The organism is Kitasatospora sp. NBC_00070 (assembly GCF_045041205.1).
Taxonomy (GTDB): domain Bacteria; phylum Actinomycetota; class Actinomycetes; order Streptomycetales; family Streptomycetaceae; genus Kitasatospora.
In genome coordinates, this window is record NZ_CP108247.1 from 7,231,806 (window position 1) to 7,341,641 (window position 109,836).

Here is a 109,836-nt window from a genome sequence, read left to right on the forward strand (position 1 = left end):
CCGTCCGTGGAGTTCGTCGGTGTGGGTGTGCTGGGCGATGATCGCGCAGTTGGCGGCGTTGAGGGTCCGTTCGCGCCGCCCGCCTTGCGTTCCTCGCCGGTGACCGGCCTGGCCTCGACCCAGAGGGTGTCCGGTAACTGCTGGGGAGCGGGCGGACTGACCTGCCGTCACCGCTCGGCCGGCGGGGACGGGGTGGGGCTCCCGATTCTGGACAGCCCGGGGCTGGGGCGTCGACAATCGGGCCATGAGCGCTCCAGAGTTCCGCACCGCCCAGCTGACGGCCAGGCCGTCGCAGGCCGACCGCGACCAGGTGCTGGAGGTGCTCCGGGAGGGGGTCGGCAACGGGCAGCTCTCCCATGACACGTTCGTGCGGCGGATGGAGTTGGTCCTCACCGCCAAGAGCCGGGCGGAAATGGCCACGGTGGTGGCCGACCTGCATTCGTACGGACGGTTCGCCCGGGGCCTGCTGCGCGGGGTGGCCTGGATGTCGGCGTTCAAGGTCCGGTTGGCGCGGACCTGGGAGACCGAGCAGTTGCCCGGTCTGCGGCTGCCGGGCCCGGGTGCGGGGCGGCTGGTGATCGGACGGCAGGTCGGTTCGGGCCTTCGGCTGAGTGATGCGTCGGTGTCGCGCTTCCACGCGGAGCTGCGGCGCGAGCCGGAGGGCTGGGTGCTCCAGGACCTCGGGTCCAGCAACGGGACGTACGTCAACGGGCTGCGGGTGGCAGGGGCGGTGTTGGTGCGGGCCGGCGACCAGGTGCGGTTCGGGCTGTTGGCCTTTCAGCTGGTCACGGACTGACGGGCTGCCCGCTGCATGCCCTGGGCCGACTCGGTCCGGCTCAGCTCGCGGACTTCAACGCCGACGGTTCGCCACGAGAAGGTGCCCTGTCGGACGAAAGCGTCGGCGAGGGTGTGCGACGGATGCTGGATTGTTGCACCGGTGGCCGAAGTCTGCGCGTGGATAGCCGAGTTGACGGACCAACTGGACGGTGGTGGCTGTCCGGGTGCGGGCCCATCGGAGGCCGCCCGGGCCCGGCCGCGAGGTTCACGACACGCTCGGGGACGGGCGCAGTGGTACCCGCAGCTTCGGCAGCACAGCCTTCACCGTCGCGGCCATGGCGGCGAACGCGAGGTCCTTGCCCAGCGCGTCCATCGGCTTCCCGGTCTGGGTCTTGAGCTCGCAGTCGAGGTTGCCGTCCCGGACCACCAGGTGCAGATCCGACTTCCACGGGCCCTCCTCCGACGAGACCAGGCGGAACGCCTGACTCCCCAGTCCCGGGACCTCGGTCAGCGTCCCGCCCGCGACGTCGACCGCGGTGGTCCGGGAGTGGTCATGCATCCGGATCGCGGTGGCGGTGTCCTTCCAGGCACTGCACTGGACCACCACCCGACCGTGCACGTCGCCCCCGCTCAGCGACTGTTTGCACTCCGATCCACTGGCCTCGGCCGGGTTCGCCCCCGTCTCCCCGCCCTCCGGCGGCCCGGCGAGCGTCGCCACGGCCGTGGCGAGCTCGGTGAAGTCGAGCTGCCCGCAGAGCCCTCGGGGCGGCTGGTACGGCCCGGGTCCATCCGTCCGCTCCACTGTCGGCACCGGCGGCGGAGCGGCGGTACTCCCGCCGCCACCACAGCCGACCATCCCCACCGCCATCACCACTCCGAGCCAGCCACCCCTGACCAGCGCCGAACGCAGCACAATGTCCCCCTCCGTCGACCCCGAACCTCCCGGCAGGCTACCGGACTTGACGACCGATCCACGGCAGATCCGAACGCGACCTCGCAGGACGCCCCACACCGGCAACCGGCAACAACGGTTCCAGCACATCCCACTGACCGTCCGACAGATCCCCGCGTCCCATCCGATGAGCCTGGCATCAAGCCGGACAACCTTCCAAAACACGGCCTAGGCTCGGTGGACCGAGACGGGCGATGCCAGGGGGACGGATGAGTGGCAGGGCAGTGGTCGGCGCCGTGAACGCGTTGGCGGGGCGGTGGGCCTCGGTGGCTGCGGTGGCGGGGCGGAGCACGGTGTTCTCCCCGGTGGGGGTGTGGCCGTTGCTGGGGCTGCTGGCGGCCGGGGCGGGCGGGGCCGCTCGCGCGGAGCTGGCGGCGGCGGTGGGCCTGCCGGCCGAGGCCGCTGCGGAAGGTGCCCGTCAGTTGCTGGCGGATGTCGGCCGGATCCCGGGGGTGTCCACGGCGGTGGGCGTCTGGACGGACCGTCGGATCGTGCTGGACCCGGACTGGGTGGCTGCTCTGCCGGAGCACGGCCTCGGAGAGCTGACCGGGGTCGCGGCCGTCGACCGCGCCCGCCTCGACGCCTGGGCCGCGAAGGTGACGGGTGGCCTGATCCCGGCCATGCCGGTGGAGTTGGACGAGGAAACCCGGCTGGTGCTGGCCAGCGGACTGAGCATTCGGACGCGCTGGATCCGCCCGTTCACCGACGCCACCATCGTGCCGGAGCACGGCCCGTGGGCCGGGCGGCTGCTGGCCGCGCTGACCCGGCGCACCGCATTGCTGGACCGCGCGGCCGTCCTGCGCGGCGAGGCGGGGGCCGTCACCGAGTTGTCCGTGCTCGGGCACGACGGGATCGAGGTCCGGCTGCTGCTCGGCGAGGAAGGGCGGACGCCAAGTGCGGTGCTCCGGACGGGGATCGAGGCGGTCTCCGGCGAGGGGGCGGTGGAGCGGGTCACGGCCGACGTACTGCCCGCCGCCGAGGCCGGCCCGGGGATGACCGTGGGCTGGGAGCGGAGCCGGCAGCCCGAGCCGAACCTATGGATCACGACCGTGCCCTTCACCGTCGACTCCGAACACGACCTGCTCCGACCCTCCGCCACCTTCGGCCTCACCACCGCCGCCGACCTCGACCAGAGCCACTTCCCCGGGATCAGCCGCAACCCCCTGGCGGTCGGCTCCGCCAGGCAACGCGCCACGGCGGCCTTCGGAGCAGAGGGCTTCGAGGCCGCAGCCGTGACGGCGATCGTGCTCGCCGGCGGCGGCACGGCCTCGCGCCAACCGCCCTACCGGGTCCGCGACGTCGCCATCTCCTTCGACCGCCCCTTCGGTTTCCTGGCGGTCCACCGTTCCTCCCGCCTGGTCCTCGCGGCGGGCTGGGTGAACGAGACTCTCGACTACCAGCAGCCGGACCTCGACGAGGACTTCGAAAACGAGTTCCACCTCCATGGCTGACTGGGGCCGGACCCCTGAGCTGACGCCGTGTGGGGGTTCAGGAGAGCGAGGTGGTGTCACGAGAGCCAGGCGGCCCTACGCCCTGACAGCACGACCTCCAGTCGCCACAGTCGGTGAACCTGCTTCGAGCCCTGCGGGCGGAAGGCGCCTCAGCCAGCAGGTGACGGCCCGCCGTGCACGTCACCAGGGCACGACGCCCGTGTCGTCGAAGAACTGGCCGGTGGGGCCGTCGTCGGGCAGGGTCGCGAGTCGGACGGCGATCGCCGCGCCCTGTTCGGGGGTGCGCACGCCACGGAAGCCGTTGAGGTCGGTGGCGACGTAGCCGGGGCAGCCGGCGTTGATCAGGATGTTCGTGCCGCTCAACTCCCGGACGTACTGGAGGGTGACGGCGTTCAGGAACGTCTTCGAAGGGGAGTACGCCGCGGCCACCGGACCCGCCGTCAGCTCGGCAGTGGCACCCGACTGTCGGGTGAGGGAGCCGACGCTGCTGGACATGTTCACGATCCGCGGTGAGGCAGAGCGGCGGAGCAGCGGCAGCATCGCGTTGGTGACGCGGATGACGCCGATCACGTTGGTCTCCACGACCGTGCGGATGGTGGCGGGTTCGACGCGGGTGGGTTCCTGGGGCATGCCGCCGGTGATGGCGGCGTTGTTGACGAGCACGTCGAGGCGCCCGGCCTGTTCCTCGATCAGCCGTGCGGCGGCTGTCGCGCTCGCGTCGTCGGTCACGTCCAGCGGTACGCCGAAGGCGTCCACGCCGGCCGCGCGCAGTTTCTCCACTGCGGCCGTGCGACGCTGCTCGTCACGGGCGCCGACGCCGATGCGCCAGCCGAGGGCGCCCAGGCCCGCGGCGATCTCGTAGCCGATTCCCTTGTTCGCGCCGGTGATCAGCGCAGTCGTTCGTTCGCTCATGGGGACCATGCTGCGCTCGGACCCCGGCGGGGGTCCAAGACCGATTGGGTGGGCGACGATACCTTCCAGGTATCGATCCGGAGTACCGTGGCCGGATGGAGACCAGGGAACTGCGCTACTTCGTCGCTGTCGCCGAAGAGTTGCACTTCGGGCGGGCCGCGCAGCGGCTCGGGATCGCCCAGCCGCCGCTGTCACGGGCGATCCAGCAGCTCGAACGCCGACTCGGGGCGGCGCTGCTGGACCGGACCAGCCGCACGGTCACGCTGACCGAAGCCGGCTCGGTGCTGCTGGTCGAGGGTCGGGCGGCCCTCGACGCGGTCGAAGCCGCCGAGCGCCGGACCCGCCGCGCCGCCCTTCCCCCGACCGGCCGTCCCGGCCTGGTCCTGGTCACGAAGGCCAGTGCGTCCCGCGATCTGTTGGCGAAACTGCTGGACGCGTACGCCGCCGAACCCGGCGCGGTCCTCGTCGAGGTCATCTTGTGCGGCCCGGCCGAGCAGGCAGGGCTTCTGCGCGAGGGCCGGGCCGACGTGGCGCTGCTGCACCGGCCGTTCGACTCGACGGCCGGGTTCCACACCGAGGAACTCGGTACGGAGGGCCAGGTGGTGGTCCTGCCGGCCGGGCATCCGCTCACCGTCCGGACCCAGGTGCACATGGCCGACATCACCGGGCTGCCCGGCCTGCCCCTGCCACGCTGGCCCGACCCCGACGGCAGCTACCCGCCCGGCCCCGGTCCGCAGGTCCGCGACCACGCGCAGCTGCTGCAGCTCGTCGCGCTCGGCCGGGCCTGCGCGGTCTCACCGGAGTCGTGCCGATCCCAACTTCCCGCCGACCTCGCCGCCGTGCCCGTGCTGGACGCGCCAAGGGTCACCACCGTGATCGCCTGGCCGCCGCACAGCCGGTCCAGAGCCGTCGCCGACCTTGTCCGGACTGCGACCCGTCTCCGGTAGTTCCACTGCGCCTGGCCAGGTTCCACATCGACACCCGTCGGGTCCGGTCACGCCGGGGCTGTGCACCGGATCGGAGGTGACGGGCAGCAGAACAAGCATGCGTGCTTGATTTGTTCCTGACGTCCTGTCACGCTGCTGCCCGTGGGCGGGGCGGGGCGGAGCCGGCTGGGAGGCCAGGGTGCTGCGGATCGGGAATGCGTCGGGGTTCTACGGGGACCGCTTCGGGGCGATGCGGGAGATGTTGACGGGTGGGCCGCTGGATGTGCTCACCGGTGACTACCTGGCCGAGTTGACCATGCTGATCCTGGCGCGGGACCGGCTGAAGGATCCCGGACTGGGGTATGCGCGGACGTTTCTGCGGCAGTTGGAGGAGTGCCTCGGGCTGGCGGTGGACCGGGGGGTGCGGATCGTGGTCAACGCGGGCGGGCTGAACCCGGGTCGACTGGGCGAGGCGATCGGGGAGTTGGCGGCCAAGCAGGGGGTGCCGGTCCGGTTGGGCGTGGTGGACGGGGACGATCTGCTCGGGCGGCCGGAGTTGCCCGGTGGGTTGTTGGCGGCCAACGCGTATCTCGGGGGACAGGGGATCGCCGAGTGCCTGCGGGCCGGTGCCGATCTGGTGGTGACCGGGCGGGTCACGGACGCGGCGCTGGTCTCGGGGGCGGCGGCGGCCCACTTCGGTTGGGACGCAGGGGACTTCGACGCCCTGGCGGGGGCGGTGGTGGCGGGTCACGTGCTGGAGTGCGGGGCGCAGGCCACCGGCGGGAACTACGCGTTCTTCCACGAGCACGACGTGACCCACCCCGGCTTCCCGATCGCGGAGCTGCACGCGGACGGCTCCAGCGTGATCACCAAGCATCCGGGCACCGGCGGCGCCGTCACGGTCGGGACGGTCACCGCCCAGTTGCTGTACGAGACTTCGGGTGCCCGCTACCCAGGCCCCGACGTGACGGCCCGGCTGGACAGTGTCCGGCTGACCGAGGACGGGCCCGACCGGGTGCGGATCAGCGGGGTGCGCGGGGAGGCCCCGCCGCCGACCCTCAAGGTCGGGCTGAACCGGCTGGGCGGGTGGCGCAACGAGGTGGTGTTCGTGCTCACGGGGCTGGACATCGAGCGCAAGGCGGAGCTGGTCCGGCGTCAACTGGCGGGATCTGTCCGGGCGTCCGAGGTACGTTGGACGCTGGCCCGCACCGACCACCCGGACGCCGGCACCGAGGAGACCGCCTCCGCGCTGCTCCGGCTCGCCGTCAAGGACCGCGACCAGGAGGCGGTGGGGAGGGCGTTCACCACCGCCGTCGTGGAACTCGGCCTGGCGGGCTACCCCGGCTTCCACCTCACCGCCCCACCCGGGCCGGCCGCCCCGTACGGCGTCTTCGAGACCGCGTACGTCGAAGCGGCGAGCGTCCCGCACCGGGCCCAACTCCCGGACGGCACACACCGGGTGGTCGCCCCGGCCCCGATCACCCGCCCGCCGGCGCGGGTCGAGGACCCGCCGCTGCCGCCCCCGCCGCCCGAGGGCCCGACCCGGTGGGTGCCGCTCGGACTCGCCTTCGGTGCCCGCAGCGGCGACAAGGGCGGCGACGCCAACCTCGGGGTCTGGGCCCGGAGCGAGGACGGCTGGCGCTGGCTGGCCCATCGACTGACCGTGCACCGCCTGCGCGAACTCCTGCCGGAGGCGGCGGAGTTGCCGATCGACCGCCAGCTGCTCCCGGAGCTGCGCGCGGTGAACTTCGTGATCACCGGACTGCTCGGCGAGGGCGTCGCCGCCCAGCACCGCTTCGACCCGCAGGCGAAGGCGCTCGGCGAGTGGCTCCGCGCCCGGCACGTCGACCTCCCGGAGGAACTGCTGTGACCACGCTGCCCACCCACCTCGACCCGGCCGGGCCCGAGTACCGGGACAACCGGGACGCGATGCTGGCCAAACTGACCGCGCTGGACGCCGAGCACGCCAAGGCGCTGGCCGGTGGCGGCCCCAAGTACCTGGAGCGCCACCGGAGTCGGGGCAAGCTTCCGGCCCGGGAGCGGATCGAGCTGCTGGTCGACCCGGGGTCGCCGTTCCTGGAGCTCTCCCCACTGGCGGCCTGGGGCAGCGACTATCCGGTCGGCGCCGCGCTGGTCACCGGGATCGGGGTGATCGAGGGCACCGAGTGCGTGATCACCGCCAACGACCCGACGGTGCGCGGCGGGGCCAGCAACCCCTGGACGCTGCGCAAGGCCCTGCGGGCCAACGAGATCGCGCTGCACAACCGGCTCCCGCTGGTCAGCCTGGTGGAGTCCGGCGGAGCCGACCTGCCGAGCCAGAAGGAGATCTTCATCCCCGGCGGAGCGCTGTTCCGCGACCTCACCCGGCTGTCCGCCGCCGGGGTGCCGACGGTGGCGGTGGTGTTCGGCAACTCGACCGCCGGCGGCGCGTACGTACCGGGGATGTCCGACCACACCGTGCTGGTGCGCGAGCGGGCCAAGGTCTTCCTGGGCGGCCCGCCGCTGGTGAAGATGGCCACCGGGGAGGACGCCGACGACGAGTCGCTGGGCGGCGCCGAGATGCACGCCCGGGTCTCCGGGCTGGCCGACCACCTGGCCGAGGACGAGCACGACGCGCTGCGGATCACCCGCCGGATCGTGCACCGCCTGCACTGGCGCAAGGCCGGTCCGGGGCCCGACCCGACCGCCGTGCCGCCCAAGTACGCCGAGGAGGAGCTGCTCGGCCTGGTGCCGGGCGACCTCAAGGTGCCGTTCGACCCGCGCGAGGTGATCGCCCGGATCGTCGACGGCTCGGACTTCGACGAGTTCAAGCCGCGCTACGGGCCGAGCCTGGTGACCGGCTGGGCCGAGCTGCACGGCTACCCGGTCGGGATCCTGGCCAACGCGCAGGGCGTGCTGTTCAGCGAGGAGTCGCAGAAGGCCGCCCAGTTCATCCAGCTCGCCAACCAGCGCGACCGGCCGCTGCTCTTCCTGCACAACACCACCGGCTACATGGTCGGCCAGGCGTACGAGCAGGGCGGCATCATCAAGCACGGCGCGATGATGATCAACGCGGTCTCCAACAGCAAGGTCCCGCACCTCTCGGTGCTGGTCGGCGCCTCGTACGGGGCCGGGCACTACGGGATGTGCGGGCGGGCGTACGAGCCGCGGTTCCTGTTCGCCTGGCCGAGCGCCAAGTCGGCGGTGATGGGTCCTCAGCAGCTGGCCGGGGTGCTGTCGATCGTGGCCCGGCAGTCGGCGGCGGCCAAGGGGCAGCCGTACGACGAGGAGGCCGACGCCACCATCCGGGCCATGGTGGAGCAGCAGATCGAGGCCGAGTCGCTGCCGGTCTTCCTCTCCGGCCGGCTCTACGACGACGGGGTCATCGACCCCCGCGACACCCGCACGGTGCTCGGTATCTGCCTGTCCGCGATCCACAGCGCCCCGGTCGAGGGCGCGCGCAGCTACGGCGTCTTCCGGATGTAAGGGACCTGACCGATGATCACCTCCGTACTGGTCGCCAACCGGGGCGAGATCGCCCGCCGGGTCTTCCGGACCTGCCGGGACCTGGGCATCGCCACGGTGGCGGTGCACTCCGACCCGGACGCCGCTGCCCCGCACGTCCGGGAGGCCGACACCGCCGTCCGGCTGCCGGGGGCCGCCCCCGCCGACACCTACCTGCGAGCCGACCTGCTGGTCGCCGCCGCGCTCGCCGCCGGGGCGGACGCGGTCCACCCGGGCTACGGATTCCTGTCCGAGAACGCCGGGTTCGCCTCGGCGGTGGAGCGGGCCGGACTGACCTGGATCGGTCCGCCCGCCGCCGCGATCGCCGCGATGGGATCGAAGACCGAGGCGAAACGGCTGATGGCGGCGGCCGGCGTGCCGGTGCTCGCGGTGCCGGCCGAACCGACCGCCGCCGACCTGCCGCTGCTGGTCAAGGCGGCCGCCGGTGGTGGCGGCCGGGGGATGCGGATCGTCCGCGAACTCGCCGAGCTGCCCGGCGCGTTGGCCGCCGCCCGGGCGGAGGCGGCGAGCGCCTTCGGGAGCGACGAGGTGTTCTGCGAGCCCTATCTGCCGCACGGGCGGCACGTCGAGGTGCAGCTGCTGGCGGACGCGCACGGCACGGTCTGGGTGGTCGGCGACCGGGACTGCTCGCTGCAGCGCCGACACCAGAAGGTGATCGAGGAGGCCCCGGCGCCCGGTCTGGCCGAGCCGCTCCGGGCCGAGCTGCACCGGGCCGCGTCCGCCGCCGCCCGGGCGATCGGCTACCGGGGCGCCGGGACGGCCGAGTTCCTGGTCACCCCCGACGGGCGGTGCTGGTTCCTGGAGATGAACACCCGCCTCCAGGTCGAGCACCCGGTCACCGAGTGCGTCACCGGCCTCGACCTGGTCGCCCTCCAGCTCCGGATCGCCGAGGGCGAGGCGCTGCCCGCCGAGCCGCCGCCGACCAGCGGCCACGCGATCGAGGCCCGGCTGTACGCCGAGGACCCGGAGCAGGACTGGCAGCCCCGGACCGGGACCCTGCACCTGCTCGAAGTGCCCGGCGTGTCGGTCGAGTTCGACACCGGCTCGCGGGACACCGGCCTGCGGCTGGACTCCGGGGTGACCGACGGCACCGAGATCGGCCCGCACTACGACCCGATGCTCGCCAAACTGATCGCCTGGGCGCCCACCCGGGCCGCTGCCGCCCGGCTGCTGGCCACCGCACTGAGCCGGGCCCGGATCCACGGCCCTGGCAGCAACCGGGCGCTGCTGGTCGCGGCGCTGCGCCACCCCGCCTTCCTGGCCGGGGAGTTGCACACCGGATTCCTCGCCGAGCACGAGCACGAGCTCGGCGGCAAGGGCGAGAGCCTGGCCCGGTCGGCGCTGGCCGCCGCGCTCGCCGAGGCGGGTGGTTCGCCGTTCCCGCCGGGCTGGCGCAACCTGCCCTCGCAGCCGCAGACCAACCGCTACCGGGCGGCCGACGGCACCGAGTACGAGGTGAGCCACCGACTCACCCGGGACGGCCTCCAGGGGCATCCCGGGGTCGAACTGGTCGAAGCCCGACCGGACTTGGTCACCCTGCGGGCCGAGGGCCGGACCCACACCTACCGGATCGCCCGGTACGGCGGCACCCTGCACCTGGACGGGCCCACCGGCGCCGCCACCCTCACGGCACTGCCGCTGCTGCCCGAACCCGAGGTCGAACCGACCCCCGGCGCCCTGCTCGCACCGATGCCCGGCACCGTCACCCGGACGGCCGCCGCACCCGGCGACCAGGTCACCGCAGGCCAGCCGCTGCTCTGGCTGGAGGCGATGAAGATGGAGCACCGGGTCAGCGCGCCCACGGACGGCGTGCTCACCGAACTGCGGGTCGCCGCCGGCCAGCAGGTCGAACCGGGCGCCCTGCTGGCGGTCGTCCGACCGCACGACTGACACCCGACCCACCGAAACCCACCGCACGGAAGGGACCTTCGCCATGTCCGCACCGCTGCTCAACCCGGTCGAACCCGAGGAACACCAGGCCCTGCGCCGAGCCGTCGGGGACCTCGCCCGGCGCTACGGCCCCGAGTACTTCCGTCGCAAGGCCCGCGCGGGCGAGCCCGTCGACGAGCTCTGGGCGGAGGCGGGGAAGGCGGGCTACCTCGGGGTCAGCCTGCCCGTCGAGTACGGCGGCGGGGGCGCCGGCATCACCGAACTGGCCATCGTGCTGGAGGAGTTCGGCGCGGCCGGCTGCCCGCTGCTGATGATGATCGTCTCGCCCGCGATCTGCGGCACGGTGATCGCGCGCTACGGCACCGAGCAGCAGAAGCAGAGCTGGCTGCCCGGACTCGCCGACGGCAGCCGCCGGATGGCCTTCGGCATCACCGAGCCGGACGCGGGCTCCAACTCGCACCGGCTGACCACCACCGCCCGCCGGGACGGCGAGGACTGGCTGCTCACCGGGCGGAAGGTGTTCATCTCGGGCGTCGACCACGCCGACGCGGTGCTCTTCGTGGCCCGGACCGAGGACGCCCGCACCGGGCGGCTGAAGCCCGCGCTGTTTGTGGTGCCGCGCGAGACGCCGGGCTTCGAGTACCGGGCGATACCGATGGAACTGGTCACCGCCGAGCGGCAGTTCCAGGTCTTCCTGGACGAGGTCCGGCTGCCGGCCGACGCCCTGGTGGGGAGTGAGGACGCCGGCCTCGAGCAGCTGTTCGCCGGGCTCAACCCGGAGCGGGTGATGACCGCCGCCTTCGCCCTCGGCCTGGCCCGCCAGGCGCTCGGCACCGCCACCGACTACGCCAGGACCCGGACCGTCTGGGACGCCCCGATCGGCGCCCACCAGGCGATCGCGCACCCGCTGGCCCAGTGCGCGATCGAGATCGAGCTCGCCCGGCTGATGATGCTCAAGGCCGCCCAGCTCTACGACCAGGGGCACGACGTGGCCGCCGGCGAGGCCGCCAACATGGCCAAGTACGCGGCCGCCGAAGCCGCGTGCCACACGGTCGACCAGGCGGTGCACACCCTGGGCGGCAACGGGCTCACCCAGGAGTACGGGCTGGCCGCGCTGCTCACCGCCACCCGGGTCAGCCGGATCGCCCCGGTCAGCCGGGAGATGATCCTCAACTACGTGGCCCAGCACACCCTGGGGCTGCCCAGGTCGTACTGACGGTCCGTCAGGATCGCTGCCACCAACGGCGGCGCGGCTGCTGGGCATGGGCCTCCCGCACCTGCTCCGGGCTCGGCCACCCGTCGCGCTGCCGCTGGTCGTCCAGGGCCCGGCGGGCGGCCTCGGCCGCCGCCGGGTCGTCGAACTCGCGGGAGAGCAGCTCGATCCGCCCGGTGGAGTGGTCGATCCGGACGGTGTCGAGCGCCATCCGGTCCAGGTCGGCGATGGCGTCCGCATGGGTCACCCGGTGCAGCGCGAGCATGGTGACCGACGGGTCGGCGTCGCCGAGGGTGATCTCCTCCGACAGCAGGACCGCCATCAGCCGTTTCGCGGCGGCGGAAGGGAGTTGGTCACCGACGGCCATGTGCACCATCAGCTGCTCGTGGCCGGTGTCGAGCCAGCGGGCCCAGGAGACCCAGACGCAGTGGACGTCCGGGAACTCCCGCAGGCGCCGGAAGACCGAGTCCCGCAGGGCCACGGCCAGCGGGTGGGTGGACCAGGTCAGCCGGAGCAACTGCCCCGCGCCCGGTATGCCGTGCTCGGAGACCGTCCGGAACAGGTGCTCGGCCGGGAGGACGAACCGCCACCCGTCCGAGCCGGTGACGATCAGGCGCCTGGCCCCGACCTCGCGGACCACCTCCATCAGCCGCAGGGCGTCGGCGAAGAAGGTGTCCGAGGCCCCCTCCACGTGCTGCACCGCCTCCGCCGTGGCGCAGATCTGCAGCGCCGCGGTGCCGTCCCGGTGCTGCAGGTGGTACAGCGAGCCGTCCTGGTGGACCGGTACGAACACGCCCTCGGCCACCAGGGTGCGGAGCACCCGCTCCTGGGCGGCACCGGAGTCGCCGGCTGCGATGAGCTCGGCCAAGGCCGCGTCGAGTGTCATCCGGCGATCATAGGACAGCCGTAAATCCGTTGCCTCGCAAGGGCGCTGGACCCGCACCGTACGGCTGCCGCCCTGGCACCACCCACCCGCCGGACCCGACCTGGGGTCGGCCCGGTCGGCACTCTGTCCGCCCTGGCCGTCAGCCGCCACTCTAGGAGGGCCCGCTCCACCCAGCGCCCGCTCAGGAGGCACCTATGGCGTTCCGCAGCGACTACCCCGACATCGAGCCGCTCGACCTGCCGATCCACGACGCGGTGCTCGGCGACCACGCCGGGCACGCGGACACCCCGGCGCTGGTCGACGGTCTCACTGGACAGTCCGTCAGCTACGCCCAGCTGGACGGCGCCAGCCGTCGCTGTGCGGCGGGCCTGGCCGAGGCCGGGGTGCGGAAGGGGGACCGGATCGCGCTGTTCAGTCCGAACACCATCGCCTACCCGGTCGTCTTCTACGGAGCCACCCGGGCGGGCGCCACCGTCACCACGGTCAGCTCGCTCAGCACCGCCGCCGAACTGGCCGGCCAGCTCCGGGACAGCGGGGCCCGCTGGATCGTCACCATCGCGCTGTTCCTCCCGGTGGCCACCGAGGCCGCCGCCGCGCTGGCGGCGGAGGGCAGCCCGATCGAGGAGATCTTCGTCTGCGACCAGGCCGACGGCCACCGTTCGCTGGCCGACCTGCTGGCCTCCACCGCGCCCGAGCCCACCCCGGAGATCGACCCGGCCACCGACATCGCCGTGCTGCCGTACTCCAGCGGCACCACCGGCCTGCCCAAGGGCGTGATGCTCAGTCACCGCAACGTCAGCAGCAACCTGTTGCAGACCGACTCGGTGCACGCCACCGGGCAGGGCGAACGCATCCTGGCGGTGCTGCCGTTCTTCCACATATACGGACTGACCGCCCTGCTGAACCACCCGCTGCGGTCCGGCTCCACCGTGGTGGTGCTGCCCCGGTTCGACCTGGAGCAGTTCCTGCGCACCATCCAGGACCAGCGGATCGAGGGCGTGTTCGTCGCCCCGCCGATCGTGCTGGCGCTGGCCAAGCACCCGCTGGTGGAGCAGTACGACCTCTCCTCCGTCCGGTACGTGCTGAGCGCCGCCGCCCCGCTGGACGCCGACCTGGCCGCGGCCGCCGCCCGCCGACTCGGGCTGGAGCGGATCCACCAGGGCTACGGGATGACCGAACTCTCGCCCGTCACCCACGTGGTGCCGCTGGACGACCCGAACCCGCCGGCCGGGACGGTCGGCCGGCTGGTGGCCTCCACCGAGCTACGGGTCACCGCGCTGGACGGCTCGGGCGACGAGCTCGGCGTCGGCGAGCGGGGCGAACTCCTGATCCGGGGGCCGCAGGTGATGCAGGGGTACTTCGGCCGGAAGGGCGAGAGCGACGCGATGATCGACCCGGACGGCTGGCTGCACACCGGCGACGTCGGGGTGGTGGACGAGCGGGGGTACCTGTTCGTGGTGGACCGGGTGAAGGAGCTGATCAAGTACAAGGGCTACCAGGTCGCGCCCGCCGAACTGGAGGCGCTGCTGCTCACCCATCCCGAGGTGGCCGACGCCGCCGTCATCGGGGTGACCGGGGCGGACGGCGAGGAACGCCCGAAGGCGTTCGTGGTCCGCACCCCGGGCAGCGGCCTGACGGAGCAACAGGTCGGCGACTTCGTGGCCGGGCAGGTGGCACCGTACAAGAAGGTCAGGGCGGTCGAGTTCATCGACCAGGTGCCCAAGTCGGCGGCCGGGAAGATCCTCCGCCGTCAGTTGCGCGACCGCACCTGAGCCGCACCTGAACCGCACGCGGGCCCGCCGGTCTGGCAGGATCGGCGGGACCGCGGCCGGGCCGTACGGATCGTAGGGACCGCCGGCGCAGTACGACCGCAGGCAACGGAGGAACGCCGGGATGTCGACCCAAGCCGCTCGTACCCCGCAGCAGGACCGCAGCCGGGCCACCCGGCGCCGGCTGCTGGAGGCCGCCGTGGAGTGCCTGGCCGAGCTGGGCTGGAACGGCAGCACGGTCGCCGTGGTGGCCGAGCGGGCCGGGGTCACCCGGGGCGCCGCCCAGCACCACTTCCCGACCCGGGAGGACCTCTTCACCGCCGCCGTCGAGTACGTCACCGACGAGCGGCTGGCCGCCGTCCGGGCCGACACCGGGACGCTGCCGCCGCCGGGGGAGGCGCGCACCGAGGCGGTGGTCGAGCTGATCGTCCGGCTCTACACCGGGCCGCTGTTCCGGGCCGCGCTGCACCTGTGGGTGGCCGCCGCCACCGAGCAGGCGCTGCGGGAGCGGATCGTCGCGCTGGAGAACCACCTCGGCCGGGAGGCCCACCGGGCGGCGGTCGAGTTCCTCGGCGCCGACGAGTCGCACCCGGGTGCCCGGGAGACCGTTCAGGCCACCCTGGACCTCGCCAGAGGGCTGGGACTGGCCAATCTGCTCACCGACGACGGCCCGCGCCGGGCCGGAGTGGTACGTCAGTGGGCCAGAACTCTGGACGCCGTGCTGATCACCTGAAAAGCTCAGCCGTCCCGACGGTGTACCCCACCTGACGGACCAGCAGTAGCCGCACTCTCCACCGCCGTGCAGTCTGGTGGAAGCCGATTCGCCCCGGCCCCGCCGGGGAAGGTATCTGACAGGTGATCCCCTGATCATGCAAGGCAGCGAGCGCAACGTCCCGGACGGCACCGGCCCAGTGGCGGGTGCCGCTCCGCCGCGTCCGGAGGGGCACGGGTCGGAGGGCCACCGGCTGGTGCCGCTGGCGACCGCCCTGGTGGAGGGCGACGGCCGGATCCTGCACTGGAGCGAGGACGCCGAGGCGCTCACCGGGTACCCGGCGGGCGAGGCGGTCGGCAAGTACGCGGCCAGGCTGCTGGTGCCGGAGGAGTCCCGCGGCCGGGCCTTCGAGCTGTTCGAGCGGATCATGGCGGGCAAGGGCTGGTCCGGGGTGTTCCCGATCCGGCACCGGGACGGGCGGCTGGTGGAGCTGGAGTTCCACACCTACCCCGTGGTCGGCCCCGGCGGCGTCCGGCTGCTGCTGGCCACCGCCTCCGACGTCGGCTCGCTGCGCCAGGTCGAGGGCGACCTCGCGGTGCTGGACGGGATCTTCACCCAGTCGCCGATCGGGATGGCGGTCTACGACACCGAGCTGCGCTACGTCCGGCTGAACGACGCGCTGGCCCGGATCAACGGCCTGACGGTGGCCGAGCACCTCGGACGGCGGATCAGCGCCATCCTGCCGGGCATCAACAGCTCGGAGATCGAGGCGGTGATGCGCCAGGTGCTGGCCACCGGCCAGCCAGTGGTGGACGCCCGCTCGCACGGCCGGACCCCCGGTGACCCGCGCCGGGAGCGGGCATGGTCGGCCTCGTACTTCCGGCTGGAGGACTCCACCGGCCGGGTGCTCGGGGTGAGTTCCTCGATCATCGACGTGACCGAGCGCTTCCAGGCCGAGGCCCGGGCCTCCCGGGCCCAGGAGCGGCTGGCCCTGCTGGCCGAGGCCACCGCCAGGATCGGCACCACGCTGGACCTCCAGCGCACCGCCGAGGAACTGGTCGAGGCGGTGATCCCGAGATTCGCCGACTTCGCCACGGTGGACCTGCTGGAGCCGGTGCTGCGGGGTGAGGAGCCGTCATACCTGCAGCCGGACCGGGGTGTCATGCTGCGCGCGGTGGCGGTCGGCGAGGCGTACGAGTCGGGGATGACCATCGCGGCGGACGCGGTCGGGGCCACCTCGGAGTACGACTCCAAGCGGGTCTACACCGAGTGCCTGCGCAGCGGGCGCCCGCTGCTGCGGCCGCACGTGGACGAGCAGGTGCTGGCGGCCCTGGTGAACGAGCAGTCCCGGGTCGCGCCCGGGGTCCGGGCAGGGGTGCACTCGTACCTGATGGTGCCGATCCTGGCCCGGGGGATGGTGCTCGGCGGCTCGGAGTTCGTCCGGATGCGCAACCCGGAGCCGTTCACGGCGGCCGACGTGGCGCTGGCCGAGGAACTGGTGGCCAGGACGGCGATCGCGCTCGACAACGCCCGGCTCTACCGGCGGGAGCGGGAGACCGCGCTGACCCTGCAGCGCAGCCTGCTGCCGCAGGAGATCCACCGCACCATCGGTCTGGAGATCGCCTACCGCTACCTGCCGAGCAGTGTGGTGAGCGAGGTCGGCGGGGACTGGTTCGACGTGGTGCCGCTGTCCTGCGGACGGGTCGCGCTGGTGGTCGGCGACGTGATGGGCCACGGCATCCGGGCCGCCGCGACGATGGGTCAACTGCGCACCGTGGCGCGGACCCTGGCCACCCTGGACATGCCGCCGGACCAGGTGCTGACCCGGCTGGACGAGACCGCGACGGGCATCGGCGAGGGCCAGTTCGCCACCTGCATCTGCGCGGTCTACGACCCGATGGACGGCACCTGCACGATCGCCTCGGCCGGCCACCTGCCGCCGGTCCGGGTCGACCCCGACGGCACCTCGCGGGCGCTGGTGCTGCCGCCCGGCGTCCCGCTCGGGGTGGGCGGAGTGAGCTTCGAGAGCACCGAGTTCACCCTGCGCGAGGGCAGCCTGCTGGCGCTCTACACCGACGGCCTGGTGGAGCGCAGGGGCGAGGACATCGACCACGGCATCGGTGTGCTGGCGCAGACGCTCGCCGGGCACGGCCGGACGCTGGAGGAGAGCTGCGACGCGGTGCTCGCCGCCCTGGTCCGGGACGGCACCGAGGACGACATCGCCATGATCATGGCCCGGGCCCTGCCGATCCCCGCCGACCGGATCGCCACCCTGGAGCTGGACGGCGAGGGACCGGCCCCCAGCCGGGCCCGCCGCTTCACCCGCCGCACCCTGGAGGAGTGGGGCCTGACCGCCCTCTCCGACTTCGCCGAGCTGCTGGTCAGCGAACTGGTCACGAACGCCCTGCTGCACGCCGACGCCCCGCGCCGGCTGCGACTGTTCCGGGACCGCACCCTCACCGTCGAGGTGGCCGACTCCGGCACCCAGGCGCCCCGGCTGCGGGCCTCCGCCGAGGAGGACGAGGGCGGCCGGGGCATGCACCTGGTGAGCGAACTCGCCCACCGCTGGGGCACCCGGCAGACCAAGGACGGCAAGGTGGTCTGGGCCGAGATGGAGCTCGACTACCGGTACCGCTGAGCGCCCGTCCGGCCGGATATATCGGTTGTCCGGGGGCGACCGCTGTAGGTGGAATGGCCTGATGGTTACTCAGATCCGCCCGCCGCGGCGCGAAGAGATGGACGCCTACTACCGGGTGCTGCCGTACGCGAACGGGCTCCCGCAGTGGGAGCCGGCCGATGCCGCGTGGCACGGGGGGCCGGAGCCGTGGCCACCGCAGCGTTCCCCGGCGACCGCCGAGCAGATCGGGGAATGGGCGGCGGCCGCGGCCGGGGACGAGTCGTTCCACCCGATCGCGGCCTTCGCCGACGGGGTGTGCGTCGGGGCCTCGGCCGCCCTCTCGTTCGCGGTGACGGTCCCCGGCGGCGGGACGGTCCGGATCGCCGGTGTCACCTCCACGGGGGTGACCGCCACCCATCGTCGGCAAGGCCAGCTGCGCGGGATGATGCAGGCGATGTTCGACGCGGCGCTGGAGCGGGGCGAGCCGGTGGCGATGCTCAGCGCGAGCGAGGGCGGCATCTACGGCCGGTACGGGTTCTCGCCCGCGACCCACCGGGTCCGGTGGGAGCTGGACCGGCACGAGGCCGCGCTCCTCCCGGCCGCGCCCGACCCGGGATCGCTGGAGCTCGTCGACGCCGCGCGGGCCCGGCAGTTCTGGCCGGAGCTGCACGCGAAGGTGCGGGCCCACCGGGTCGGTGAGCTCACCCCGTCGCCGGGGCACTGGGACGGGCTGTCCGACGAGGCGGACGGTACGGACGGACCGCTGCGGTACCTGGTGCACCGGGACGAGCACGGCGAGCTGGACGGCCTGGCGCACTTCCGGCTGCCGTGGTCCCCGACCGCGGCCGGTGCCGGGACGCTGGTCGTCGAGGCGCTGGAGGCGACCCGCCCGGCGGCCTACCGCGCCCTGTGGGCGCTGCTGGTGGACTTCGACCTCACCCGGACGGTGGTGGCACCCGGCCGCCCGCGCGACGAACCACTGCGGTGGATGCTCGCCAACCCCCGGGCGATGCGCGTCACCCGCCAGTCGGAAAACCTGTGGGCCCGGCTGCTCGACGTCCCGCTCGCCCTGACGCAGCGTTCGTACGACACGGCGGGCACGCTCGCGTTCACCGTCGACGGCGACCGGATGTGCCCGGCGAACAACGGGACCTGGCTGCTCCGGGCGGACGGTGCCGAGGTGACCTGTGTCCGCACCGAGCGGGCGGCGGACCTCACCGTCACCGTGCAGGCGCTGGGTTCGCTCTACTTCGGCGGGGCGTCGGCGCACGACCTGGCGTACGCGGGCCACCTCGTGCCGCACACCGAGGGCGCGGTCGGGCGGCTGGCCCGGATGTTCCGGACCGACCCCGAACCGCACAACTCCTTCGGCTTCTAGGGCGGGTCGGGTGCGGCCCCGCCGTACGTGCGGCACGGTGGGGCCGACGAAGGGTCAGTGGACCAGTTCGGACGGCTGCTCCGTCGACTCGTCGTCACCCACGCGGCGGCGGAGCAGGTGCCAGGAGAAGGCGGCGGAGGCGAGGAGCAGGGCCGCCGCGATGAAGGCGGCGATGTTCATGCCGTGGACGAAGGCGGTGCGACTCGCGGTGAGCAGCTGGTCGCCGAGTTCGGCGGGGAGGGTGCCGGCGGCCTCGACCGCGTTGCCGAGGGATTCGTCGGCCCGGGCGGCCAGGGCCGGGTCGACGCCGGCCGGGGCGACCAGGGTGGCGGCGTAGATCGCGGTGACCACGGAGCCGACCAGGGCGATGCCGAGGGCGGTGCCGAGTTCGTAGGCGGTCTCCGAGACGGCCGAGGCGGCGCCGGCCTTGTCGGCGGGGGCGGCGGTCAGGACCAGGTCGGCGGAGAGGGTGTAGACGATGCCCTCGGCGGTGCCGACGGCCAGGAAGGAGCAGCCGAGCACCAGGTAGCTGGTGTCCTGCTGGACCCAGCCGAGCACCGCGATGCCCAGGCCCATCACCAGCAGGCCGCCGACCAGGGTGACCCGGGCACCGGTGCGGCGGGCCAGCTGGGCGGTGAGCAGCCCGCCGGCCACCGCGCCGACGAAGGCGGGGAGTTCGGCCAGACCGGCCGTCAACGGTGAGTACCCGCGCACCAGTTGGAGGTACTGCGACATGAAGAAGATCACGCCGGACAGACCGATCAGCGAGGTGAGCGAACCGAGCACGGCCGCCGTGAAGCGCCGGTCGGTGAACAGTCGGACGTCCAGCAGCGGGGTGGGCAGCCGGAGTTGGCGACGGACGAAGACGGCCAGCGCGGTGGCACCGAGCGCGAAGGTGACCGGCACCGGCCAGTGGCCGAGCCCGCCCGCGGCGGCCTCCTTGATCGCGTACACCACGCCGATCACGCCGGACATCGAGAGCAGCACGCTGAGCACGTCCCAGCGGCCCGGGTTCGGGTCCTTGGACTCGGGCAGCAGCCAGGCGCCGAGCACCAGCAGCAGTGCCAGGATCGGCAGGTTGAGCAGGAAGACCGAGCCCCACCAGAAGTGCTCCAGCAGGATGCCGCCGACCACCGGGCCGAGCGCGGCGCCGGCGGTGGCGCCGGCGCCCCAGATGCCGATCGCGGTGGCCCGCTCCCGGGCGTCCGGGAAGAGGCTGCGGATCAGCGAGAGGGTGGAGGGCATGATGGTGGCGCCCGCGACCCCGAGCAGTGCCCGGGCCAGGATCAGCCAGCCGGCGCTCGGCGCGTACGCGGCCAGCAGGGAGGCGGCGCCGAAGGCGCTGGAGCCGATCAGCAGCAGCTTTTTGCGGCCGATCCGGTCGCTGAGCGCGCCCATGCTGACCAGCAGGCCGGCCAGCACGAAGGAGTAGCTGTCGCCGATCCAGAGCAGCTGGGTGCCGCTGGGGTGGAGGGTCTCGCTGATCGAGGGCAGGGCGAGCGAGAGGACGGTCGCGTCGAGCGCGACCAGGGTCACCGCCAGCACCAGGACGGCGAGGCCGACCCAGCGCTGCCGGGAGGCGGGTCGGTCGAGGGTGGTGCTCATGACTGGTCAGGGCTCCTGAGGGCGCCGCCGAGGAAGAGCTCGGCGAGCGAGTAGGCACTGTCACGGGGGGCGAGGCGGCCGTCCTGGACGGCCCAGCCGACGCCGGCCACCAGGTCGAAGAACGCCTCGCTGAGCCAACCGGCGGAGAGTTCGATCCGGAACACTCCCTGCTGCTGGCCACGGAGGAAGAGGGCGCGGACCCGCTCGTCCTGGATCTCCCAGAGCTCGTTGATCTCCGGGTCGTCGAAGAGCTGGTTCTCACCGGCCAGGAAGGCGCAGAGCGCCGCGTCCGGCACCACGGCGTCGACCAGGCGTCGCAGCGCGGCCTGGGCGTCGCCGTCGTCTATCGCGGCGGTGTCCAGCGCGGTGGCGAACTTGCGCAGGCCGAGCGCGCCCACCTCGCGGATCAGCGCCTCCCGCCCGGGAAATATCCGGTGCAGGGTGGCCCGGCTGATCCCGGCGGCGCGGGCGATCTCGTCCAGATGGGCGGTGGGTCGGCGGGAGAGCACGCCGACGGCGGCTTCGAGAACGGAGTCACGGTCGGTGGCCATGAGCCGAGTGTAGATCAGATGAGACGTCGATGTCTCATCTGCATCGGAAATGCCTCAGTCGGAGTCGGGCCAGGGCGGGTCGGGCGGCGGTCCGCCGGGGGTTTGGCCGGGCGACGAGGGGTGAGACGGAGTGCGCGCGGCGCCGGGCCGTGCGGAGAGGGGAACCGTTCCGTGCTGCTGTGGAGCATCCTGCGCCTGCTGGTGCTGGCCGCCGCTTCGGCGCTGGCCGCCCTCGTGGTGGTCCGGGTGGCCGAGTGGACGGTCCGCCGGCTGACGGCGCGACGTGCCTGGAACGGGGCGTCGCCGCTGGTGCGCGGCTGCCGCAGACCGTTCCTGTGCGCGGCGACCGCCGGCCTGATGCTGGCCGGCGAGGCGTCGGCGGGGCTGCCCGCCATGCTCCGCGACGCCGTGCGGCACGGGCTCGTCCTGCTCTGCGTCGCCGCCTGCGCCTGGCTGGCCGCCCGGCTGGTCGCGCTGCTGATCGACACCGGCGTACGGCTGTCGGTCCGCCGCCAGGACGCCGGCCGGATCCGCCGGGCGCGCACCCAGGCGGGCATGCTGCGCCGGGTCTGCCAGGCGGTGATCGCGGTGGTGGCGTTCGCCGCGATGCTGATGACCTTCCCGGCCGTCCGGACCCTGGGCGCCAGCCTGCTGGCCTCCGCCGGGCTGATCGGCGTGGTGGCCGGGGTGGCCGCGCAGAGCACGCTGGGCAACCTGGTCGCCGGGATCCAGATGTCTTTCGGTGACATGGTGCGGATCGGCGACGAGGTGGTGGTGGCCGGCGAGTGGGGCACGGTCGAGGAGATCACCCTCACCTACGTGGTGGTGGCCACCTGGGACCAGCGACGGATCGTCATGCCGGTCTCGTACTTCGCCGGCCGGCCGTTCGAGAACTGGTCCCGCAACGACGCCCGGATCACCGGGACCGCCGTGCTGCACCTGGACCACCGCACCCCGATGGACGACCTCCGGGTGGAGTTCGACGCCGTGCTGGCCAAGTCCGAGCTCTGGGACGGCGAGGGCAGTGCGTTGCAGGTGGTCGACACCACGCCGTCCACCATCGTGGTGCGCGCCCTGATGACCGCCCGGAACGCCGGAGACGCTTTCGACCTGCGCTGCCACGTCCGCGAGCGGCTGGTGGGTTACCTGCGCGAGCACCATCCGCAGGCGCTGCCCCGGCTGACCCTGGCCGGCGCCGGGCGGCAGCCCGAGGGGCCGCCGCCCGGGGTGAACGACGGTCCCACCAGCGGCTCCGGACGCCCGGTCAGACGCCGACGGCGGGTGCGGCGTCGGTGACGCCGTGCTGCTCCTCCTCGGGGCGGCCCCGCCGGGGCAGCAGGAAGGTGACGGCGAGGAAGACCACCAACAGGCCCGCCTGGACCAGCAGGGCGTGCCGGAAGCCCGCGGTGAAGTCGCCGGTCTCCGCCGAGGCGAAGAAGACCGAGCCGAAGACGGCGACGCCGATCGAACCGCCGATCGACTGCACGGCCGACAGCACGCCGGAGGCCGATCCGATCTCCCGGTCGTCCACGGCGGCCAGCACGAAGCTGAACAGGGCGGCGATCACCAGGCCCGCCCCGACCCCGCAGACGGCGACGCCCGGGGTGACGTCCCAGACCGAGAACGAGGCCGGGTCGAGCCCGTCGAGTTCGAGCCAGAGCAGGGCCGCGCCGGCCAGTTGGACCAGCGGGCCGATCTGCAGCACCCGGCGCCCGATCCGGTCGGCCAGGAACGCACCGCTGACGGCACCGCCGATCGCGGTCCCGACGGCGAGCGGCAGGTTGCCGAGCCCGGCCTGACCGGCCGTGAACTGACGGCCGATCTGCAGGTAGAGGGTGAGCACGAGTTGGGTGCCGACCAGCCCGCTGAAGAACAGCGCGATGCCGCCGAGCCCGACGGTGAACGCGGGCTTGCGCAGCAGGGCGGGCGTCACCAGCGGCTCGCGCCCGGCGGCGGCCGTCCGGCGCTGCTGGCCGGCGAACAGCGCGAAGCCGAGCAGGGCGCCGGCCATCGACAGCCAGGTCCAGAGCGGCCAGCCGTCCTGCTGACCCTGGTTCAGCGGCAGCACCAGCAGGGCGCAGGAGGCCGCGACCAGTGCGGCGCCGGTCAGGTCGACCCGTACGGTGCGGTCGCCCGGCTTCCGGGGGACGACCTTCGCGGCGACGAGCAGGGCGGCGAGGCCGATCGGCAGGTTGACCAGGAAGACCGAGCGCCAGCCCAGGCCGAAGAGGTCGGCCTCGATCAGCCCGCCGCCGAGCACCGGCCCGACGATCCCGCCCAGCCCGAGGACGGGCCCGAAGATCCCGAACGCCTTGGTCAGCTCGGGGCCGGAGAAGTTCTCCCGCAGCAGGCCGAGGCCCTGCGGGAGCAGCATCGCCCCGGCGGTGCCCTGGAGCAGCCGGAAGGCGATCAGCGAGCCGATGTCCGGGGCCAGCGCGCAGAGCAGGGAGGTGGCGGTGAAGGCGGCCAGGCCGAGCAGGAACATCCGGCGGCGGCCGTAGCGGTCGCCGAGGCGCCCGCCGAGCACCAGTCCGGCGCCGAGGGTGAGGGCGTAGCCGCCGATCACCCACTGCAGGCCGACCGGGCCGACCGAGAGGGACTCCTCCAGGGCGGGGCCGGCCACGTTGACGATCGAGGCGTCGAGGAGGTCCATGACCTCGGCGACCAGCATCACGACCAGGATCAGCCAACGCCAGCGGTAGGGCTCGGGGGTGGGGGGTGGGCTGTGCATCCAGATGCCTCCATCGTGAAGTAATTCCACGATGAAGATAGAATTGGCGCCGGTAGGTTGTCAAAGACGAGTCGCGGACGCGGGTCGCCGGGCGGAGCGGAAGGGGCATGCTCGATGGCGGAAGAGGATCTCGCGGCGCAGCGCGAGCGGCTGATGCAGGGGCTGCGGGGCTACGGCGGCCACTACGCGGAGCTCAGTCGCCGGTTCGCCGCCCGGCTGGGCCTGCACTCCACCGACGCGGTCGCCGTGCTGGAGATCGCGGCGGCCGAGGAGCGCGGCACCCCGCTGTCACCGGCCCGCCTCAGCGAGCGCATCGCGCTCTCCTCGGGTGCCACCACCGCGCTGCTGAACCGCCTGGAGGCGGGCGGCCACGTGGTCCGCAGCCGCGAGGACTCCGACCGACGCATCGTCACACTGCGCGGTGGCGGGCGGATCCAGGAGCAGGCCGACGAGTTCTTCGGCCCGCTGGCCGGCCGGCTGGACGCGGCGATGGCCCACTACCCGCCGGAACTGCTGGCGCGGTTCGAGGACTTCGTGGCGGACCTGAACGCCACCCTGGACGGCTACCTGGCCGGCCCGGCCGAGTGACCGGGGCCGGACGGCGAGGAGCCCGGGGCCACCTCGACGGTGGGCCCGGGCTCCGGCCGCGCGGTCAGCTCTGGTGGTCGGTCAGCTCTGGTTGTAGAAGCCGGTCTCGTCGAGCGGGCGGTCGATCACCATCACCTCGACGTCGGCCGGGGTGAGCAGGAAGACCCGGCGGGCGATCCGCTCGATCCCGCCCTGGGTGCCGAAGACCAGGCCGGAGGCGAAGTCCACCATCCGCTTGGCCTCGGCGTCGGTCATCTCGGTCAGGTCCATCACCACCGGGATGGCCGCGCGGATGTGCTCGCCGACGGTGCGGGCCGCCTCGAAGCCGGTCGGCTTCAGGGAGACGATCTTCGCCGGGGCGGGGACGGCCACGGCCGACTCCTGGGTGGCCCACGAATCCTCGTAGACCGCGGCGGGGTAGTTACCGGAGGGCATCAGCCACCCGTTGTGGTGCTCGTCGCGAAGTGCTCCCATTGCCGCGCCTCCCTTTCTCGTCCCGTACGCGTCCCCCCGGTGACCACGTCAGCTGACGCGTCATCCATCCGTCGGAACTGTCCGAGTATCGCACTGATCACCGCTTCGGTGCCCGTTCGTGACCGCCGGGTGGGGCGTGGCTCGCGGGACAACCCGGATTTTCCGGGCATCTCCTGCGACGCCGCAGCTCGCCGTACGGTTCCGCGCGTAGACCATATCGGTGTGCGTCAGACCACAGTTGACTGTTCGTCAACAGTCCTGTAACGGATTGGCCGGATTCGCCCACCCGTCGTGTCGGGCGAGCGAGCCGGGCGCGCTGCTCATGGACAGCATCCTGGCGGATCGCACCGACAGTTCCCAGTGAATTCGACGGTGCGTCAGCGGCCGGACGGGGGAACGGTGGAGAGCTCCGGGGCGCGGTCGGCGGCCGGTTCGGGCGCCGGACGGCGGGAGCGGCGGTACGCGCGCCAGCCGGCCACCACGGTGTAGAGGCACATCAGCACGATCAGCGCGGCCGAGATCAGGAAGGCCGGTGACCCCGGGTGGCCGGCGCTGGCCCCGGCGATCACGTACGCGGCCGTGCCCGGCGCCACCCCCAGCGCGGTGGCGAGGGTGTACGGCAGCACCCGGACGGCGGAGAAGGCGGCGCCGTAGTTCGCCGCCTGGAACGGCACCCCCGGGATCACCCGGACCAGCAGCATGCTGCGGAAGCCGTGCTCGCTGAGCCGCCGGTCCAGCGCTGTGGCGATCCTCCCGCGCAGCAGCGGCCGGATCGCGTCCCGGCCGAGCGCCCGCCCGAGCCAGAAGCCGAGCAGCGCGCCGAGCGTGGTCGCCGCCACGGCCACCGGCACGCCCTGGGCGGTGCCGAGCACCACGCCCGCCGCGCCGTTCAGCGCGGGCTTGGGCACGAAGGCGAGCGTGGCCACGGCGTAGACCAGCAGGAAGACCGGGATCGGGACGCCGTCCCGGAGCAGTTCGGTCGGGCTCCAGAGCAGCAGTGATCCGGCCGCCGCCGCGAGCACCGCGAGCAGCGCCCCCAGGCGGAACCACGGGGACCGGAGCACGCGCGACACGACAGGCACCGGGTGAGTCTACGGTCCGGGCGGGCGGCGGCTCACACCGCGTCGAGGAAGGGGAGCAGGGCGGCGGTCAGTTCACCGGGAGCGTCGAGCGAGATCAGGTGGGCCGCGCCGGCGAACTCGACCAGGCGGGCGCCGGGGATCTCGGCGGCGTACCGGCGGGCGATGGTCCGGAAGTCCGCGACGTCCAGCAGGCCGATCCCGACCAGGGTGGGGACGGTGAGGGTGGTGAGGTCGACGCCGGGGACGCCCTGCGAGTGCTCGCCGACGGTGTCCTGGTGCACCAGTGAGGTCCGGAGCGGGCCGCGGACCTGCTCGGCCAGCTCCGGAGCGACCTCGGCCCAGCCGCGGTCCGGGCCGCGCAGCCACATGTCGAGGTTGACCGCGACGGCGGCGTCCAGGTCACCCGCGGTCAGGGCGGCGGTCTCGGCCTCGTCGTACGCGACCTTCTCCGCCGACCAGTCGAAGCCGCCGATCGCCGGGGCGAGCAGGGTCAGCGACCGGACCCGCTCCGGGTGGGCGTGCGCGAAGGCCACCGAGATCCGGCCGCCCCAGGAGGCGCCGACCAGGTCGACCCGCCGGTGGCCGAGGTGGTCGAGCAGCCGGCCCAGGTCCTCGGTCTCGCTGAACGGACCGGACGGGGGAGCGGACTCCCCGAAGCCGCGCAGGTCGTACCGGATGACGGTGTGCCGCTCGGCGAGCGCGGGCACGATCGGGTCCCAGAGCCGGTGGTCGGTGATGCCGGCGTGCACCAGGAGGACGGGGGTGCCCGCTCCGGTGACGGTGTACGAGAGGTGGCCGAGATCGTCGGCAAGAGTGATCATCCGCGGATGATCGCATCACTCCCGGTGCAGCGCCAGATATTTTCGCAGGTCAGGCGCCCACGGTGCCGTCGATGCCCTCGCGGAGCAAGTCCGCGTGCCCGTTGTGGCGGCCGTACTCCAGCAGCACGTGCACCAGCACCATCCGCAGCGAGACCTCCTCCTCCCACCTCGGCTGGTACCCGGCCAGGTCCAGCGACTCGGCGGCCTGCTCGATCCGGCGGGAGTTCGCCACCTCGGCCTCCCAGGCGCCGAAGGCCTCCTCCCGGGTGGAGTCGCTCGCGTCGTACGCGGCCTGGAAGTCGATCTTCTCGGACCAGACCATCGGGGCGTCGTGGTCCTCGAACACCCGGCGGAACCAGGCGCGTTCCACCTCGGCCAAGTGCCGGACCAGGCCGAGCAGCGACAGGGTCGAGGGCGGGCTCGACTGCTGCCGCAGCTCCTCGTCGCTGAGCCCCGCGCACTTCATCGCCAGGGTGGCCCGCTGGTACTCGAGGAAGGCCCGCAGCATCTCGCGCTCGCTGCCGAAGTTCGGGGGGCCGATCCGGGTGTCGTCGGTCACTGGTGCTCCTCGTCCGTACTGGTGGGTGGGGCGGGAGCCAGTATTGACGGTCAGCCGTCAGGCCGGGGACCCGGCCCCCGGTTGGCCGCGCGCAGCGCACCCCGGACGGGCCGGGCGCATTGGGGCCGGTGACGAGGCGTCAGGCCGGGTCCGAGCGACGGGACCTACGCCGCCGCCCACTACGAGCTGCACCAGCCGTGCGTGGCCCGCCGGATCAGCTCCCGGTCCGGGGCGTGCCCCGGAGCTGCTTGAGCAGGGCGATGTCCGCCGCGTGGCGGGCGCCCTCGACGCGGGCCGGGTCGTGCCGGCCGTCGGGGGTCTCGATGATCAGCGGGACGCCCTCGGTGGCCGGGTGGGCGAGCAGTTCGGCGAAGGCGGGGGCGCCGATGTGGCCGGTGCCGATGTTGGCGTGGCGGTCCTTGCGGGCGCCGGCCACGTCCATCGAGTCGTTGGCGTGGATCAGGCGGAGGCGGCCGGGGCCGACGGCGGCGAGCAGGGTGTCGAGGAGTTCGGTGACGCCGTCCGGGGCGGCCAGGTCGTGCCCGGCGGCGAAGGCGTGGCAGGTGTCCAGGCAGACGCCGACCCGGGGGTGGTGGTCGAGTGCCTCGACGTACGTGGCCAGGTCCTCCATCCGGGAGCAGAGCGAGCTGCCCTGCCCGGCGGTGGGCTCCAGCAGCAGCCAGGGCGCGTCCTCGCCGAGCGCGTCCAGCCGGTCCAGCAACGGCCGGACGTCCGCGCGGACCTGCGCCATCGCCTCGGCGTAGCGGGAGCCGCCGTCGGCGGACCGGCCGACGGCCGAGCCGGTGTGCACCACCACGCCGAGCGCGCCGATCTCGTGCCCGCGCGCCAGGGAGTGCCAGAGCGATTCGGCGGAGCGCTCGCGGGTGGCGGTGGAGTCGGAGCCGAAGTTGATCAGATAGGGCGCGTGCACGTACGCCGGGATGCCGGCGGTCGCGCACGCCGCCCGGAACTCCGCGTCCCGGGAGGGTGTCCCGGCGGGGGTGGCCCAGCCGCGCGGGTTGGCGACGAAGACCTGGACGGCCTCCGCGCCGACCCGCTCCGCATAGGCCAGGCCGGTGCCGACCAGCCCGCGACCGGCCACCGGCACATGGGCGCCGACGGGGTTGCGGGTGGCGGGAACGGGCGGCTGAGCTGCGGTGTTCATGGCCACGAGGGTAGCGGGGGCTCCGTCGTGGCCGTCCGGCGGAGGTCGGCCGGGGAGGCCGGACCCGCTGGGTCAGACCTGCTGGCCGGCGGCCCAGCTCGCGAACGCGGCCCAGGCGCCGACCGGGAACTCCAGGTGCGGGCCGGTCGGGTTCTTGGAGTCACGGACCGGCACGACGCCGTGCGCGGCGGCGAGGTTCAGGGCCGGCTGGACGCAGTTGCCTCCGGAGGCCCCGCTGTAGCTGGACGACTGCCAGTCAGCCCGGTTCAGCTCGGTGCTCGTCAGCATGGTGTTGGTGCTCCTTCGCTACCTTTTCAACGAGGTTCAGCGACGCTTCCGGTGACAGGGCGTCAGCCCGTGCCAGGTCATAGGAGAGCCTCAACTCTCTTACCGTGTCCGGGTGTTCGATCAGCACACCGGCGTGCGGCGCCTCGACGTACCCCGTGTCGGGGATCCCGTCCGCAAAGGACATTAGCGTCATGGACCCCTCCAGCAACGCGTGTGCACCCCGGGAGGTCTCCAGCACCTGGATCACAACCATCCGCGACCGGACGAGATCAACAAGGTGCCCCAACTGATCAGCCATCGTGCCGAATCCGCCCACCGGGCGACGAATGGCATTTTCCGCCAGAAGCCACCACAACAAGGGACGTGTTGGACCACGGAGCAGCTCCTGCCGGCCCAGCCGGGCGGCCACCTTCTCCTCGATGGTCTCCGGCGGGGCCAGCGGCAGCCCGGCCTCGAAGACCGCCCGCATGTACCCCTCGGTCTGCCCGAGGCCGGGGATCAGCTCGCCGCCGTACTCCAGCATCTGGCAGGCCCGGGGCTCCAGTTCGGCGTACGACTTGAAGAAGCCGGGGAACTGGCCGCGGGTGATGTGCGGCCAGAGCTTGGAGAAGATCCCGCCGGTCTCCAGCGCCCCGTCCAGCCGCTCGGCGAACTCCCGGGTGGGGGTGCGGCGGCCGGTCTCTATCTGGCCGACCAGTGATCCGGTGTAGCCGAGCACCTCGCCCAGGTTCTCCTGGCTGAGCCGGGCCCGCGAGCGGTGTTCGCGCAGCTCGGAGCCGAAGAGGGCGAGCATGGACTCGGACGGGTCGAGTTCGCGTGGGTTGGGCATCTGTCCGTGGTTCCCCCGGGTCGGCTGGCCCGGCCGGTGAGGGCGGCCGGGTCTGTCGGCTGGACTGTTGGACCGTCAACTCTGTTCGCGGTCGCTCTCCGTGTCGATCCTGTTACCAAGCTAGTCGATCGGGATCACGGTCGGCGGGGCAACGAGGCAAAGCGCGACAGCGGAGGACGGCGATGAGCGAGTTGGCGGAACGGATCGAGGAGCGGGCCCGGCCCGGCCGGACGGCGGGCGAGCGGCGGGGATTCGACCGGGCCGAGTACGTCTCCGGCTCGGCGCTCTCCTTCGGCGAGTGCGGCTGCCCGATGCCGGACTGCCCGATCCGGGCCGGTGACGGCGAACGCCTGCGGCTGGACCGGGGGATGCGGTAGCCGGGGACGGTGCCGGGCGGGGAGTCCGGTCCCGGAAACGCAGAGGGCGCGGGGCCGAGGCCCCGCGCCCTTGTACTGCGCCGTGTTCACGCCCCGCTGGTCGCGGGCTCCTCGCTCGGTGCGGCGGCGGAGGCGGCGGTGGTCTGCCGGAGGGCGCCCGCGCTGAGGACCAGGGCGGCGGTCAGGGCGGTGACCACGGTGAAGGAGGCGGTCAGTGAGGTGGTCTGGGCGATCAGGCCGATCACGGCGGGGGCGATCAGGCCCGAGGTGTAGGTGATGGTGGCGACGCCCGCGATCGAGCGGCTGGGGTTGCTGCCGGTGCGTCCGGCCGCCGCGAAGGCGAGCGGGACGACCACGGCGATGCCGATGCCGATCAGGGCGAAGCCGGGGATGGCCAGGTAGGGCGAGTCGGCGAGGACCACCAGCAGCCCGCCCAGGGTGGCGACACCGCCGCTGACCCGGACCGCGCGGACCGGGCCGAGCCGACGGACCACCAGGTCGCCCGCCAGCCGGGCCACCGTCATGGTGGCGGCGAAGGCGGTGAAGCTGGCCGCCGCGACGGTCGGCGAGGCGCCGGTGACGTCCCGCAGGTAGACGCCGCCCCAGTCCATGCTGGCCCCCTCGGCGAAGACCGCGCAGAAGCCGACCAGGCCGATCGCCAGCGCCGAGCGCGGCGGCAGGGCGAAGCGCGGCGGCGCGTCCTCGTCCTCGGCCGGCCGGATGTCGATCAGCCCGCCGCAGACCGACCAGCCGAGCACCGTGAGGACCGCCGCCGTGGCGGCCAACTGGGCTCGGGCGTCCAGCTGTTGGTGAGCCGCCAGCACGCCGAAGCCGGAGGCGATCAGCCCGCCCGCGCTCCACATGCCGTGCAGGCCCGACATGATCGAGCGGCCGAGCCGCTGCTCGACCTCCACGCCCTGGGCGTTCATCGCCACGTCGGCCATGCCGGCGGCGGCCCCGTACGCGAGCAGGCTGAGCCAGAGCACGGCGAGGTTGGGGGCGAGCGCGGGCAGGGCGAGCGCCAGGCACCAGAGCGCCAGCAGTCCCCGGACGGCCGCCCGCTCGCCGTAGCGGTGGACCACCCGCCCGGCCAGCGGCATCGCCAGCGAGGCGCCGATCGCCGGGGCGACCAGGGCCAGGCCGAGCTGACCCGCGCTCAGGTCCAGGTGGTCCTGGATCCACGGGATCCGGGTGACGAAGCTGCCGGTGACCGACCCGTGCACGGCGAAGACCAGGGCGATCCGCACCCTGGCCCGGCGGGCCTGCTGGTCACTGTCCATGACGTGGATTCCCCTTCCGGCGGACTGCCGGACAAACTATCAGGCAGGTACCCTGATAGATAGCTCTGGAAGGATGCTGCTCCATGACCATCGCGCGCACGGCCACACCGAGCACCGCCCGCGCCATCAACGATCGCCTGGCGCTGGAACTGCTGCTCGCCCACGGCCCGCTCACCGCACCCGAACTGCGGAACCTGACCGGCCTGTCCCGCCCCACCGTGGCGGACCTGCTGGAACGCCTCCAGCGCGGCGGCCTGGTGGCCGTGGTCGGCGAGAGCGGCGAGCAGCGCCGTGGTCCGAACGCCCGGCTGTACGCCCTGGTGGCCGACCGGGCGCACCTGGGCGCCATCGACGTCCGCTCCACCGGGGTCTCGCTGGTGATCGCCGACCTGACCGGCCGGACGCTGGCCACCGCCGAGATCCCGGCCGGCCCCGAGCACGGCGATGACCTCGCGGAGCGGACGGTGCGGACACTGCTGGGCACCGCCGAGCAGGTCGGGGTCCGGCACCTGCACACCGTCGCGGTCGGTGCCCCCGGGGTGGTCGACCCGGCCACCGGCGTCCTGAACAACTCCGGCCGGCTGCCGCGCTGGCACGCCGAGCTGCTGGCGGCGCTGCGGGCCCAGCCGGAGACCGAGGTGATCCTGGAGAACGAGGTCAACCTGGCGGGCATCGCGGAGCACCGGATCGGCGCCGCGCAGGGCCGGGAGGACTTCGTGCTGCTCTGGCTCGGCCACGGCGTCGGCGCCTCGGTGGTGCTGAACGGGCGGCTGCGCCGGGGGGCCTCCGGCGGGACCGGGGAGATCGGCTTCCTGCCGGTGCCCGGCACCGGCGCGCTGCCCAACGCGATCGGCTGCGACGGCGGCTTCCACTCGCTGGTGGCCGGCGCGGCGGTCTGCGAGCTGGCCCGGGCGCACGGGCTGGCCGTCCCCGACGGCGGCCCGGTCGAGCAGGCCGAGGGGGTGCTGCGGTCGGCGCTGGCGACCGGTGCGACCGCCTTCCTGGCGGAGCTGGCCGACCGGATCGCGATCGGGGTGGCCGCCGTCTGCGTGGTGATCGACCCGGGCTGCGTGGTGCTCGGCGGCGAGATCGGCCGGGCCGGCGGTGCCGCGCTGGCCGCGCTGGTGGAGCGCCGGCTGGCCGAGCTGTCACCGTTCCCGACCGAGGTGCGGGCCGGGTCGGCCGGCGGCGGTGCGGTGCTCGCGGGCGCGGTGCTGACGGCGGGCGACGCCGTCCGGCGGGACCTGTTCGGCGAGCCCTAGAACGGCGCCGGGGCTTGACGGCCGGTCAGCTGCTGGGCGGCCGGAGGGCGGGCATGCCGAGCGCCACGGCGGCCACCAGGCCGGCGATCAGGACCACGGTGACCAGCACCCCGCCGCAGACCGCCCTGACCGAGCGGCGCTCCCGCCGGGGCGGGGCGACGTTGCTCTGGTACCGCTCCGCCTCGGCGATGAACGAGAACGGGACGGGCTCGGGTGCCATGGGGCTGCTCCTCCTGGGGGCGGGGCGGGTCAGGACCGGTCGGTGCGGGTTGGGGCCCGACCGATCGCAGCATGCCCGATTCGTTCAGTTTAATGCCGAAAAATGGCTGACTGACCGTTAGCTGACCAGCCCCCCGATACGGCAGGATGGCGGTGACAGCAGCAGCGCACAGTCCCAGCACAGGAGCAGCTCATGGGCCAGGCGGACCGGCCGGTCAATCCGTACCGAATCGGCGAGGCCGCCGCGATGCTGGGCGTCAGCGCGGACACGGTGCGGCGCTGGGTGGACGCCGGCCGGCTGGTCGCCGAGCGGGACGAGCACGGGCACCGGATCGTCGCCGGGGCCGAGCTGGCCGCCTTCGCGCGCGAGCTGGCCAAGCCGGAGAACGCCGAGGCGGAGGGCCGTCCCTCGTCGGCCAGGAACCGGTTCCCCGGCATCGTCACCAACGTGGTGCTCGGCGACGTCGCCGCCCAGGTGGAGATCCAGGCCGGCCCGTTCCGGGTGGTCTCGCTGATCAGCCGGGAGTCGGCCGAGGAGCTGAACCTGGTGCCGGGCGCCCCGGCCACCGCCGTGATCAAGTCCACCAACGTCGTGGTCGAGCGGAGCTGACGGAGCGCCATGTCGAAGCACGTGCTCGCGGTCGCCCACCGGGGCGACCCGTACCGCCACCGGGAGAACACCCTGGCCTCGGTCGAGTCCGCGCTCGCCGCCGGGGCCGACGCCGTCGAGGTGGACGTCCAGCTCACCCGGGACGGCGTCCCGGTGCTGCTGCACGACCTGACGCTGCAGCGGCTCTGGGACGACCCGCGCCCGGTCGGCCGGGTCACCCTGGCCGAGCTGGAGCAGGTCGGCCGGCCGGGGCTGCGGGTGCCGACCCTGGCCGAGGCGGTCAAGGCGGTGGCCGAACGGCCGGGTGCCCGGCTGCTGGTGGACCTGGACGAGCCGGGGCCGGCGGCCGCCGCGCACGCCGTGGTGGCCGGGCTCGGCGCCGAGCGGCTGGTCGGCTACTGCGGCCCGGTCGGCGCGATGCTCGCGGTCCGGGCGCTCGACCCGGCGGCCGAGCTGTCGCTCACCTGGAAGCTGCCGAGGATGCCCGTCCCGGCCCTGCTGGCCGACCTCGGGCCGCGCTACCTCAACCCGCCGTTCGGCCTGGTGGACGCGGAGTACGTGGCCGAGGCCGGGGCGGCCGGACTGGCCGTCAGCGCCTGGACGGCGGACCGGCGGCGCACCATGACCCGGCTGCTGCGGGCCGGGGTGGCCTCGGTGACCAGCAACCGGGTCGCCCTGCTGCGCCGGGTGCTGGACGGCCGGGCCTAGGGCCTGTCGTCAAACCCCCGCCTGCGGGCCGCCGCCGGGGCACGCACCTCGCCGGCTTCTCGTCGGTCGCCGATGCTCCGCATGGACTCCCTCCTCGGCACCGCCGAGCCACGCACCCCAACGACGCCCCGCGGACGACGGGGGTTCGACGACAGGCCCTAGCTGCGTCGAAACGGACATTCCATCAGATCCTGTGCTGAGATGAGCTGATCATCAGCGGCGCCAGGACGGAGACGGCATGTCAGCGGAGCCCGGGCAGGCGGCGCAACCGACGGGGGTCCGTCCCGAGGACCGCCGCCCGGCGCAACTGATGCTCCCCCCGGTGGTCCGGGCCACCGCCGCCTGGTCGCTCGCGGTGATCCTGTTCATCGGGGTGGCGACCCTGGTGGTGTACGCCTTCGTCGCGCTGCGCGCCGCCACCATCCCGATGATCCTCTCGCTGCTGGCCACCGCGCTGCTCCATCCCGTGATGCCCTGGCTGGTCCGGCACGGCGTCAAACGGGGCCCGGCGGCCGGGCTGACCTGCGTGGTGCTGGTGCTGGTGGTCTGCGGGGTGCTCGGCATCCTGACCAACTCGCTGGTGCACAGCGCCCCGCAGATCGCGGCGGCGCTGCGCGACGCGGGCGACCAGCTGGCCGACTGGCTCGGCCCGGTCGGGGAGAAGCTCCAGTTCGCGCTCTCCCAGTCGGCGGGCAGCGGCAGTTCGCTGGTCGGCTCGGTGGCCAGCGGGGTGCTCTCCGGGCTCGGTTTCGCCACCCAGGCGATCACCGGCGCGGTGCTGTCGCTCGCCCTGGTGTTCTTCTTCCTCCGGGACGGCCACCGCAGCCCCGACCTGGTCCGCTCGATCGTGCCGGGCCCGAAGGCCGAGACGGTGATCGCCTGTGGGCAGCAGGCGTTCAAGGCGACGGCCGGCTTCATGCGCGGCACCACGCTGATCGCCCTGATCGACGCCACCTTCATCACCATCGGCCTGCTGATCCTCGGGGTGCCGGGGGCGCCCGGCCTGGGCGCGCTGGTCTTCATGGGTGCCTACATCCCGTTCATCGGCGCCTTCCTCTCCGGCACCGTCGCGGTGCTGGTCGCGCTGGCCGACGGCGGGCTGGCCACCGCGCTCTGGGCGCTGGGCGTGGTGCTGGCGGTGCAGATGATCGAGGGCAACATCCTGCAGCCGGTGATCCAGAGCCGGACGGTGGAGCTGCACCCGGCCACCATCATGTTCGCGGTGGTCGCGGGCTCCGGGGTGGCGGGCATCATCGGCGCCCTGCTGGCCGTGCCGGTCAGCGCGGCGGCGCTGGGCATCGTGTCGGTCCTCCGGGGCACCGACGGCCGCCCGCACCGGGTCGGGGCCGAGCCGTAGGGGTTCCCAGCAGGGCCTGGCCGTGCCCGAGTTGGGGTTGGTGACGAGTTATCAGGTCAGTTGTCCCGGACTGTTGACTCGGAGTCCAACAGCCGGGATTCTCGTCACACCGTGCACGCGGAACCCGACTGAGTGGTGATCATGACTAGACACGCGCACAGCAGGCACAGACTCCTGGCGGTTCTCTCGCTGCTCCTCGCCCTGGTCGCGATGGCGCTGGTCCCGGTCCCCGGGGCGGCGGCCCAGTCCGACTGGTGGACCCCGACCGCACGTCCGGCCCCCGACTCCGGGATCAACGTCACCGGCGCGCCCTTCCAGGGCACGGACGCCAACGGGCAGGTCCGGGGATTCGTCGACGCGCACGACCACCTGATGTCCAACGAGGCGTTCGGCGGCCGGCTGATCTGCGGCAAGCCGTTCTCCCAACTCGGCGTCGCCGACGCGCTGAAGGACTGTCCGGAGCACTACCCGGACGGCTCGCTGGCGGTCTTCGACATGATCACCAAGGGCGGTGACGGCCGGCACGACCCGGTCGGCTGGCCGACCTTCAAGGACTGGCCCGCGCACGACTCGATGACCCACCAGCAGAACTACTACGCCTGGGTCGAGCGGGCCTGGCGCGGCGGCGAGCGGGTGCTGGTCAACGACCTGGTCACCAACGGCGTGATCTGCTCGGTGTACTTCTTCAAGGACCGCAGCTGCGACGAGATGACCTCGATCCGGCTGCAGGCGCAGAAGACGTACGAGATGCAGGCGTACATCGACACCATGTACGGCGGCCCGGGCAAGGGCTGGTTCCGGATCGTCACCGACACCGCGCAGGCCCGACAGGTGGTCCAGCAGGGCAAGCTGGCGGTGGTGCTGGGGGTCGAGACCTCCGAGCCGTTCGGCTGCAAGCAGATCCTGGACGTCGCCCAGTGCAGCAAGGCGGACATCGACCGGGGCCTGGACGAGCTGTACGGGCTCGGGGTGCGCAGCATGTTCCTCTGCCACAAGCTGGACAACGCGCTGTGCGGGGTCCGGTTCGACGAGGGCGCGCTCGGCACCGCGATCAACGTCGGGCAGTTCCTGTCCACCGGCACCTTCTGGCAGACCGAGAAGTGCGCCGGGCCGCAGCACGACAACCCGATCGGCCTGGTCCCGGCGCCGGTCGCCCAGCAGGAGCTGCCGGCCGGGGTGGCCGTCCCCTCCTACGCGGCCGACGCGCAGTGCAACACCCGCGGCCTGACCGAGCTGGGTGAGTACGCGGTGCGCGGCATGATGAAACGCAAGATGATGCTGGAACTCGACCACATGAGCGTCAAGGCGGCCGGGCAGGCGTTCGACCTGATGGAGTCCCAGTCCTACCCGGGTGCGCTCTCCTCGCACAGCTGGATGGACCTGGACTGGATCGAGCGGGTCTACAAGCTCGGCGGCTTCGTCGCCCAGTACATGAACGGCGCCGAGGCGTTCAGCGCGGAGGCCAAGCGGACCGACGCGCTGCGGGACAAGTACAACGTCGGCTACGGCTACGGCACCGACATGAACGGGGTCGGCGGCTGGCCGGGCCCGCGCGGGGCCGACACGGCCAATCCGGTGCGGTACCCGTTCCGGAGCGTCGACGGCGGCTCGGTGATCGACCGTCAGACGGCGGGGCAGCGCACCTGGGACATCAACACCGACGGTGCCGCGCACTACGGCCTGGTGCCGGACTGGATCGAGGACATCCGGCTGGTCGGCGGCCAGGGCGTGGTGGACGACCTGTTCAAGGGCGCCGAGTCCTACCTGCGCACCTGGGGCGCCGCCGAGCAGCACCGGGCCGGGGTGAACCTGGCCGCGGGCTCGACCGCCTCGGCCAGCTCCGCCGAGTGGAACCCGTTCACCAGCTTCGCGCCCGGCCGGGCCGTGGACGGTGACGCGGGCAGCCGCTGGGCCAGCGACTGGAGCGACGACCAGTGGCTGCAGATCGACCTCGGCTCCGAACACCTGGTCAAGCGGGTCACGCTGGCCTGGGAGCGGGCGTACGGGAAGGCGTACCGGATCGAGGTCTCCACCGACGGCACCAACTGGCGGTCCGTCTGGTCCACCACGACCGGTGACGGCGGCCTGGACACCGCGCAGTTCGCCGGGGTTCCGGCCCGTCAGATCAGGGTGCACGGGGTGCAGCGCGGTACGCAGTGGGGCTACTCGCTGCACGAGGTGGGCGTGTACAGCACCTGACGGCCGGGGTAGCGTGCGGCCGGACCGGTTCACCCCGGTCCGGCCGTACGTCGTCCGGAACGGAACGGGGCCAGGGGTACGGACTGCGGGGCACGGGAACAGGGCACGGAGCACGGAGGGAGCACCACCGATGGCACGGATGCCGTCCGCCGACCGGCGTCGGCAGCTCACCGAGGCCGCGATCCGGGCGATGACCCGGGACGGCGTGGCCCGGACCACGACCCGCTCGATCGCCGCCGAGGCGGGTCTGTCGCTGAGCGTCTTCCACTACTGCTTCGACTCCAAGCAGGCGCTGCTGGAGTCCGTCATCACCACCATCACCGAGCACTCGGTCACCATGGTGCGGGACGCGATCCGGCCGCGGGCCACTCTGCGGGAGACCGTCCGGGCCGGCTTCCGGGCCTACTGGGAGCACGTGGTGGCCAACCCGGCCGAGCACATGCTGACCTACGAACTGACCCAGTACGCCCTGCGCCAGCCCGGGTTCGAGCACCTGGCCCGGCGGCAGTACGAGCTGTACACCGAGACCTACCGGGAGCTGATCGAGGAGCTGTGCCGCCGGACCGGTGCCGAACTCCTCGCTCCCGTAGGGGTGTTGGCGAGCTACCTGGCGGCGATGACGGACGGGCTGACGGTCAACCACCTGGTGCTCGGCGACGCGGGTGTAGCGGTGCAGGTGCTCGACCTGGTCACCGACCACGTCGCCGGGCTGGTCCGGGCGCCGGGTCAGCCGACGGTGGCGGGGGAGGGGAAGTAGGCGCCGATCCAGCGGTCGAGCTCGGCGAAGACCTGGGTGCGGGCGGTCTCCCCGGAGAGCACCAGGTCGTGCATCCCGCCGTCGATCCGGACGGTGGTGACGTGCCGGCCCAGGCGGGGCGCGAGCGCGGCGATGTCGTCCGCGCGCAGCACCGCGTCGGTGTGCAGCAGCGCCGGGTCCCACTTGCCGGTGACGGTGGAGGCGGTGGAGGCCATCATCAGCACCGGGCAGTCCACCGCCAGGCCCTGCCGGACCTGGCGGTGGCCGCGCTGGATCGCGGCCAGCCAGCCGGCGTACAGCGGGAAGCCCTCGGCGGGCTTGAGCGCGAGGTCGAAGTCCCAGCTGCCCCGGTGGTCGCGGTGCAGGCTGTGCACGTAGTGCGGGTTGAGCGGCGCGGGCAGCTTGCGCAGCGCGGCGAACCGGCCGAGCGCCTCGACGGCCGGTGCGCCGAGGGTGCGCAGCGCGGGGGCGGTGGGCATGGCCAGGAACGGGCTGTTCAGGAAGAGCCCGTCGACCAGCTGCCGGTCGGCCCGTCGGGAGGCCCACAGGGCGGCGATCAGCCCGCCGGTGGAGTGGCCGTTGACCAGCAGCCGGGTGTGGCCGTCCTGCTCCCGGATGATCCGGACCGCGGCGTCGAGCTCCTCGTCGTAGGCGGCCAGGTCGCGGACGAAGTTCGGCGACTGGTGGTGCCGCAGCGAGCGGCCGTACTTGCGCAGGTCCAGTGCGTAGAAGGAGAAGCCGGCCGCGACGAAGTGGTCGGCCAGGTTGGTCTGGAAGAAGTAGTCGGTGTAGCCGTGCAGGTACAGCACCGCCCGCTGGGACCCCGGGACCAGCCGCCGGACCAGGGTCGCACTGACCGGCCCCTCCTCGTCGGGCGTCAACGGCAGCTCGGCCGCCTCGTACGGCGTCCCCAGGATGTCTTCTCGGAACTCCACTGCCGCACCAACCTCTGCTCCGGCCTGCCGTGGCAGGACCACCGATCCGCGACCACCGACTCTACCGGCCGGTAGCCCGGGACGGCCCGAGCCGGCGTCCCGCTTATGCTGCGGTCATGCCCACAGACACCCCGACCGGAGGAACCGCGACGAGCCCCGAGGACCGGCTGCCGGTCGAGCGGACGGTCGGGCTCGGTACGGCGAAGCTGATGCCCGATCTGGACTGCGACGGCGGCTGGCTGCTGACCCTGGACGGCACCCCGCAGTCGTACGTCGACCTCGACGATCCGACCCACCTCGAGTTCGAGTACACCCGGCGGATCGCCCACCTGCTGGACGCGACGGCCCCCGCCGGGCAGCCGCTGGACGTGCTGCACCTGGGCGGCGGGGCGCTCACCGTGCCGCGCTACCTGGCCGCCACCCGGCCCGGTTCCGGGCAGCGGGTGGTCGAGGTGGACGGCCCGCTGGTCGAGCTGATCGCCGATCAACTCCCGTGGCCGGACGGCATCACCGTGCAGGTCGGCGACGCCCGCGAGGCGCTGGCCGCCGCCGCCCCCGGTTCGGTGGACGCGGTGGTCGCCGACGTCTTCCACGGCTCCCGGACCCCCGCCCGGCTGACCTCGGTGGAGTTCGTCGGCCTGGCGGCCGCCGCGCTGCGCCCCGGCGGCTGCTACGCCGCCAACCTGGCGGACGGCCCGCCGCTGGCCTTCGCCAAGGCCCAGGCCGCCACCGTCCGGGCGGTCTTCCCGTACGTCTGCCTGGCCGCCGAGCCCTCGGTGCTGCGCGGCCGCCGCTACGGCAACGTACTGCTGATCGGCTCCGACCGGCCGCTCCCGGAGGCGGAACTGACCCGCAGTCTGGCCGGTGACGTCTTCCCGGCCCGGCTCTGCGCCGAGGCCGAACTCACCCGCCTGATCGGCCGCACCGCCCCGGTCTCCGACGCGACCGCCACCGACTCGCCGCCACCGCCGGAGGGCGCGTTCAGCGTGGGGTAAGGGGCAGGGCGGTACTGTCGCTGCCGGGCGATCAGCTTCCACGAACCGACCCCCAGGAGCGCCGTTCATGAGGATCCACCTGTCCAGCGTCTTCGTCGACGACCAGGAGAAGGCGCTGCGGTTCTACACCGACGTGCTGGGCTTCGTGAAGAAGCACGACGTCCCGCTGGGCGGCGCGGACCGCTGGCTCACCGTCGTCTCACCGGAGGCACCGGACGGCACCGAACTTCTGCTGGAGCCCTCCGGCCACCGGGCCGTGGGCCCCTACAAGACGGCCCTGGTCGAGGACGGCATCCCGGCCACCTCCTTCGCCGTGGACGACGTACCGGCCGAGTTCGAGCGGCTGCGGGCGCTCGGCGTGCGCTTCACCCAGGAGCCCACGGAGATGGGCCCGGTCACCACGGCCGTCCTGGACGACACCTGCGGCAACCTGATCCAGCTCGTGCACAGCAAGTAGCGGCCCGGCGCGGGTGCCTTGCCGGAACGGAGCACGTCCATGGGTACTGCGGCTCAGGTCCCCGGGGAGTACAGCGTCAGCGATCCGGAGCGGGCGCTGAAGTACGCGATCGAGCACGTTGCGGGGGACCGCACCGAGCTCGTCGAAGGCGTCATCACTCCCGTGTCGGTGCCATGGGCGGACGAGAGAGCGTCGGGCCTGGTGCGTCGTCAGCTCTCGCCGAGGCTGCAGGAGCTGAACCTGGTGGCCGGGTCGGGGAACCTCGACCTGCCCGGCTCCGAGAACTGGTACATCCCGGATCTGGCGGTGGTGCCGGCGGAGCTCGCGAAGACGGAGGGGGCGCTGCTGCCGGACCAGACCCTGCTGGTGGTGGAAGTGACCTCGCCGTCGAACGGGGAGACGGACCGGACGGTCAAGCGGCGCAGGTACGGGCAGTACGGCGCTCCGGTGTACCTGCTGGTGGACCGTCAGCAGCGGGAGTGCACACTGTTCACCGAGCCCGGGCGGCTGGGGTACGAGAGCGTGGACGGGCCGCACCCGTTCGGGACGCCGGTGCGGCTGCCCGTGCCGTTCGAGGTGGAGATCGACACCACCGGGATGTGACTTCCGCGGCGTCAGCCGTCCTGGCGGCGGGCCAGCAGGTAGCCGCGGCGGGTGTCCGCCTCCTGGGGATAGTGGGTGCGCTCCAGGCGGGCCTCGACGCTGAAGCCGGTGGTGGTGAGCAGGTCCTCGACGGTGGTGAGGTCGAGGAAGTGGAAGTCGACCTCGACCTGGTGACCCCACCATTCGGTGAGGTGGCGTACCTCGGTGCCGAGGTGGAAGGCGAGCAGGAGCAGGCCGCCGGGGCGGAGGGTGCGGCGGATCTCGGTGAAGGCGGGGCGGAGTTCGGCCGGGGCCAGGTGGATCACCGAGTAGAGGGCCACCGCCGCGCCGAACTCGCCGTCCGCCGCCGGGAGACGGAGCAGGTCGCCCTCGCGGAAGTCCAGGTCCGGGTGGTCGCGGCGGGCCAGCGCCACCATCGCGGGGGAGAGGTCGACGCCGACCGGGCGGGCGCCCTGGGTGGCCAGCCAGCCGCTGACGTGGCCGGGCCCGCAGCCGAGGTCGGCGATCGGGGTGCCGGGTTCGGTCTGCTCCAGCAGGGCGGTGAGCAGGGCCCGGTCGAGCGGCTTGTGGGTGAGCTCGTCGCCGATCCGGCTCCGGTACTCCTCGGCCACCGTGTCGTAGCTGTGCCGGATCCGGCCGTGCTGCGGGAAGTCTGCCATCGGTCCAGGATGGCAAACGTCCGCTGCGCCTCGGCGCCCGGGGCCCGACGCGGTGTCAGAATGCGGTGGGGGTCGGCTCGGTGAAGGGACCTGCTGTGGAAGAGCTGTCCGCGATTCCCGAAACAGCGCTGTGGACGCTGTACCACCGGGCGGTGGAGGCCCGGCGGCCCGGGACGCCGTACCCCGATCCGAAGGCGGTCGAGCTGGTCGAGGCGCTGGACTACCCGTTCGCCGAACGGTTCGGCAGCGGGCAGGGCTTCGGCAGCCGGCTCCAGGGCGCCCGCTGCGGACTGTTCGACCAGGAGGTGGCGGACTTCCTGCTGCGCTGCCCGCGCGGCACGGTGGTCTGTCTCGGCGACGGCCTGGAGACCCAGTACTGGCGGGTGGACAACGGCCGGGCGCAGTGGCTGACCGTCGACCTGCCGGAGGCCGTCGCCCTGCGCGAACGGCTGCTGCCGCCCGGCCCCCGGCAGCGGTTGCTGGCCTGCTCGGCGACCGACCCGGCCTGGCCGGCCGAGGTGGACCCGGCGCTCGGCGTACTGATCGTCGCGCAGGGTCTGCTGATGTACCTTCAGCCCGCCGAGGTGCGCGAGCTGTTCACCCGTTGCGCCGACCGCTTCCCGGGCGGGACGCTGCTGTTCGACGTCGTCCCGCGCTGGTTCTCCGGCATGACCAAGTCCGGCCGGGCCGCCCGGCGCGGGTACACGGTGCCCCCGATGCCGTGGGGCGTCCGCTCGCACGAGCTGCTGCGGGACGCCCGGACGGTGCCGCTGACCGCCCGGCACGGCTGGCTGTTCCGGGTGCTGGCGCTCGACCTGCCCGACCAGCGGGCCCGGATCGTCGGGACGGTCGGCCTGGCGGAGGCGCTGCGCCGACGGTGATCACCACCGGTCCAGCATCAGCTGGGCCTCCTCGACGCCGTCCCAGAACGGGCGGCCGACGACATCGGCGAGCGCCTGCGCCAGGGCGGGGCTGTAGACGCCCTTGATCCGGGGGTTCTCCAGGAAGTCCCGGCGCATCACGACCGCGATGTAGCGGTTGAACCGGCCCCGGTGACGCCCCACCACGTACAGCCGCTCGCTCCAGTCCCAGTGCGGGGGCACCACCCAGACCTTGGCGCCCGGGGCGAAGTGCTTCGTCCCACGGCGGACCTCCAGGCCGCCGTGGCCCTGCACGGTCTGCTGGACGATGTTGGCGGTGATGCCGATGCCCAGCAGTGCCGGGTCGGGCTCCGCCGTCGGTTGGTCGGTCATCCGGACATGATGGCCGGGGCGCGGGGGTGGCGGCACCGGATTTTCCGGCAGTGGCTTTCGTCTGACCTCACGTGTGCGGGTCAGTGACCCCCGCGTGTACAGGGAGGGCCACGTCGCGGTGAACCACGCCGGCCGACCGCTGGGTGGAGTGGTGGTCAGGCGGGGTGGCGGATCAGGTCCCTGGTGATCAGGTCGAAGGTGAAGGGTTCCGGGATCGGTACGGTGTCGCCGAACTTCCCACTCCACTGGCGGTGGTAGACCCCGCCACCCGGCTCGGAACACAGGGTCACCGTCCCCTCGCGTGGGTCGATCAGCAGGTACACCGGGATGTCCATCAGGGGGTAGTCGCGGACCTTGCCCACCAGGTCGTTCTCGGGGTTGGACGGTGGGACGATCTCCACCGCGATCGCCGCCAGCTCCGTCAGTTCCGCCGGGACGTCGTTGCCACCCAGCTCGATCACGGAGACCGGAATGTACGTCAGGTCCGGATTGCGGAGCTTGCCGACGTTCGGTGAGGCCAGGTCGGTGTTCTCACTCGGCATCAGATGGGCAGGCTGGTGCACGTCGAACTGCTCCCGGACGACGAGCAGGTTGCGTTGGTGGATCACCGACGGTCCGGCCATCATGATGATCTCGTCGCCCGACACTTCGATCTTCCAACCCGAGGGCGGGGTCAGGCTCCGGGCATACGCCAGCAACTGGGCGTGACGCTCGGAAATCCGGAGATCGGCCATGGCCACATCCTCCCACCGCAGGCCGGCCCCACAGGGCCACGCTCCCTCCCGAAGTTCAAGTGCCGTACGAACGCACCCGCCACCTCTGCGGAGGGACTCCCTTGTAAACCAGGCCGACGACCTCGCCACCGGCTGACCCCCGCGTGTGCGGGGAATCCGCAGCCCCGGGACCACCGCCACGTATACCTGGACCGGCACCGCACTGCGCAGCGCCTTCCTGGCCCGGGAGCACTGCTCGGTGCACCGGTTTCAGCACGCCGCGATGGGCAGGCCGGCCCCGGAACCGGGAAGCCGGGTGGGCCGTCGTCCAGGTGGAAGCGCGACGTGACGGGGGCGGAATCATGTTGGACGTACTGCTGCAGACCCTGGTGTCGTTCGGGCTGACGCCGGACTTCGGGACGGCCGAGCGCAAGGTGCGGAAGCTGACCGAGGCGTTCGAGGCGGGGGAGGCGGTGACCTTCGAGGGGTGTGTCTTCGGCACGCGCCCGTACTGCCGCCCCGTGCTCGGTTTCCTGACCGCTTCCCCCACCACGCTGGCCACCTCGCCCACCGAGGCGCCGGGACTGAACAGTTGGCCGATCCCGCTGTCGCAGGTGGAACCCGTCCGTGTGCGCGATCGGGAAGGCACGGACCCGGGCGGCATGCCGAGGGGGTGGAAGGTGACCGAATGCCGCGACGGCGAGGACACCGTCCTGTTCGTCTGCGCGCCCGAGTACCTGCCGCTGCTCAGCGCGGCCCTGGAGTCCGGCCGACGAGTCCGAACGCCCTCCCAGGACAGCTGACCGGCGGGAACGGTCGTCGAACGGTCAGGCCAGGGAGCCGAGTTCGTGGGTGTAGAGCCAGGCGGTGGACCGGGGGTAGAAGTGCCGGAACACCAGCGGCAGGACCAGGTCGTTGACCCGGCGTCCGACCGGGCCGGCCTTTTTGGCGTCCCGGTTGGCGGCGGCCGCTTTGAGCATCCGGCCGACCCGGGCCCGGCGGAGCTGCTCGTAGTCGGCGAGGGAGCCGGCCCGGCTCAGGACCTGGGCGAGTACCACCGCGTCCTCCAGGGCCATCGAGGCGCCCTGGCCCGCGCCGACCGGGTGGGCGGCGTCGCCGACCAGGACGGTCCGGCGGCCGTGCCAGGCGGGGACGGCGGGCAGGGTGTGCATCAGGGTCGGGCGGTGCACCTCGGTGGTGGCCCGGAGCAGGGTGAGCGGCAGTGACTCGTGCCGGTACAGGTCGGCCAGCCGGGCGGGCCAGTCGGTGAGCGGGACGGTGGCCAGGTCCGGCGGTTCGGGGGTGGCGACCTGGGCCGACCACCAGGTGGAGCCGTCGGGGGCCGGGAGGTGGACGAAGACGCCGCCGCGGCCGAAGGTCATGTTGAAGCCGGCCGGATCGCCGGGGACGCCCTCGGACCGGCCGGACACGCTGTAGAGCCCCGCGTAGGCCGGGCTCGGCCCGGTCGGGTCGAGCAGGGTCCGGGTGGCCGACCACAGGCCGTCCGCCCCGACCAGCAGGTCGGCCTCGGCGGTGGAACCGTCGGCGAACTCGGCCCGGACACCGTCGGCGTGCTCGGTCAGGCCGGTCAGCCGCTGCCCGGTGTGGACGGTGGCCCCGGCCCGTTCGGCCTCGGTGCGCAGGGCGTCGACCAGCCGGCCCCGCATCAAGGTGACGCTCAGCAGGTCGTCCCCGGCGAGCCGGCCGCGCGGCATCACGCCGAGCAGGCGGCCGTCGGAGGACCACATCCGCTGCTCGGCGACCGCGAAGCCGCGCCGCTGCACCTCGGGCAGGCAGCCGAGCGCGTCCAGGGCGCGCAGCCCGTTGGAGGCCAGGCTGAGGAACGAACCCACCGGCCCGGCCGGGTCCGGGTACGCCTCGTGGACGGTGACCTCGGCCCCGGTGCGGCGGAGGGCGAGGGCGCTCGCGGCGCCGGCCACGCCGCCGCCGATGACGATGATCCGCATGTCGACTCCCTGAATTCTGATTCGGTGAATCTGTATTCGGTGAAACCGGGCTCAGTATGCTGAGGCCCGGAGCGCGGCGTCAAGAGGACGGCCCGAGGACAGGGAGTGACCCCGGTGGGAGTGCGCAAGGAGCGGGCGGCCGAGACCGAGGCGGCCCTCAAGGACGCGGCCCGGCGGCTGTTCGTCGAGCAGGGTTACCTGAACACCAAGATCACCGACATCACCCGGGCCGCCGGCCGGGCCACCGGCTCGTTCTACGACCACTTCGCGAGCAAGGACGAACTGCTCCAGGCGCTGCTGCGGGAGATGGGCGAGCAGGCCGACCTGGCGATCGCCGCCGACGGCCACGACCGGGCGCACGACCTCTCCGACCGGGAGCAACTGCGCGAGCACGTGGCGGTCTCCTGGCAGGTGTTCCGCGACCACCTCCCGGTGGTGATCGCGCTGACCCAGTCGACGATGGCCGAGCCCCCCGGCTCCGGGCGGGCCTGGGCCGCGCTGACCGCCGAGACCGCCGTGCTCCGGGACCACCTGGAGTACATGCACGAGCAGGGCCACCGGCTGCCGGGCGAGCCGGAGTTGGTGGCCGCCGCGATCGGCGGGATGCTCTCGATGTTCGGCTACGCGCTGCTGACGGCGGGTGAGCTGGGCCCGGGAGCCGGTGACGGGCAGATCGTCGACACCCTGACCACCCTGCTGCACCGGGGCCTGGCCGGCGGCGGGAACTGACCGGGGCTCCCGGGCGTGTTACCGGGCGGGCCGGCCGAGCGGGTTAGGCTGCCCTCGGCCGTCCCGGGTCGCGGAGGCGCTGCGGTGCGTTCGCGGTGTTGCCCGACTCTCCCGTCTTTCTCGACCGACCCCGACCGACCCTTGCCGACCCTCGCCGACCTCGCGGAGCGAGTGTCCTGCCCCGGAGGTATCCGACCTTGCACATCGACGTATGGCTGGAGCACGTGCAACCGAACGCGGTGTACGCGCTCGTCGGCGCGATCATCCTGCTGGAGAGCCTGGGCATCCCGCTGCCCGGCGAGATCGCGTTGGTGACGGCCTCGGTGCTGGCCGCCAGCGGCGTGGTCAACCCGTGGCTGGTGGCGGCGTGCGCGATCGCCGGTGCGATCATCGGCGACTCGATCGGCTACTCGATCGGGCGCAAGGGCGGCAAGCCGCTGTTCGAGAAACTCGGCCGGAAGTTCCCCAAGCACTTCGGCCCCGACCATCTGGCCACCGCCGAGCGGGCGTTCCAGAAGTGGGGCATGTGGGCGGTCTTCTTCGGCCGGTTCATCGCGCTGCTGCGGATCTTCGCCGGGCCGCTGGCGGGCTCGCTGCGGATGCCGTACTGGAAGTTCCTGATCGCCAACGTGCTCGGCGGCGTGATCTGGGCCGGCGGCACCACCTGGCTGATCTACACCGTGGGCAAGGCCGCCGAGCAGTGGCTGAAGAGCTTCTCCTGGGTCGGCCTGATCCTGGCCGCCGTGTTCGGGGCCGGGTCCGCCTGGGTGCTCAAGCGGCGGGCGGCCAAGCACCGGGCCGAGCACCCGGAGACCAGCGGTGGGCAGCCGGTCGAGGGCGCGGCCGGGGCCGAGTCCGAGGCCGCTGTCGAGTCGGCTGCGGTGGGCACCGTCAAGGTCGCGGGCCAGCCCGAGCCCGCGTCCGCCCCGGTGGCCGACTGAGCACCCGTCAGCTGCGTTGCGGCCGCCGGTGACCCTCTTACGGGTCACCGGCGGTTCGCATTCCGGTACTAAAGTGTGGTTGATCACCGATGTGACGGACCCGACGGACCCGGAGGATCGCAGTGGGCCAGGAACAGTGGACGACGGTCGACGAGTACTTCAGTGCGCAGCTGATCGGCGAGGACGAGGTGCTGTCGGCCGCGCTGGCGGCGGCCGACCGGGCGGGCCTGCCGCAGATCGCGGTGGCGCCGAACCAGGGCAAGCTGCTGCACCTGCTGGCCAGGACGGCCGGGGCGAAGCGGATCCTGGAGATCGGCACGCTCGGCGGGTACAGCACGATCTGGCTCGGGCGGGCGCTGCCGGCGGACGGGCGGCTGATCTCGCTGGAGATCGACCCCCGGCACGCCGAGGTGGCCCGGCAGAACCTCGAACTGGCCGGGCTCGGCAAGCAGGCCGAGGTCAGGCTCGGGCGGGCCGCCGACACGCTGGCGGCGCTCGACGCCGAGGGGGTCGAGCCGTTCGACTTCTACTTCATCGACGCCGACAAGGTGAGCAACCCGGACTACGTGGTCTGGGCGATCGGGCACGCGCACCCGGGCACCCTGATCGTGGTGGACAACGTGGTGCGCGGCGGCGCGGTGGCCGATGCGGACAGCACCGACCCGAGCGTGCTGGGCACCCGGCGGCTGCACGACGAACTGGCGGCCTCGGACCGGGTGACGGCGACCTCGGTCCAGACGGTCGGCACCAAGGGGTACGACGGCTTCACCCTGATCCGGGTGGAGCGGTAGAGCAGCGGCAGCTTTTCAGCGGTAGTTCTTTAAGGAGCAGGGAATGCGGATCGGACTGCTGGGCACCGGACCCTGGGCGCAGCGGGTGCACGCACCGGCGTTGGCCGCCCACCCCGAGGCGGAGTTCGCCGGGGTGTGGGGCCGCAGGCCCGAGGCGGCGGCGGAGCTGGCGGGCGAGTTCGGCGTGCCCGCGTTCGCCGACGTCGAGCGGCTGCTCGCCGAGGTGGACGCGGTCTCGATCGCGCTGCCCCCGGCGGTGCAGGCCGAGTACGCCGTCCGGGCCGCCGGGGCCGGCAAGCACCTGCTGCTGGACAAGCCGGTGGCGCTGACGGTGGAGCAGGCGCGCGGCGTGGTCGAGGCGACCGAGCGGGCGAAGGTCGCCTCGGTGGTGTTCTTCACCCTGCGGTTCGGCGCGGACCAGGCCGGCTGGCTGGCCGAACAGGCCGCCCGGGGCGGCTGGTTCACGGCGCGGGCGGAGTGGTTCGGCTCGGTCTTCGCGGCCGACAGCGGAAGCCCGTACGCGGACTCGCCCTGGCGGCGGGAGAAGGGTGCGCTGTGGGACGTCGGTCCGCACGCGCTCTCGATGCTGCTGCCGGTGCTCGGCGACGCCACGGAGATCACCGCGGTCGCCGGGCCGCTGGACACCGTGCACCTGGTACTGCGGCACGTCGGCGGTGCCTCCAGCACCCTGACCCTGAGCCTGACCACCCCGGTGGCGGCGGCCGTGGACGGGGTGGTGGTCGAACTACGCGGCGAGGCAGGCCGGTTGGTGATGCCGGACCGCAACGAGAGCCCGCAGGCCGCCTACGCCCGGGCGGTCTCGGCGCTGCTCTCCTCGGCGGCGGACGGGGCGGCGCACCCGTGCGACGCGGCCTTCGGGCTGCGGGTGGTCGAGCTGCTGGCGGAGGCGGAGCGCTCGCTGGGGCGGTGACTTGGTACGTCTGCGGCCCGGCCACCCTCCTCGGGGTGAGCCGGGCCGCAGACGTACCGGGCGGGTGTCGCGTCGTCAGCGCATGAACAGCAGCGGGACGACGAGGACGGCGAGCGGGATCAGGATCACCGCGCAGGCGCCGCCGAGGCTGACCCAGGTCCGTCGCCAGCCGGAGCCCGAGGCCAGGAGGAAGAAGGCCGTGAAGACCACGGCGAGCAGTGCCAGGAATACGGCTACGAGCAGGATCACGCCGAGGGCCATGGAGGGCTGTTCCTTGTCGCGCGGGGGTCAGGTGGAGTACAGGCCGTCGAAGGGGGCCCCGAAGCCGAGCCACTGGGGCAGCAGCTCGTAGTGCTCGCGCCCGTCGTGATCGACCGTGCGGTCGATCAGGCCCCACCGCACCCCGTACGCCTCGACCTCGAACGGGCGGATCCGGATCGGGCCGGGCGTCGCGGTGGTCAGGGTGTCGAGCAGCTTCGCCAGTTCGTCGTGGGCCACGTCGACGTCGGTGGTCGGGCTGAAGTCGGTGGCGAGGTGGTTCCCCTCCGGGTCGAAGCGGTGCAGCAGTGCCATGGTGCCGGGGAGGCCCGGTGCTCCGGTGACGTCGCCGAAGAACTGGCCCTCCGCGCAGGTGCCGATCCAGCGGGTGCGGGCGTGCGGCTCGTACGCGACGGGGACCTGCCGGGCGGGGAGGTCCAGCTGCCGCCACGTCACCAGGCCCCGACAGTCCGGCTCGGCCGCCGTCCAGCCCCAGAGGAGCCGCTCGGTCACGGCCCAGCTCTGGTGGCCGACGGCCTCGTAGTGCTCGCTCGACGTCCCGAACCGGTGCTCCACCTGCCAGGCGTCCGGGCCGTGGCAGTACGCCTGGATGTAGAGCTGTGCATCCGGCCCGTGGTCGCCGCGCAGGATGCACAGCCAGGGGTGCTGTTCGGATGTCCGCTCCTGGACGGCCCAGGTCAGCTCGTCGCGCTCCGGCCGGAGCAGCCGGGAGCCGTCGGCGAAGTCGATCACGATCTCGTCGGTCCTGTTCACGGCTGAAGGCTAGCGACCGGTGCGGACAGTGCATCCCGCAGCCGGTCCCAGGGCTCCCGGTGCCCGCCGGTGTGCCGGGGGTCAGCCCTTGGCGAGGGCCTGGAGGCGGTCGTAGGCGCCGTTGAAGTAGTTCTGGTCGCCGGGGAGGGGGCCGGAGTCGGCGTACTGCCAGATGGTCTGGTAGGTCCAGCCGGCCGGGAGGGTGCCGACGGCTGAGGCGTAGCGGGCGATCCAGAGGGGGTTGGTGGTGCCGAAGGCGGTGCTGTTGCCGGTGCAGGTGGTCCACCAGTCGGTGGTGGTGTAGAGGACGGGGTAGCGGCCGGTGCGGCTGTGCACGGTGTTGCTGAAGTCGCGGATCCAGCTGACCATCGCGGCCCGGCTGAGGCCGTAGCAGGTCGCGCCGTACGGGTTGTACTCGATGTCGAGGGCGGGCGGCAGGGTCTTGCCGTCGGCGGACCAGCCGCCGCCGTGGCTGACGAACCAGGTGGCCTGGGCGGCGCCGGTGGAGGCGTTGGGCAGGGCGAAGTGGTAGGCGCCCCGGATCAGTCCGGCGTTGTAGGAGCCGTTGTACTGCTGGGCGAAGTAGGGGTTGGTGTAGCTGGTCCCCTCGGTGGCCTTGACGTAGGCGAAGCGGGCGCCGTTGGCGGCGGCGTTGCTCCAGTTGACGTTCCCCTGCCAGCTGGAGACGTCGGCGCCCTTGGTCTGGGTGACGGCCAGGCTCTGGAGGGGAGTGCCTGCTCTCCCCTCGTGGGCCGCGACGGTGGAGCCCGCGAAGTCGAGCTCGGGGTGGAATTCGGCGGGCGGCCGCCCGGCGTCCGCGTGGGACGGGACGGCGGCGGCGCCCAGCAGCAGCGCGCCGGTGGCGGCGGCCAGGGCCGCCCGGTGGAGGAGACGGAAGGTGGGCACGGGCACTCCTTCGAGTCGGTGTGGAGGAGCAGGCTAGTCATGCACCGGACATGGTCGCCATGGCGCGTAGAACACATGACGAACGGTCAGTGGATGTGGCCCCACACCATGCCGAAGGCCGGGTGGTGGGCTGTGGCACGATGCGGGCGGGGCCGGTGGTCGGCCCGGGAAGTGAGAAGTGGGCGATGACGTCGGAGACCTCCGAGCTGATCTTCCGTCCGGCCGGGCCGGACGATGTGGCCGCGCTGGTGGAGCTGGTGGAGTCGGCGTACCGGGGTGACGCCAGCCGGGTGGGGTGGACCACCGAGGCGGATCTGCTGGACGGGCAGCGCACCGACGCCGAGGGGGTGGCGGCGGCGATCGCGGCGCCGGAGGGCGTGGTGCTGCTGGCCGAGCGGGACGGTGAGCTGCTGGCCTGCTGCCAGTTGGAGCACCGGGGTGAGACGGCGTACTTCGGGATGTTCTCGGTGCGGCCGAACCGGCAGGGCGGTGGGCTGGGGCGGGCGGTGCTGGCGCGGGCCGAGGCGGTGGCGCGGGAGCGCTGGGGTGTGACCGGGCTGGAGATGACGGTGATCGTGCAGCGCGAGGATCTGATCGCCTGGTACGAGCGCCGGGGCTACCGGCGGACCGGTGAGTTCTCGCCATTCCCGTACGGGGACGAGCGGTTCGGGGTCCCGCGCCGTCCGGATCTTCGGTTCGAAAAGCTGATCAAGGGGATCTGAGCGGACAATCCCCCCTGGCTGACGTGGCGTCAAGACCCGTATCCGCTGGCCTGATTCATGCACCGTTCACGATTGGTCCAGACCAATGTGGCAGGCTGGCGCGAGCACGGTTCGTTCACATCGAGCCCAGGGGGGCTTCCTTCCGCATGCCCGCACGCCAACTGAACCCGTCCGCGCCCGTCCTGCCCGAGCCACCCGACGACCGGGAGCTCTACTGGTACTTCGGCCCGCAGCGCCGATGGGTGCTGCTCTGCTCCGCGCTCTCCTACGCCGGGGCCACCGTGACCCTGGGTCTGTTCGCGCTCAGCCGCCCGCTGCTCTGGCCGTTCCTGCTGCTGGTGGTGCTGAACGGGGCCACCTGGCTGCTCGGCATCGGTGACGGCCAGCGTCAGCGCCGGTACTCGCAGGACAGCCATCTGCTGCTGCTCCGCGCCTGGCGGCCCGAACGGGTGCCCTCGGTGGACCTGTTGCTGCCGACCTGCGGCGAGCCGCTCGACGTGCTGGCCAACGCCTACCGGCACGTGGCCGAGCTGCGCTGGCGCGGTGAGCTCACCGTCCGGGTGCTCGACGACGCGGCCAGTCCCGAAGTGCGGGAGCTCGCCGAGTCGTACGGCTTCCGCTACCACACCCGCCCCGACCTGGGCCGGTTCAAGAAGGCCGGGAACCTCAACTTCGGTCTGGCGAACGGCGATTCCGACCTGGTCGCGGTGCTGGACGCGGACTTCTGCCCGCGCCCGGACTTCCTGGACCACCTGGTGCCGTACTTCGACGAGCCGGCCACCGGCATCGTGCAGAGCCCGCAGTGCTTCGACACCGACGCCTCGATGGGCTGGCTGGAGCGTGGCGCGGGCGCCACCCAGGAGATCTTCTACCGCTGGATCCAGCCCTCCAGGGACGCCCGGGACGGCACCGTCTGCTGCGGCACCAACGCGCTCTACCGGCGCAGCGCCCTGCAACTCGCGGGCGGTTTCTACGAAGCCGACCACAGCGAGGACCTGTACACCGGGCTGGCGCTCGGCCGGCACGGCTTCCGCACCCGCTACCTGCCCACCCTGCTGGCCAAGGGCCTGTCGCCGACCGGGCTCTCCGCCTTCATCAGCCAGCAGTACCGCTGGTGCCTGGGCTCGCTCGCGCTGCTGCGCGACCCCGAGTTCCACCGCAGCCCGCTGCCCAAGGGGGCCAGGCTGTGCTTCTGGAACGGCATCCTCGGCTACCTGAGCAGCGCGGTGAACGTCTTCGCGGTGCCGCTGCCCGCGCTGATCCTGCTGTTCTTCACCCCCGAGCGGATCGAGCCCTGGCAGGTGCTGCCCTTCCTGCCGCCGCTCTGGGTCTCGCTGGCGCTGCTCCCCGCCGCCTCCCGGACCCGCTGGCGGTTCGAGGTCACCCGGGTCCAACTGCTCGGCGGCCTCTGCCACGTGGTCGCCCTCTGGCACGCGCTGCGGCACCGCAGCGCCGACTGGGTGCCGACCGGCGCGATCGCCGGCCGCTCCGCGCTCGGCCGCACGGTGGCCCGGATCGGGGTCGGCTGGCTGACCCTGTGCCTGGCCGCGGGGGCCGTCGGCCTGGCCCGGGCCGTCGCCCGGTACGGCTGGCAGCCCTACTGGGCACTGGCGGCCCTGCTCGCCCTGACCGCCTACACCGCGCTGCCCGTCCTCACCGCGCTCTGGGGGCTGCTGCGCGGCCGCGACCAGGTCGAGGGCGGTGGCACCGACGGCGCCACCGAGGCGTTCGGCCGCACCGAGGCGCTCGCGGTGACCGCCGGGTTCGCCCTGGTCGGGCTGCTCGCCACCGGCTGGGCCGACCCGCTGTTCTGACGTTCCACCAGTACCAGCACGCGCGTCGCCCCACCGGCGCGGGACCGCCTGCCGGGTCACCCCAAGGACCCGGCGGCACACCCACCGCAGCCGTCGCAAGGAGCACCTCCGTGACCGACCTGATCACCCTGACCCGGGCCACCGCGGCACCGCCCCGGATCCGACCCGCCCCCGCCCCCGCCTTCCGGACCGACCTGGAGGGCCTGCGCGGCGTCGCCGTGCTCGCCGTCCTCGCCTTCCACGCCGGAGTACCCGCGCTGACCGGCGGCTACGTGGGCGTGGACGTCTTCTTCGTCCTCTCCGGCTTCCTGATCACCGGCCTGCTGACCGGCCGGCACCCGATCGGCTTCCGGGAGTTCTGCGCCCGCCGGGCCCGCCGCATCCTGCCCGCCGCCGCCGTGGTGCTGACCGCGACCGCCGTCGCGGGCCGCCTGCTGCTGGACCCGCTGCGCGGCACCGACCTGGCCCGCGACCTGCTCGCGGCGGCCGGGCAGTTCGCCAACTGGCGGTTCGTCGGCCAGCAGACCGACTACCTGGCGGCCACCCGGGACCCGAGCCCCGTGCTGCACTTCTGGTCGCTCGGTGTGGAGAACCAGTTCTACCTGCTCTGGGGCGCCGTCCTGCTGCTGGCGGTCAAGTGGCGCAGGCTCGCCGTGCTGCTGCTGACCGTCGGCGCCGGGGCCGGGTCCTTCCTGCTCTGCCTGCACTGGACGGCCGACGCTGCCCCGCTCGGCTACTTCTCCACCGCCACCCGGATCTGGGAGTTCGCGCTCGGCGCGGCCGCCGCCCTGCTGTACGGCCGCCGGCTGATCGGCGCCACCGTGCTGGGCTGGCTCGGCCTTGCCGCGGTGGTCACGGCGGTGCTGCTGTACGACCGCAGCACCCCCTTCCCCGGCAGCGCCGCGCTGCTGCCGACCCTGGGCACGGCCGCCCTGCTGCTGGCCGGCCCCGGCGGCCGCTGGTACCAGGCCGGTTCGCTGCTCTCGGTGCCACCGCTGCGCGCGGCCGGCCGGATCTCCTACTCCTGGTACCTCTGGCACTGGCCGCTGCTGGCGATCGCCGAGGCCAGGTACGGGACGCTGTCGCTGCCGATCGCGCTGGCCCTGGTGCTCGGCGCCGCGCTGCCCGCCTGGCTGACGATGCGGCTGGTCGAGATCCCGCTGCGGCGGGGCCAGGCCGGGGCGCCGCGCAAGGGGCTCGCGGTCGGCGCGGTCGCGCTGACCGTCCCGCTGATCGCCGGGCTCACCCTGGGCGGCGGCGCCGTCCGGGCGCTGGGCGACCCCGGGGCCGCGGCGGTGGTCCCGGCCGGGGCGCCGAGCGGGCCGAGCCTGCTGCTGCCGGGCAGTCAACTGCCGGGCCTCACGCCGTCGTTGGCCCGGGCCAGGACCGACTTCCCGCCGGGCGAGGGCTGCGAGATCCCGCTGGCCGCCGAGCAGAGCCCGACCTGCCGGTTCGGCAACCCGAACGCCCGGGAGAAGATCGTGCTGCTCGGCGACTCGCACGCCGGGCAGTGGCTCTCCGCGCTGCTGCCACTGGTCCGCGAACGCGACTGGGCGCTGGAGGTGCTGGTCAAGCCCGGCTGCCCGCTGCCGACCCTGACCGTGCAGAACCCGGTGCTCGGCCGCGCGTACACCGAGTGCGACCGCTGGCGCGAGCACACCATGACCCGGCTGGCCGGCGGCCCCGCCCCCAAGCTGGTCGTACTGGCCGGGCTGAACCGCTACGGCGACCCGGCCGAGCGGGCGGCCGGCTGGACCACCACCCTGGAGCGGCTGCGCGGGCTCGGCGCCCCGATCGCGTACCTGACCGACACCCCGATGCCCGGCAAGGACATCCCGGTCTGCCTGGCCGCCGAGGAGGACTGCACCTTCCCGCGCAGCACCGCCTTCGCGCCCGAACCGCTGCTCACCGACGGGCTGGCGGCCAAGTACGGCGTCGCGGTGCTCGACTACCGGCCGCTGCTCTGCCCGCCGCCCGGCGACTGCCCGCCGGTCCGCGAGGGCGTGCTGCTGTACCGGGACACCGGGCACATCACCGACACCCTGGCCGCCACCATGGCACCCAGGATCCGGCAGGACCTGGTGACGGCCGGGCTGCTGTACTGACCGCCCGTCAGGTGGCGGGTCAGCCCCCGTACAGGCTCCGGCAGACCCGGGCCTCCTCGGAGCCGGGCGCCCACTGGCCGCGCCGCTCCGCCTCCGCGCACACCTGGAGCGAGGCGAGCAGATCGGGCGTGGAGCCGGCCGGGGTGGGGGACGCGCTCGGCCGGGGCGCCCGGGACGGCTTCGCGGGTTTGGCGGAGCGGCTCTGCCGGGGCGTCGCGGAGGCGGTTGGCGCGGCGGAAGACGGCGGTGCGCTGCTCACCGCCACGGGCGGCGGTGGCGGGGGCAGCGGCAGCGGGGCCGGGGACGGCGGGCCGAGCGGGCTCGGGGACGGGGTGTCGAGCACCGCCGGGGCGGGCCGCGCAGGGTCCGCCGAGCAGGCGCTCGGCAGCCAGCAGAGCCCCGCCAGCACCGTCACCCCGCCCGCCGCCCAGGCCACCCGGCGCCGCACCCGCCGGCGCCTCGACGGCAACGGCGTCACCGGCGGCTCCCAGGGGGTGGGCGGCGGTGGCTGCTGCTCCCACCCGTACTGCCAGGGTGCCTGCCACTGCTCGCTCACGCTGCTCCTCCCACCCGGGGTCGCCGATGGCCGGCGCCCGAGTGCTCAACGAGCCACCGGCACGGGCGGAGCGGGTGAACGACGATCCGGCGGTCCCGGCGCCGGACCCGGACGGCCCCACCTGACGCTCCGCCAGGTGGGGGTCGCTCGGGTGCGGGCGGCGGTCGGGCGGTCGATGCTGTGCGGTATGGAGAACAACACCGACCGTGGTCCCGCTGCCTGGCTGGTCGAGGTGGCCGAGTTCCGGACCGACAGCCGTTACCGACTGGTGCGCTTCGAGGGGGTGGGCTGGGAGCCGCTGGCCCCCGAGGAGTTCGAGCCCCGGGTGCACGAGCACTTCCCCGACCTCGACCCGCACGACCCCGCGAAGGTGCACTGGGCCGACCGCCCGTGGGAGTGGCCGGCCTGGCGCCCCGGGGAGGCCTGACGCACCGTAGGCTGGCCCGATGGCAGCCGGGGGCGGATGGCAGGACGGGTGGACCGGCGGACGGCGGGCCGTCCAGCTCGGGGACGTGGCGGACTTCAACGCGCAGTTCGGGCCGCCCGCCCCGGGCGCGCTGCGGCAGGCGCACCACTACTCCTGCCTGGCCGCGTTCTACACCCCGGACCCGGCCGTGCTGGTGCTGCCGCTCCAGGTCGAGCCGGAGTGGACGGACTGGCTGGCCGGGGAACTGGGCTGGGGCCAGGTCGAGGTGCACAGCGGGATCGCCCCGGAGACCGGCCTCGCCGAGGCGCTGGCCGACCGGCCCGGACTCCGGGCGCGGATCGCCGACTCGGGACTGCCGGTGCGGGGTTGGGGCGGGACCGGGCCGGTGGTGCGGCGGTTCGAGTCCAAGGCGGAGTCGCACCTGCTGTTCCGCCGGCTGGCCGCCGACCACCCGGTGATCCGGGTGCCCGAGCAGTGGCGGCCCGCCTCGCGGTGGCGGTTGGCCCGGCTGCTCCGGGCCCGCGCCGCCGCCGGTCTGACCAGCGTGGTCAAGGCGCCGTACGGGGTCGGCGGCCACGGCACGGTGGTCCTGACGCCCCGCCAGGTCCGGGCGGCGGGCGGCGCGTCGGCGGCGTTGCGGCGGCTCCGGGCGGAGACCGGCCGGGCCCCGCTGCTGGAGGAGTTCGTGGCCGGGCACGGCCCGCTGCGCGACCTCAGCTTCGACGGGGTGATCGGGCCCGACGGCGCGGTGCACCCGGTGGGCACGGCCGTGATGCACATCGAGGGCACCGGCTACCAGGGCGCCACCGTCGGCCCGGACGCGGTGCCCGCCTCGCTGGCCGGGCCGGCCGCCGCGTTCGGGCTGGCGGTCGGCCGGGCGCTCGCCGAGGCGGGCCACCGGGGCTGGTACGACCTGGACTTCGTGGTGGACCCGCTCGGCCGGCTCGCCCCCACCGAGACCAACCTGCGGCTGACCGGCCCGTCGGTGGCCTTCGTGCTGGCCGACCGCCTCGCCGGTCGGCTCGGCGAGCGGGCCCGGTACGTCCGGACCCTGGACCGGCTGCCGCTCGGCGCCCGGCTGCCGCAGGCCGCGCTGCTGGCCCACCTCGCCCGGGTCGCCGAGCGGTGCGCGGCGCTGGGGGTCGGGCTGCTGCCGACCATCCCGACCGCCGGGTTCGACCCGCTGCCGTTCGCCGGGGTGGCGCTCTGGGCGGACGGCACCGAGCGGCTGGACGCGGCCGAGTACCTGCTGCGGGCCGCCAACCAGGCGCTCGGGGAGCCGTTCGCGGGTGTGGTCAGGGAGCGCTGAAGGTCGGTCGGCTGATCGGTTCGACGAAGAAGACCTGGCCGCCCCGGCCCACGCAGTGGGCCATCACCGCCTCGGTGCCCGGGCCGGTGCCGTCCCCGGCGATCCCGGCGCAGCCCTGGCCGTCCACCCGGAGCACGTACGTGCCGCTGCCGGCCGGGCCGGACGGTTCGACGTGGAAGTGGCTGCCCTGGGTGCAGTCGTCCATCGGCTCCAGCAGACCGAGGCCGGGGCCGTCGGGGAGGGCCTTGAGGCAGCCCTTGCCGTAGTCCGGGTGGTGCCACTGGATGTGGTACTCGTCGCCGCCCAGCGGCTCCAGCAGGGTGGCCTGCGGACCGGCCTCGGCGCACGGGCGCTGGACGGCCACCAGCGGGGTGTAGCGCTGGTCGCGCACCCGGCCGTCGGTCAGGCAGAGCTCGGGGGCGGTGACCGGGCGGATCCGGACCCATCCGGTGGGGAGCACGGCCGGTGCGGCGACGGCCTGTTGGGGCGGTGCGGCGCCGGGGTGCCCGGAGGGCTGGGGGGCGAGGGCCCAGGCCGCGAGGACGGCGACCACGGCGAGCCCGGCGAGCAGCGGCAGCCGGGGTATCCGGCGCCGACGGGCGGCCGGCGGCGGGGGCGTCGGCAGCGACCGGGGCGCCGGCGGGTCGGCGAGCGCCTCCCTGGCCCGGAGCCAGTACGCCTCCCGGTCCGCCGCGCCGCAGGCCCGGACGAAGGTGGAGAGCAGCTCGGGGCGGGGCAGCGAGCGGCCGTTCAGGACGTCGGCGAGGGTGCTGCGGGCCAGCACCGAGCCCTGCTCGGCGGCCCGCTCCTCCAGCTGGCGGTAGGTCAGACCGGTCTCGTCCTTGAGCTGCCGCATCAGCGCGAGGAACCCGGCCACGTCCTCGGCCTGTTCCGGCGCCACCCCGTGTTGACTGTTCATGCGTCACATCCTTGTCAGCCACCGCCGATTCGGCAATGCCCCCCCTGGGACGATATCCGGAATTCCCCCGGACAGGGCGCTGACCTGCCCGGACAGCCGGGTGCTGTCCGGGACGACGGAAAGTCTGGACCGGGGCGGGGCCGGGCTGCCAACGTACGGGCCGTACCCGTCCCGAACGAGGAGTGAGGCCATGCGGTTGTGCCTGCGGTCCGAGCACTACGACTTCAGTCTGCTGGCCGGGCGGCCCGCCAGGGGTCAGCGGCCCTTCGGCCGTTCCGGCTGCCAGGCCAGGAAGCCGACCAGCACCAGTGCCGCGAGCAGCAGCGAGACGTTGAACCCGTAGACCAGGGCGGCCTGTCGGGGCCAGTCGGTGGCCCGGCTGACCCGGTACCAGTTGTCCTGCGGCCACCAGGCGGCGAGCAGCCAGCCGACGGCGAGCCGGCTGAGCAGGGTCAGGCCGAGCGGACGGCCGTTGCGGGCCAGCAGCGGGCCGCCGAGCAGCAGGAAGGCCAGGCCGAGGCCGAAGCCCAGCCACTCGAACAGGTAGAGCAGTTGGAACAGCGCGGCCCAGGGTGACGGTACGCGGGACAGGTCGGTCGAGCCCGGCCAGAGGCCGTCGGTCAGCACGGCGGCGGCGAGTGCCCCGGCGGCCGTGACGGCCGCCCACCGGGTGGCCGGGGTCAGTCGCCCGAACTCGGTGGCCAGGAAGCCGCCGCCCTTGCCGCTTCGGACGGCCTTGGCGGATCCCCCACTGCCCGGCCCGGGCGCGGCGTGGTCGCGCGGTGCGGGCAGTGGCAGCGAGCGGGTGTCCAGCTTGCCGGCCCGGGTCCGGGGCAGGGCCGGGAGCGGGACCACGGCCTCCGGCAGCAGCCGCTCCGGCAGCCGCTCGGCCAGGTAGGCCCGGAGCGCCCAGGGCTCGGCCGGGGCGCCGTCGGCGGCCACCACGTAGGCGACCACCCCGGTCCGGCGGGGGCCGGTCTCCACCTCGGCCACCGCGCTCTCGCGCACCTCTGGGTGGCCGCGCAGCAGCACCTCGACGGCGGCCAGGGAGGCGGCGGCCGCCGGGTCCCGGCCGGCCGCCCGGCCGAGGAACTCCAGCAGTCCGTCCGGCCGCAGCACCCCGATGTCGCCGGTCCGGTAGGCCCGGCCGCCCTCGCCGTCGAGGAAGTGCTCGGCGGTGAGTTCGGGGCGCTTGAGGTAGCCGCGGCCGACGCCGGGGCCGGCGATGCAGATCTCGCCCGGGGTGCCCGGCGGCACCGGCCGCCCGGCCCGGTCCAGCAGCCGGATGTCGGTGCCGGGGAACGGGCGGCCGATCAGCGAGAGTCGCTCCGGGTGGTCGGGCTCCCCGGTCAGCGCGGTGGTGTCGAACCAGGCGCTGTCCACCGCCGCCTCGGCCACCCCGTACACGTTGACGTGCCGGACCGCCGGGCCGAGGTAGCTCTGCAGCCGGAGCTGCTCGTCCAGGTACCACTTCTCGGCGCCGACCGAGAGCAGCCGGACGCTGCCCAACTCCAGGCCGAGCGGCTGGAGGTGGGCGAACAGCCGGCGCAGGGTGTGCGCGTTGGTCTCCATCACGGTGATCCGCTCGCGGAGCAGCAGCTCGTGCAGCTCGGCGGGGGAGGCGGTGCGGTCGAGGGTGAAGTTGCGCTGGGCCAGCACCAGGACGCCACCGCTGCACAGCGCCCGGATCCAGTCGGCGGTGAAGACGTCGAACTCCAGCGTCGCGGTCTGCAGGAACCGGTCCTCGGCGGTCAGGCCGTACACCTGGCGCCAACCCCGGTAGGAGTGCAGCAGGTTGCGGTGCTCGATCAGGGCGCCCTTGGGCAGGCCGGTGGAGCCGGAGGTGTAGAAGACGCAGGCGAGGTCGGCCGGCCCGGCGCGGTCCGGCAGCGGGCCGGTCAGGTCGGGGAGCGGGACGTCGTCCAGACAGAGCACGGTCCGCTCGGCGGCGTCGGTCAGCCGGACCCGGTACGCCTCCTGGGTGATCACCACCAACGGGTCGGCCTCGGCCAGGACGTGCCGGATGATCCGGTCCGGCCCGGTCGGCTCCAGTGGCACGTAGGCCGCACCGGTCTTCAGCACCGCCAGCACGGCGGTCAGCAGGTCCGGCGTGCGGCCGACCGCGACGGCCGCCAACTCGCCGCCGCGCAGCCCCAGTTCCCGCAGGTGGTGGGCCAGCCGGTCGGCCCGCTCGTCCAGCTCGCGATAGCTCAGCCGCTGCTCGCCGCAGACCAGTGCGGTTGCGTCGGGTGCGCGCCGGGCCTGCTCCTCGAACAGCTGGTGAACCGTCCGGTCCTCGATGTCGTGCACTGCTCCGCCCTCCCCTGGGGGACGGTACGGCGCCGTCCCCCTGACAGTGTGCAGGCAACGGGGTCGGTGAACCGACAGTGAACGTACGGTAGTTGCAGACCTGTCACCTGAGCGGGGCCGGAGTGCTACTGTCCAGTAACAATTGACACGGGGGCGAACCGGACCAGGGAGTCATCATGGCCAAGTCGACACGTTCCGCCGCACTGCTGGCGGGCCTGCTGCTCGGTGCGGGCGCGGCCCACTTCGCCCGGCCGGGCCAGTTCGACGCCATCGTGCCCCGCGCGCTGCCGGGCGAGCCCCGGGCCTGGACGTACGCCAGCGGGGTCGCGGAGCTGGCCCTCGGTGCGGCGGTGGCGGTGCCCCGGACCAGGCGGCTGGGCGCGCTGGCGGCCGCCGGGTTCTTCGTCGCGGTCTTCCCCGCCAACGCCAAGATGGCCTACGACTGGCGGCACCGGCCGACGCCGCAGCGGGTCACCGCGCTGGCCCGGCTGCCGCTCCAGGTGCCGCTGGTGCTCTGGGCCCTGCGGGTCCGCCGGGCGGCCTGACCCGGCGTCCGCCGTTTCGGACGGACGCCGGGCCGACGGAGCGTCAGGCGGGGAGGTTGGCCTCGATCAGGGCGACCAGCTCCGGGGCCTCGGGCTCGGTGCGCGGACGGATCCGGGCGGCCACCGAGCCGTCGGCGGTGATCAGGAACTTCTCGAAGTTCCAGGCCACGTCGCCGGCGGTGCCCTCGGCGTCGGCCACCTTGGTCAGCTCGGCGTAGAGCGGGTGCCGGTCGTCACCGTTCACGTCGAGCTTCTCGAACAGCGGGAAGGAGACGCCGTAGGTGGTGGAGCAGAAGGTCTGGATCTCCTCGGCGGTGCCGGGCTCCTGACCCATGAACTGGTTGCAGGGGACGCCGAGCACGGTGAAGCCGCGGTCGGCATAGCGCTGCTGCAGCCGCTCCAGCCCGGCGTACTGCGGGGTCAGGCCGCACTTGGAGGCGACGTTGACCACGAGCAGCGCCTTGCCCTTGTGGTCGGCCAGCGAGGTCGCCTGGCCGTCGAGGGTGCGCAGCGGGATGTCGTACAGGCTCACGGCGGAGTCCTTTCGGGGTTCATGGATGGCCGAGCCGGACAACGGTCGACAGCCGTACGGTATTCCGTCAGCTCGGCGCGCCGAAGTTCTGGGTCCACCACGGCCCGCCGGTGCCGAAGTGGGTGCCGAGGCCCATCTCGGTGAACGCGCAGTTGAGGATGTTGGCCCGGTGGCCCGGGCTCTTCATCCAGGCGTCCATCACGGCGGCGGAGTCCTGCTGGCCCCGGGCGATGTTCTCGCCCCAGGTGCTCCAGCGGTAGCCGGCCGCCTCGATCCGGGGCTGCGGGCCCTTGCCGTCGGGGTTGGTGTGGTCGAAGAAGTTCCGGGCCGCCATGTCGTCCGAGTGGCCCTGGGCGGCCGCCTGGAGCTTGCTGTTGGCCTTCACCGGGCCGCAGCCGTTCTTCGAGCGCTCGCTGTTGACCAGGTCGATCACCTGCTGCTGGGCGGTGGCCGCCCGGTTCGCCGCGCTGGTGGCCGGGGCGGGGGCGGAGGGCGCGGCGGAAGTGCGGGAGGGCGACGGGGCGGCCGCGCTGGGGGTGGGGGAGGGCGAGGCGGTCGGGGTGGCCGACGGCGAGGGCGAGGCCGTGACGGTGGCCGCCGGGGAGGTGGCCGCAGCCGGTGCGGGTGCGGCCTGGACCTCCAGGGGCGCGGCGGAGACGGCGGCGGTGGCCGCGCCGTCGATCCGGGGGGCCGCCTGCGGGGAAGGGTTCTGGTCGGCGCCCACCACGCCGATCACCGCGACGGTGGCGACGGTGGTGCCGATCACCGCCACCAGTACCCGCCGACGGCTGCGCGGCTTGGCCCGCCGCCGTCCGCTGCCGCCCTTGCCGGGCCGCTGGGCGGCCGCCCGCCGTGCGGCGGCCCGGCCCCCGGCCGGCGGGGTGGCCGGCTGCCCGGGAGTAGTGGGCGGTGCGGGGGTGGCCGGGGCGGGGCCGGCCGAGGTGGGGTCGACGGGGAGGCCGAGCGGATGCTGCGGCAGCGGGACCAGGGCCAGCCCGGCCAGCAGGCCCTCGGCCGGGAACAGTCCCTCCCACTGCTGGGCGCAGTAGCCGCACTCGCGGGCGTGCCGGGCTATCCGCTTGCGCCAGAGTGCGCCGGGGGCGCCGTCCCACTGCGCGGTGAGCTCGGCCAGCTGCGGGCAGGAGGGCTGGACGGCCAGCGCCCGGACCACCACCCGTGCGGTCTCCAGCTGACCCTTCATCCGCTGGACCCGGACCGCCGCGTGCGGCGGGGACAGCTCCAGCGCCTCGGCCAGCTCGGCCCGGCTGAGCTCGCCCGCCGCCTCCAGCCACCAGAGCGAGAGCAGCTCCCGGTCGTCCTGGTCCAGCCAGCGGGTGGCCTCGGCGACCTCGCGGCGCTGCCCGGCCAGGCCGAGCCGGACGATGGTGAGGTCCACGAAGTCGGCGCCGGGGTCGGCGGAGTCGTAGGTCAGGCCGATCGGGATCTGGGCCTGGTGGGCGACCTGGTGACGGCGGCGGACCTGGTTCATCGCGATGGCGACCAGCCAGGAGCGGAACCCGGCCGGGTCACGGAGCGAGGACAGGTGGTCGACCGCGCGCAGCATGGTCTCCTGCACCACGTCGTCGGTGTCGGGGTGACCGTTCAGGGCACGGCCGACGATGTTGTAGACCAGCGGCAGGTGAGCGCCGATCAGTTCGTCGGTGGCCTGCTGGTCGCCGGCCCGGGCCCGGGTCACCATCCGCTCCGCTTCGTGCCTGTCCATCCGTCTGGTCCACCTTGTCCGTCGGCCGGTCCGTACTGCCCTGTCGTGATGGGAGATCAGCGGGCCGTCCGCCGATAACGGAAAAACTCCGGAGACCTGAGTGGCCCCCGGTGCTCAGCGGAGCGTAGTGGATGCCGCTCCGGGCCCATCCGCCCCCCACGGCCAACGCCCAGCTCACAGCGGTGGCCGGGGCCCGCGGGGGCGTGAAGGGAGTGTGAGGGGTCGGCGCGCGAGGTGGGCGGAGCGTGGCCGTCCGGGGCCGTTCCGGAGTGACGGTGTGTCGGGGCTCACAGCGGCACGCCGTCAGTCCGGTACGGCGGTACGGCCTGCGGTGTTCAGGCTGTCAGCTCGGCGAGCAGCGCCCGGCCCTGCGGCCAGTCGCCGAGTGCGGAGGCGGTGTTGAGGTGCCCGCCCCGGCCGATGTCGGCGAAGGTGGCGCCCCAGGCGTCGGCGAAGGCCCGGGCCCGGTCGGCGGTGCACCAGGGGTCGTCGGTCGAGGCGACCACGGTGGCCCGGAACGGCAGCGCGGCGAGCGGCACCGGGCGGAAGTTGACCAGCTCGGGTACCTCCGCCGTGTCGATGTCGGCGGGGGCCACCAGCAGCGCGCCGAGCACCTTGGCCGCCAGCTCCGGCCGGGCTCCGGCGGCCCAGTGCGCGACGGTTGTGCAGCCCAGGCTGTGTGCCACCAGCACCACCGGCCCGTCGGCGTCCGCCACCGCCCGGTCGAGGGCGCCCACCCAATCCGGCAGCAGGGGCTGGTCCCAGTCGGCCTGCTCGACCCGCCGGAACCGGGCCGGGTCGGACCGCTCCCAGAAGCTCTGCCAGTGCTCGGCCTCGGAGTTCTGGTACCCGGGCAGGATCAGGTGGGTGCTCATCAGCGGCCCTCTCTACGGCAGCGGGTGTGGACGGGCGCCGTCGGCCGTCCTGCGGTGTCCGCCGACCTTAGCCCCCGGCGCTGAGCAGGTACTCGATCAGGGTGCGGACGCCGACGCCGGTGCCGCCGGGGACCCACTCGCCCTCGTCGGTGTCGGAGAGTGCGGTGCCCTGGATGTCCAGGTGCGCCCACGGGATGTCCGGTGGGACGAACTCGCGGAGGAAGAGGCCCGCCAGCAGGGCGGTGCCGTGTCGGACGCCGAGCGTGTAGTTGGCCAGGTCGGCGACTCGGGAGGCGAGTTGGGGGCGGTAGGAGTCGGGGAGCGGGAGCGGCCAGAGCTCCTCGCCGGCCCGGCGGCCGGCCGTGCGGAGGTCCTCGGTGAGGGTGTCGTCGGTGGCCAGCAGGGCGGTGATCCGGCGGCCCAGGGCGACCGCGGCGGCGTCGGTGAGGGTGGCCAGGTCGATGACGGCGTCCGGGGCGGTCTCGCCGGCCAGGGTGAGGGCGTCGGCCAGGATCAGCCGGCCCTCCGCGTCGGCGTGCCGGACCTCGACGGTGGTGCCGCTGCGCATCCGCAGCACGTCACCGACCCGGATCGGGTTCCCGTTCGGCATGTTCTCGGTCAGCGGCAGCCAACCGTCCACCGCCACCGGACAGTTCAGTGCGCTGAGGGTGGACATGGCGGCCAGCACGGCGGCCGCGCCCGCCATGTCGGCCTTCATCGCGGCCAGTTCGGCGTTCGGCTTGAGCGAGAGGCCGCCCGCGTCGTACGTGACGCCCTTGCCGACCAGGGCGATCCGCCGGGTCGCAGGGGTGGTGGCGGCCGGGCTGGCCGGCCGGTAGCTGAGCCGGACCAGCCGGGGCGGCAGCAGGGAGCCACGGCTGACGCCGAGCAGGCCGCCGAGCCGCTCGTGGGCGATCCGGTCGGCGTCCCAGACCTCGCACTCCAGGCCGGAGTCGGCGGCGATCCGCCGGGCCCGCTCGGCGAATTCCGGTGGGGTGAGCGCCTCGCCGGGCTCGTTGACCAGATCCCGGGCGAGCAGCACGGCCGCACCGACCCGCAGCCCGGCGGCGAGCGCCGCGCGGGAGGACGAGGTGTCAGGGGTGACCAGGTCGATCCGCTGGTCGGCGGCGGGTGCGGTGGTGGCGTACCCCGTGAAGCGGTATCCGCCGAGCAGGTAGCCCTCGACCAGCGCCCGCAGTTCGGTGTCGGGGGCCGATAGGGCCAGCCGCCGGTAGCCGGTGACCGCCCGGGCCAGCCGGGCGCCGGTGGCCCGGGCGGTGTCGGGGCCGTACCCGGCCCGGGGGCCGCTGCCGAGCAGGACGGTGGCCGGGGTGCCCGGCAGGTGCAGGGTCTGGCCCGGCGCGCCGGCGAAGCCGCTGCCCGCCAGGAAGGCGGGGGACAGCTGCGAAGGCAGTTCATCGGACCAGACGGGGGTCACCACGGCTTCGATGTCAGCGGATTGACGTGACGTCAGCCGCCACTCGACGCTCACGCGGTCCGTGCGGCGCGGCGGGCCGCACCCCACGCCTCGAGGTCGGTCAGGTACTGCGCGGCCAGCTCGGCCATCCCGTTGGCCGGGCCGACGGCGGCCCAGCCCCGGGCGGCGGAGACGGCGTACGGGTCGATCCGGAGCGCCTGGAGGTAGCAGTCCTCGGCGAGCAGCGGGAGTCCGGCCCGGGCGAAGCAGTCGCCTGCCGCCGCGTAGCCGAAGGCGGTGGAGACCGGCCCGAGCCGGGCCGTCCGCAGGTAGCTGTGCGCCGCCTGCTCGGGCCGGTCGTCCTTGAGCAGGCCCTCCGCGACCTCGATGTGGGTCTTGGGCTCGTACGGGTCCAGGGCCAGCGCCTCGGCGACCAGCCGGTGCGCCCGCTCGTCCTCGCCGAAGGCGTAGAACTCCTTGGACCGGCTCTCCACGCAGGCCCGCAGGTTCTCCCGGCGGAGGAACTCCTGGTACTCGCCGACGGCCGGCACCGACCGGGCCAGCTCCTCGGCCCGGTCCATGTCGGCGGCCAGCCGGACGGTGTCCTGCTGCAGGAAGGGCACGTAGCTGACGCTGCGGTAGAACCGGCTCTCCATCATCATCAGCTCGAACGGGGAGTACTGCGGATCAGTCAGCAGCTCGGCCAGTGCCTGCTCGCCGGTCTCCCGCCAGGCGAGCGCGGTCTCCAGCGAACGGGTCTCGCGCGCCTCGTGGATGACCGAGAAGACCGCGATCACGAACCGCAGGTGGGTCGGACAGGCCGGATGCCCGACGATCGCACGGGAGTTGGCCGGGGCGACCTTGGCGGCCCGGCCGACCGAGCCCACCCAGCGGACCACGTCGAGCCAGTGGTGCAGCCGCAGCTCGGCCGCCGTCCGCAGCTCGGCGGCCGGCGTGAAGGGGATCAACTCCTGCACCAGCTTGATGAATCCGAGCCGGTAGAGGACCACCGCGACCTGGTGCTGCCGCTCCGCGTCGTACGTGGCGAACTTTTCCAGCCAGCCGCAGAGGGTGTCCCAGGCGGGCGTGCGCAGGTGGGCCGGGAGGTCGGCCGGGTGCGCGACGTCGAACTCGGTCAGGCCGGACTCGCGGATCAGGTTGGTCCGGAAGGCGGGCGGCAGCAGGCGCTGCCAGTTCACCCGGGGCGGGGTGCCCTGCTCGGCGAACCCGAAGGCGAGGGTGGGCAGTCGGGCGTACAGGCCGGGCGACTGCGACTCGCCGAGGTTGAAGTACGCCGCGTGCATCCGGTAGTGCCAGTTGTTGGCGTACGGCCGCTCGGGGTCGCGGGCGGCGGCCAGCCGGACCACCTCGGCCAGCGGCTCGTCGCCGGCCGACAGGCAGCTCGCCACCAGCCGGTCACGGGTCGCGGAGGCGCGCGGGGCGGCCCGGAAGGCGCGCTCGGTGAGCACCCGGGCGAACTCGCCCTGTCCGGCCAGCTCGGCGCACTCGGCCGCGTGCAGCAGCGCGAAGCCGGTCCCGTACGGGCCGAGCCGGGCGGCGTGCAGGTAGGCCGCCAGGGCCTGTTCGGTGCGGCCCGCGCGCCGGTGCGCCTGCGCGGCCTGCATCCGGAGCTTGACGCAGCTCGGGTCGATCGCCAACCCCTCGGCGAGGGCGTGCTGTTCGGTCTCGGTGTCGCCCGTCCGGACGGCCATCTCCAGGCGGCGGTCGATCAGCCGGCGCTTGGTCTCCAGCAGGACCAGCGCGTCGTCCCGGTCCGGTGCGGTCAGTTCGTCGACGGCCTGCCGGGCCGCCGCCAGCCGGGCCGCGGCTCCGGCGAAGTCCCGCTGCCGCTCGGCGTACATCGCCTCGCGCAGGGTCAGCCGGGCCTCGGTGACGGTGCGTTGGAAGCCGGTCAACTCCCCGGCCAGCCCGGCGAACAGGCGGCGGGCCAGGGCGAGGTGGTGCGGCACGGCCGAGTCGTCGCCGCCGTGCCGGGCCAGCAGGTAGCCCCAGCCGGCCACCGACTGCACGTGGGTGAGGGTGGGCACCGGGTGGTCGACCAGCGGCCGGTAGGCGGCCGTGGTCCGGTCGGTGAGGCCCTCCAGGCCGAACAGGGCGACCGCGCGGGCGGATTGCAGCCCTGCCGTCACCGGGTCCTGGCAGGCGTCGCCGTCGAGGTCCGCCGGGAGGACGTCGAGCACGGCGGGCAGCAGGCAGGCGGCGATCAGCCAGTGCGCCAGGTTGGCGCGGTCCACCGGGTCCAGGTCGGTGTGCTGCCGGTAGGCGTCGGCCATCCGCCGCCAGGCGGGGGAGGCCAGCTCGGTGGGCAGCTCGGTGGGATCGGCCGCCCGGTAGCGATGCAGCCGGGACTCCTCGACCAGCAGCCGCCGGTAGCTCGCGGGCATCGTCATGCCGAACCGCAGCGCACCGGGTGCGCGCTGCTCGAACCGACGGGCCGCCAGCACCGCCGCCCTGGCCTGGATGACCGTCAGCGGGCTCTCGGCGCCGTCGAAGTAGGGCCGGTGCACCTCGAAGGTCAGCCAGCTCGGGGCGTTCACCCCGACTGTGCCGTGACTGAACTGCCAGCGGTCCACGGTGCCCGTTCCCATCGTGTCGAGGCCGTCGAGGTGACCGCGCGGCGCGCGGAGAACAGGGAATGCGCCCTGCGACCCGAGGTCACAGGGCGCCGCACCAGGGGCGGATCAGGTGGCGTCGTCCATCAGACAGGTCCAGCAGTCCGCCTCACCCGTGGTGATCTCGACCTCGTCCGCAAGGGACTCCCAGGACTCGTACGACATTTCGTACTCCCTTCACCGAATGACCGGGCACGTATATTCGCGCCGGTGCTGGTGAGGGGAAGCTATGGCAGCCCGCCGGGCGTCGTCAAGAGCAGAAAAGAGTATTTCGGCCGTAATTCAAAGGACCGTGTCAGGTAATGCGTATGCGGGGCCCGATATGCGTTCCGGCCCGGTGGCCAAAGGGCCGCAGGTTCGACGGTGCCGGGCCCGACCGGGTGGCGTGGGCCACCGGTCAGGAGGTTGCCGGTCGGCGAAGTGCGCTTCGCCGACCGGCTGTTGTCAAGGTTTCAGTTCGGAGATCCTGACCAGGAAGAGATCGACTTCGTCGTCCGTCGTCCAATAGTGCGGGGAAACCCGCACCAGTCCGGCGGGTACCGACACCTGTACGCCGGAGCCGGTCAGGGCGTCCACGAGTTCCGCACCGGCCAGCCCGGGAGCGGAGAAACTCACGATCCCGGAGTTCGCCGCCGGGTCGGGCGGGGTGGCCAGGGTAAAACCGATATCGGAAATTCCCGTCCTGATCCGGTCGGCGAGGGCGAGCACCCGGTCGGCCACGACGCCGAGGCCGACGGCCTCCAACTCGGCCAGCGCGGCGGCCAGGCCGGCCATGCCGACCAGGTCGTACATGCCGCCCTCGACCCGGGAGGCGGCGGCCCGGGCGGGGAGTCGGTAGCTCAGCGGGCCGGGCCCCTTCATCAGCTCGGCCGCGCCGTCGAAGCCGAACCAGCCGGTCGGGACGGTGCCGAGCAGCTCCAGCCGGTCGGCCCGGCAGAAGAACACGCCCGTCCCGGGCGGGCCGCCGAGCCACTTCTGCGCGCCCGCCGCCAGGAAGTCGACCGGGGTGTCGGCGAGCGAGAGCGGCAGCGCACCGAGACTCTGCACCGCGTCCACGCTGACCAGCGCGCCGACCCGGGCCGCGAGGGCGCAGACGGTGTCCAGGTCGATCCGGAAACCGGTGGCGAAGTTGACGTGGCTGACGGCGACCAGCCTGGTGCGCGGACCGATCGCGGCGGCGAGGTCGGCCGAACGGTAGCCGCCGTCCCGCATCGGCACCCAGACCGGCTCGACGCCGTACCGCGAAAGCGCGGTCCAGGGGCGGACGTTGGCGGGGAAGTCGCGGTCGAACAGCACCACCTGGTCGCCCGGCCGCCAGTCCAGACCGTCCGCGACCAGGTGCAGGCCGGTCGAGGTGTTGGGGACGAAGGCCACCTCCGTCGGGGCACAGTCCAGCAGCCGGGCCATCGACCGGCGGGCGGCCGCCCGGGTGTTGAAGATCCCGCCGAGCCGGGCGCTCCCGTACGGCAGCACGCCGGTCAGCACCTCCTGCATCGCGGTCACCGCGGCGGGTCGCAGGCGGCCGAAGCCGGCGTGGTCCAGGTACGCGCTCCCGGGCACCGAGGGCCCGCTCATCCGGCCGGCAGGGGAGCGCGCCGGACGCCGGCGGTGACCGCCACCCAGGCCGCGACCAGCAGCGGGACGCCGTGCAGCAGCAGGACCCACTGCGGCACCCAACCGGGGTGCAGCGCCACGCTGGTGACGAGCAGTCCGGCCATGAACCCGCTGTTGACGACGATCTGGCCGAGGCCGAAGGCCCGGCCGCGCCGGTCGTCGGGGAGCTGCTGCATGGCCTGTTTGAAGGTGATCTCGCTCAGCGCGTCACCGAGCCCGGCGACCACCGCGCAGAGCAGCCGGGGCCACCAGCCGTCCAGCCAGAAGATGCCGATGAACCCCGCCGACATGACCATCGTGGCCAGGCAGAAGACCAGCATCGGGCTGCGCTCGACCACCCGCCGGGCGAGCGGCCGCAGCACGAAGCCGGCCAGCAGCAGACCGGCGGCCCAGCAGGCCCAGACCGCACCGGACACGAAGGTCGGCGCGTCGGGCCGCAACTCGCTGCCCAGGATGGGCAGTCCGACGTGCTGGGAGGCGCTGCCGAAGGCGTCCAGGCCGCGCAGCACCACCAGCATCGCCAGCCCGGCGCCGACCAGCAGCGGCCAGGCCCCGGTGCGGTCCCGCCGGGCGGCGCCCGCCGCGCCGGGCTCGCGCATCCGCAGCCGGAGCGCGGTGAGCACCAGGGCCGAGAGCGCGTAGGTGCCGGCGTCCAGGGCGAACACGCCCCGGTAGCCGATCAGCGGCACCAGCACGGTGGCCAGGCCCATGCCGAGCAGGAAGGCGACGCCCTTGAGCCCGGCCAGCAGGCTGTTCACCGCCTGGGTGCGCTCCCCGGCGAGCACCGGCGTCGCGGCGGACAGGGTGCCCTCGAAGACCGAACGGCCGGTGCCGATCAGGGCGACGGCCGCGTAGAGCCACCAGTTCTGGGCCGCGTCCGGCAGCAGGGCGAGCAGGGCGAGCATCAGCATCCGGACCAGGTCCGCGCCGATCATCACCCGGCGGCGGTCCCAGCGGTCGCCGTACCGGTGGCCGAGCCGGCCGCCCGCGATCGCGCCCGCGTAGAGCGCGGCGCTCAGCAGGCCGGTGGCGAAGGCGGAGTGGCTGCGCTCCCAGACGAAGACCGAGAGGCAGATGAAGTCGAGCGCGTACCCGATGTCCGACATGGTCTTGGCGGTGAGGAACACCGCGAGGTCCCGACGGTTCGCCGAGGCCACCGGGCCGGTGCCGACGGTCGGTTGCCCGGTTCGGGTCACCGCTGCACCAGGCGCATCCGCCGCCACCTTCCGCCCGCTCCGCCGTGCGCACCCCCGACGGGCACCCGGACCGGGTCCAGCGTCCCAGTGGTTGATCGAAATGGGTAGAGGGCGGCGGCCTGGAAGGCGCCCGGCGGCGAATGCCGCCGCACCGCTGTCCGGGCGGCCGGTTACCCTCTTGATCACCGAATTCGGGGGAGGGGTCCGTGCACACGGGGGAGCAGGTCGGCACGATAACGCTGGACGAGCCCGAGGGCGGCGGTCCGGTGACCGAGCAGGTGGCGGCGGTGCCGGGTGGGCCGTCCCGCCGCCGGCTGCTGCTGGGGGCGGCCGCGCTGGTCGGGGGCGGGTTGGCCTGGCGGCTCGGCCGGTCCGCCGAGCCGGACGGCGACCGGGTCGCGGTCTCCGGGCCGGAGCCGCTCTGGACGTACCGGGGCGAGGCGCCGCAGGCCGCGGACCGGTTGGCCGGGGCCGGGACGGTGCCGCTGCTGGCGACCGCCGAGATGCTGTACCTGCTGTCGCCGGACAGTGGCGCGGTGGCCAAGCGGATCGAACTGCCGTCCGGCGCCACGGGCGGTGGCGCCGACCTGCTGGCGGCCGGGAGTCTGGTGCACGAGGCCCGGATCGGCCGGTTCGCCGCCTACGGGTACGGTCCCGACCGGTCGACGGCGGCCCCGCCGGGAGCCGACCGGTCCTGCCGACTGCTGGCCGCGGACGACGAGTTGCTGTTCGGCGCGGGTGACGGCTGGCCGGGCGGGCTGTTCGCGCTGGAGCTGGCGACCGGCCGGCCGCGGTGGACCCGGCCGGACCAGGAGGCCGAGGGCCTCCTGACGGAGCTGCAACCCGCGCCCGGCGGGCGGCTGGTGGGGCGCAGCACCCGGGACGAGGTGGTCACGCTGAACGCGGCGGACGGCTCGGTGCTCTGGCGCGCCGCGGCCGACCAGGCGCTGAGCTGGCGCGAGTGCGACGCCGAACGGGTCTACACGGCCCGGCGCGCCAACGGTGTCCGGGCGTTCGGGCTGGCCGACGGCAGGCCGGGCTGGGTGGTGGAGGACCAGAGCTGGCGCCCGATCCGGCCGCTGGCCGCCGACGGTGCGCTGTACCTGCTGCGCGACAGCGGCGAGGTGACCCGGAACGTGCCCGCCGACGGCAGCGAGATGTGGTCCTGCCGGCTGCCGTTCCGGCTGGACTCCCGGTGCCGGCCGGTGGCGGTGGGCGGGACGCTGTTCGTGCCTGGCCCGACCGGTCAGGGCGTCTGGGCGCTGGACGTGGCGACCGGCGCCGTGCGGTGGACCTTCCGGGACGCCGAACCGGGCGTCCAGGTCTGGCGGTTGAACACCGACGGCAAGCGGCTGTACGCCGGTCACGACCGGGTGCTGTACGCCCTGCCGACCAGCTGACCGGCTCTCAGTCCAGGGCCTCGGCTGCCTGCTTGAGGGCCTCCCGGATCCGGAAGTAGGTGCCGCAGCGGCAGACGTTCTCGATCCGGTCGATGTCCGCGTCGGTCGGGTGCGGGGTGCGGCGCAGCAAGGCCACCGCGGTCATGATCTGGCCCGGCTGGCAGAAGCCGCACTGGGCCACGTCGCAGTCCAGCCAGGCCTGTTGGACCGGGTGCAGCCGGTTGCCGTCGGCCAGGCCCTCGATGGTGGTGACCTGCCGGCCGGCGCAGTCGCCGACGGCCACCACGCAGGGCTGGACCTCCTCGCCGTCCAGGTGACTGGTGCAGGCCCGGCAGACGCCGACCCCGCAGCCGTACTTGGGGCCGGTGACGCCGAGCTTGTCGCGCAGCACCCAGAGCAGCGGCATGTCGGCCGGTGCCTCGACGGTGACCGGCTTGCCGTTCAGGACGAACTGGTGAGTGGGCACGTGAGGGTCCTTCGGAAGGTCGGCCGGTGCTTGAACGGTCGGTGCTTGACGGTCAGTGGTTGATCGGGAACCGGCGCGGGCTGGTGCCGGTGGCACGGGCGTACGCGTTGGCGACCGCGGCGGCGGCCGCCGGGACGCCGAGTTCGCCCGCGCCACCGGGCGGACCGCTGGGCGGCATCAGGTGCGCCTCGAAGGCGAGCGGGCTGTGCCGCTGCCGGGCGTAGTGGAAGTCGGCGAAGCTGCCCTCGCGGATCGCGCCGCGGTCCAGGTGCAGCCCGGCCTGCAGGGTGACCGAGATGCCGTCTGTGACGGCGCCGAGCAGCTGGGCCTCCAGACCGCGCGGGTTGATCACCCGGCCGACGTCGGCGGCCACCACCGCCTTGGTGACCCGGGGTTGGGCCGGGTCGGTGGCGTCGATCTCCACCAGGCAGGCGACGCTGGAGCGGTGCTCGGCGTGGAAGGCGATGCCCTGGGCGTGCCCGGCGGGCATCGGGCGGCCCCAACTCCCGGCCTGGGCGGCCTTGTCCAGCACCGCGCGGGCGCCCGCGTCGCGCAGCCGGGACCGCCGGAAGGCGACCGGGTCGCGGCCGAGGGCGCGGGCCAGCTCGTCCACCATCACCTCGTCGGCGACCCGGACCAGGCCCGAGTAGACCGAGCGCCAGCTCCCGGTGGGGATGTCCAGCGGTACCTCGGTGAGGAGTTGGGTGGTGACCCCGAGCTCGTACGGGAGCTCCTGGGTGAGGTCGAAGAAGACCTGGGAGAACGCGTCCGCACCGACCGGGAGGGACGCCCCGGCGGCGGTCAGCATCTCGCCGAGCCCGTGCCCGAAGTCAGTCCGCACGGTGCAGACCCGGTGCTCGTAGGTGAGCACCTGGCCGAGGGCGTGGGTGGCCCGGATCCGGTGGTGGCTGGCGGGGCGGACCCGGCCGTGCCGGATGTCGTCGTTGCGGGTCCACATCAGTTTGACGGGCCGTCGGGCCGCCCGGGAGATCCGGGCCGCCTCGAGCGCGGCGTCGGCGAACAGGCGCCGGCCGAACGAGCCGCCGGCCCGGACCACGTTCACCTTCACCGCGTCGACCGGCAGGCCGAGGACGGCCGCGACGGCCTGCTGGGACACGATCGGGGACTGGGCGGCGAACCAGAGTTCGGCCCGGTCGGGGCGGACGTCGGCGACAGCGGTGAGCACCTCCATCGGCGCGTGGCTGACGAAGGCGAAGTCGAACTCGGCGTCCAGGCTCAGGCTCAGCAGCGGCGGCACCACGAACGGCGCGGTGCCGGACCGGAGTCGGGCCCGGACGTCGGCGTCGGAGAGGGCGTCCAGCGGCCCCGGGTTCCAGCTGACCTGGACGGCGGCCTTGGCCTTGAGCGCCTGGTCGAAGGTCTCGGCCAGGATCGCGATGCCGGTGGGTATCGCCAGGACGTCCAGCACCCCGGGCAGGGCGCGGGCCGCGGTGCCGTCCCAACTGCGCACGGTGCCCTTGACGGTGGGCGGCCGGAGCACCACGGTGGGCACCGCGCCGGGGACGTCCAGGTCACCTGCGTACTTGGCCTTGCCGGTGACGATGTCCCGGGCGTCGATCCGGCCGGTGGGCCGACCCACCAGGCGCTGCTGCCCGGCGGGCCGGGGCAGCGTGGAGACCGCCGGGACCAGCACCGAGGCCGCCGCGACGGCGAGTTCGCCGTACGGGGCCGAGCGGCCGTCGGGGGCGTACACCCGGCTGTCCTGGGTGCGCAGGCCACTGGCGGGCAGGTCCCAGCGACGGGCGGCGGCGGTCACCAACCGGGCCCGGGCGGCGGCCGCCGCGGCCCGGACCGGGTCGTAGAGCGAGCGCACCGAGTTGGAGGCGCCGGTGAGTTGACCGAACAGTAGCTCGGGGCGGGCCGGCGAGAGCGGGACGTCCACGTCGGTGAGGACGGCGTCCAGCTCGTCGGCGACCAGCATCGCCATCGCGGTGGTCAGGCCCTGGCCGACCTCGACCCGGGGGAGCTGGAGCACCACCCGGCCGGCCTCGGTGACCTCCAGCACCAGCAGGTGCGCGGTGGGCAGCCCGGCCAGGATCAGCGCGTCGCCCAGGTCGGCGAGGCTCGGCAACCCGGGCAGGGCCTGGGCCGGTTCGGCGTCCAGGGCGAGCTGTGCGCCGACCGCGAGGGCGGGGGCGGCCACCAGGTAGGTGAGGAATCGGCGGCGGCCGAGGGCCTGCGGCGAGCTGGAGATTTCGAGAGCCTTTCCGGGCCACGGGGTGCGGAGCGGACTGATCCTAGGAGGCGGCACCCAGCAGGTCAACATGGGCATGACCAGGCGGGGCGGGGTGGCTGACCGCCGGTCAGCGCGGATGTCGGGTGGTCCGGCACCGCCCGCGCCCGGGGCGCGATACCGTCTGGATGCAGGAGGTGACGGTATGAAGGACACGCAGGTCTGCCCCGGATGCGGTGGCGCTCGGCTGACCGAGAAGACCGAACACACCGTCGAGACCGACGGCCGGGGGGACCAGGTGGCGCGGGTGCACCGCTACCTCTCGCCGTGCGGGCGGTGCGGCGGCGCCGGAGAGGTGACCGGCTGATCCGGCCGGCCCTCCGGTGCCGGCTTCGCCACCTCCCGCCCTCGCAGCCGCAGTACGGCGGCGGCGCCCGGAGGAGGCTGGGCTGACCGGCGGTCAGCCGAGGTAGTCGTCGAGGCGGGCGAGGGCGAAGCCCTGCTCGGTGACGGTCCGCAGGACCTGGCGGGCCAGGTCGGTCATCGAACCCGACCAGTCGTCGGTGCCCCGGAAGTGGGTCAGGATGATGTCGCCCGAGTGCAGCCGCTGGTCGGCCAGGCGGTACTCCATCCGGTCCGGGAAGGCCTCCTCGTTCCACATCGGCACCGCCGTGATCCCGCAGGAGCGGGCGGCCCGCAGGGTGTCGGTGGTGTACTCGCCGTACGGCGGCCGGAACAGTACGGGGCGGACCCCGATCTCGCGTTCCAGCTCGTCCTGCTGGCCGCAGATCTCGGTGCGCTGCTGCGCGTAGCCGAGCTTGCGCAGGTCCTTGTGGTTGAGGGTGTGGTTGTTCACCCGCACGCCCTGGTCGTGCAGGTCGCGGAAGTACCCGTAGTCGCTGCGGGCCAGGTAGCCGGAGACGAAGGCGCTGAAGGGCAGCCCGAGTTCGCGCATCATCCGGTTGAACCTGGGGTCCTTCTCCTTCCCGTCGTCCACGGTCAGGAACACCACCCGGTCCTCGGTCGGCACCCGTCGCACCAGCGCGGGCAGGTCGGCCCCGGCCACCGTGACGTGCGGTCCGGCCGCCAGCACCGCCTTCCGGACCGGGGCGGGCGGGGCCGCCAGTGGCACCGTGGCCAGGCCCCAGGACTGCGCCAGCTCGGCCTGCTGACGTGCGATCAGCATCCGCTCGGTGCCGGCCCGCTGCGCGCTCCCCTCCTGCTCGGCCGCCCGGCCGGGCAGCACGGCCGGTTGCAGGGCCACCGGCGGCTGCGGGGCCCGGGAGGCGGTGGTCTCCGCGCTGTCCGCCGCGCTGCCGCAGCCGACCGCGGTGAGGGCCAGGCAGAGTCCGGTGGCCAGCTGAGCCCAGGAGGCAGGTGATCGGAATTGCATACCTGCTGATCATCCGGACACGAGTGCGAAGTCGGGGCAGGCGCGCCGGACGGTCCACCGGATGACGTACCGGCCGGGCAGTGGCGGGGGACCGCGACTTTGGTCGCGACGGCTCGCGACCAAAGGCGACTGCCGGTCGGGCCGGAACGTCGCCTACGCTCGCACGAGTGGCGAGCGAGCGAATCCTGAGCGGGGCGAGAACGGCGGTGGCCAGAGCGCTGCCCGGACCGTGGAACCGGGGTGCGCTGCTCCGGGAGGGCCTGGCGGCGCTCCTGATGGGCGTGCTGAGCGGCGGACTGGGCGCGGTCGGCTCGACCGGCGCGGTGCCGTTCACCGCGATCGGCCTCGGCGCGGTGGTGCTGTTCCTGCTCCGGCGCGGTCTGCCCGGCGTGGCCCTGCTCGGCGCGGCGATCGGCAGCGGCACGCTGGGGAGCTGGCTCCCGCTGCTGATGGTCACCAGCTGGTCGGCCGGCCGCCGGATCACCCACGCCCGGGTGGCGGTGACGGTCTTCCTGGTCTCCTTCGTCCTGATGACGGCCGTCTCGCTGCTCACCGACCTGGACGACATGCCGCTGCCCGCCCTGCTCGGGGTCGGGGTCGGCGGCTTCCTGCTGCTGGCCGTGCTGCCCGCCGTGTTCGCCCGGTACCGGGCCCAGCGCCGGACCCTGCTGATCGCCCTGCACGAGCGCAACGACCAGTTGCTCCGGGAACGCGTCATGATCGCCCGGCAGGCCCGGCTGCGGGAACGCCACCGGATCGCCCAGGACATGCACGACAGCCTGGGCCACCAGCTCGCGCTGATCTCCGTGCACACCGGCGCGCTGGAGGTGGACCGCACCCTGACCGAGGGTCAGCGCGAGGCGGTCACGGTGCTCCGGCAGGCGGCGGTCGGCGCGATGCGCGAACTGCGCGGGGTGGTCGGCCTGCTCCGCGACGAGTCCACCGGGGAACCCCAGGAGGCGGGCGGCGTCGGCGAGATCGAACGGCTGACCGACGCCTCCCGGGCGGCGGGCACCGAGGTCGGCCTGACCCGGACCGGCGAGGCCAGGGACCTCACCCCGGCCACCGGCCACGCCGCGTACCGGATCGTCCAGGAGGCGCTGACCAACGCGCACAAGCACGCCCCCGGCGCCCCGATCGGCGTCGCGCTGCGGTACGAGCCCGACGCGCTGCTGGTCGAGGTGGTGAACGGCCCGGGCACCCCCGCGCCCGCCGGCGCCGTCAGCGGCGGCCAGGGCCTGACCGGCCTGCGCGAGCGGACCAGGCTGCTGGGCGGCATGCTGCACGCCGGGCCCACCCCCGACGGCGGCTACCGGCTGGCCGGCGTGCTCCCGTACGAGGGCTCCGGCTGCCCGGTCACCGACGACGACCCCGACCTGCCCGCCGCCCCCGTCGAGCGGCTGCCCCGGCGGCGGCCCGCGCTCGGCTGCGCGGTGGTGGTGGCGGGCGTGCTGCTCAGCGTGCTCGGCCTGCTGCTCTGGGGCGGCGTCAAGTTCTTCGAGTCGCTGGACCGGGCCACCCTGCCGGACGGCCGGTACGACTCCTTCCAGGTCGGCCAGTCCGAGAGCGAGATCCGCGCCCAACTGCCGCCCGGGAGCGGCTTCGTGACCAACGCCTACGAGGGCAAGGGCCCGGAGGTCCCGCCCGGCAGCTCCTGCTCGTGGTTCGTCTCCGACCACCAGCCGGACCAGTTGGCCAGCACCCGGGTCTCCCGGCTGTGCTTCCGCGACGGCGTGCTGGTGGCGAAGGTGCAGTACCGTGCGGACGACTGAGAGGACGGGCGGCAGCGCCCGACCGGACGGAGGCAGGTGCACGTGATCCGAGTCCTCGTCGCCGACGACGAGCCGCTGATCAGGGCGGGCATCAGGATGATCCTGACCAGCGCCGAGGACATCGACGTGGTCGCCGAGGCGGCCGACGGACAGCAGGCGCTGGAGCTGGCCAGGGAGCACACGGTGGACGTGGTGCTGCTGGACATCCAGATGCCGGTGCTGGACGGCCTGACCGCGCTGGCCGAACTGCCCCGCTACGCACCCGGCGCCAGGGCCCTGGTGCTGACCACCTTCGGAGAGCGGGAGAACGTCCTACGGGCCGTCACCTCCGGCGGAGCGGGCTTCCTGCTCAAGGACACCGCCCCCGCCGAACTGATCCTGGCCGTCCGGGCCGCCGCCCGCGGCCACGCCTTCCTCTCCCCGGCGGCCACCCGGCACATCGTGGACAGCCTGGCCGCCACCCCGGCGGCCGGCGCCCGGGGCGAGGCCGCCCGGCGCCGGCTGGCCACCCTCTCCGCACGCGAGCGCGAGGTGCTGGACCTGCTCGGCGAGGGCCTCTCGAACGCCGACGCCGGCACCAGACTGCACATGAGCGAGGCCACCGTGAAGACGTACGTGAGCCGCATCCTGGCCAAGCTCCGGTGCGACAACCGGGTGCAGGCCGCGCTGCTGGCGCGGGACGCGCTCTCCTGACCCCTGCGCAGCGGGGTCTGACCGGAGGTCAGCCGACCTCCACCGGGGAGGAGGCGCCCGGGACGGTCAGGCTGGGCGCGCCGGTGCCGTCGGCGGGGACGGACCAGACGTCGGTGCCGTGGCCGTCCGGGGCGGGGAGGGCGTAGGCGATGGTGCCGTCGTCCAGCCAGGCGGCCTGGTCGTCGACGCTGTGCGGTTCGGCGAGGGGGTGCTCGGTCATGGTGCGGAGGTCGAGGACGTAGAGCCGCCAGGGCGAGTCCGCGCCCTCGGTGACCCGCTTCTTGAAGGCGATCCGGGTGTTGTCGGGGGAGAGCGAGGGGCACTCGACGTTCTCCCGCAGGGCGGTGGCGGACCAGGTCGCCAGGTCGCCCTGGACCAGGTAGGTGCGGCCCTTGGTGGCGACGGTCGCGTAGAAGCGGTTGTCGTCCTTCGCGAAGGTCACGCCCCAGAAGTTGACGTCGGGGGCGTGGTAGCGGGCGCCGTCCATGGTCAGCGGGATCTGCTCCATGGACTTGATCAGGTAACCCGTGTTCAGGTCGAGGATCGAGGTCCGGGTGGAGAACGCGGAGGTGGCGTAGGAGTCACCGGTGGCGAACATGGTCCAGCTGAGCATCCGTCCGGAGGCCGACACCCGGGCCCGGTTGGGGATGCCGGGGAGGGTGATCCGCTGGGTCTCCCGCAACCGGCGGTCGAGCACGACGGCGTCGGCCCGGGCCGGCAGGCCGGGGAGCTGCTGGAGGCAGAGGGCGGTGTCCCCGGCGGCGTGGAAGCGCTCGCAGGTGGGGCCGCCGACGACCGGGGCGGCCGCCGGGGCCGGTTCCCGGTACGCGACCCGGCCGGTGCCGGCGTCCCGGTAGTAGAGCCGGGGGCCGGCCAGGGTGAACGAGGCGTCGGCGGCGGCCTGTCGGGGCTCGGCGTGGTCCCGGGCCCGGAGCACGTAGCCGAGCGAGCCGCCGCCGAGCAGCAGGACGGCCAGCAGGACGACCGCGAGGCGGAGGCGGGGGGAGAGGGCGTTCACGAGGTGGTGGTCCTTTCCGGCTGTGCGGGATTCCTGAGCAGCACCCAGCCGCCGGTCAGGGCCACCGCGAGCAGGGCCGCCGCCGCGTAGAGGGCGGGGCGTTGGCCCCAGAGGGTCCAGGCGGCGCCGAACCCGGCGGTGCCGAGCAGGCGGGTCAGGGCCTGGCCGGTCTGCAGCAGCGCCAGACCGGCGGCCCGGCCGGTCGCGGGCAGGACCGGTCCGGCGAGGGCCATCAGCACGCCGTCGGTGGCCGCGTAGAAGACCCCGAGCAGCGCCAGGACCAGGACGATCGCCATCGGCCGCAGCGGGGTGAGCAGCACGGCGTACACCCCGAGCAGGGCCAGGTGGCCGAACAGGAAGGGCAGTCGGCGTCCGAACCGGTCGGCGATCCGGCCTGCCGGGATCGCCAGCAGCAGGTAGCTCGCGGCCACGCCGAGCGGCAGCAGCGGGAACCAGCCCGGGGAGAGGTCGAGTTGGCGTTGCAGCAGGAGATAGACGAAGGAGTCGCCGATGGTGGCGGCGCCGAGCAGGGCGGCGGCGGCCAGGATGCGTCGGAAGGCGGGGTCGCGGAGCGGGGCGGTCGCCTTGGCCCGGACCGGATCGTCGAGTCGGACCGGATCCTTGAGCCGGACCGGAGCCGGCCGGGCGCGCGGGGGTTCGCCCGGCCCGCCGGGGACGTACAGCAGCAGGACCAGCACGCCGAGCAGCCCGATGCAGAAGCTGACCACGAAGACGGCGTCGTACGCGTCGGCGGTGGCCCAGAGCACCGCGAACGCCACCAGCGGGCCGAGCAGGGCGCCGGTGGTGTCCATGGCGCGGTGCACCCCGAACGAGCGGCCGAGGGTCTCGGGCGGGCCGCTGAGCGAGATCAGCGCGTCCCGGGGGGCGGTCCTGATGCCCTTGCCGACCCGGTCGGCGGCCAGTGCGGTGGCCAGACCGGCCGTCGCGCCGCCGGCCAGCAGCAGCCCGAGCCGGGAGCAGGCGGAGAGCAGGTACCCGATCCCGGCGATCCGCTTGTGCCGACCGCTGCGGTCGGCGGCGTGCCCGCCGACCAGCCGGACGACGGCCGAGGCGGCGTTGAACAGGCCGTCCAGGAAGCCGAACTGGAGCGGCGAGAGCCCCAGACCGAGCACCAGGTAGAGCGGCAGGACGGCGGTCACCATCTCCGAGGAGACGTCGGTGACCAGGCTGACCGTGCCGAGCGCGAGGACGGTCGCGGGGATCCGGCGCCCCGCCCCGCCGCCGGTGGGCGGCGGGGCGGGTACGTCGTCCCGGCGGCCGGTGGTCGCCAGGTAGGTCATCAGTGGCAGCTGTACTTCGGGCTGGTGTCCTTGACCTTGCCGTCGGTGCCGACGTACGTCCAGCCGTAGCCGGTGTCGGTGAAGTCCAGCTTCAGCACGCCGTACTCGCCGCTGATCCGCTTCTGGCTGTTCGGCTGGACGGTCTCGATCGCGTACGGCTCCGCGCCGCCCATCCCGCCGACGATCTCGACGATGCCGGCCGAGGTGGCCTTGCCGTCCGGGTCCTGCGGGGCGAACCGCTCGTAGTGGTGGTCGTGCCCGTTCAGGATCAGGTCGGCCTTGGCGGCGTAGAGGATCTTCCACACCGGCTTGGAGACCGGGTCGTTGCCGTGCCCGCCGGAGGAGTACAGCGGGTGGTGCCAGTAGGCCGCGATGCAGGACTTGGCGTTCTTCGCCAGGTCCGCCTTGAGCCAGTCGATCTGGGCGGTCTGGTCGAAGGAGTTGGAGTCGAGGGCGATGAAGTGCCAGTTGCCCTCGTCGAAGCTGTAGTAGCTCTTGCCCTGCGGGTAGGCGATCGCGCCGAAGTACGCCTTGTACCCCGCCAGCGAGCCCGCCGGGTCGTAGGTCTCGTGGTTGCCCGGGATGGGGTGGGTCTTGGACTTGAAGGCGCCCCAGCTCTTGTCGTAGTAGGCCCGGTAGTCCTCGATCCGGGCGTCGTCGTACTGGTTGTCACCCATCGTCAGGTAGAACTTCGGGTTGATCTGCTGGGCGAGCGCGGCCGTCTTCGGGTGGGCGCAGGCGCTGTCCGAGGCGGTGCACTGGGCCGCGATGTCACCGGCCGCGACGACGGTGAAGGCACCGGTCGGCGTGGTCGGGGAGGAACTCGGGCTCGGGGACGGGGTGGGCGTGGGCGTCGGGGTGGTGGTGCCGCCGAAGTTGCCGTACACGTCGACGCCGAACAGCGAGTAGCCGTACGCGGTGCCCCGGGCGGTGCCGTAGACGCGCAGGTAGCGGCCCTTGCCGCTGAGGCCGGTCCAGTCGTCGGTGCCGCCGTTGCCTGCGGTCTCGTTGGCGAGTCTGGTCCAGGTGCTGTTGTCCTCGGAGATCTCGACCCGGTAGGTCTTGGCGTAGGCCGCCTCCCAGGTGAGGTTGACCCGGCTGACGGTGGCGCTGCTCCCGAGGTCGACCTTGACCCACTGCGGGTCCTTGGCCTCGACGCTGGCCCAGCGGGTGGCCGGGTTGCCGTCGAAGGCGTTCTGGGCGGCGTAGGAGGAGCCCTCGGTGGAGGAGGCGGTGGCGGGCTTGCCGGTCGAGATGACGGTGTCGACGGCGGCCCCGGCCCGTTCGGGGGCGACCAGCAACAGGCCGCTCACCAGCAGCAGTACGGCGGCGAGGACGGTACCGACCGTGCCGGGGCGGGTGGTTCCGGGCATTCGGCGGGAAGGTTGGAGCTGAGGGTGCAGGCGCATGACTGAACTCCCTGGCCTGGGAAGGGGGCGAGAGCTGGGCACCGGAGCGGACCGCCGCGCCCCGGACGAGGGCGGGCGTTCCGGCGGCCGGGTCAGAGCTCTCGCTGAGCACGTCATGACCTGATGTCAGGGCACCGCGCCGGGCCGCCGCCGTGAATGCTAGCGGTTAGGAAAGTTTCCTACCAGTGCTCGATCCGCTTTGGTTCCAGGCCCGTTCGCCTCCGGGGGTCAGTGCCACTGGGAGGATGCGCCGCTGCCGCCGAGGGCCCAGACCAGGAGCAGGATCAGCCCCACGACCAGCAGTACCATCAGCGCGCAGCCGGATATCCCGGTCAGCCGGGATGCTCTCTTCTCGCTCACCCGCCCATCTCAGCCGGGTGGTCAACGAACAGTCAAGTGTGCCTTCCGGTACGAACGTTCAGCGTTCGGCGGCCACCCGGGCGAGCGCCGACTCGGCCCGGTCCAGCTCGGCGGTGAGCGCGGCCCGCAGGGTCGGCAGCAGATCCAGTGCGGCCCTGGCGGCCTCCGGCGGGGCGTCCGGGTCGGCCCGGACGGCCGCCACCGCCGCCTTCAGCGGCATCGGGGTGAGCGCGGTCTCCCAGGCGGCCCGGTGCTCGGCGGTGGCGTAACGGGAGGTCAGGAACTCGAGCGGGGTGAGCGCCAGGCCGTCCGTCCGGTCCGGCTCGGCGAGCCGGTGCTCCGGGAGCAGCCAGGCGATGCCGTCCCGGGCGATCAGCTCGAAGGCCCGGTTCTCGTCCGGGGCGGTCGACTTCCCGAGGGTGGCGGCTGCCAGCAGCCGGGTGAGCATCCGCTCCTCCCGCTGGTCGGCGGTGCGCTCGGGGAACGGCCGGTCGCCGATCATCTGCTCCAGGTGGTACCGCTGCCCCCAGTTGCCCACCCAGCGGTGCAGCGCGCCCGCCCGGGTCTCCCGGATCGCCGCCAGCGCCAGCGCCCGGGTGGTCAGGTCGCGCCGGGCCAGCACCGTCGCGTTCTCCGGCCCGTCCTGGGTCAGTGCGGACCGGACCGCGGACACCGCCGGACCGTCGTACCACCGGAGCGTCCAGCTCTGCCGGGCCGGGTCGTACAACGGCTCGACGCTGGTGCGGTGCTGGGTGCCGAGCCGCTCGGCGAGCCGGCGCAGACGCGCCTCACGTGAGGTCTGGGGCATGAGCGCACCCTAGCCAGCCGACCCCGGCGCGCCGTGCGACCCGCCCGGCGGCTCACCCGTCCTGCCGCACCCGCCGTGGCTCAGGCGCAGCGCCGCTCGCCGAAGCCGATCCGCTGGAGTTCCAGGGCACCGGGCCGGGAGAGCAGGACGGTGCTGGCGCAGCCGTCCACCGGGCCGGCCGTGGCGGCCAGCCGGGCGTGCAGGCGGGCGGTGGCCTGCCGGTGCCGGGCGAAGGCGTAGGCGGAGACCCGGCGGCCCCGGGCCCGTTGGCCCTGCTTGGCCTGGAGCGGGCTGCTGTCCAGCACTATCAGGTGCAGCCGGCGGCCCTGCCGGGCGGCGGTGCGGGACAGCCAGCCGCGCACCCAGGGCAGGGTGCCGCAGTCGTGCACCACCAGCGGACCACCCGTCAGCAGGGCGCGGCGCAGCCGCAGGTAGTGCCGCAGCCGCACCAGCGGCCGGTAGAGCGCGTACGGCAGCCAGCCGGGCAGGCGGGCCGCCCAGTGCTCGCGGCTCTGCTGGGAGTCGATCACCGGTGCGCCGGCGCAGCGTCGCATCAGGGTGCTCTTGCCGCTGCCGGGCAGACCGGAGACCACCACCAGGTCGTCGGCCGGGTAGTGCAGCACCGCCGGGGTGGGCCCCCGGCGGAGGTCGTGCAACCCGTGCGGTCGCAGCGGCTCGGGCCCACCCGGCCCGCGCGGCCCCCGGGGCCGGCCGGGCACCCGCGGGCCGGCCACGGTCGTCCGGACGGGGCCCGGACTGGCGGTCTCGTGCACTGCCCCTCCTCCACGATCCCGAAGACCTGCCCTGATCGGGCCCGCCTTCACCAAGAAAGAGTAATGGGCCGGGCCGACGGCGGACCGGCCCGTGTCCCACCGGCACCCGCCCGCAGCGGCTTCGGGACCGGGTCGTGACGTTGCGGAGGACACCGTGGCCGGACTGTTGCCGTTTCCTTGCGGTGCGAATGATCTTGGCTGGCGGGTTCGTGGCATTCTGGTCGGTCTCGGACGGGCAGACAGTGGGCGGGGTAGGGGGCGGTACGGATGAGGTTCTGCTTTCTGGTGGAGGAGCAGTACCGGAACGACGGCATACCGGTGGACGTGGTCCGGCAGCTGGCGGACTGGGGCCACCGGGTGGACGTGCTGCGCCCGGGCGGCTCGCTGCTCGACCTCGGCCGCCTGGTGCGGGCGGGCAGCCATGACGCGTGGGTGCTGAAGACCGTCTCCGGCGGCCCGGGGCTCGGCCTGCTGGAGGCCGCCGCGGCGGCCGGGCTGACCACGGTGAACGACGCCCGGTCGATCCGGTGCGTCCGGGACAAGGCCAGCGCGGCGGTCCGGGCGGCCGGTCTTGGCCTGCCGGTCCCCGAGACCTGGGCGGCGGCCCGGCTGTCGGATCTGGCGCAGATCCCCGCCGACCGCTACCCGCTGGTGGTGAAGCCGGCCGAGGGCAGCCAGGGGAGGTCCGTGCACCGGGTCGACGATCCGGGGCAACTGGTGCTGGCCGCCGGTGAGTTCGCGGGCGAGGGGATGCTGATAGCGCAGCCCTGGGTGCAGAACTCCGGCATCGACCTCAAGGTCTACTGCGTGGACGGCGAACTGTTCGGCACCGAACGGACCTCGCCGCTGGTGCCGGGCAAGCGGAAGGAGCGGCCGGTGCCGCTGAGCGCCGAGGTGGCCGCGATCGCCGCCGAGGTCGGCGCGGTCTACGGGCTCGACCTGTACGGCGTGGACGTGGTGATCGGCCCGGACGGGCCGATCGTGGTGGACGTGAACGACTTCCCGAGCTTCCGTCAGGTGCCGGACGCGGTCCCCCGGGTGGCCCGGGCGATCATCAACCTGGCCCGGCGGGGCGCCGCGTCACCGGCCACGGTGCTGCCAGTGCCCCGGGTGGAGCTGGACCCGGTGGGCGGGGGCGTGCGGTGAGGGTCGGTGTGATCGCCCGCGACCCCCGGCACCCGCTGCTGACCGCGACGGCGGCGCTGCTCACGGCGGTCGGGCACTGGGTGGAGTTCGCCGCCCCGGACCCGGCCGACCCGGCCGACGTCTACCTGCTCAAGGCCCGCACCCCCGCCGCGCTGGCGTTGGCCCGGCGGCTGGAGGCGGCGGGCGCGGTGGTGCTCAACTCGGCCGCCGCCACCGAGCGTTGCCAGGACCGGGCGCTGATGGCCGAGCTGGCGGGGACGGCGGGGCTGCCGTTCGCGCCGTCCCTGTCGCCGAACGCGCTGCGCTACCCGCTGGTGGTGAAGAGCCGGCACAGCCGCAAGGACGACCTGGTGGCCAAGGTGCTGGACCGGGCCGAACTGGACGAGCTGCGCCGGCAGTGGCCGGACGAGCCGCTGATCCACCAGGAGTTCGCGCCGGGCGACGGCTGGGACCGCAAGCTCTGGGTGGTCGGCCGGCAGGTGTTCGGCGAGCTCCGCCGCTCCGAGCTGGCGGCCGGTTCCGGCAGCGAGAGCTGGACCGTCCCGCTGGAGCTGGCCGAACTGGCGCTCTGGGCGGGGGAGGTGTTCGGTCTGGAGATCTACGGCGTGGACGTGCTGGAGGTGGACGGCGAACCGCTGGTGGTGGACGTGAACGCCTTCCCGGGCATCCGGGGCCAGTTGGGGGCCCCGGAGGCGCTGGTCCGGCTGGTGCAACGGCAGGTCCCGGGCCCGGCCCGGGAGGGCGCCCGCTGGCTACGCGGGGCGGGCGGTGGCTGGGGGCAGTGACCCGTCGAGCCAGGCCGGGGTGCGGAAACTGCCGCCGTACATCGGGAGTTCGATCTGTCCGCCGTGGCGGGCGAGCTGGTCCCAGGGACGGTTCAGCCCGGTGGAGCCGTACCGGCGGACCCGGGTGACCGCGTCCAGGTCGAGCACGTCCACCAGGATCTCCTCGCCCGGGCCCGCCTGCTGGCGCACCATGCCCTCCGGGTCGACGATCGCGCTGCCGCCGACGGCGGCGGGGTCGGCGGCGTTCACGTTCACCACGTAGACCTGGTTGGTCCAGGCGTTGGCCCGGGCGCAGACCAGCTCCAACTCCCGGTCCCTGGTGGGGGTCAGGGTCGGCTGGACGATCACCTCGGCACCGAGCCAGGCGAGCTGGCGGACGGTCTCCGGGAAGGAGCCGTCGTAGCAGATCGCCAGGCCGATCCGGGTCAGGCCGGGGATCTCGAAGACCACGAACTCGCTCCCCGGGGTGGCCTGTTCGTACGGCTGCCAGGGGAAGATCTTGCGGTAGCGGGCGACGATCTCGCCCTGCGGGGAGACCGCGACGGCGGTGTTGTGGACGGTCCCGTCCGGGGTCCGCTCGAACAGGCTGCCCGGGATCAGCCAGAGGCCGGTCTCCACCGCCAGCGCGCAGATCCGGTCGGTGAGCGGCCCGGGGATCGGGACGGCGACCCGCTCCATCCAGTCGGCCGGGGCGTCCGCCAGCAGTGGCCCCTCGGCGGCCAGCAACAGCTCGGGCACCACGACCAGTTGGACGTGCGGGAAGAGCGCCCGGGTGGACCGGACCTGGGTGGCGAAGCGCTGCCAGCTCGCCTCGGGGTCGTACGGGACGGGGCTGGTCTGGACGGCGGCGACGGCGAGTGTGCGCATGGTGCTGATCAGTCCTCGGTGACGGTGAGTCGGGTGACGGCGGTCCGGCCGTCACGGAAGAAGCGGCCGAACCGGGTGCGGGCGGCCAGCATGGCCAGCGCGCCGGTGGCGATCGAGCCGACGCCGAGCAGGAAGACCCCGCCGACGCCGTGGAAGGAGGTGCTGCCGTAGCCGGGGTCGTACATGTCGACCGCGCTGCGGACGAACGCGGCCAGCATCGCCAGCCCGCCCAGCAGCGGCAGCACCCCGCGCAGCAGCAGGTCGCGCGGGGAGTCGCGGAGCCGGGAGCGGAAGTACCAGACGCAGGTGAGCGCGGTGGTGCCGTAGTAGCAGGCGATCAGCAGGCCGACGCAGAGGATGGCGTCGCCCAGGAAGGCGCCGGGGAGCAGCGTGAGCAGGACCAGCAGGGCGGCGGTGGCGGTGCCGAAGAAGACCGTCCCGAAGCCGGGGGTGCGGTGGCGCGGGTGGATCCGGGCGAACGCGGCCGGCAGGGCGCCGTGCGCGCTCATCGACAGGGCGCCGCGCGAGCTGCTGACCAGGCTGGTGAGCAGGGCCGAGACCGCCGAGACGCAGACCGCCAGCTGCATCACCTTGGCGAGCGCGGTGCCGAGCACCGGCGGGGCGAGGGTGGCCAGGACGTCGCCCGCGCTGTCCGGGTTGCCCAGGCCGATGCCGGTGTCGCCCGTCCCGGCGTAGCCGATCGCGGCGAAGGCGGTGAACAGGTAGCTGCCGAGCAGGATCAGGGTGGAGATGACGGCGGCCTGGCCGGAGACCCGGCTGCCGTCCCTGGTCTCCTCGTTGGCGGTGATCAGCGCGTCCCAGCCCCAGTAGATGAACAGGCAGAGCAGCACCGCCTCGGCGAAGGAACCGAAGTCGGCGAAGCCCAGCGGGTCGAGCCAGGCCGGCGAGGGCGCCTCGGCGCCGGGGCGGAGGAAGGCGGCCACCCCGAAGCCGAGCAGCGCGAACAGCTGGAGGCCGAGCATCACGTACTGGACCGAGGCGGCCAGCCGCAGGCCGCGGTGCGCGGTCGCGGTGGCGCCGGCCAGCAGCAGCAGGGCGGTCACCGCGACCGCCGCCTCGGAGTCGGCGAGGCCGGTCAGGCCCAGCAGGTCCAGCAGGTAGGAGGCGCCGACCCGGGCGAGCGCGGCCATCGCGAGTTGGGTGGCCATCTGCGGCACCCGGCCGTTGGCCAACCAGCCCACCGAGGGGCCGAAGGCGCGGGTGGTCCAGACGAAGCCGGTCCCGCAGTCGGGCATTTCCCGGTTGAGCTCGCGGAAGGCGAAGGCGGTGAGCAGGATCGGGACGAAGCCGAGCAGCAGGGCGGCCGGGGCCAGCTGACCGACGGTCAGGGTCACCAGCCCCAGGGTCACCGCGATGCTGTAGGCGGGGGCCACCGAGGACAGCCCGAGGGCGACCGCGGCCGCCAGGCCCACCGAGCCGCCGCGCAGTCCCTTGTCGGTGGTGCGGGTGGCCGGTGGACCCGGTCTGTCCTCGACGTCGGTCGGGTTCGTCGTCATGGCGCGCTCCTCGGGGTTGGCCGCTTGTTAAACGTGGATTTAAGAGGAGTGCGTCGCTGTGGTCAAGGGCTGGAGCGCTATTGTTAAACCGGAAGAGAACACGGCAGGGACGGAGGCCGACGTGGCGGCGAAGAAGGGCAAGGGCGGCGAGGCCCGGCGGGCCGAGCTCGGCGAGGCGGTGCAGCGGGCGCTGCTGACCCGGGGGCTGGAGGGGCTGCGGCTGCGCGACATCGCCGAGGAGGCGGGGGTGACGCCGGCGGCCGTGCTCTACTACGGCGACCTCGACGGGCTGGTGCACGCGACGTACCAGCAGGCCATCGAGCGCTACAGCCAGGAGCGGGAGGCGGCGGCCGACCGGTTCGCCGACGCCCGGGACAAGCTCGCGGCCTGCATCGACAACGGGGTGGCCGGCGGGCCGGAGGACGCGCTGACCCGGCTGCTGTTCGAGTACTGGCCGCGCTGCCTGCGGGACGCCCGGGCCGCGGCGCTGGACAGTGCGCTGACGGAGCGTCAGATCGCGGTCTACGCGGGCATTCTGGTGCTTGGTCAGGCGCAGGGGCACTTCACCCTGAACGACCCGCCCCGGCTGCTGGCGGCCAACTTCGTGGCGATGGAGGACGGGTACCAGATGGAGGTGCTGGCCGGCCGCCGGACCAGGGTCGAGGTGATCTCCGCGCTCGGCGCCTACGCCCGCGCGGCGACCGGCTACGACCCGGCGAGCCGGAGCTGACCGGGCCGGCCCGCCGACGTCCGCCCGCCCTGGTCGCCCGCCCTGGCCGACGCCCGCCCGGCCGGGGCCCGTGGGGGCTCCCGGCCGGGCGGGCGGGGTGGTTCACCAGGCCGGGACGACCTGCTCGCCGGTGTCGGCGCGGTGGACGGTGATGGCCTCGACCGGGCAGAACTCGGCCGCCTCGGTGAGCCGGTCGAGCTGGACCGGGGTCGGGGTGAGCAACTGGACCCGGCCGTCCGGGCCGAGGGTCAGGTCGGCCGGGGCGGTGACGGCGCAGCTGCCCGTGCCGACACAGCGGGTGCGGTCGACCCGGCTCTCCAGCGGGGCGCTCACCAGGTGACCGGGAGGGTGAGCGGGCTGCGGGTGAGCAGGCCCTCGCGCCACTCGATCTGCTCGACGGGGTGGGCCAGCCGGAGCTCGGGCAGCCGGGCGGCCAGGCTGTGCAGACCGGACTCCAGCTCCATCCGGGCCAGCCAGGCGCCGAGGCAGTGGTGCGGACCGGCGCCGAAGGTCAGGGTGGGCGCCTCGGCCGCGGCGAACAGGTCGGGCCACTCGCCCTCGCCCGCCACGGTGTGCACCGCCGGGTCGTGGTTGGCCGAGAAGGTGTCGGCGGCGACCACCGCACCGGCCGGGATGGTGACCCCGCCGATCTCCAGCTCCTCGGTGGCCCGCCGGAGCATCCCGGGCAGGGCCGACCGGTCGCCCAACGGGATGGTGCGCAGCAGCTGTTCGGTGGCGGCGCCGGCCTCCTCGCGGGAGGCGCCGATCCGGGCCCAGGCCGCCCGGTCCTCGGAGAGCAGGAAGACCAGCGCGTTGCCGAGCGTGGTCATGGTGGTCTCGTGCCCGGCGACCACCAGGCCGAGCACCAGCTTGGTGAGCTGCATCTCGGTGACGCCGTCGGTCTCGTCGGCCGCCTGGACCAGGCTGCTGACCAGGTCGTCGCCGGGGTTCTTGCGCCGCTCCAGCACCAACTCGAAGCAGAAGGCGCCGAATTCGGCCATCGCCTGCTGGATCTCCTCGGCGGTGTAGGCCGTGGTGGAGAGCGCGTGGTCGCTCCAGTCGCCGAGCTTGCGCAGGTCGAGCCCGTCCAGGCCCATCAGCCGGCTGATCACCGCGACCGGCAGCCGCCGGCTGTAGGCGGCGACCACGTCGGCGGGGGCGGGCTGGGCCACCAGCTCGTCGATCAGCTCCTCGATGACCGTGGAGACCCACGGGCGCCAGCGCTCGATCGCCCGTGGGGTGAAGGCGCGTTGGACGGTCCGGCGGAGCTTCTGGTGCTCGACGCCGTCGATGTTGAGCAGGCCGTCCGGGTCGTCCAGCAGATTCGGGATCACCGAGAGCGCGGGCGCGTCCGGCGCGTAGAGCGAGGCCCGGTCCAGCCGCGGGTCGGTGAGCGCCTGCCGGACGTCGGTGTGCCGGGTGAGCAGCCAGGCCGGGGTGCCGGTGGGGAGTTCGGTGAGCCGAGGCGGACCCGGTTCGGCCTGGCGCAGGCAGTGCAGGGGGACGAGGGGAGCGGTGGTCATGACTGCTTCTTCCTCTGCTGGTGGTGCCGAGGGGTGCGGGGCCGGGGGACGGGGCGGACATCGACGGAGCGAGTCCGGGCCACCACCGACCGTAACCTCCCGGTGCCGCGTCCGACAGGGCGTGAACCGGCCAAGCGGGCGCGCCCTTTCGGTCAGCGGGCGCGCCCCGTCGACTGCCGCCCCGTCAGACTCCGTTCTCGGCCGGCAGTCGCCCGCTGCGGACCGCCGCCACCAGGTCGGCGTGGTCGGCCTCGGTCCGGTCCGCGTACGCCACCGCGAAGGCGGCGATCGCCTCGTCCAGCGCCTCGTTCTTGCCGCAGTAGCCGGAGACCACGGCCGCGTCCACGGTGTGCGCGTGCGCCCGGGCCAGCAGCGCACCGGTCAGCCGGCCGTAGTCGTCGAGCTGTCCTGGCTGCAGTGCGGCCGGGTCCACGCTGCCCTTGCGGTTGCGGAACTGCCGTACCTGGTATGGGAGTCCGTCCACCGTGGTCCAGCCCATCAGGGTGTCGCTGACCACCTGCATCCGCTTCTGGCCGAGTACCACCCGCTGGCCCTCGTGCCCGACCGGACCGGCCACCGGGTACCCGGCCCTGGCCAGGTGCGGCAGCAGCACCGAGGGGCGGGCCTCCTTGACCTGGAGCACCAGGGCCTCGCCGCGCTGGTCGAGCAGCAGCACCACGTAGGAGCGGGTGCCGACACTGCCGGTGCCGACCACCCGGAAGGCCACGTCCTGGACGCTGTACCGGGAGAGCAGCGGGTGCATCTCGGCCGGGACGGTGCCCAGGTAACCGGTCAGCGCGGCGGCCACCGCGCCGGCCGTGCGGTCGTCGACCTCGCTGAGCACCGGCGGCGCCGGGGTGAACCGGTGCCGGCCGTCCGGGTCCTCGACGGTGGACCGGGAGGCGAACCGGGCGCTGGTGTTGCGCAGCGCCTTGGCGGCCACCGCGCTGATCACGTCCTGGAGTTCGTGCGCGTCGGCGACGCTGACCAGGTGCTCGTCGGCGATCGCGTTCCACGCCTCTATCGCAGGCAGCGCGGACAGCACCCGCATGGTCCGGCGGTAGGAGCCGACCGCGTCGAACGCGGCGCTGCGGCACTCGTCCTCGCTCGCGCCGGCCTGACGGCCCGCCAGCACCAGGCTGGCGGCCAGCCGCTTGAGGTCCCACTCCCAGGGGCCCGGCACGGTCTCGTCGAAGTCGTTGATGTCCATCACCAGCCGGCCCCTGGCGTCGCCGTAGAGGCCGAAGTTGGCGGCGTGCGCGTCCCCGCAGAGCTGGGCGGTCAGACCGCTGGTGGGCCCCGTGGTCAGGTCGTGCGCCATCAGCCCGGCGGAGCCGCGCAGGAAGGCGAACGGCGAGGCGGCCATCCGGCCGGTGCGGATCGGCACCAGGTGCGCCAGCCGTCCGACGTTGGCCGAGCCGACCGCCTCGACCACGTCCGGCCGGTCGGGCGGCAGCTCCAGCTGGTGGTGCGACTCGCGCGGCGTCTTCTCCCGCAGCCGCTTGCCGCGCCGTCTCGCCCCGCCCTGCGGCGGCCACGCCGCGAACCCCTCGACCTCGAAATCCCGCACTTCGACCCCTCCCGTACCCGGTTGACCGGAGGTACGGTACCGCGCGCCGGGCCCGCCGAGCAGGCACGTAGCATTCCGGTATGGCCCATGACCTCGGCGCGCTCGGTGACTCCTTCCACGACTTCTGGCGGGAGCGGCACCTGGCCACCTTCACCACGCTGCGCCCGGACGGCAGCCCGCACGTCGCCCCGGTCGGGGTGAGCTACGACCCGGAGGCCCGGATCGCCCGGGTGATCACCAGCGGCAGCAGCCGGAAGGCGCGCAACGTGCTGGCGGCCGGGGAGGCCGGGCTGCGGGTGGCGGTCTGTCAGGTGGCCGGCGCCCGGTGGTGCACGCTGGAGGGCACGGCGGTGGTCCGGTCCGAGCCGGCGGCGGTGGCCGAGGCGGAGCGCCGGTACGCGGAGCGGTACCAGGCGCCGCGGGTCAACCCGGCCCGGGTGGCGATCGAGATCACGGTGGAGCGGGTGCTCGGCCGGTTCTGAGCGGTTCTCGGCCAGAGTGAATGACGGGACGTTTATCGGCTGTTGAGCCGGGCGGGGCAGCATCTGCGGAGTCGCAGACCCGTACCGTCAGATGCCGTCAGATTGCGAAGCCCTCACCGTGAACGAGCAGGAAACCGCCAACTTCCAACGGCTGCTGGACCGGCTGGCCGGCTACTTCGAGGCGGACCGCACGACGGTCCGGAGCGGTGACCCGCTCCGGACCGAACAGGCTTTGCCGGTCGGTCAGTTGACCGCGACCGCGGACCAGGCCGCGGCGACCGCCGCGTACTCGGTGCTGCCGGCCCCGTAGAGGTCGGTGGCGGCCTTGAGGGTGGCGGTGCGGGCGCCCGCGTAGTTGGTGCCCGACGTCATGTAGACCGTCAGCGCGCGGTACCAGATCTTGCCGAGCTTGTCCCGGCCGATGCCGGAGACGGTGGAGCTGTTGCAGGTCGGGCTGTCGTAGGGGACGCCGTTGACCACCCGGCTGCCGCTGCCCTCGGCCAGCAGGAAGGCGAAGTGGTTGGCCACGCCGGAGGAGTAGTGCACGTCCAGCCCGCCCACGCTGGAGCTCCAGCAGTCGGCGGACTTGGTGTCCTTGGAGGGCTTGTCCATGAAGCGCAGCGCCTCCTTGCCGAAGCCGGGCTTCACGATCTCCTCGCCGATCAGGTAGTCGCCGGTGTCGCTGCCGTTGGCGGCGTACCACTCCACCAGGGTGCCGAAGATGTCCGAGGTGGCCTCGTTGAGGCCGCCGGACTCGCCGGAGTAGGTGAGCTTGGCGGTCCGGGAGGTGACGCCGTGCGACATCTCGTGCCCGGCCACGTCGAGCGAGACCAGCGGGCCGAAGACGGTGCCGTCACCGTCGCCGTAGGTCATGCAGAAGCACGAGTCCTGCCAGAACGCGTTGTTGTAGTTGCTGCCGTAGTGCACCCGGTTGTACGCGCCCTTGCCGTCCCCGGCGATGCCGGTGCGGCCGTGCACGTTCTTGTAGTAGTCCCAGGTGACGTCGGTGCCGTACTGGGCGTCCACCGCCGCGCTGGAACGGTCGGTGGTGGCGCCGGTGCCCCAGTGGTTGTCGGCGTCGGTGAACAGGGTCGCGGGCGCCCGGCTGAAGCAGATCGAGCCGAGGCACAGGTCGGTCTTGTTGGCCGCGTCGCCGGTGTAGGTGTTGCCCCGGGTCGGGTCCTTGAGCTGGTAGGTGGAGCCGGAGACCGTCGACTCCAGCGGGACGGTGCCGCCGTAGAGCGACTGCCCGTCGCCGGTCGCGGTCTCGATGGCGTCCCAGGCGTCGATCTGCGCACCGGTACGGGCGTCCACCAGGACGGTGCGGGCGATCGGGTTGCCGAGCGAGTCCTGCCCGGCGGCGGTGGTCCGCCAGGCCAGCCGGGGTGCGCCGTGCAGCGCGTCGATCACCAACTGCGGGGTGGCGTCGGCCTGCTGGACGGCCTTGCCCGCGGCCTTGGCGGAGCGGCCGAGCTCGCCCACGGCCAGCTGCCCGGCCCGGTCGGCGGAGACGGCGGGCGTGGTGGAGCCGACGGCTATCGGGCCGGCCACCGCGAGATCGGTGGACCTGGTCGCGCCGGCGGGCGTCAGATGGACGATCAGGTCGCCACCCAGCACGGGCAGTCCCGCGTACGTGCGGTCGAACCGGACGTGCCGGCTGCCGTCCTGGTCGGTCACCACGTCCCGGACGGTCCGACCCTGGCCCGGTCCCGACAGGCCGGCCCGGTCGAGTGCGGCCTCGGCGCCGGCGATGCCCGCCGCGCGGGCGGCCGAGGCGGCGCCGCCGGACGGGACGGCCGGTGCGGCGGCGGTGGTCAACGCGCCGGCGGCCAGGGCGACCACGGTGGCGACTGCGGCGGTACGCATGCGGATGTGCATCGTGCTCCTCGGATCTCGGGGGCGCCGGACGGAGCGGGCCGTGGATCGGCCCGGTCCCCGGGCGGGAGGCGATGAGACAGACTGCGATCCGGCAGCGAACCGTCGAGCGCACGCGAGAGGGGAGGCGCTGTACGTATGGGAGCTGGAAGGGGCGGACGCTGCCGGGACGCCTTTTCTACATGTACCGGTCACGTCGTGTCCAGAGTGCGGACGCGTGGCGCCCGCCCCCCGTCGGCGTCAGGCGCCCGGGAACGCCTCCTGGATCGCGGTCCAGAGCCGGACCCGGCCGGCCAGTGCGGTGCGCACGGTCTCCGCGCAGTCGTCCCACTTCTGCTGGTCGTCGCCGCACAGGTCGATCAGCATCTGCATCGCCATCGGGGTGTGCATCTCGCCGTCCACCTCGATGTGCCGGGCCAGGTAGTCCTTGAAGACGGTGAGCACGCCGTCCGGGTCCTCGATCCGGATCACCTGCTCGAACATCTCCGGGATCAGGTCCTCGCGGCCGAAGGCGAAGGCCGCCGCCCGGCAGTGCACCGGCGCGTTCTCGATGATGCTCCAGGTGACCGAGGTGAAGTCGGCCGCCGCCGAGGGCACCTGAGCCAGCTTCAGTGCCTCGGGCACCGCGGTGCCCTGGCCCAGCCGCTCCAGGAAGGCGGTCACCGGCGCGGTGTCGGCGCCCGCCTGGCGCATCCCGTCGAGGTAGAGCTCGAAGTGGCTGATGAAGCCCTCGCCCAGCTCGTCGCTCTCCTCCACCAGTACGATCTCGTTGATCAGTCTGCGGCTGGCGGTCGGACCGGTCGGCACCCACGGCACGTCCACACTGGTGAGCTCGCGCTGCAGGCTCTTCAGCAGCGACATGAAGTCCCAGACCGCGAAGACGTGCCGCTCCAGGAAGGTGCGCACCCGGGCCTGGCTGTTCAGCTCGGCGTAGATCGCGTGGTCCACCACCTGGCGGCGCAGCGGCTCGATGGCCGCCTGCAGGCCGGACAGGCCCGGGTGCGTACGGTCCCAGCTGTAACGGTTGTTGGACATCTCTGCTCCAAGGGTGGTCAGTGCTTGAGGGTGGCGTGCACGGCGTGCCGGAGCTGCTCCCGGCCGGGCTGGAGCGCCCGGTCGAGCTCGCGGGCGAACGGCAGCACGGCGCCGTCCGGGCGGGTGATCCGGCGAGGTGGTGCGGTCAGGCGGTACTGCTCGGCGGCGGTGGCCAGGATCTCGGCCCCGATCCCGCAGCTGCGGTTGGAGTCGTCGATCACCACCAGCCGCCCGGTCTTCTCCAGCGAGGTGCCGAGCGCCTCCCAATCGAAGGGGTACAGGGTGCGCGGGTCAAGTACCTCGACCGAGATTCCCTCTTCGGCCAACTCTCTTGCCACAGCCAGGGATTCGTGCACCAGATGGCCGACGGCGACCACCGTGACATCGGTGCCGGCCCGGTGCACCCGGGCCCGGCCGAGCGGGATCACCGGCAGCGGCCCGGTGACGTCCTCCCGGACGCCGAGCGCGGCCGCCGGGGCGAACACCACCACCGGGTCCGGGTCGGCGATCGCCGACCGGAGCAGCCCGTAGGCATCGGTCGGGGTGGCGGGCACCACGGTCTTCACGCCCATGTGCGCGAACAGCCCGTACGGGTGGTCCGAGTGCTGCCCGGCCCAGCCGTCCCGGGAGCCCGAACCCGGCACCAGGCAGGTCAGCGGCACGCCGGTCTGACCACCGGTCATCAGCGAGAACTTGTGCGCCTGGTTGACCAGTTGCTCGAAGACCAGGAAGAGCAGCGAGGGGATCTGGAACTCGATCACCGGCCGCAGTCCGGCCAGTGCGGCGCCGACCGCCACCCCGGTGAAGCCCTGCTCGGAGAGCGGGGTGTCCACCACCCGGCTCGCCCCGAACCGCTTCTGCAGCCCGAGGGTGGGGCCGGCCAGACCGGCGCCGATGTCCTCGCCGAGCAGGCAGACCGCGGGGTCCTCGGCCAGTGCGTCGGCCAGCGCCCGGTTCAGTGCCTTGGTGTAGGAGAGCCAGCTCATGCCACCGCCCCCGCCCGGGGCCGCAGCCCGCTCGCGTACAGGTGGTCGCAGGCGCCGGCCGGATCGGGCACGGGTGAGCTCAGTGCGAACTCCCGTGCCCGGTCGAGCTGTTCGGCCACCTCGGCGTCGATCGCGGTGGTGTCGCCGACCAGGGCGGCGGCCGCGGTGAGCGGGTCGCGGGCGCGCCAGGCGGCCTGCTCCTCGGCCGGGCGGTAGTCCAGTTTGATCCGTCGCTCCATGGTGTGGTGTCCCTCGAACCGGTACGTCCGGCACTCCAGGAAGCTCGGACCGCCGCCCGAGCGGGCCCGGTCCACCGCCGCCAGGGCGGCTTCCCGGACGGCCTCGGTGTCCATACCGTCCACCGCCACCGCCGGGATGCCGAACGCCTCGGCCCGCCCCAGCGCGGTGCCCGCCACCGCGACGGCGGCCGGCAGGGTGGTGGCGTAGCCGTTGTTCTCGCAGACGAAGACCACCGGCACCCGCCACATCGCGGCCAGGTTGAAGGACTCCAGCAGGACGCCCTGGTTGAGGGCGCCGTCGCCGAAGAAGCTCACCACCACCCTCTGCTCACCGGCCAGTTGGGCCGCCCAGGCGGCGCCGACCGCGATCGGGGCGCCCGCGCCGACGATGCCGTTGGCGCCCAGGATGCCGAGCGAGAAGTCGGCGGCGTGCATCGAGCCGCCCCGGCCCTGGTTCAACCCGGTGGTGCGGCCGAGGAGTTCGGCCAGCAGCCGGGCCGGGTCCGCGCCCTTGGCGAGCACGTGGCCGTGGCCCCGGTGGGTGCTGGTCAGCCGGTCCTCCGGCCGCAGTGCCGAGCAGACCCCGACCGCGACGGCCTCCTGGCCGATGTACGGATGGGTGCCGCCGACGATGTCGCCGGAGCGGACCAGCTCCAGGGCCAGTTCCTCGAAGCCCCGGATCAGCCGGACCATCCGGTAGCGGTCCCGGGGGGAGTGGAGACTCATACCGCCCCTTGCCAGATCGGCGGGCAGAACTCCGGGTCGGCGTAGTCGGGGCGGCCGTCGGCGGTCCGGCGGACCAGCACGTCGTGGTTGTAGGCCACCGGGGTGCCGTCGGGGCGGGTGTGGGCGCGGTACTCGTTGGCGCCGTCCTGCAGGTGCAGCGAGACCGCCCGGCGCGGGATCCCGGCCAGGTTCGGGCCGCTGCCGTGGTAGGTGCGGCAGTGGTGGAAGCTGACGTGGCCGCGCGGGATCACCATCGGGATCTTGCGGACCTCGGCGCCGTTGTACTCGGCGTTCTCGACCAGCAGTCGCTCCAGCTCGCTGCGGTCGCGCTGGGCGAAGTGCCGGCTGGAGTCCTCCCCGGCGGGCCGCTCCCGCCAGCGGTGGCTGCCGTCCACCATGGTGATGGTGCCCAGCTCCTCCCCGCAGTCGTGGAACGGCACGAAGGCGGTGAGCATCCGCTCGGAGGTGCTGGTGGCCCAGTAGTGCCGGTCGAAGTGCCAGGGCACCTGGTTGCTCGGCTCGCCGGCGATCGGCGGCTTGTAGATCAGGGTGGACTGGAAGACCCGGATCTCCTCGGCCCCGGCCAGCAGCGCGGCGACGGCACCGAGCAGCGGCTTGCGGAGGATCCGCCCGATCGCCTCGCTCTCGTAGTGCACGTAGTCGTTGTGCCGCTGGACCGGCCCGTGCGAGGGCTCCCAGGCGGCCAGGTGCGGCGGGCGGACCGGCAGCGTCCGGTCCCGGTGGCCCTCGTAGTACTTCTCGGTGGCGTCCTGGAGAAGGTCGAGCTCCTCGTCGGTGAACACCTTCCGGGAGAGGTACCAGCCGCGCTCGGCGTACTCGGCCACCTCGTCCGGCGTCGGCAGCAGCGCGCGCTCGGCCTCGGTCAGTTCGAACTCGGTCATCGGTGCTCCTCAGTTGGCCGGGGAGGTGGCGTGCTGGCGTTCGACGGCCTCGTACAGGGCCCGGATGTTGGCGGAACCGAAGGTGCCCGCGCCCTGACGCTCGATCAGCTCCAGGAAGAAGGTCCGCCGGTCGTGCGCCGAGCGGGTGAAGATCTGGTACAGCTGGCCGCCGTGGTCCTGGTCGACCAGCACGTTCAGCTCCCGCAGGGTCTCCACCGGGACGTTGGTGGCCCCGATCCGCTCCGGCAGCGCCTGGTAGTACGTCTCCGGGGTGGAGAGGAACCGCACGCCGCGCCGGGTGAGTTCGCGCACCGCGACGGCGATGTCCCCGGTGTGGAAGGCCAGGTGCTGGACGCCCGAGCCCTCGTGCCGGTCCAGGAAGGTGTCGATCTGGCCCGGTGAGCGGGCGGTGTCCGGCTGGATCAGGGTGAAGGTGACCAGGCCGGACGGGCTCTGCACCACGCTGGAGTCCATCGCCTGGGCGCCGACCTCGATGTACTCGTCGAAGATCCGGCGGAAGCCGAGCGCCTGCTCGCAGAACTTCACCGCGTCGGGCAGCTCCCCGGCCGGTACGCAGAGCGCGGCGTGGTCGAGGAACTGGAGCAGCTCGGCGGCCGACCCCTCCGGGATCGCCCCCGGCTGCGGCTCAGGGAGCGGCTGAGGGTGCGGCTCAGGGAGTGGCTCCGGCAGCGCGACGAAGCGCAGGGCCACGTCGCCGAAGCCCGCCACCAGACCCGGGGCGAGCGGCCGGGCGCCGTTGCGCAGCGCCTGGTCCAGCGCGGCGGCCGGATCGGCGCAGCCGAGTGCGAAGACCGCCACCCCGTCCCCGTGCCTGGCCACGAACTCGGCCACCGGGTGGGTGGGTTGATCAGCCGAACTGAGCAGGAAGCGGATCGTGCCCTGGCGCACCCAGACCCGGCGCACCCCCGGCTCGGCGGTGACCGGTGGCTCCAGGGCGAAGGCGTACGCCTCCACCAGGTAGGCGGCGAACCGGTCCGCGTCGGCGCAGTGGAACTCGACGTGGGCGATGCTCTGGATGCTCAACGGATCTCTCCCGGCTGGAATCTGGTGGCGCGGGTGGACGGCGGGCCGAAGATCAGGCTCAGGTTGTGACCGCCGAAGGCGAAGGAGTTGGTGAGCGCGGCGCGGACCGGACCGGTGCGCGCGGCGCCCCGGACGTGGTCGAGATCGCAGGCCGGGTCGGGGTCGTCCAGGTTGAGCGTGGGCGGCAGTTCGCCCCGGGCCACGGCCAGCACCGAGACCACCGCCTCGACCGCACCGGCCGCCCCCAGCAGGTGGCCGGTGGAGCCCTTGGTGGAGCTGACGGCGGGCTGTGCCGAGCCGAACACGTCGCGCAGGGCGGCGGATTCGGCCTGGTCGCCGAGCTTGGTGCCGGTGCCGTGCGCGTTGACGTAGTCCACGTCGCCGGGGGCCAGGCCGGCGCTGCGCAGGGCCAGCCGCATCGCGGCGGCGGCGCCGGAGCCATCCGGGCGGGGCATGGTCGGGTGGTGCGCGTCGGTGCTGCCGCCCCAGCCGACCAGGTCGGCGTAGCCCGCCACGCCCCGGGCGTCGGCGTGCTCGGCGCGCTCGACCACCAGGACGGCGCTGCCCTCGCCGAGCACGAAGCCGTTCCGGCGCGCGTCGAACGGGCGGCTGGCCTGCGCCGGGTCGTCCCAACCCTGGGCCAGCGCCCGGGCGTTGGTGAAGGCGGCGGCGACGGTGGGGTGCAGCGAGGACTCGCTGCCGCCGCAGACCACCACGTCCGCGTCACCGGCCCGGATCAGCCGGAGCGCCTCGGCGATCGCCTGGGCGCCGGCCGCGCAGGCCGTGACCGGGGCCGAACTGTAGCCCCGGGCACCGTACTTGATGGCGATCCGGGCCGCCGCCATGTTGGCCAGCATGCCCGGCAGCAGGTACGGGCTGACGGCGGGCCGACCGCGTTCCAGGCGGCGGTGGGACTGCTGCTCGAAGGTCTCCAGACCCGCGCCGCCGGTGCCCAGCACCACGGCGATCCGGTCCGGTGCGACGTCCCGGCCGACCACGATCCCGGCGTCGGCCAGCGCGTCGTCCGCGGCGGCCAGCGCCAGCAGGACGAACCGGTCCACGCAGCGGGTCTCGGTCGGCGGCAGCACCTCGCGGCCGTCGATCGCCGGGGCGATCCCGGCGGCCGGCAGCCAGCCGAACGCCGGGTGGCCCTCGGGTACCGGGCCGATGCCCGAGCGTCCGGCGGTGAGCGCCTCGAAGACCTCCAGGGCCTTGCGGCCCACGGGCGTGACCAGGCCGAGGCCGGTCACCACGGCGGCGGTCCCGGCGGCGGCGGTCCCGCCAGGCGCGCTGTGTGCGGCGGCGGTGTGTGCGGCGGCGATCACCGGGCGGCCCGGGTGACGCTGCCGGCCAGGTGCCACTCGCGGAGCAGGACCTTGCGGACCTTGCCGGTGGGCCCGAGCGGGATGCGGTCGTCCGAGACCACCAGCACCCGGCGGACGGTGGCGGCCACCCGCTCCTCCAGCGCGGCCGTCACCTCCTTGGTGCGGTCGGCCAGTTGGTCCGCCTTCGGGTCCAGCTGGAGCAGCACGTCGGTGACCACCCGGTCGCCCTCGCGGACCGCGACCACGGTGCAGTCGAGCACCTCGGGGCAGGCGGCGAGCACCCGCTCCTCGGACATCGCGGTGTACAGCCGGTGCCCGTCGGGGAGTTCGACCGAGTCCACCGCGCGGTCCACGTGGTAGTAGTAGCCCTCCTCGTCCCGGTACATCAGGTCGCCGGTGAGGAAGTAGCCGCGGACCCGAGTGCGGTAGGTGGTGACCGAGTCGTTCCAGTAGCCGAGGGCCAGGGTGGGGGAGCTGGTACCCAGCTCGCCGATCTGGTGCGGCCCGAGCTCGGTGCCGTCCGGGCCGAGCACGGCGCAGTCCACGAAGGCGTGCGGGCGGCCGACGCAGCGGCCGTAGCGGTCGGTGTCCTGGCTGTGCGTGATGAAGAAGTGCGAGTGGCCCATCTCGGTGGAGCCGAGACCGTCCACGAAGACCGAGCCCGGGGTACGGACCCGGCCCTCGCGGGTGACGCCGGCCCGGGAACCGGTGGCGATCAGGCGGCGGATGTGCGCCTCGTGCGCGCAGTCGCCGGTGTTCCACCAGAGGGCGACGCTGTCCAGCCGACGGGTGCTCAGATCGTGCCTGGCCAGGTCGGCCCAGGTGGCGGCGAAGCCGATCACGCCGTGCGGTTGCCAGCTCTCCACCGCGTCGAGCACGCCCTCGCCGCCTTGGCCGGAGAGCAGCGCGAGCTGGGCCTGTGAGCTGAGGGCCAGGTTGGTGATGATCAGGGTGGCGGCGTGCGGGGAGGGCAGCGCGGAGAGCATCCGCTCGGAACCCTGCGGGCGGGGCAACGCCAGGCGGTGCCGGATGGCCGCGTACAGACTGTCGTGCGAGTGCACCACCGCCTTGGGCAGACCGGTGGTGCCGGAGGAGTGGGTGATCGCCACCGGGTCGCCACCCCAGTGCCGGTAGGGCTCGGGGGCGTCGTCGGGGTCGCCGAGGGCGAGCGAGGCGATCTCCGGCAGCAGCGGCGCGCCCGGGTCGTGCCCGGCCAGCAGCTCGCGGTGCGCCGGGTCGGTCAACACCCCGGCGGCGCGCAGCCGGTGGATGTAGCGGGCGGCCTTCTCACCGTCCAGGTTGGGGTTGAGCAGGGCCGGGATGGCGCCGAGCCTGGCCAGCGCGAGGAAACCGAGCACGTGGTCGGCGGCGGCGCTCGCGTAGATCACCACCGGGTCGCGGCGGCCGATGCCGAGCCCGTGCAGGGCGGCGGCCCTGGCCCGGACGGCGCGGTCCAGCTCGCGCAGGGTGAAGGGCTGCCAGGCGGCGTGGCCGTCGACCGGGGTGTCGAAGGTCAGCAGTGGTTCGTCGAGGCCCTCGCCGAGGGCGATCCGGGTGGTCAGGACGTTGCCTGCGCCCACGGCGGGGTCGTCGGCCAGTCGGGCCCGGATGCTGCGGATGCTCACGGTGAGTGGTCCCTCCCGATGGCCGGTGGCCATGCCGGTGAGATGAGCCGCTGGCGGGCAGCGGCGGGGATGACGGGGGGTTGCCGGGCGCTCGGACGCGCTTCGCGTGCCGGCGAGTGCCGGAAGGCGCTGGAGGTGCCGGAGGTGCCGGGGAGTGCGACGGAGGGTCAGGTGGCGGGGGTGACCAGGACGGCGACGGCCCGTCCGGGGTCGGCGGGGCCGGCCTGTTCGGCGGCGATCACCAGGAGCTGGTCGGCGTCGTCGTCGGCCAGCAGCAGGGACGCCAACTCGAAGGCGTCCGGCGGTACTTCACCCGGTGCGGCGGCCGGTGGGCTGGTGGCCACCACCGGTCCGGTCAGGTGCCAGCGGGCGGCCAGGTGGCCTAGTACGGCGTTCGGGTTGGACTGGAAGAACAGCAGCGGCGGCACCCGACGACTGCTGCCGGCCGCCTCGTTGATGGCTCGGGCGGTGCCGAGGTCACCGCTGAGGCTCGCCAGCAACAGCCCGGTCCGGCCCGGCAGTTCGCCGCCCCAGGCGTGCAGGCAGCGGTCGGCGGCGGCCACCACCAGCGGGTTGAACGGGGAGTCGGTGAAGCCGGGCAGTCGGGGGAGCTCGGTGTCGCCGGGCTCCGGCCAGCGGCCGTGGGCGAGCAGGCGAAGGCCGTTTACCGTGAGGTGAGCCTTCACGTCAGCGTGAGCGTTCACCTCGCCGCGACCGTTCGTGCGTTCCGCACCGTTTGCGCGCCCAGCACCGTTCACGTGATCGTGAGCGTTCACGCGGCAGCCACCAGCAGCGCGGTGTTGGCCCCGCCGAACGCCGAGTTCAGACTCAGCGCGTGCCGGGGCTCAGCCCGATGCGGCCCGGACAGCACCAGGTCCAGCGCGCAGTCCGGATCGGGCCCGAGCCAGCCCGCGTTGACCGGCAGCAGGCCGGTGCGCAGCGACTCGACGGTGACCGCCAGCTCGAGCAGGGCGGACGCCTCCAGGGCGTGCCCGTGCACGGACTTGCTGGAGCTGACCGGTGGCGGGTCGGCCCCGAAGACCGTGTGCAGTGCCCGCACCTCGGCCTGGTCCGCCAGCGGCGAGCCGGTGGCGTTGGCGTTCACGTAACCGATCTGATCGGGTGTCAGGCCGGCCCGCCCGAGCGCCGCCCGGATCGCCCGGGCCAGCCCGGAGCCGTCCGGTGCCGGACGGCAGACGTGGTACCCGTCGCCCGCCCGCCCCCAGCCGGCCAGTACGGCCAGCACCTCGGCGCCGCGCCGCAGCGCGACCGCCTCCGACTCCAGCACCACCGCCACCACGCCGTCGCCGAGCAGCAGCCCGCTGCGCCCGGCGCTGAACGGCCGGGCCTCGCCGTCCCGGGCCAGGGCCCGGCCGGCGTCGAAGACCGCGAAGGTGTCCGGTTCGACCAGGTAGCCGGCCGCGACCAGCACCCGGTCCTGCCGTCCGGCGGCGATCAGTGCGGCGGCGTCGGCCACCGCGCTGCCGGCCGCCACGCAGGCACCGGTGTAGACCCGGCCCGAGCCCCAACGCTCGTGCACGGGCGCGCAGGCGGCGGCCGTCACCGGGTCGCCGTGCCGGGCCAGCAGCAGCGGTCCGCCGGGCACGCCCGCCTGGTCGGTCGCCTCCGTCAGGACGGCCGAGAGCGCGGCGTCGAGGACAGGGGAGCCCGGCGCCGCCGCGGCCCGGCGGGCCTGGCGGTGAGTCACGTCGAAGCGGTCGACCGGGCCGAACCCGGGCTTCCCGTGGCTGGTGGCGGCCAGCAGCGGCCCGACACCGGCGCCGAACGCGGAGCGCACCCCGAGCCCGGTGACCGCCACCCGGACGCCGGTCACGGCTGCCCGCGTCCGGCCGGGCCGACCGCGGTCCGCAGCAGCTCGACCGCGTCGGTGACCGTACGGACCGCGTCCACCGCCTCGTCGGGCAGCTCGAGGTCGCCGTAACGCTGCTCGAACTCGGCGATCAGCCAAGTGAGTTCGAGCGAGCCGAGGCCCTCCTCGACCGAGTCGACGGAGCGGTCGTGGAACTGCGCCAGCACGGTCAGCACCTCTGCCCGGTCGGGCAGCGGCGCCCCGGTCACGCCGGGGTACCGGCGGCGGCGAGCCGGTTGGCCACGTCGGCGGTGAACTGGTCCAGGGTCATCAGCGCGGTGCCCTCCATGTCGTCCAGGTCGAACTTCACGCCGTACTCCTCCTCCACCTGGACGGCCAGGTCGGCCAGCGCGAGCGACTCCAGGTCGAGACCGGCCGGGCCGAGGTCGGTGTCACCGACCACCTCGGAGACGTCGTAGTTCATCTCGGTCAGGGCGGCGAGCACGAACTCGCGAATGGCGTCCTGCATCGGGGGGCTCCGTTCAAGGGTCGGGGGGTTGGTGGAACGCCCAGGCACTGCCCAGGAATTGCCCAGGCTTGCACTGGGGACGGCAAGGGACGGCAAGGGACGGGAAGAGACAGCGAGGAGGAGCGGGGCCGGAGAAGCTCAGTGCTCGGCCGGCCCGGCCGCCCGCAGCCCGGCCGGGTCGCGGAGCAGCTTGCCGGTGGCGGTCCGGGGGAGCACCGGGAGCAGCGAGAGCCGGCGCGGGCGCTTGTAGCCCGCGAGGCGGACCTCCAGCCCGGCCCGGATCTGTTCGGCCCCGGCGCCGTCGGCCGGGACCAGGTAGGCGGTGACCGCACCCGCCTCGAACACCACGACCGCTTCCCGGACCTCGGGCAGCGCGGTCAGGGTGTGCTCGACCTCGGTCAGGTCGACCTTGAGGCCGCCGATCGAGACCTGTGAGTCCCGTCGGCCGAGCACGGTGAGCAGTCCGGTCTCCCGGTCCAGCTCGGCGGCGTCGCGGGTGTGCAGCCAACCGTCGGACCAGCGGCTCGGATCGGTGAGCCCCAGGTACGGCGAGTCGGCCCGCCGGATGTGCAGTTCGCCGCCCTCGGTGCGCAGTTCGAGCCCGGGGACGGGGTCGGTGCCGGGGTACAGGGTGCCCGTCAGATCGGTGGCGATCACCCCGAGTTCGGTCATCCCGTACATGGTCCCGAGCGGCACCCCGTACCGTTCGCCGATCGCCGCGGCCACGCCCGGCCTGGTCAGCTCGCCCGCGACGATGATGCGGGTGAGCTGGGGCAGCGGGCGCGGGGCACGGATCCCGGCGAGCAGTTCGGCGTGGAACGGTACACCGATCACGGTGGTCGGCAGATCGTCCTCGGCGACGGTGGCCAGGATGCCGGCCGCCGTCATCCGCTCCGGCACGGTGAGCCGGACCCCGCTGTGCAGGCTGTGCAACAACCCGCCCACCAGGCCCAGTACATGGACCACCGAGGAGAGCAGCACGGTCCGTGACCCCGCCTGGGGGAAGCCGGGCAGGGCCCGGTAGCAGGCGAGCTCACGGAGCAGGTCGGCGGCCGTCCGGGCGATCACCTTGGACGGTCCGGTCGAGCCGGAGCTCAACTGCACCAGCACGTGCGGCGATCGGGCCGGCCGGCCGCCGGGCAGTGCGGTGGCGACCGGTTCGATCTCGCTGAACCCGCGCAGCCCCGAAGCCGGGTGCCGGTCCGCCTCGACCAGTACCTGCGGGGAGAGCCGGTCCAGCGCCGCCGCCACCTCGTGCTCCGTCAGCCGGTGGTCCAACAGGCAGACCTGGCCGCCCAGCTGCCAGGCGGCGAGCAGGGTGCCGACGTAGCCGAGCGAGGGCGGCAGCCGAAGGGCCACCGTACCGCCGGGCCCGAGCCCGGCGGTGGTCAGTTGCGCCACCTGGTCGGCGACCAGGGAACGCAGGGTGTCACGTGTCACCGGCTTTTCGAACCGGAGACACTCTTCTTGACCGGGACCGGCCAATAGGAAGTGTTCGACCCAGCGTTCCGGTGCGTCGGAATGCGGGGGCGGAGAGCTGGGGAAACCGGTCAACGCCACTCCACGAATGGGGGAGACAAAGATGGCAGTCGGTTCACTTTCGGCGGGTTGGAATTCCGCGTTCCCCGACCCTGGCACAGACGATTGGATCGGGTCAAGGTCTATACCAATGAGGGATCGGGCCCCTACGCTGCCGAGCCGGGAGCGGCCCACCCGCGGCCGCCCGGGAGGGTGGGGCGCCGATGGGTCCGCTGACGCTGCGGGAGGTCGAGGAGGACGCCCGGGGCCGACTCCCGGTCGCGGTCCGGGAGTTCATCGACGGGGACGGCGACCGGGAACGCACGCCGGCGGCCGACCTGAGCCGGTACGGCCGCCGGGGCTTCCGCCCCCGGACGCTGGTGGACGTCTCGGTCCCGGACCTGACGGTGGATCTGCTCGGCAGCACCCTGGCCGCACCGATCGGGGGCCGGACGGCACGGACTGCTCACGGCCGCCGCGATGTTCGCCGGCCGGACCGTCGAGGAGATCGCCGCCGACCTCCCGGTGCTGCTGGGCGGCGGCATCCGCTCGGGCGCCGAGGTGGCCACCGCGCCGGCGCTGGGCGCCCGGGCGGCGCTGCTCGGCCGTCCCCGCCCCGGTGAGCTCGACCGCAGCGCCCTCGCCGAATTCGGCGCCCGACCCGAGGAATTCGACCCACGGGCCCGGGTGTCCGACGAGTTCTCAGATTCCGTGTATTTCCAGTGAAAGGCAGCAGTGCAGTGGACAAGTTTTCCGACTGGGACTGGGAGAATCCGGAGACGCTGGCCGTCCGGATGGACGAATTCAGCGCCGGAGTGGCGGGCTGCGAGAAACTCGAGCCGATATCGGGCACCCTTCCGCACGGTCACCAGGATTTCCTCGACCTGGGTCTGACCGGAATCGAGTTCGCGGCATTCAAGACCGCGCACCCGAACGGTCTCGGTACCGACATCACCGCACTCACCAGCCCCGAGGCGAGCACCGAACCGGGCACCCTCTACCGGGTGGACGGCGAGCGCTGCTTCACCCAGCTGGACATCTCGCGGCCGCTGCCGTTCGCCGACGCCAGCGTGGACTGGGTCTACGCCGAGCATCTGATCGAGCACGTACCGCTACCCGTGGCGCTGGGCTGGCTGCGGGAGTGCCGCCGGGTGCTGCGCCCCGAGGGGGTGCTCCGCATCACCACGCCGGACCTCCGGCGCTACCTGACCAGCTACGTGAACGGCGACGGCTTCCTGGGCAAGCACCGGCGGCGGCTGAGCATGCTCGGCTTCGGCCCGCCGATGCCCGAGCGCAAGGCGTTCCTGATCAACCAGATCTTCCAGTACTACGGTCACCAATGGATCTACGACCAGGAGGAGTTGGAGTACGTGCTGGGTGAGGCCGGTTTTGCGCCCGAGGAGGTGCAATTGTGCGCCTACCGTGAAGGTCTGCACACTGAGATCGCAGATCTCGACACCGCGTTCCGCAGTGACGAGACGATCTATGTCGAGGCGTACCGGCGGACCTGACGAATGGTCATCCCGAAGTCCATCAGCTCCCTTTCCCCGAACGGAGGTTGAGCGAGGCCATGCCGCTCGACCCGCAAGTCCTGGCGCTGCTGGCCCGGCGCGCCGAAGCCGGTACACCCCCCCTCTACACCCTGACCCTGGACCAGGCCCGGGCCGCCGACCTGGCCGCCGTGCAGGCGGCGGGCGGTGCCCCCGAGCCGGTCCACTCGGTCACCGAGCTGGAGATCCCGGGCCCCGACGGCCCGCTCACGGTGCGCCTGTACCGGCCGCACGACGGTGCCGGACTCCCGGCGCTGGTCTACCTGTTCGGCGGCGGCTGGACGCTCGGCTCGCTGGACACCTGCGACGCGATCTGCCGTCGGCTGGCCAACGCCGCCGACTGCGTCACCGTCTCGATCGGCTACCGGCACGCCCCCGAGCACCCCTTCCCGGCCGCCGTCCGGGAC

107 protein-coding genes and 2 pseudogenes (1 of these 109 cut by a window edge) are annotated in these 109,836 nt (G+C 73.6%); 48 read left to right on the forward strand and 61 right to left on the reverse strand.

From position 1 onward, the window contains the following. Positions 1-244: 244 nt before the first annotated feature. Positions 245-796, forward strand: a complete 552-nt coding sequence (locus tag OHV05_RS32685; RefSeq protein WP_405020919.1) for an FHA domain-containing protein — start codon at positions 245-247, stop codon at positions 794-796. Positions 797-1,042: 246 nt separating this feature from the next. Here OHV05_RS32685 and OHV05_RS32690 read toward each other — a convergent pair whose 3' ends face one another. Continuing rightward, positions 1,043-1,690, reverse strand: coding sequence for a hypothetical protein (locus tag OHV05_RS32690; RefSeq protein ID WP_405020920.1), 648 nt, complete (start codon positions 1,688-1,690; stop codon positions 1,043-1,045). Positions 1,691-1,748: 58 nt separating this feature from the next. After that, positions 1,749-1,853 (reverse strand): annotated as a pseudogene (locus OHV05_RS32695) (IS5/IS1182 family transposase); the annotation flags it as partial. 85 nt (positions 1,854-1,938) lie between these two features. On the opposite strand from OHV05_RS32695, the gene OHV05_RS32700 reads away from it, so the two are divergent. Next, positions 1,939-3,180, forward strand: a complete 1,242-nt coding sequence (locus tag OHV05_RS32700) for a serpin family protein (protein ID WP_405020921.1) — start codon at positions 1,939-1,941, stop codon at positions 3,178-3,180. 180 nt (positions 3,181-3,360) lie between these two features. Here OHV05_RS32700 and OHV05_RS32705 read toward each other — a convergent pair whose 3' ends face one another. Next, positions 3,361-4,092 (reverse strand): SDR family oxidoreductase, encoded by a 732-nt coding sequence (locus OHV05_RS32705; protein WP_405020922.1) that lies wholly within the window; start codon positions 4,090-4,092, stop codon positions 3,361-3,363. Between the two features lie 95 nt (positions 4,093-4,187). Here OHV05_RS32705 and OHV05_RS32710 point away from each other — a divergent pair, with 95 nt between their 5' ends. The 5 genes from OHV05_RS32710 to OHV05_RS32730 all read left to right on the forward strand — a co-directional run bounded on the left by OHV05_RS32710 (position 4,188) and on the right by OHV05_RS32730 (position 11,628). After that, a complete protein-coding gene (locus tag OHV05_RS32710; RefSeq protein WP_405020923.1) occupies positions 4,188-5,039 on the forward strand; it encodes a LysR family transcriptional regulator in 852 nt (283 codons plus the stop codon). Positions 5,040-5,217: 178 nt separating this feature from the next. Beyond that, positions 5,218-6,888 carry an acyclic terpene utilization AtuA family protein gene (locus tag OHV05_RS32715; RefSeq protein ID WP_405020924.1) on the forward strand — a complete coding sequence of 557 codons (1,671 nt, stop codon included), beginning with the start codon at positions 5,218-5,220 and terminating at the stop codon, positions 6,886-6,888. Then, entirely contained in the window at positions 6,885-8,483 is a 1,599-nt protein-coding gene (locus OHV05_RS32720; RefSeq protein ID WP_405020925.1) for an acyl-CoA carboxylase subunit beta, read from the forward strand. The genes OHV05_RS32715 and OHV05_RS32720 overlap by 4 nt, the downstream gene beginning before the upstream one ends. 12 nt (positions 8,484-8,495) lie before the next feature. Beyond that, entirely contained in the window at positions 8,496-10,412 is a 1,917-nt protein-coding gene (locus OHV05_RS32725; protein WP_405020926.1) for an acetyl/propionyl/methylcrotonyl-CoA carboxylase subunit alpha, read from the forward strand. 43 nt (positions 10,413-10,455) lie between these two features. After that, positions 10,456-11,628, forward strand: coding sequence for an acyl-CoA dehydrogenase family protein (locus OHV05_RS32730; protein ID WP_405020927.1), 1,173 nt, complete (start codon positions 10,456-10,458; stop codon positions 11,626-11,628). A gap of 7 nt (positions 11,629-11,635) precedes the next feature. On the opposite strand, the gene OHV05_RS32735 is transcribed toward OHV05_RS32730, so the two are convergent. Beyond that, positions 11,636-12,511, reverse strand: coding sequence for a hypothetical protein (locus tag OHV05_RS32735; RefSeq protein ID WP_405020928.1), 876 nt, complete (start codon positions 12,509-12,511; stop codon positions 11,636-11,638). A gap of 194 nt (positions 12,512-12,705) precedes the next feature. Here OHV05_RS32735 and OHV05_RS32740 point away from each other — a divergent pair, with 194 nt between their 5' ends. The 4 genes from OHV05_RS32740 to OHV05_RS32755 all read left to right on the forward strand — a co-directional run bounded on the left by OHV05_RS32740 (position 12,706) and on the right by OHV05_RS32755 (position 18,987). Further along, on the forward strand, positions 12,706-14,283 hold the full coding sequence (locus OHV05_RS32740; protein WP_405020929.1) for an AMP-binding protein: 1,578 nt from the start codon (positions 12,706-12,708) through the stop codon (positions 14,281-14,283). A 121-nt stretch (positions 14,284-14,404) separates the two neighbouring features. Continuing rightward, complete coding sequence (locus OHV05_RS32745; RefSeq protein ID WP_403035818.1) at positions 14,405-15,013, forward strand: TetR/AcrR family transcriptional regulator; 609 nt, start codon at positions 14,405-14,407, stop codon at positions 15,011-15,013. Between the two features lie 136 nt (positions 15,014-15,149). Continuing rightward, complete coding sequence (locus tag OHV05_RS32750) at positions 15,150-17,630, forward strand: SpoIIE family protein phosphatase (protein ID WP_405020930.1); 2,481 nt, start codon at positions 15,150-15,152, stop codon at positions 17,628-17,630. Positions 17,631-17,691: 61 nt separating this feature from the next. Next, positions 17,692-18,987, forward strand: a complete 1,296-nt coding sequence (locus OHV05_RS32755) for a GNAT family N-acetyltransferase (protein ID WP_405020931.1) — start codon at positions 17,692-17,694, stop codon at positions 18,985-18,987. Between the two features lie 54 nt (positions 18,988-19,041). On the opposite strand, the gene OHV05_RS32760 is transcribed toward OHV05_RS32755, so the two are convergent. Then, the gene (locus OHV05_RS32760) at positions 19,042-20,592 is read right to left on the reverse strand and encodes an MFS transporter (RefSeq protein WP_405020932.1); all 1,551 of its coding nucleotides are present in this window, start codon (positions 20,590-20,592) and stop codon (positions 19,042-19,044) included. Next, complete coding sequence (locus tag OHV05_RS32765; RefSeq protein ID WP_184910954.1) at positions 20,589-21,143, reverse strand: TetR/AcrR family transcriptional regulator; 555 nt, start codon at positions 21,141-21,143, stop codon at positions 20,589-20,591. The genes OHV05_RS32760 and OHV05_RS32765 overlap by 4 nt, the downstream gene beginning before the upstream one ends. A 171-nt stretch (positions 21,144-21,314) precedes the next feature. Between OHV05_RS32765 and OHV05_RS32770 the strand changes: the two genes are divergently transcribed. Next, entirely contained in the window at positions 21,315-22,439 is a 1,125-nt protein-coding gene (locus OHV05_RS32770) for a mechanosensitive ion channel family protein (RefSeq protein WP_405020933.1), read from the forward strand. Here OHV05_RS32770 and OHV05_RS32775 read toward each other — a convergent pair. Further along, positions 22,408-23,874: an MFS transporter gene (locus tag OHV05_RS32775; protein WP_405020934.1), complete on the reverse strand. Its 1,467-nt coding sequence runs from the start codon at positions 23,872-23,874 to the stop codon at positions 22,408-22,410. The genes OHV05_RS32770 and OHV05_RS32775 overlap by 32 nt on opposite strands. A 114-nt stretch (positions 23,875-23,988) precedes the next feature. Here OHV05_RS32775 and OHV05_RS32780 point away from each other — a divergent pair, with 114 nt between their 5' ends. Beyond that, positions 23,989-24,462 (forward strand): MarR family winged helix-turn-helix transcriptional regulator, encoded by a 474-nt coding sequence (locus OHV05_RS32780; protein WP_405020935.1) that lies wholly within the window; start codon positions 23,989-23,991, stop codon positions 24,460-24,462. 81 nt (positions 24,463-24,543) lie between these two features. On the opposite strand, the gene OHV05_RS32785 is transcribed toward OHV05_RS32780, so the two are convergent. The 7 genes from OHV05_RS32785 to OHV05_RS32815 form a co-directional block, all read right to left on the reverse strand. Continuing rightward, entirely contained in the window at positions 24,544-24,936 is a 393-nt protein-coding gene (locus tag OHV05_RS32785; protein WP_405020936.1) for a cell division protein SepF, read from the reverse strand. A 377-nt stretch (positions 24,937-25,313) separates the two neighbouring features. Further along, positions 25,314-26,018 carry a TVP38/TMEM64 family protein gene (locus OHV05_RS32790; protein ID WP_405020937.1) on the reverse strand — a complete coding sequence of 235 codons (705 nt, stop codon included), beginning with the start codon at positions 26,016-26,018 and terminating at the stop codon, positions 25,314-25,316. A 32-nt stretch (positions 26,019-26,050) separates the two neighbouring features. Further along, entirely contained in the window at positions 26,051-26,839 is a 789-nt protein-coding gene (locus OHV05_RS32795) for an alpha/beta fold hydrolase (RefSeq protein WP_405020938.1), read from the reverse strand. A gap of 49 nt (positions 26,840-26,888) precedes the next feature. Beyond that, on the reverse strand, positions 26,889-27,398 hold the full coding sequence (locus tag OHV05_RS32800; RefSeq protein WP_405020939.1) for a DinB family protein: 510 nt from the start codon (positions 27,396-27,398) through the stop codon (positions 26,889-26,891). Between the two features lie 214 nt (positions 27,399-27,612). Further along, positions 27,613-28,563 (reverse strand): deoxyribonuclease IV, encoded by a 951-nt coding sequence (locus OHV05_RS32805; RefSeq protein ID WP_405020940.1) that lies wholly within the window; start codon positions 28,561-28,563, stop codon positions 27,613-27,615. A gap of 72 nt (positions 28,564-28,635) precedes the next feature. Then, entirely contained in the window at positions 28,636-28,851 is a 216-nt protein-coding gene (locus tag OHV05_RS32810; RefSeq protein ID WP_403035788.1) for a DUF397 domain-containing protein, read from the reverse strand. After that, positions 28,820-29,644 (reverse strand): Scr1 family TA system antitoxin-like transcriptional regulator, encoded by an 825-nt coding sequence (locus OHV05_RS32815; protein WP_405020941.1) that lies wholly within the window; start codon positions 29,642-29,644, stop codon positions 28,820-28,822. The genes OHV05_RS32810 and OHV05_RS32815 overlap by 32 nt, the downstream gene beginning before the upstream one ends. 218 nt (positions 29,645-29,862) lie before the next feature. Between OHV05_RS32815 and OHV05_RS32820 the strand changes: the two genes are divergently transcribed. Continuing rightward, positions 29,863-30,057, forward strand: coding sequence for a hypothetical protein (locus tag OHV05_RS32820; protein WP_403035782.1), 195 nt, complete (start codon positions 29,863-29,865; stop codon positions 30,055-30,057). Positions 30,058-30,143: 86 nt separating this feature from the next. On the opposite strand, the gene OHV05_RS32825 is transcribed toward OHV05_RS32820, so the two are convergent. Further along, positions 30,144-31,337 carry an MFS transporter gene (locus OHV05_RS32825; protein ID WP_405020942.1) on the reverse strand — a complete coding sequence of 398 codons (1,194 nt, stop codon included), beginning with the start codon at positions 31,335-31,337 and terminating at the stop codon, positions 30,144-30,146. A gap of 83 nt (positions 31,338-31,420) precedes the next feature. Between OHV05_RS32825 and OHV05_RS32830 the strand changes: the two genes are divergently transcribed. Continuing rightward, positions 31,421-32,599, forward strand: coding sequence for an ROK family transcriptional regulator (locus OHV05_RS32830; RefSeq protein ID WP_405020943.1), 1,179 nt, complete (start codon positions 31,421-31,423; stop codon positions 32,597-32,599). 25 nt (positions 32,600-32,624) lie between these two features. Here OHV05_RS32830 and OHV05_RS32835 read toward each other — a convergent pair whose 3' ends face one another. Next, positions 32,625-32,819 carry a hypothetical protein gene (locus OHV05_RS32835; protein WP_403035773.1) on the reverse strand — a complete coding sequence of 65 codons (195 nt, stop codon included), beginning with the start codon at positions 32,817-32,819 and terminating at the stop codon, positions 32,625-32,627. A gap of 192 nt (positions 32,820-33,011) precedes the next feature. Here OHV05_RS32835 and OHV05_RS32840 point away from each other — a divergent pair, with 192 nt between their 5' ends. The 5 genes from OHV05_RS32840 (at position 33,012) to OHV05_RS32860 (ending at position 38,449) form a co-directional block, all read left to right on the forward strand. Beyond that, complete coding sequence (locus OHV05_RS32840) at positions 33,012-33,428, forward strand: molybdopterin-binding protein (RefSeq protein WP_405020944.1); 417 nt, start codon at positions 33,012-33,014, stop codon at positions 33,426-33,428. A gap of 9 nt (positions 33,429-33,437) precedes the next feature. After that, positions 33,438-34,136 (forward strand): glycerophosphodiester phosphodiesterase, encoded by a 699-nt coding sequence (locus OHV05_RS32845; RefSeq protein ID WP_405020945.1) that lies wholly within the window; start codon positions 33,438-33,440, stop codon positions 34,134-34,136. A gap of 238 nt (positions 34,137-34,374) precedes the next feature. Beyond that, positions 34,375-35,493: an AI-2E family transporter gene (locus tag OHV05_RS32850; RefSeq protein ID WP_405020946.1), complete on the forward strand. Its 1,119-nt coding sequence runs from the start codon at positions 34,375-34,377 to the stop codon at positions 35,491-35,493. A gap of 141 nt (positions 35,494-35,634) precedes the next feature. Beyond that, complete coding sequence (locus OHV05_RS32855) at positions 35,635-37,692, forward strand: discoidin domain-containing protein (RefSeq protein WP_405020947.1); 2,058 nt, start codon at positions 35,635-35,637, stop codon at positions 37,690-37,692. A 130-nt stretch (positions 37,693-37,822) separates the two neighbouring features. Beyond that, a complete protein-coding gene (locus OHV05_RS32860; RefSeq protein ID WP_405020948.1) occupies positions 37,823-38,449 on the forward strand; it encodes a TetR/AcrR family transcriptional regulator in 627 nt (208 codons plus the stop codon). On the opposite strand, the gene OHV05_RS32865 is transcribed toward OHV05_RS32860, so the two are convergent. After that, a complete protein-coding gene (locus OHV05_RS32865; protein WP_405020949.1) occupies positions 38,419-39,384 on the reverse strand; it encodes an alpha/beta hydrolase in 966 nt (321 codons plus the stop codon). The genes OHV05_RS32860 and OHV05_RS32865 overlap by 31 nt on opposite strands. A 116-nt stretch (positions 39,385-39,500) precedes the next feature. Here OHV05_RS32865 and OHV05_RS32870 point away from each other — a divergent pair, with 116 nt between their 5' ends. From OHV05_RS32870 to OHV05_RS32880, 3 genes are all read left to right on the forward strand, one after another. Continuing rightward, a complete protein-coding gene (locus OHV05_RS32870) occupies positions 39,501-40,379 on the forward strand; it encodes a spermidine synthase (protein ID WP_405020950.1) in 879 nt (292 codons plus the stop codon). 67 nt (positions 40,380-40,446) lie between these two features. Beyond that, positions 40,447-40,836 carry a VOC family protein gene (locus OHV05_RS32875; protein WP_405020951.1) on the forward strand — a complete coding sequence of 130 codons (390 nt, stop codon included), beginning with the start codon at positions 40,447-40,449 and terminating at the stop codon, positions 40,834-40,836. A gap of 39 nt (positions 40,837-40,875) precedes the next feature. Further along, positions 40,876-41,439 (forward strand): Uma2 family endonuclease, encoded by a 564-nt coding sequence (locus tag OHV05_RS32880; protein ID WP_405020952.1) that lies wholly within the window; start codon positions 40,876-40,878, stop codon positions 41,437-41,439. 11 nt (positions 41,440-41,450) lie between these two features. On the opposite strand, the gene OHV05_RS32885 is transcribed toward OHV05_RS32880, so the two are convergent. Continuing rightward, positions 41,451-42,098, reverse strand: coding sequence for a class I SAM-dependent methyltransferase (locus OHV05_RS32885; protein ID WP_405020953.1), 648 nt, complete (start codon positions 42,096-42,098; stop codon positions 41,451-41,453). Positions 42,099-42,193: 95 nt separating this feature from the next. Between OHV05_RS32885 and OHV05_RS32890 the strand changes: the two genes are divergently transcribed. Further along, the gene (locus tag OHV05_RS32890; RefSeq protein WP_405020954.1) at positions 42,194-42,979 is read left to right on the forward strand and encodes a class I SAM-dependent methyltransferase; all 786 of its coding nucleotides are present in this window, start codon (positions 42,194-42,196) and stop codon (positions 42,977-42,979) included. On the opposite strand, the gene OHV05_RS32895 is transcribed toward OHV05_RS32890, so the two are convergent. Both OHV05_RS32895 and OHV05_RS32900 read right to left on the reverse strand, forming a co-directional pair. Further along, the gene (locus OHV05_RS32895) at positions 42,980-43,351 is read right to left on the reverse strand and encodes a hypothetical protein (protein ID WP_405020955.1); all 372 of its coding nucleotides are present in this window, start codon (positions 43,349-43,351) and stop codon (positions 42,980-42,982) included. It lies immediately after the preceding gene. A 155-nt stretch (positions 43,352-43,506) separates the two neighbouring features. Further along, positions 43,507-44,085, reverse strand: a complete 579-nt coding sequence (locus OHV05_RS32900; protein ID WP_405020956.1) for a Uma2 family endonuclease — start codon at positions 44,083-44,085, stop codon at positions 43,507-43,509. 341 nt (positions 44,086-44,426) lie between these two features. Between OHV05_RS32900 and OHV05_RS32905 the strand changes: the two genes are divergently transcribed. Beyond that, a complete protein-coding gene (locus OHV05_RS32905) occupies positions 44,427-44,867 on the forward strand; it encodes a hypothetical protein (protein ID WP_405020957.1) in 441 nt (146 codons plus the stop codon). 24 nt (positions 44,868-44,891) lie between these two features. On the opposite strand, the gene OHV05_RS32910 is transcribed toward OHV05_RS32905, so the two are convergent. Then, positions 44,892-46,031 carry an FAD-dependent oxidoreductase gene (locus OHV05_RS32910; protein ID WP_405020958.1) on the reverse strand — a complete coding sequence of 380 codons (1,140 nt, stop codon included), beginning with the start codon at positions 46,029-46,031 and terminating at the stop codon, positions 44,892-44,894. 114 nt (positions 46,032-46,145) lie between these two features. Here OHV05_RS32910 and OHV05_RS32915 point away from each other — a divergent pair, with 114 nt between their 5' ends. From OHV05_RS32915 to OHV05_RS32930, 4 genes are all read left to right on the forward strand, one after another. Beyond that, positions 46,146-46,760, forward strand: coding sequence for a TetR/AcrR family transcriptional regulator (locus OHV05_RS32915; RefSeq protein ID WP_405020959.1), 615 nt, complete (start codon positions 46,146-46,148; stop codon positions 46,758-46,760). A gap of 197 nt (positions 46,761-46,957) precedes the next feature. Continuing rightward, positions 46,958-47,701 (forward strand): DedA family protein, encoded by a 744-nt coding sequence (locus OHV05_RS32920; RefSeq protein WP_405020960.1) that lies wholly within the window; start codon positions 46,958-46,960, stop codon positions 47,699-47,701. Positions 47,702-47,823: 122 nt separating this feature from the next. Further along, positions 47,824-48,492 (forward strand): O-methyltransferase, encoded by a 669-nt coding sequence (locus tag OHV05_RS32925; RefSeq protein WP_405020961.1) that lies wholly within the window; start codon positions 47,824-47,826, stop codon positions 48,490-48,492. A 43-nt stretch (positions 48,493-48,535) separates the two neighbouring features. Then, positions 48,536-49,423 carry a Gfo/Idh/MocA family protein gene (locus OHV05_RS32930; RefSeq protein WP_405020962.1) on the forward strand — a complete coding sequence of 296 codons (888 nt, stop codon included), beginning with the start codon at positions 48,536-48,538 and terminating at the stop codon, positions 49,421-49,423. A gap of 75 nt (positions 49,424-49,498) precedes the next feature. On the opposite strand, the gene OHV05_RS32935 is transcribed toward OHV05_RS32930, so the two are convergent. The 3 genes from OHV05_RS32935 to OHV05_RS32945 form a co-directional block, all read right to left on the reverse strand. Further along, entirely contained in the window at positions 49,499-49,684 is a 186-nt protein-coding gene (locus OHV05_RS32935; protein ID WP_405020963.1) for a hypothetical protein, read from the reverse strand. Positions 49,685-49,711: 27 nt separating this feature from the next. Further along, positions 49,712-50,455: a hypothetical protein gene (locus OHV05_RS32940; protein ID WP_405020964.1), complete on the reverse strand. Its 744-nt coding sequence runs from the start codon at positions 50,453-50,455 to the stop codon at positions 49,712-49,714. An 81-nt stretch (positions 50,456-50,536) separates the two neighbouring features. After that, entirely contained in the window at positions 50,537-51,367 is an 831-nt protein-coding gene (locus tag OHV05_RS32945) for a lysozyme (protein ID WP_405020965.1), read from the reverse strand. A gap of 179 nt (positions 51,368-51,546) precedes the next feature. On the opposite strand from OHV05_RS32945, the gene OHV05_RS32950 reads away from it, so the two are divergent. The 3 genes from OHV05_RS32950 (at position 51,547) to OHV05_RS32960 (ending at position 56,002) form a co-directional block, all read left to right on the forward strand. Further along, a complete protein-coding gene (locus OHV05_RS32950) occupies positions 51,547-52,083 on the forward strand; it encodes a GNAT family N-acetyltransferase (protein ID WP_405020966.1) in 537 nt (178 codons plus the stop codon). A gap of 146 nt (positions 52,084-52,229) precedes the next feature. Then, positions 52,230-53,897 carry a glycosyltransferase family 2 protein gene (locus tag OHV05_RS32955; RefSeq protein WP_405020967.1) on the forward strand — a complete coding sequence of 556 codons (1,668 nt, stop codon included), beginning with the start codon at positions 52,230-52,232 and terminating at the stop codon, positions 53,895-53,897. Between the two features lie 110 nt (positions 53,898-54,007). Next, positions 54,008-56,002, forward strand: a complete 1,995-nt coding sequence (locus OHV05_RS32960) for an acyltransferase family protein (protein WP_405020968.1) — start codon at positions 54,008-54,010, stop codon at positions 56,000-56,002. 19 nt (positions 56,003-56,021) lie between these two features. Here the strand turns inward: OHV05_RS32960 and OHV05_RS32965 are convergent, their stop codons facing one another. Then, positions 56,022-56,558 carry a hypothetical protein gene (locus OHV05_RS32965; RefSeq protein WP_405020969.1) on the reverse strand — a complete coding sequence of 179 codons (537 nt, stop codon included), beginning with the start codon at positions 56,556-56,558 and terminating at the stop codon, positions 56,022-56,024. 187 nt (positions 56,559-56,745) lie between these two features. Here OHV05_RS32965 and OHV05_RS32970 point away from each other — a divergent pair, with 187 nt between their 5' ends. Both OHV05_RS32970 and OHV05_RS32975 read left to right on the forward strand, forming a co-directional pair. Further along, positions 56,746-56,985, forward strand: coding sequence for a hypothetical protein (locus tag OHV05_RS32970; protein WP_403035698.1), 240 nt, complete (start codon positions 56,746-56,748; stop codon positions 56,983-56,985). Positions 56,986-57,004: 19 nt separating this feature from the next. Beyond that, a complete protein-coding gene (locus OHV05_RS32975; protein WP_405020970.1) occupies positions 57,005-58,294 on the forward strand; it encodes a hypothetical protein in 1,290 nt (429 codons plus the stop codon). On the opposite strand, the gene OHV05_RS32980 is transcribed toward OHV05_RS32975, so the two are convergent. After that, complete coding sequence (locus tag OHV05_RS32980) at positions 58,281-59,213, reverse strand: helix-turn-helix domain-containing protein (protein WP_405020971.1); 933 nt, start codon at positions 59,211-59,213, stop codon at positions 58,281-58,283. The two genes, OHV05_RS32975 and OHV05_RS32980, sit on opposite strands and share 14 nt — an antisense overlap. 255 nt (positions 59,214-59,468) lie before the next feature. Next, on the reverse strand, positions 59,469-61,523 hold the full coding sequence (locus OHV05_RS32985; RefSeq protein ID WP_405020972.1) for an amino acid adenylation domain-containing protein: 2,055 nt from the start codon (positions 61,521-61,523) through the stop codon (positions 59,469-59,471). Between the two features lie 176 nt (positions 61,524-61,699). Here OHV05_RS32985 and OHV05_RS32990 point away from each other — a divergent pair, with 176 nt between their 5' ends. After that, positions 61,700-62,068 (forward strand): hypothetical protein, encoded by a 369-nt coding sequence (locus OHV05_RS32990; protein WP_405020973.1) that lies wholly within the window; start codon positions 61,700-61,702, stop codon positions 62,066-62,068. A 43-nt stretch (positions 62,069-62,111) separates the two neighbouring features. Here the strand turns inward: OHV05_RS32990 and OHV05_RS32995 are convergent, their stop codons facing one another. The 7 genes from OHV05_RS32995 to OHV05_RS33025 form a co-directional block, all read right to left on the reverse strand. After that, entirely contained in the window at positions 62,112-62,600 is a 489-nt protein-coding gene (locus OHV05_RS32995; protein WP_405020974.1) for a glutathione peroxidase, read from the reverse strand. 67 nt (positions 62,601-62,667) lie between these two features. Beyond that, positions 62,668-64,323 (reverse strand): sigma-70 family RNA polymerase sigma factor, encoded by a 1,656-nt coding sequence (locus tag OHV05_RS33000; protein WP_405020975.1) that lies wholly within the window; start codon positions 64,321-64,323, stop codon positions 62,668-62,670. Positions 64,324-64,658: 335 nt separating this feature from the next. Continuing rightward, the gene (locus OHV05_RS33005; protein ID WP_405020976.1) at positions 64,659-65,198 is read right to left on the reverse strand and encodes an RBBP9/YdeN family alpha/beta hydrolase; all 540 of its coding nucleotides are present in this window, start codon (positions 65,196-65,198) and stop codon (positions 64,659-64,661) included. A 67-nt stretch (positions 65,199-65,265) separates the two neighbouring features. Then, the gene (locus OHV05_RS33010; protein WP_405020977.1) at positions 65,266-66,639 is read right to left on the reverse strand and encodes a leucyl aminopeptidase; all 1,374 of its coding nucleotides are present in this window, start codon (positions 66,637-66,639) and stop codon (positions 65,266-65,268) included. Between the two features lie 47 nt (positions 66,640-66,686). After that, positions 66,687-69,224: a hypothetical protein gene (locus tag OHV05_RS33015; protein ID WP_405020978.1), complete on the reverse strand. Its 2,538-nt coding sequence runs from the start codon at positions 69,222-69,224 to the stop codon at positions 66,687-66,689. A gap of 468 nt (positions 69,225-69,692) precedes the next feature. Further along, a complete protein-coding gene (locus OHV05_RS33020; RefSeq protein ID WP_405020979.1) occupies positions 69,693-70,823 on the reverse strand; it encodes an aminotransferase class V-fold PLP-dependent enzyme in 1,131 nt (376 codons plus the stop codon). Further along, entirely contained in the window at positions 70,820-72,058 is a 1,239-nt protein-coding gene (locus OHV05_RS33025) for an MFS transporter (protein WP_405020980.1), read from the reverse strand. The genes OHV05_RS33020 and OHV05_RS33025 overlap by 4 nt, the downstream gene beginning before the upstream one ends. A 206-nt stretch (positions 72,059-72,264) precedes the next feature. Here OHV05_RS33025 and OHV05_RS33030 point away from each other — a divergent pair, with 206 nt between their 5' ends. Next, positions 72,265-73,458, forward strand: coding sequence for a PQQ-binding-like beta-propeller repeat protein (locus OHV05_RS33030; protein WP_405020981.1), 1,194 nt, complete (start codon positions 72,265-72,267; stop codon positions 73,456-73,458). A 7-nt stretch (positions 73,459-73,465) separates the two neighbouring features. Here the strand turns inward: OHV05_RS33030 and OHV05_RS33035 are convergent, their stop codons facing one another. Together OHV05_RS33035 and OHV05_RS33040 are read right to left on the reverse strand one after the other, a co-directional pair. Beyond that, entirely contained in the window at positions 73,466-73,924 is a 459-nt protein-coding gene (locus OHV05_RS33035; protein WP_405020982.1) for a (2Fe-2S)-binding protein, read from the reverse strand. Positions 73,925-73,976: 52 nt separating this feature from the next. Further along, positions 73,977-76,217, reverse strand: a complete 2,241-nt coding sequence (locus tag OHV05_RS33040) for a molybdopterin cofactor-binding domain-containing protein (protein WP_405020983.1) — start codon at positions 76,215-76,217, stop codon at positions 73,977-73,979. Between the two features lie 106 nt (positions 76,218-76,323). Here OHV05_RS33040 and OHV05_RS33045 point away from each other — a divergent pair, with 106 nt between their 5' ends. Then, positions 76,324-76,485, forward strand: coding sequence for a hypothetical protein (locus tag OHV05_RS33045; RefSeq protein ID WP_403035659.1), 162 nt, complete (start codon positions 76,324-76,326; stop codon positions 76,483-76,485). Between the two features lie 93 nt (positions 76,486-76,578). Here OHV05_RS33045 and OHV05_RS33050 read toward each other — a convergent pair whose 3' ends face one another. Further along, a complete protein-coding gene (locus OHV05_RS33050) occupies positions 76,579-77,511 on the reverse strand; it encodes a polysaccharide deacetylase family protein (protein WP_405020984.1) in 933 nt (310 codons plus the stop codon). A gap of 167 nt (positions 77,512-77,678) precedes the next feature. Between OHV05_RS33050 and OHV05_RS33055 the strand changes: the two genes are divergently transcribed. Beyond that, complete coding sequence (locus OHV05_RS33055; protein WP_405020985.1) at positions 77,679-79,283, forward strand: sensor histidine kinase; 1,605 nt, start codon at positions 77,679-77,681, stop codon at positions 79,281-79,283. A gap of 42 nt (positions 79,284-79,325) precedes the next feature. Then, on the forward strand, positions 79,326-79,976 hold the full coding sequence (locus tag OHV05_RS33060; protein WP_405020986.1) for a response regulator: 651 nt from the start codon (positions 79,326-79,328) through the stop codon (positions 79,974-79,976). 28 nt (positions 79,977-80,004) lie between these two features. Here the strand turns inward: OHV05_RS33060 and OHV05_RS33065 are convergent, their stop codons facing one another. From OHV05_RS33065 to OHV05_RS33090, 6 genes are all read right to left on the reverse strand, one after another. Continuing rightward, positions 80,005-80,994 (reverse strand): hypothetical protein, encoded by a 990-nt coding sequence (locus tag OHV05_RS33065; RefSeq protein ID WP_405020987.1) that lies wholly within the window; start codon positions 80,992-80,994, stop codon positions 80,005-80,007. Further along, positions 80,991-82,295 (reverse strand): MFS transporter, encoded by a 1,305-nt coding sequence (locus OHV05_RS33070; protein WP_405020988.1) that lies wholly within the window; start codon positions 82,293-82,295, stop codon positions 80,991-80,993. The genes OHV05_RS33065 and OHV05_RS33070 overlap by 4 nt, the downstream gene beginning before the upstream one ends. Then, a complete protein-coding gene (locus OHV05_RS33075) occupies positions 82,295-83,668 on the reverse strand; it encodes a discoidin domain-containing protein (protein ID WP_405020989.1) in 1,374 nt (457 codons plus the stop codon). Before OHV05_RS33075 ends, OHV05_RS33070 begins: the two co-directional genes overlap by 1 nt. A gap of 264 nt (positions 83,669-83,932) precedes the next feature. Further along, positions 83,933-84,064, reverse strand: a complete 132-nt coding sequence (locus tag OHV05_RS33080; protein WP_403035639.1) for a hypothetical protein — start codon at positions 84,062-84,064, stop codon at positions 83,933-83,935. Positions 84,065-84,122: 58 nt separating this feature from the next. After that, complete coding sequence (locus tag OHV05_RS33085) at positions 84,123-84,872, reverse strand: hypothetical protein (protein WP_405020990.1); 750 nt, start codon at positions 84,870-84,872, stop codon at positions 84,123-84,125. Between the two features lie 80 nt (positions 84,873-84,952). After that, a complete protein-coding gene (locus OHV05_RS33090) occupies positions 84,953-85,645 on the reverse strand; it encodes an AAA family ATPase (RefSeq protein ID WP_405020991.1) in 693 nt (230 codons plus the stop codon). A 267-nt stretch (positions 85,646-85,912) separates the two neighbouring features. On the opposite strand from OHV05_RS33090, the gene OHV05_RS33095 reads away from it, so the two are divergent. After that, a complete protein-coding gene (locus OHV05_RS33095; RefSeq protein WP_405020992.1) occupies positions 85,913-86,791 on the forward strand; it encodes a RimK family alpha-L-glutamate ligase in 879 nt (292 codons plus the stop codon). Between the two features lie 8 nt (positions 86,792-86,799). Beyond that, positions 86,800-87,576, forward strand: coding sequence for a RimK family alpha-L-glutamate ligase (locus tag OHV05_RS33100; RefSeq protein WP_405020993.1), 777 nt, complete (start codon positions 86,800-86,802; stop codon positions 87,574-87,576). On the opposite strand, the gene OHV05_RS33105 is transcribed toward OHV05_RS33100, so the two are convergent. After that, positions 87,544-88,443: a carbon-nitrogen hydrolase family protein gene (locus tag OHV05_RS33105; protein ID WP_405020994.1), complete on the reverse strand. Its 900-nt coding sequence runs from the start codon at positions 88,441-88,443 to the stop codon at positions 87,544-87,546. The genes OHV05_RS33100 and OHV05_RS33105 overlap by 33 nt on opposite strands. 8 nt (positions 88,444-88,451) lie before the next feature. Next, on the reverse strand, positions 88,452-89,960 hold the full coding sequence (locus tag OHV05_RS33110) for an APC family permease (protein WP_405020995.1): 1,509 nt from the start codon (positions 89,958-89,960) through the stop codon (positions 88,452-88,454). Between the two features lie 121 nt (positions 89,961-90,081). On the opposite strand from OHV05_RS33110, the gene OHV05_RS33115 reads away from it, so the two are divergent. After that, the gene (locus tag OHV05_RS33115; protein WP_405020996.1) at positions 90,082-90,690 is read left to right on the forward strand and encodes a TetR/AcrR family transcriptional regulator; all 609 of its coding nucleotides are present in this window, start codon (positions 90,082-90,084) and stop codon (positions 90,688-90,690) included. A 102-nt stretch (positions 90,691-90,792) separates the two neighbouring features. On the opposite strand, the gene OHV05_RS33120 is transcribed toward OHV05_RS33115, so the two are convergent. From OHV05_RS33120 to OHV05_RS33130, 3 genes are all read right to left on the reverse strand, one after another. Further along, entirely contained in the window at positions 90,793-91,023 is a 231-nt protein-coding gene (locus OHV05_RS33120; protein WP_405020997.1) for a ferredoxin, read from the reverse strand. Then, positions 91,020-92,213, reverse strand: coding sequence for a cytochrome P450 (locus OHV05_RS33125; RefSeq protein WP_405020998.1), 1,194 nt, complete (start codon positions 92,211-92,213; stop codon positions 91,020-91,022). The genes OHV05_RS33120 and OHV05_RS33125 overlap by 4 nt, the downstream gene beginning before the upstream one ends. A gap of 184 nt (positions 92,214-92,397) precedes the next feature. Continuing rightward, the gene (locus OHV05_RS33130; RefSeq protein WP_405020999.1) at positions 92,398-93,783 is read right to left on the reverse strand and encodes a DUF2252 domain-containing protein; all 1,386 of its coding nucleotides are present in this window, start codon (positions 93,781-93,783) and stop codon (positions 92,398-92,400) included. Positions 93,784-93,863: 80 nt separating this feature from the next. Here OHV05_RS33130 and OHV05_RS33135 point away from each other — a divergent pair, with 80 nt between their 5' ends. Beyond that, entirely contained in the window at positions 93,864-94,265 is a 402-nt protein-coding gene (locus OHV05_RS33135) for a TIGR03618 family F420-dependent PPOX class oxidoreductase (RefSeq protein WP_405021000.1), read from the forward strand. A gap of 118 nt (positions 94,266-94,383) precedes the next feature. Further along, positions 94,384-94,575: a hypothetical protein gene (locus OHV05_RS33140; RefSeq protein WP_405021001.1), complete on the forward strand. Its 192-nt coding sequence runs from the start codon at positions 94,384-94,386 to the stop codon at positions 94,573-94,575. Here the strand turns inward: OHV05_RS33140 and OHV05_RS33145 are convergent. From OHV05_RS33145 to OHV05_RS33205, 13 genes are all read right to left on the reverse strand, one after another. Continuing rightward, positions 94,509-96,131: a M4 family metallopeptidase gene (locus OHV05_RS33145; RefSeq protein WP_405021002.1), complete on the reverse strand. Its 1,623-nt coding sequence runs from the start codon at positions 96,129-96,131 to the stop codon at positions 94,509-94,511. The two genes, OHV05_RS33140 and OHV05_RS33145, sit on opposite strands and share 67 nt — an antisense overlap. A gap of 249 nt (positions 96,132-96,380) precedes the next feature. After that, positions 96,381-97,175, reverse strand: a complete 795-nt coding sequence (locus OHV05_RS33150; protein ID WP_405021003.1) for a DUF3050 domain-containing protein — start codon at positions 97,173-97,175, stop codon at positions 96,381-96,383. Positions 97,176-97,192: 17 nt separating this feature from the next. After that, positions 97,193-98,161, reverse strand: a complete 969-nt coding sequence (locus OHV05_RS33155; protein WP_405021004.1) for an alpha-ketoacid dehydrogenase subunit beta — start codon at positions 98,159-98,161, stop codon at positions 97,193-97,195. Beyond that, entirely contained in the window at positions 98,158-99,126 is a 969-nt protein-coding gene (locus OHV05_RS33160) for a thiamine pyrophosphate-dependent dehydrogenase E1 component subunit alpha (protein WP_405021005.1), read from the reverse strand. Before OHV05_RS33160 ends, OHV05_RS33155 begins: the two co-directional genes overlap by 4 nt. Further along, positions 99,123-100,028, reverse strand: coding sequence for a phytanoyl-CoA dioxygenase family protein (locus OHV05_RS33165; RefSeq protein WP_405021006.1), 906 nt, complete (start codon positions 100,026-100,028; stop codon positions 99,123-99,125). The genes OHV05_RS33160 and OHV05_RS33165 overlap by 4 nt, the downstream gene beginning before the upstream one ends. 9 nt (positions 100,029-100,037) lie before the next feature. Continuing rightward, positions 100,038-101,072, reverse strand: a complete 1,035-nt coding sequence (gene hppD, locus OHV05_RS33170) for a 4-hydroxyphenylpyruvate dioxygenase (protein ID WP_405021007.1) — start codon at positions 101,070-101,072, stop codon at positions 100,038-100,040. After that, the gene (locus OHV05_RS33175) at positions 101,069-102,433 is read right to left on the reverse strand and encodes a beta-ketoacyl-[acyl-carrier-protein] synthase family protein (RefSeq protein ID WP_405021008.1); all 1,365 of its coding nucleotides are present in this window, start codon (positions 102,431-102,433) and stop codon (positions 101,069-101,071) included. Before OHV05_RS33175 ends, hppD begins: the two co-directional genes overlap by 4 nt. Next, complete coding sequence (locus OHV05_RS33180) at positions 102,394-104,022, reverse strand: class I adenylate-forming enzyme family protein (protein WP_405021009.1); 1,629 nt, start codon at positions 104,020-104,022, stop codon at positions 102,394-102,396. The genes OHV05_RS33175 and OHV05_RS33180 overlap by 40 nt, the downstream gene beginning before the upstream one ends. Before the next feature lie 167 nt (positions 104,023-104,189). Further along, positions 104,190-104,708: a hypothetical protein gene (locus OHV05_RS33185; protein ID WP_405021010.1), complete on the reverse strand. Its 519-nt coding sequence runs from the start codon at positions 104,706-104,708 to the stop codon at positions 104,190-104,192. 86 nt (positions 104,709-104,794) lie between these two features. After that, positions 104,795-105,856 carry a beta-ketoacyl-[acyl-carrier-protein] synthase family protein gene (locus OHV05_RS33190; protein WP_405021011.1) on the reverse strand — a complete coding sequence of 354 codons (1,062 nt, stop codon included), beginning with the start codon at positions 105,854-105,856 and terminating at the stop codon, positions 104,795-104,797. Further along, positions 105,853-106,101 (reverse strand): acyl carrier protein, encoded by a 249-nt coding sequence (locus OHV05_RS33195; protein ID WP_405021012.1) that lies wholly within the window; start codon positions 106,099-106,101, stop codon positions 105,853-105,855. The genes OHV05_RS33190 and OHV05_RS33195 overlap by 4 nt, the downstream gene beginning before the upstream one ends. Next, positions 106,098-106,361, reverse strand: coding sequence for a phosphopantetheine-binding protein (locus OHV05_RS33200; protein ID WP_403035576.1), 264 nt, complete (start codon positions 106,359-106,361; stop codon positions 106,098-106,100). Before OHV05_RS33200 ends, OHV05_RS33195 begins: the two co-directional genes overlap by 4 nt. 138 nt (positions 106,362-106,499) lie before the next feature. Continuing rightward, positions 106,500-107,801 carry a class I adenylate-forming enzyme family protein gene (locus tag OHV05_RS33205; protein ID WP_405021013.1) on the reverse strand — a complete coding sequence of 434 codons (1,302 nt, stop codon included), beginning with the start codon at positions 107,799-107,801 and terminating at the stop codon, positions 106,500-106,502. Positions 107,802-108,103: 302 nt separating this feature from the next. Between OHV05_RS33205 and OHV05_RS33210 the strand changes: the two are divergent. The 4 genes and pseudogenes from OHV05_RS33210 to OHV05_RS33225 form a co-directional block, all read left to right on the forward strand. Next, positions 108,104-108,313: pseudogene (locus OHV05_RS33210) on the forward strand (alpha-hydroxy-acid oxidizing protein); the annotation flags it as partial. A 46-nt stretch (positions 108,314-108,359) separates the two neighbouring features. Then, on the forward strand, positions 108,360-108,605 hold the full coding sequence (locus OHV05_RS33215; RefSeq protein ID WP_405021014.1) for an alpha-hydroxy-acid oxidizing protein: 246 nt from the start codon (positions 108,360-108,362) through the stop codon (positions 108,603-108,605). 14 nt (positions 108,606-108,619) lie between these two features. Further along, entirely contained in the window at positions 108,620-109,390 is a 771-nt protein-coding gene (locus OHV05_RS33220; RefSeq protein ID WP_405021015.1) for a methyltransferase domain-containing protein, read from the forward strand. A gap of 59 nt (positions 109,391-109,449) precedes the next feature. Further along, positions 109,450-109,836, forward strand: partial view of an alpha/beta hydrolase gene (locus OHV05_RS33225; protein WP_405021016.1) — the beginning only. The gene runs 561 nt beyond the window's last position; only the first 387 of its 948 coding nucleotides appear in the window; it begins with the start codon at positions 109,450-109,452; its stop codon lies off the right edge, out of view.

What these genes read in the sequence shown, in the direction of transcription:
- OHV05_RS32685 (WP_405020919.1), top strand. Translation starts at nt 245, where the DNA reads ATGAGCGCTCCAGAGTTCCGCACCGCCCAGCTGACGGCCAGGCCGTCG.
- OHV05_RS32700 (WP_405020921.1), top strand. Translation starts at nt 1,939, where the DNA reads ATGAGTGGCAGGGCAGTGGTCGGCGCCGTGAACGCGTTGGCGGGGCGG.
- OHV05_RS32705 (WP_405020922.1), bottom strand. Translation starts at nt 4,092, where the DNA reads ATGAGCGAACGAACGACTGCGCTGATCACCGGCGCGAACAAGGGAATC.
- OHV05_RS32710 (WP_405020923.1), top strand. Translation starts at nt 4,188, where the DNA reads ATGGAGACCAGGGAACTGCGCTACTTCGTCGCTGTCGCCGAAGAGTTG.
- OHV05_RS32725 (WP_405020926.1), top strand. Translation starts at nt 8,496, where the DNA reads ATGATCACCTCCGTACTGGTCGCCAACCGGGGCGAGATCGCCCGCCGG.
- OHV05_RS32730 (WP_405020927.1), top strand. Translation starts at nt 10,456, where the DNA reads ATGTCCGCACCGCTGCTCAACCCGGTCGAACCCGAGGAACACCAGGCC.
- OHV05_RS32735 (WP_405020928.1), bottom strand. Translation starts at nt 12,511, where the DNA reads ATGACACTCGACGCGGCCTTGGCCGAGCTCATCGCAGCCGGCGACTCC.
- OHV05_RS32740 (WP_405020929.1), top strand. Translation starts at nt 12,706, where the DNA reads ATGGCGTTCCGCAGCGACTACCCCGACATCGAGCCGCTCGACCTGCCG.
- OHV05_RS32745 (WP_403035818.1), top strand. Translation starts at nt 14,405, where the DNA reads ATGTCGACCCAAGCCGCTCGTACCCCGCAGCAGGACCGCAGCCGGGCC.
- OHV05_RS32750 (WP_405020930.1), top strand. Translation starts at nt 15,150, where the DNA reads ATGCAAGGCAGCGAGCGCAACGTCCCGGACGGCACCGGCCCAGTGGCG.
- OHV05_RS32755 (WP_405020931.1), top strand. Translation starts at nt 17,692, where the DNA reads ATGGTTACTCAGATCCGCCCGCCGCGGCGCGAAGAGATGGACGCCTAC.
- OHV05_RS32760 (WP_405020932.1), bottom strand. Translation starts at nt 20,592, where the DNA reads ATGAGCACCACCCTCGACCGACCCGCCTCCCGGCAGCGCTGGGTCGGC.
- OHV05_RS32765 (WP_184910954.1), bottom strand. Translation starts at nt 21,143, where the DNA reads ATGGCCACCGACCGTGACTCCGTTCTCGAAGCCGCCGTCGGCGTGCTC.
- OHV05_RS32775 (WP_405020934.1), bottom strand. Translation starts at nt 23,874, where the DNA reads ATGCACAGCCCACCCCCCACCCCCGAGCCCTACCGCTGGCGTTGGCTG.
- OHV05_RS32780 (WP_405020935.1), top strand. Translation starts at nt 23,989, where the DNA reads ATGGCGGAAGAGGATCTCGCGGCGCAGCGCGAGCGGCTGATGCAGGGG.
- OHV05_RS32785 (WP_405020936.1), bottom strand. Translation starts at nt 24,936, where the DNA reads ATGGGAGCACTTCGCGACGAGCACCACAACGGGTGGCTGATGCCCTCC.
- OHV05_RS32795 (WP_405020938.1), bottom strand. Translation starts at nt 26,839, where the DNA reads ATGATCACTCTTGCCGACGATCTCGGCCACCTCTCGTACACCGTCACC.
- OHV05_RS32805 (WP_405020940.1), bottom strand. Translation starts at nt 28,563, where the DNA reads ATGAACACCGCAGCTCAGCCGCCCGTTCCCGCCACCCGCAACCCCGTC.
- OHV05_RS32810 (WP_403035788.1), bottom strand. Translation starts at nt 28,851, where the DNA reads ATGCTGACGAGCACCGAGCTGAACCGGGCTGACTGGCAGTCGTCCAGC.
- OHV05_RS32815 (WP_405020941.1), bottom strand. Translation starts at nt 29,644, where the DNA reads ATGCTCGCCCTCTTCGGCTCCGAGCTGCGCGAACACCGCTCGCGGGCC.
- OHV05_RS32820 (WP_403035782.1), top strand. Translation starts at nt 29,863, where the DNA reads ATGAGCGAGTTGGCGGAACGGATCGAGGAGCGGGCCCGGCCCGGCCGG.
- OHV05_RS32825 (WP_405020942.1), bottom strand. Translation starts at nt 31,337, where the DNA reads ATGGACAGTGACCAGCAGGCCCGCCGGGCCAGGGTGCGGATCGCCCTG.
- OHV05_RS32830 (WP_405020943.1), top strand. Translation starts at nt 31,421, where the DNA reads ATGACCATCGCGCGCACGGCCACACCGAGCACCGCCCGCGCCATCAAC.
- OHV05_RS32835 (WP_403035773.1), bottom strand. Translation starts at nt 32,819, where the DNA reads ATGGCACCCGAGCCCGTCCCGTTCTCGTTCATCGCCGAGGCGGAGCGG.
- OHV05_RS32840 (WP_405020944.1), top strand. Translation starts at nt 33,012, where the DNA reads ATGGGCCAGGCGGACCGGCCGGTCAATCCGTACCGAATCGGCGAGGCC.
- OHV05_RS32845 (WP_405020945.1), top strand. Translation starts at nt 33,438, where the DNA reads ATGTCGAAGCACGTGCTCGCGGTCGCCCACCGGGGCGACCCGTACCGC.
- OHV05_RS32850 (WP_405020946.1), top strand. Translation starts at nt 34,375, where the DNA reads ATGTCAGCGGAGCCCGGGCAGGCGGCGCAACCGACGGGGGTCCGTCCC.
- OHV05_RS32855 (WP_405020947.1), top strand. Translation starts at nt 35,635, where the DNA reads ATGACTAGACACGCGCACAGCAGGCACAGACTCCTGGCGGTTCTCTCG.
- OHV05_RS32860 (WP_405020948.1), top strand. Translation starts at nt 37,823, where the DNA reads ATGGCACGGATGCCGTCCGCCGACCGGCGTCGGCAGCTCACCGAGGCC.
- OHV05_RS32870 (WP_405020950.1), top strand. Translation starts at nt 39,501, where the DNA reads ATGCCCACAGACACCCCGACCGGAGGAACCGCGACGAGCCCCGAGGAC.
- OHV05_RS32875 (WP_405020951.1), top strand. Translation starts at nt 40,447, where the DNA reads ATGAGGATCCACCTGTCCAGCGTCTTCGTCGACGACCAGGAGAAGGCG.
- OHV05_RS32880 (WP_405020952.1), top strand. Translation starts at nt 40,876, where the DNA reads ATGGGTACTGCGGCTCAGGTCCCCGGGGAGTACAGCGTCAGCGATCCG.
- OHV05_RS32885 (WP_405020953.1), bottom strand. Translation starts at nt 42,098, where the DNA reads ATGGCAGACTTCCCGCAGCACGGCCGGATCCGGCACAGCTACGACACG.
- OHV05_RS32895 (WP_405020955.1), bottom strand. Translation starts at nt 43,351, where the DNA reads ATGACCGACCAACCGACGGCGGAGCCCGACCCGGCACTGCTGGGCATC.
- OHV05_RS32900 (WP_405020956.1), bottom strand. Translation starts at nt 44,085, where the DNA reads ATGGCCGATCTCCGGATTTCCGAGCGTCACGCCCAGTTGCTGGCGTAT.
- OHV05_RS32905 (WP_405020957.1), top strand. Translation starts at nt 44,427, where the DNA reads ATGTTGGACGTACTGCTGCAGACCCTGGTGTCGTTCGGGCTGACGCCG.
- OHV05_RS32910 (WP_405020958.1), bottom strand. Translation starts at nt 46,031, where the DNA reads ATGCGGATCATCGTCATCGGCGGCGGCGTGGCCGGCGCCGCGAGCGCC.
- OHV05_RS32930 (WP_405020962.1), top strand. Translation starts at nt 48,536, where the DNA reads ATGCGGATCGGACTGCTGGGCACCGGACCCTGGGCGCAGCGGGTGCAC.
- OHV05_RS32935 (WP_405020963.1), bottom strand. Translation starts at nt 49,684, where the DNA reads ATGGCCCTCGGCGTGATCCTGCTCGTAGCCGTATTCCTGGCACTGCTC.
- OHV05_RS32950 (WP_405020966.1), top strand. Translation starts at nt 51,547, where the DNA reads ATGACGTCGGAGACCTCCGAGCTGATCTTCCGTCCGGCCGGGCCGGAC.
- OHV05_RS32955 (WP_405020967.1), top strand. Translation starts at nt 52,230, where the DNA reads ATGCCCGCACGCCAACTGAACCCGTCCGCGCCCGTCCTGCCCGAGCCA.
- OHV05_RS32970 (WP_403035698.1), top strand. Translation starts at nt 56,746, where the DNA reads ATGGAGAACAACACCGACCGTGGTCCCGCTGCCTGGCTGGTCGAGGTG.
- OHV05_RS32975 (WP_405020970.1), top strand. Translation starts at nt 57,005, where the DNA reads ATGGCAGCCGGGGGCGGATGGCAGGACGGGTGGACCGGCGGACGGCGG.
- OHV05_RS32980 (WP_405020971.1), bottom strand. Translation starts at nt 59,213, where the DNA reads ATGAACAGTCAACACGGGGTGGCGCCGGAACAGGCCGAGGACGTGGCC.
- OHV05_RS32990 (WP_405020973.1), top strand. Translation starts at nt 61,700, where the DNA reads ATGGCCAAGTCGACACGTTCCGCCGCACTGCTGGCGGGCCTGCTGCTC.
- OHV05_RS33000 (WP_405020975.1), bottom strand. Translation starts at nt 64,323, where the DNA reads ATGGACAGGCACGAAGCGGAGCGGATGGTGACCCGGGCCCGGGCCGGC.
- OHV05_RS33005 (WP_405020976.1), bottom strand. Translation starts at nt 65,198, where the DNA reads ATGAGCACCCACCTGATCCTGCCCGGGTACCAGAACTCCGAGGCCGAG.
- OHV05_RS33015 (WP_405020978.1), bottom strand. Translation starts at nt 69,224, where the DNA reads ATGGGAACGGGCACCGTGGACCGCTGGCAGTTCAGTCACGGCACAGTC.
- OHV05_RS33020 (WP_405020979.1), bottom strand. Translation starts at nt 70,823, where the DNA reads ATGAGCGGGCCCTCGGTGCCCGGGAGCGCGTACCTGGACCACGCCGGC.
- OHV05_RS33040 (WP_405020983.1), bottom strand. Translation starts at nt 76,217, where the DNA reads ATGCCCATGTTGACCTGCTGGGTGCCGCCTCCTAGGATCAGTCCGCTC.
- OHV05_RS33045 (WP_403035659.1), top strand. Translation starts at nt 76,324, where the DNA reads ATGAAGGACACGCAGGTCTGCCCCGGATGCGGTGGCGCTCGGCTGACC.
- OHV05_RS33050 (WP_405020984.1), bottom strand. Translation starts at nt 77,511, where the DNA reads ATGCAATTCCGATCACCTGCCTCCTGGGCTCAGCTGGCCACCGGACTC.
- OHV05_RS33070 (WP_405020988.1), bottom strand. Translation starts at nt 82,295, where the DNA reads ATGACCTACCTGGCGACCACCGGCCGCCGGGACGACGTACCCGCCCCG.
- OHV05_RS33075 (WP_405020989.1), bottom strand. Translation starts at nt 83,668, where the DNA reads ATGCCCGGAACCACCCGCCCCGGCACGGTCGGTACCGTCCTCGCCGCC.
- OHV05_RS33085 (WP_405020990.1), bottom strand. Translation starts at nt 84,872, where the DNA reads ATGCCCCAGACCTCACGTGAGGCGCGTCTGCGCCGGCTCGCCGAGCGG.
- OHV05_RS33095 (WP_405020992.1), top strand. Translation starts at nt 85,913, where the DNA reads ATGAGGTTCTGCTTTCTGGTGGAGGAGCAGTACCGGAACGACGGCATA.
- OHV05_RS33105 (WP_405020994.1), bottom strand. Translation starts at nt 88,443, where the DNA reads ATGCGCACACTCGCCGTCGCCGCCGTCCAGACCAGCCCCGTCCCGTAC.
- OHV05_RS33110 (WP_405020995.1), bottom strand. Translation starts at nt 89,960, where the DNA reads ATGACGACGAACCCGACCGACGTCGAGGACAGACCGGGTCCACCGGCC.
- OHV05_RS33125 (WP_405020998.1), bottom strand. Translation starts at nt 92,213, where the DNA reads ATGACCACCGCTCCCCTCGTCCCCCTGCACTGCCTGCGCCAGGCCGAA.
- OHV05_RS33135 (WP_405021000.1), top strand. Translation starts at nt 93,864, where the DNA reads ATGGCCCATGACCTCGGCGCGCTCGGTGACTCCTTCCACGACTTCTGG.
- OHV05_RS33145 (WP_405021002.1), bottom strand. Translation starts at nt 96,131, where the DNA reads ATGCGTACCGCCGCAGTCGCCACCGTGGTCGCCCTGGCCGCCGGCGCG.
- OHV05_RS33150 (WP_405021003.1), bottom strand. Translation starts at nt 97,175, where the DNA reads ATGTCCAACAACCGTTACAGCTGGGACCGTACGCACCCGGGCCTGTCC.
- OHV05_RS33155 (WP_405021004.1), bottom strand. Translation starts at nt 98,161, where the DNA reads ATGAGCTGGCTCTCCTACACCAAGGCACTGAACCGGGCGCTGGCCGAC.
- OHV05_RS33160 (WP_405021005.1), bottom strand. Translation starts at nt 99,126, where the DNA reads ATGAGTCTCCACTCCCCCCGGGACCGCTACCGGATGGTCCGGCTGATC.
- OHV05_RS33165 (WP_405021006.1), bottom strand. Translation starts at nt 100,028, where the DNA reads ATGACCGAGTTCGAACTGACCGAGGCCGAGCGCGCGCTGCTGCCGACG.
- OHV05_RS33200 (WP_403035576.1), bottom strand. Translation starts at nt 106,361, where the DNA reads ATGCAGGACGCCATTCGCGAGTTCGTGCTCGCCGCCCTGACCGAGATG.
- OHV05_RS33215 (WP_405021014.1), top strand. Translation starts at nt 108,360, where the DNA reads ATGTTCGCCGGCCGGACCGTCGAGGAGATCGCCGCCGACCTCCCGGTG.